Here is a 114,589-nt window from a genome sequence, read left to right as displayed (position 1 = left end):
ACCGCGCCCGGAGACGCGCCGCCAGACCCGGAACACAGGACCGCCGCGCCCGCCGACCCGCCACCAGAGCCGGACCGCACGAACACCGCGCCCGCCGGTCCGCCGCCCGGCCCGGACCGCAGGGCCGGAGACCCGCCACACGCCGGGAACCGGGCCGCCCCGCACCCCTCACCGGACGGGGAGGTGGTAGGCGATCCGGTAGCGATCCGCCGGCACCACCACGTCGGCGGTCTCGACCGGGCGGCCCGACGCGTAGTACGTCCGCTCGATCACCATCACGACGTGGCCCGGCACCCCGCCGAGCGCCAGGAGCTCCTCCGCCAGCCCCGGACGCGCACCGACCTGTTCGGCCACGTTGTCCACGACCACATCGATCGCGGCCATCCGCTCGACCACCCCGCAGCCGCCCAGCGGGCCCTCCTCCGGCAGCATCACCGGCGTCCGTCCCGTGACCGCGAGGGTCTCCCAGGAGGTGGAGAGCATCATCGGCTCGCCGCCGTCCCGGAACACGTAGCGCGTACGCATCACGCGGTCGCCCGGCTCGATCCCGAGCCGCTCGGCGATCTCGGGGCTCGCGCCCTCCTGCTCGCTCCGGGACTCCCAGGTCCCCCGCGCGCCCTCCGCCGTCTGCTCCTGGCGGAAGGGGCTGGCCCCGGCCTCCGACCGGAAGCCGGAACGGGCGATGCTGCGCGGCACGGGGCGCTCGCGCACATAGGTGCCGGAGCCCGAGCGGCCCTCGACGAGGCCCTCGGCCATCAGCACCTTGCGCGCCTCCAGCGCGACGGTGTCCGAAACCCCGTATTCCTCGCGGATACGCGCCTGCGACGGCAGGCGCGTATGCGGCGGCAGCGAACCGTTGACGATCTTCTCCCTCAGATCGCTCGCAACGCGCAGATAGGCGGGCTGCTCACCGAAAGTCACAGGCCACTCCCCAAGAGGTTGACAGACTGCAACAGCCTCGCAACCGTCGGTTGCGGACCGCAAGCACGGGCCAGAGTTTCACTCGAAGTGATGATTCGCGGTGGGCGTACGCATATCCCGCCCCGGCCGCCGCACCTTCCCCGCCCGCCCCACCCCCGACGGTCCCCCACCCCTTGACCCGAGTTGGTCCAGACCAATAGCTTCCTCTCCACACAGCACGGCCACGCACCTCCCGCACATGTCTCCCTCACGCACACGTACAGGAACGGGCCTCATGCGTCGAAGAACCCTGTCCGGACTGGCCATCGCCGCCTGCGCCTTCTCGCTGGCCGCCACCCTCGCCCCCGCCGCGCACGCCACCGGGGGCCACGGCAAGGACCACGGCGGCAGCCACGCAGGCTCCGCTCCCGCCTACAAGCGCGTCGGCTACTTCACTCAATGGGGCGTCTACGGACGCGACTTCCAGGTCAAGGACCTGGAGACGAGCGGAGCAGCGGCCAAGCTCACCCACATCAACTACGCGTTCGGCAACGTCAGCGCCGACGGCAAGTGCTTCACGGGCAACGTTCCCGGGGAAGCCGACGCCTGGGCCGACTACGTCCGCCCGCTGGACGCCGCCGGCTCGGTGGACGGCGTCGCCGACACCGACGACCAGGCCCTCGCGGGCAACTTCAACCAGCTGCGCGAGCTCAAGGCCAAGCACCCCGGCCTCAAGGTGATGATCTCGCTCGGCGGCTGGAGCTGGTCCACGCACTTCTCGGACGCGGCCCGCACCGCCGCCTCCCGCAAGGCCTTCGTCTCCTCCTGCATCGACCTGTACATCAAGGGCAACCTGCCGGTGGACGGGGTGCGCGGCGGCGACGGCGCGGCGGCCGGCCTCTTCGACGGGGTGGACATCGACTGGGAATGGCCGGGATCCGCCGGTGACTCCGACACCGTCCACCGCCCCGAGGACAAGCGGAACTTCACGGCTCTGGTCCACGAGTTCCGTACCCAGCTCGACGCCTACGCGAAGAGCGGCGCGGCCTCGCGCAAGGGCGGCCACCCCGGAGCGAAGCCCAGGCACTACGACCTCTCGGCGTTCGTGCCCACGTCCCCCGAGAAGATCGACGCCGGCTTCGACGTCCCGCGCATCATGCGGGACGTCGACTTCGTGAACCTCCAGGGTTACGACTTCCACGTCTCCGGCGAGAAGACCACCGCGCAGCAGTCCGCGCTGTACGCGAAGGACGACTTCAGCGTCGACCAGACCGTGCGCGCCTGGCTGCGGCGGGGCGCCCCGGCCCGCAAGCTGGTGATGGGGATGCCGTTCTACGGTCAGGGCTGGACCGGTGTGACCGGCGGCGGCGACGGCCTCGGGCAACCCGCCACGGCACCCGCCCCCGCGACCTGGGCGGCCGGGTACGAGGACTACAAGGCCCTCAAGAAGCTGGCCGAATCCGGTACGTACAAGGTCCACCGCAATGTCCGTGACGGCAGCGCCTGGCTGTTCGACGGCACCACGCTGTGGACGTACGACGACCCGCAGGTCCTGCGCACCAAGACCGCCTACATCCGTGACCACCGGCTCGGCGGCGCGATGTTCTGGTCGCTGGACGGGGACACGGACGACGGCGAGCTGATGACCGCGGTCGACCGCGGACTCTCCCGGCGGTAGAGGGGCACTCCGGGGCGGCCGCGGCACCGCGGCCGCCCCGCTGGCATGCTGGCCGTCATGGCCACCACCTACCGCTGCCCGCAGGACGGCGCCCGCGCCGACGTCACCTCGCTCACCTGGTGCTGCCCGGTCTGCCGCGGCCCGTGGGACCTGGACTTCGAGAGCGCGGGCCCGCTGCGGCCCGGCGATCTGCCCGGCCGGGTCAACTCCCTGTGGCGCTACGAGGAGGTCCTGCCCCTCTCCTCCCCCGCGACCACCCTCGGCGAGGGCCGCACCCCGCTCGTCCCGCTCACCGGCACGGTCTCGGCCAAGCTCGACTTCCTGATGCCGACGCTCTCCTTCAAGGACCGGGGCGCGGTGATGCTCGCCGAACTGGCCCGCCGCCTCGCCCCCGAGCGCGTCGTCGCGGACAGCAGCGGCAACGCGGGCACGGCCGTCGCCGCGTACTGCGCCCGCGCCGCCCTGCCCTGCACGGTGTACGTCCCCGAGGGCACGTCGCCGAAGAAGACCGAACAGATCCGCGCCCACGGCGCCCGGCTGGAAATCGTCCCCGGAGACCGGGAGGCGACCGCGCGGGCGGCCCGCACCGCCGCCGACGCCCCCGGCACCTTCTACGCCTCGCACGTCTTCAACCCGTACTTCCTGCACGGCACGAAGACCTACGTGTACGAGCTCTGGGAGGACCTCGGCGGCCGGCTCCCCGACGCCATCGCCGTACCGGTCGGCAACGGCACGCTGCTCCTCGGCGCGGCCCTGGCCACCGCGGAACTCCTCGCCCAGGGGCTGATCGACACCCGCCCCGCGCTGATCGCCGTCCAGGCGGAGGCGGTCTCCCCGCTGGCGGCGGCCTTCCACGCGGGGGCCGAGGACCTGCTCGGCGTCCCCGCCGGCGCCACCGCCTCCCCCACCCTCGCCGAAGGCATCGCCATCCCGCGTCCACCGCGCGCCCGGGCGATCCTGGCAGCGGTCCGGGAGTCGGGCGGCACGTTCCTGACGGTGACGGAGGACCGGATCCGCGCCGCACAACTGGATCTGGCGGCCCGCGGTTTCTACGTGGAGACGACGGGCGTGGCCTGCTGGGCGGCGGTGGGCGGCTGGACGGACCGCAGTGTCGTCGTGCCGCTGTGCGGCGCGGGCCTCAAGACGGGGCTCGCGGCCTGAGGGGGGCGCGCTCCGGCACGTCAGCCGTTCACCCGCGCGCCGTGCCCCGCCGTTCCGTGCCCGTTTCCCTACGTTCGTGCCGTGAGCCTTTCGCGTACCTCTCTTCTCACGTCCCTCGTCGCCTGCGCCCTGATCGCGCCGGCTTCCCCGCCCGTCGCGTACGCCGCCGATCGGCGGCCGGCCGCACCGGCGGCCGCGCCCTGCGGCCGGGACACGGACCCCGCGTGGGCCCTGACGTCCACCACGTACGGCGAGGCCGCGGGCTACGACCCCTACGTCGGCAACGGATACCTGGGGCATCGGGTCCCGGCAGCCGGCGCCGGGTACGCCGCACGCGCCGAGAAGACCGGCTGGCCGCTGTTCACCCCGCGCTACGACGGGGCGTTCGTCTCCGGGCTCTTCGGGCGCGAGGAGGACCTGGCGGCGGGCCGCGAGGTGGTCGCCGCGCTGCCGAGCTGGACGAACCTCGACGTGCGCGTGGGCGAGGAGACGTACGGCCCCGCCACCCCGGCGGGGCGGATCTCCCGGTACCGCCAGACGGTCTTCCTGCGCTGCGGGCTGGTGCGCACCTCACTGCGCTGGACCACGGCCGACGGCCGCGCGACCGACCTGACGTACGAGGTGCTGGCCGACCGCTCCGACGTGCACACCGGAGCCGTGCGACTGCGGATGACGCCGCACTGGACCGGCACCGCGACGGTCACCGGCCGGCTCGACCCGCGCGGCGCGCGCCGCATCGACCTGGAGGACGACGGGACGTTCCGCACCCGGGGCACGGGGACGGCGGGCGCGATCGTCCAGACCGTACGCCCGGCCGGCGCGAACGGGCGCGCGTCCCGGGTGAGTTCCGGGCACACGTACACGTATGTGAAGTACGTGGGCGTGGACACCGCCCTGACCTCACGCGCTCCGCGCACCACCGCGCGCGAGGCGTCCCGTCGGGCGACGGGCCGCGGCTGGTCCGCGCTCCTCTCCGGGAACGCGGCCGTCTGGCGCCGCGACTGGTCGGCGGACGTGTCCGTGCCGGGCAGCCCCGATCTGCAGAAGTGGCTGCGCTCGGCCCAGTACGGACTCCTGGCCTCCACCCGCGCGGGCTCCCGTGACAGCGTCGCCCCGGCCGGACTGACCAGCGACAACTACGCGGGCATGGTCTTCTGGGACGCGGAGACCTGGATGTACCCGGGGCTGCTCGCCACCCGTCCCGAACTGGCCCGGTCCGTGGTCGAGTACCGCTACCGGACGCGCGACGAGGCCCGTACGAACGCCGAGAAGCTGGGCTACGAGGGCCTGTTCTACCCGTGGACGAGCGCGAGCAGGGGCAATCTCCGGTCCGAGTGCCAGAGCTGGAACCCGCCGCACTGTGTGACGCAGAACCACCTCCAGGGCGATGTCTCACTCGCGGTCTGGCAGTACTACCTGGCCACCGGCGACCGCGACTGGCTGGCCGGCCACGGCTGGCAGATGCTCCGCGGCATCGCCGGCTTCTGGGCCTCGCGCGCCACCGCGAACGGCGACGGCAGCTACTCGGTGAAGGGGGTGGCGGGCCCCGACGAGTACAGCAACGGCGTCACCGACGGGGTGTTCACCAACGCCGTCGCGGCCACCGCCCTGCGCAACGCCGCCCGCGCGGCCCAGCTCCTCGGCCACGCGGCTCCCGCCGAGTGGAACAAGATCGCGGACGGCCTGCGCATCCCGTACGACCCGGAGCGGAAGCTGTACCTCCAGTACGCCGGATACGACGGATCGACGATCAAGCAGGCCGATACGGTCCTGCTGATCTACCCGCTGGAGTGGCCGATGGAGCCGGGTGCGGCGGCCGCCACGCTCGACTACTACGCGGCGCACACCGATCCGGACGGCCCGGCGATGACGGACTCGGTCCACGCGATCGACGCCGCCGCGATCGGTGAGCCCGGCTGCGCCACGTACACGTATCTCCAACGTGCCGTGCGCCCGTTCATGCGCGGTCCGTACGCCCTCTTCAGTGAGGCGCGGGGCGCGAAGGCGGGCGCGCAGGACCCCCTGTCGGGTTTCCCCGCCGAGGACTTCCTCACGGGCAAGGGCGGCTTCCTCCAGGTGTTCACGCACGGGCTGACGGGTCTGCGCCTGCGGGAGGACGGGGTGCGGGTCGACCCGGTGCTGCCGCCGCAGCTGAGCGAGGGCGTGCGGGTGACGGGTCTGCGCTACCGGGGTCGTACGTACGACATCGTGATCGGTCCCCGGACGACGCGGGTCCGCCTCGCCTCGGGCGCCCCGTTCACCGTCCACACCCCGTCCGGCCCCCGCACCCTGGCGGGGACCCTCACCCTCCCCACGCGCCGCCCGGACCTGGCCCCGACCACCGACGCGGCCCGCTGCCGCCCGGCGACGGCGACGTCCGAGACGCCCGGCCTGTACGCGGCCGCGGCCGTGGACGGCAGCACGGCGACGGCCTGGTTCCCGGACGGGGAGACGGGCACGCTGACGGTGGACCTGGGCCGCGCGGCCCCGGTGACGGGGATCGCGCCCGAGTGGACGGACGTGGCCCCGGCCTCGTTCCGCCTGGAGACCTCGGCCGACGGCGGGCACTGGCGGCCGTACCGGGCGGGGGCGGTGGCCCGCGAGGTGCGGGTGACGGTGCGCTCGACGGACGCGGCCGAGCCGGCGGGCGTACGGGAGCTGAGGGTCACACAGCCCTAGGGCGTGTTTCGAAAGTAGCGCCGTCCGCCCGGAGGGCGGGCTCGGCGGCGTCTGGTGCGTGCGATCGCAAGGCGGAGGGTCGCCCCGATACTGGCTGTATCGGGGCGACCCCGACAACGCGGCGAGCAATGGGGTCTCCCCTGCTCGAGCGAAGCCGAGAGCTCGGGGAAGTGCCAGGCGTCGCCGAGCAGGCGGGACTTTCGAAACACGCCCTAGCGTGCGTGCGGCGCCCGCGGAGGGCGCACTTCCGGGATCGAGGCGGTCCGGCCGGCTGCCGCGGTCCCGTACACCGCCGACGGAACCCCGGTCGGCTTCCGGCGCGCCGCCGGCCGGCCGAGCAGGATCCCGGCCAGGACGAGGACGAGCCCGCAGATCTGACGGGAGGTGAGCGATTCCCCGGCGACCGCGGTGCCGAGGAGCACACCGGTCACCGGGTTGAGCAGCCCGACCAGGCCGACGGTCGCGGCCGGCAGGTGGCGCAGGCCCGCGAACCAGGCGGCGAAGGCGAGGGCGGTCGCCACGACGGTGACGTACCCGAATCCGAGGACGGCCGGTCCGTCGAGGGCGGGCGGCGCGCCTTCCACTGCCGCGGCGAGGGGCAGCAGGAGCAGGCCACCGGCGATCAGCTGCCAGGAGGTCGAGGCGAGGAGGCCGGTCCCGGCTCCCCAGCGCTTCGTGAGGACGTAGCCGAGGGACGACATGAGCAGGGCCGCGACCGAGGCCAGCACCCCGCGGAGGTCGGCGGAGACGCTCCCGGTCAGCAGCATGAGGCACACCCCGCCGATCCCGGCGGCCGCCCCCAGCAGCGGGAGCAGTCCCGGCCGCTCGGCGACGAGCGCCCAGGCGATGAGCATCATGACCACCGGCGAGGCGGCCATGATCGTCGAGGCGGTGCTGGTCGGGAGCAGCTGCGCGGCGACGTACACGAGCGCGAAGAACCCGCCCATGTTCAGGACGCCGAGGACGGCGGCCTTCCACCACCAGGACCCATGGGGCCGTCGGCGCCGGACGGCCAGGAGCAGCAGCCCGGCGGGCAGGGCCCTGAGCGCGGCGCCGTACAGGGGGGTTTCGGCGGGCAGGTAGGCGTGGGTGACGTAGTAGTTCGTGCCCCAGGCCACCGGGGCGATCGCCGTGATGAGCACCCATCGCAAGGTAGCTTCCATGGAAGCTACTATACCTTCCCAGGAAGCTATAGTGGAGTCATGTCGGATTCGACCACCCCCCGCCCTTTGGACCACGTGGCCCGCATCCAGGCCGAGTGGGCCCGCGAGCGCCCGGACCTCGACGTGCGCCCCCAGGGCGTCATCGGCCGCCTGCACCGGCTGGCGGGGCTGCTCACGGAGGAACTCTGCGTCGTGTACGGCCGGTTCGGCCTGAGCGAGGGCGAGTTCGACGTGCTCGCCACGCTGCGCCGGGCCGGGGAGCCGTTCGAGCGCGCGCCCGGCGAACTGGCCACGCACACCATGGTCACCACCGGTGCGATGACGAAGCGCATCGACCGCCTGGAACGCGCCGGCCTGGTCACCCGCCGCCGGGCGGCAGGCGACGGCCGCGCCCGCGTGGTCGCCCTCACGCCGGCCGGCCGCGACCTGATCGACCGGGCCTTCAGCGAGCACATGCGCAACGAACGCCGCCTGCTCGACACCCTCACCGAGGACGAGGCGGCGGCGCTGGAGTCGCTGCTGACGGCGTGGCTGGGGCGGGCGGAGCAGCAAGGGCGCGACTGAGCGCGGGCCCGGGGTCGCCGCGTGGCGTCGTCCGCGGGGCGGGCATAGCCTCGAAAGAGGGGCGGGATGTCCGGTGGGAGATCCCGCGGCGGGGACAACCGGGGCCGGGGTACGGCACACGGATTGACGCGTGCACCGATCGATGGCCGGGAGGTCGCGGCATGGCACGGGGTATCCGCAACACCATCGGGCTCATACTCGCCGTCGTGGGCGCTGCCGCGGCGGTGTGGGCTCCTTTCCGTAATTGGTACAACGGCCGGCTCGGCCACGACTTCCGTTTCTGGGAGCTGTTCACCGGTGCGGGGGTGACCAACTCGGGAGCGGGACTGTTCGCGTCCATGTTCCTGCCGCTCCTCGTCGCCGCCGTGGTCGCCCTCGTGGGAGTGGTGCTGCGGTCGCGGCTGCTGGTGCTCCTCGCCGGAGTCATCGCGTTCGGGTTCGCCGTCCTGTGGATGATCCGGCAGGGCCTGGCGCAGGGCAGTCTGACGGTCGCGGGTGACGGCAGGGGTCTGGGCAGCGGAGTGGGGCTCGCCCTCCTCGGCGGCCTCCTCATGCTCATCGCGTCGGCCGTCATGGGCGGGCGCCCGAGTCGCGTGGAGCGCGAAGAGCGCCGTGCGCGGGAGCGTGAGCGGGAAGCCGTGTACGAGGACCGGGAGCGACGCGGCGCGGCACCCGACGCCCCCTACGGCATGGCGGCCCGTGGCGAACGCGACCCGGACACGGCCGGCCGCCAGGACGCCGCGGAGCCCCGGCGCGCCCCGGCCCCCGATGCCGGCTCCGGCCGCGCACCCGAAGACACCGCCCCGACGCGTTCCATGCGGCGACCGCAGCAGCAGCCCGCCCCGCGCGGGCGGCCGGTGCCGGCCAGGGATGCCGGATCCGACGATGCGGGGCGGGGCAAGCGGGACCGTACGCAGTACGAGGAGGGCGAGCAGTCCGGCGGCTCCCAGTCATCGGACGGCGGACACGGCTCGGGCCGATGGCACCTGCACCGGGGCGACCGGTCCTGAGCCCGGCCGGTTTCGGGGGTTCGGCCGGTCGGTCGGCTCGGCCGAACCGGCTGCCCCCGACCCCACCGGTGGACTCCGACCGAATCAACCGCCGAAGTTTAGCCAGCGTTTAGCCTTTTCCTGACCTCTCCTGCACATCCCCCTGTACAAGGAGCCTGTACCGGTTCAGGATCGACCGGTGACTGACTTCTCCTCGCCGCCGCCCGGTTCCCTGCCGCCCGGTTTCGTCTTCGGGGCCGCCACCGCCGCCTTCCAGATCGAAGGAGGCGCCGACGAGGGCGGCCGAGGAGCGTCCATCTGGGACACCTTCTGCCGAACGCCCGGCCGGGTCCTGGGCGGCGACACCGGCGACGAGGCGTGCGATCACTTCCACCGCTACCCCGAGGACATCGCGCTGCTGCGCGAACTGGGCGTCGACTCCTACCGGTTCTCCGTCTCCTGGCCGCGCATCCAGGCCACCGGCTCAGGGCCCGCGAACGCCCGGGGCATCGGCTTCTACAACCGATTGGTGGACGGCCTCCTGGACGCGGGGGTCGAGCCGGCGGTGACCCTCTACCACTGGGACCTGCCACAGGCCCTGGAGGACACCGGCGGGTGGCGCGTACGGGAGACCGCCGAGCGGTTCGCCGAGTACACGCACCTGGTCGCGGCCGCGCTCGCCGACCGGGTACCTCGCTGGATCACCCTCAACGAGCCGTGGTGCAGCGCCTTCCTCGGTTACGCCGACGACCACCACGCCCCCGGCACCCGGGAGGGCACGCCCGCGCTCGCCGCCGCCCACCATCTGCTGGTCGGACATGGTCTGGCGCTCCAGGCCCTGCGCGCCGCGGGCGTCCGCGAGGCGGGCATCACGCTCAACCTCGACCGGATCACCCCGGCCTCCGCCGGTCCACGCGACGTCGAGGCAGCACTGCGCGCCCGGACCCAGCGCAATCTCGTATGGACCGAGCCCCTGCTGCGGGGCCGGTACCCGGACAGCGAGAGCGACACCTGGGAGGATCTCATCGCACGCCCGGACTTCCGCCGAGACGGTGACCTCCAGCTGATCTCCGCCCCCCTGGACTTCCTCGGCATCAACTACTACACACCTTCCGTGGTCCGCGCCGCGCCCTACCGGGAGGCGGACGCGGCCCTGCGCACGGCGATGGACAACCGCTTCGAAGCCGTGCCGGTCCCCGGCGTCCGGCACACCGCGATGGGCTGGCCCGTGGTGCCCGACTCCCTGCACGACCTGCTGGTCACGCTGAAGGAGCAGTACGGCGCCGCGCTCCCGCCGGTCTTCCTCACCGAGAACGGCAGCGCGGAGGACGACCCGGCACCGGTCGGCGGAACCGTCCACGACGAGCCACGCATCGCCTACCTCCGCGACCACCTGGCAGCGGTCGCCCGCGCCGTCGCCGACGGTGTCGACGTACGCGGCTACTACGCGTGGTCGTTGATGGACAACTTCGAGTGGGCCTACGGCTACAGCAAGCGCTTCGGTCTCGTCCACGTCGACTACGACACCCTGCGCCGCACCCCGAAGGACAGCTACCACTGGTACCGCCGCCTCATCGCCGCCCATCGCGGGCTGGTGCACGGGTCCGACGGGACCGGGTAACGTCTTTGTCATGTTCTTCCACCCGCCGATGTGCGAGTGAGCGCGTGAGCGGCCCCCGCTGACGCCGCCCGTGCTCACCGAGGAAGTCCGTAGATCACTCGATCACTTCGCATCAACACCGGGAGAACCCGTGACCGTGAGCAAGAACATCAACAACCCCGTGGGCATGGGCGGCGGCAAGCGCAAGAGGCTGTCCCGCACCGAACGCCAGAACAACGGCCCGCACCGCAACCTCGACCGCCGGACCGCCGCCGACCAGAAGGCGGAGCTGGTACGGAAGATGCGCGAGAAGGCCGAGGCGGCCGAGGCCCCCACGCAGACCTCCGAGGACCCCGCCCAGAGCTGACACACCCCCGCGGCAGGGCGACGCCCTCACGCGCTCGCCCTGCGCTGCCGGGAACAGGCCCGCCGGGACCACGCATCCGCCCGTGCTCTCCAAGCGCGAGGCAAGGGTGTCGCGCTTCCGAGCTCCCGAGTTCCCCGGTTCCCGAGTTCCCGAGGACGGCTTTCACCCACCGGCCTCGGACCCGGATGCCGACGCGGACACGTTCGCGCCGGGATCCGCAAAGGGCGGCCCCGGCGAACGGACCCCCGTCTGAGCGCCGCCGCCGACGACTCGTCGACCCTCGGTCCGACAGGTACGACCCGTCCACCGCTCCACGTCTACGACTCGTAGCCGCTTCATGTTCTGCGGCCTCCTGCGGACAGCACAACGGCCTGACCCGCTCTCTCGCGGGTCAGGCCGTTGTTCATGCCCGATCAGACGTTGAAGCGGAACTCCACCACGTCCCCGTCCTGCATGACGTAGTCCTTGCCCTCCATGCGCGCCTTGCCCTTGGCGCGGGCCTCGGCGACCGAGCCCGTCTCGACCAGGTCGTCGAAGGAGATGATCTCCGCCTTGATGAAGCCCTTCTGGAAGTCGGTGTGGATCACACCGGCCGCCTCGGGGGCCGTGGCGCCCTTCTTGATGGTCCAGGCGCGGGTTTCCTTCGGACCTGCCGTGAGGTAGGTCTGCAGGCCGAGCGTCTCGAAGCCGACGCGGCCGAGGGTGGCGAGGCCGGGCTCTTCCTGGCCCATCGACTGGAGCAGTTCCAGGGCCTCGTCGTCGTCGAGCTCGATCAGCTCGGACTCGATCTTGGCGTTCAGGAAGATGGCCTCGGCCGGGGCGACCAGGGCACGCTGCTCGGCCTTGAAGTCCTCGTCGACCAGCTCGTCCTCGTCGACGTTGAACACGTAGAGGAAGGGCTTGGTGGTGAGGAGGTGCAGCTCGTGGAGGAGGCGGCCCTTCTCGGTGCCGGCCGTGATGCCCGCGTGGAAGAGGGTGTCGCCCGCTTCCAGGATCTTCTGGGCCTCCTCGACCGCGGCCAGGACCGCCACCTTCTCCTTCTGGAGGCGGGCCTCCTTCGTCAGGCGGGGGACGGCCTTCTCGACGGACTGGAGGTCGGCGAGGATCAGCTCGGTGTTGATCGTCTCGATGTCGTCCTTGGGCGAGACCTTGCCGTCGACGTGGACGACGTTCTCGTCCTTGAAGGCGCGGATGACCTGGCAGATCGCGTCCGACTCGCGGATGTTCGCGAGGAACTTGTTGCCCAGGCCCTCGCCCTCGCTCGCACCGCGCACGATGCCCGCGATGTCGACGAAGTCGACCGTCGCCGGGAGGAGCTTCTGGGAGCCGAAGATCTCCGCGAGCTTGTTCAGCCGCGGGTCGGGGACGCCGACGACGCCGACGTTCGGCTCGATCGTGGCGAACGGGTAGTTGGCCGCCAGCACGTCGTTCTTGGTCAGGGCGTTGAAAAGGGTCGACTTGCCGACATTCGGCAGACCGACGATTCCGATCGTGAGCGACACGGTGGCGACTTCCCTAGGGGGTGGACGGGCTCGAATGGACGTCGGGCCCGGGTGGGCCGATTCTCCAGTTTACGGGCGGGGGCGAGCGGGCGGTCACGCGTCCTGCCGGGTGGCCGCCCGGGCACGGAGCGGCTCCCGCCGCGTGCCTCATCGGACCGGGTCCCGCTGGCCACCCGCGCACGGTGCGGGTCCCGCCGCATGCCCGGTCGGGCGGCCGGTCCATGCGGAATGCGCGGGAGGCGTGGGAGGTGCGGGAGGCGCTCGCGCCGGACGCGTGGGGCCTCGGGATGCGTGCGGAATCGGTTCCCGTTGGGCCGTGTGGCATCGAACTCATCGCCAAGGTCGCCCAAAGCGCGTGTCCCGCACCCGCTTCCGCCTGCCCGGCGACCTACCTTGTCCCGGTGGAGCAGCACAGGACACGTCCCCCGCAGCGCAGGCAGACCCGGCCGGCCCCGCTGTCCCCGTTGGGGACCAAGGAAGCCGGGGGGCCCGTCGGCGAAGGCGCGACCGCCTACCGGGTGATGAGCACGCCCGCGGGGCGGGGCCGCCCGGTGGCGCCTGCCGTCCTCGCCCTGCGGCGGCTGCCCAATCCCCGGCTGACCGGAATCGGCGCCGGGCTCTTCGCCTCCGCCGTCATGTTCGTCGTCGGCTGCGCGGACTGGCTGCTGTTCGACGGTTCGTCCGCCGTGTTCGGCGTGCTGTTCCTGCCGGTCAGCGCGTTGACCGCGCTCTGGGTACGGCCCGCCGACCTGGTGACCGCGCCGATCAGCGTGCCGATCGCGTTCGCCGTCGGCATCGTCCCGATCTCCGGCGGGACAGGCGGCTTCGGCGGGCAGACCATGGCCGTCGTCACCGCTCTCGCCGTCCACGCCGGCTGGCTGTACGGCGGCACGCTCGTCGCGGGCCTCATCGCGACCGTGCGCAAGATCCGTCTGATGCGGGCCCGGCAGCGGCGGATGCTGCTGGCCGCGCAGACCGCCCGGCCGGCCGGGAAGCCGGCACCGGCGGCGCGGCCCGTCGGCCGGGCCGGCGGACGGACGCCGCGGCGCCCCTCCCAGCGCTAGGGCGTGTTTCGAAAGTAGCGCCGTCCGCCCGAAGGGCGGGCCCCGCGGCGTCTGGTGCGTGCGATCGCAAGGCGTGGAAATGGTCTCGTAGCGGAGCTACTAGGACATTTCCACAACGCGGCGAGCGTGCGTGCCAGGCGTCGCAGGGCAGGCGGGCCTTGCACAACGCGGCGAGCGTGCGTGCCAGGCGTCGCAGGGCAGGCGGGCCTTTCGAAACACGCCCTAGGGCCTTTCGTTCGGATCAGGCCGGATGAGGGAGCCGGGTCCGATGCGTCCGGCTGCAAGGCGGAGGAGCGAGTCATGCCTTGGGGCGGGCCTCCCTCCTCGGGCGGGCGAAGCCGACAGCTCGGGGAACATCGCGACCGACGACAACGCGGCAGACGCGCGTGCCGGACCCCGCGAGCCCGGCATGCTCCGAACGAGAGGCCCCAGGCCCCGCCGCAGGCGCTCAGCGCCCCGCCGCCGCCATCGCCGCGCCCACGATGCCCGCGTTGTTCTGCAGCTCCGCGGGGACCATCTCGGCCCGTACGTGCTCGATGAGCGGCAGGAACTTCTCGGCCTTGCGGCTGACTCCGCCGCCGATGATGAACAGCTCGGGCGAGAACAGCATCTCCACGTGGGCCAGGTACTTCTGCACCCGGTGCGCCCAGTGCTGCCAGCTCAGGTCCTCGTCCTCCTTGGCCTTGGTGGAGGCGCGCTTCTCCGCGTCGTGGCCGTGCAGCTCCAGGTGGCCGAGCTCGGTGTTGGGCACGAGCCTGCCGTCGACGAAGAGCGCGCTGCCGATCCCCGTCCCGAACGTCAGCACGATGACCGTGCCCTTGCGGTCCCGGCCCGCACCGAACGTCATCTCGGCGATGCCGGCCGCGTCCGCGTCGTTCAGGATGGTGACCGGGAGGCCGAGCTTGTCACCGAGCAGGGTGCGGGCGTCGAGGTCGATCCAGCCCTTGTCGACATTGGCCGCGGTCCGGGTGAGCCCGTTGGTGACCACACCCGGGAACGTGATGCCCACCGGGCCCTGCCATGCGAAGTGGCCGACCACCTCGGCCACGCACCCCGCCACCTCCTCGGGGGTGGCCGGGTGCGGGGTGAGTACCTTGTGGCGCTCCTGCGCCAGGTCTCCGCGGTCCAGGTCCACGGGAGCACCCTTGATCCCGGATCCGCCGATGTCCACGCCGAAGATCTCCATGTGATCCACGGTACGGGCACCCGGCGCCGCGCACTCCCCGGAACGGGAAACCGGACGGAAAGCCCCTGACCGGCCGGGGGCCGGGTCCGGGCTACTCCGCCGTCAGGGCCGCCGCCTCCGCGCGCAGGTCGCGGCGGAGCTCCTTGGGCAGCGAGAACACGATGGACTCCTCGGCCGCCTTCACGATCTCCACGTCCTCGAAGCCCCGCTCGGACAGCCAGGCCAGGACGCCGTCGACCAGCACCTCGGGCACGGACGCGCCGGAGGTGACCCCGACGGTGGAGACGCCTTCCAGCCACGCCTCGTCGATCTCGTCGGCGGCGTCGACCAGGTAGGAGGCACCCGCGCCGGCTCCGAGGGCGACCTCGACCAGGCGGACGGAGTTCGAGGAGTTCTTCGAACCGACGACGATGACCAGGTCGGCGTCGGCGCCCATCTGCTTCACCGCGATCTGACGGTTCTGCGTGGCGTAGCAGATGTCGTCGCTGGGCGGCGAGATCAGGAGGGGGAACTTCTCCTTCAGCGCACCGACCGTCTCCATCGTCTCGTCGACCGAGAGCGTGGTCTGGGAGAGCCAGACGACCCTGGAGGGGTCGCGCACCTCGACGTTCGCGACGTCCTCGGGACCGTCGACCAGGGTGATGTGGTCGGGGGCCTCGCCGGAGGTGCCGATGACCTCCTCGTGGCCCTCGTGGCCGATCAGGAGGATGTCGAAGTCGTCCTGCGCGAAGCGGACGGCTTCCTTGTGGACCTTGGTGACGAGGGGGCAGGTGGCGTCGATCGTGGCGAGCTTCCGCTCGGCCGCCTCCTCGTGCACGGTCGGTGCGACGCCGTGCGCGGAGAACATGACGATCGAGCCCTCGGGGACCTCGGCGGTCTCCTCGACGAAGATCGCGCCCTTCTTCTCCAGGGTCTGGACCACGTACTTGTTGTGGACGATCTCGTGGCGTACGTAGACCGGGGAGCCGTACTGCTCCAGGGCCTTCTCCACGGCGATCACGGCACGGTCCACGCCCGCGCAGTAGCCACGGGGAGCGGCGAGCAGGACGCGGCGGGGTGTCGTAGCAGTCATGCGTCCCATCGTAAGGCCGTACCGAACAGGCGCGGGGACGGCGAGGTCGGGAAACTGATCATCACGCGACCAATGACGCGACCGACGGAGGACTTCATGGCCGGAAGCGGCACGGAAACCGGCACGGGCGCCGGCGACGCCGGCTCCTCGGAGCGGGTGGGGCTGCGGCGGACTCTCGGCTTCCGGGACCTGGTGGTCTACGGGCTGCTGTTCATCGCCCCGATGGCCCCGGTCGGCGTCTTCGGCACCCTCGACGCGAAGTCCGACGGGGCCGTGGCGCTGGTGTACATCGCCGCGACCGTCGTCATGGCGTTCACCGCCTTCAGTTACGCCCAGATGGTGCGGGTCGCCCCGCTGGCGGGTTCGGTCTTCGCCTACGCGCGCAAGGGGCTCGGGGAAGGGCCGGGGTTCATCGCCGGGTGGATGGCGATGCTGGACTACCTGCTGATCCCCGCCGTCGCCTATCTGTTCTCCGGCATCGCGATGAACTCACTGGTGCCGGGGGTGTCGCGCTGGGTGTGGACGGCGCTGGCGGTGGTCCTGACGACGCTGCTCAACCTCTGGGGCGTGCGGGCGGCGGCCCGGGTCGGCTTCGCGGTGCTCGCGATGGAGATCGTCGTGCTGCTGGTGTTCGTGGTCTCGGCGGTGGTGGTGCTCGTACGGGACGGGGCGCAGCGGGGCTGGCTGACGCCGCTCACCGGGGATTCCGGATTCTCCGCGACGGCCGTGCTGGGCGCGGTGTCGGTGGCGGTCCTCTCCTATCTGGGCTTCGACGCCATCGCCTCGTTCGCGGAGGAGGTGACGGGCGGTTCGGCGAAGGTGGCGCGGGCGGTCCTGTTCTGTCTGGTGCTGGCGGGCGGGCTGTTCGTGGCGCAGTCGTATCTGGCCGCGCTCCTCGAGCCCATGTCCTCGGCGGAGCTGGCCGCCGATCCGGTGGCGCAGGGTTCGGCCTTCTACGACACGGTGGACTCCGCGGTCGGCACGTGGCTGCACGATCTGGTGGCGGTCAGCAAGGCGATCGGGGCGGCGTTCGCTGCGCTGGCCGGGCAGGCGGCAGCGGGGCGGCTGCTGTTCGCGATGGCCCGGGAGCGCCGGCTGCCCGCGCTGCTGTCCAGGATCGACCCGAGCTCGGGGGTGCCCCGGGTCGCGATCCTGATCGCGGCGGTCCTGACGCTGGTGGCGGCGGTGTGGGCGGCGCGGCGGGACGACGGTCTGGATCATCTGGTGTCGGTGGTGGACATCGGGGCGCTGACCGCGTTCGTCCTGCTCCACGCGTCGGTGGTCGGCTGGTTCGCGGTGCGGCGGATGGAGGGGCCGCCGAGCTGGTGGCGGCACGTCCTGATCCCGGTGGTGGGCTCGGGGGTGCTGATCGCGGTGATCGTGGAGGCGACGCCGAGCGCTCAGGTGGTGGGCGCGTGCTGGCTGGTGGTGGGGCTGGTGGTGCTCCTGGCGCAGCGCGGGCGCCGGGTGGCGTGAGGTCCCAAAGGCGCGAGGGGGCCCGGGTGGGTGCTCCGTCGCGGGGCGGGCCGGGTTGTCGGTTCCGGCGGTTACGCTCGCTCGCATGGCTCTCCACACTTCCCCGGAAGCTCCGCTGCCCGTCGGTGACGTGTCGCGGCTGATCGGCGGCTGGATCGACCGGCTCGGCGCGGTCTGGGTCGAGGGGCAGATCACCCAGTTGTCGCGCCGGCCGGGTGCGGGGGTGGTGTTCCTGACCCTGCGCGACCCGTCGCACGACATCTCGGTGAGCGTGACGTGCTTCCGGCAGGCCTTCGACCGGGTCGCGGACGTCGTGACGGAGGGCGCGCGGGTCGTCGTCCTCGCGAAGCCCGAGTGGTACGCGCCCCGCGGCCAGCTCTCGCTGCGGGCCACGGAGATCCGGCCGGTCGGCATCGGCGAGCTGCTGGTCCGGCTGGAACAGCTCAAGAAGTCCCTGGCCTCGGAGGGCCTGTTCGCGCGCGACCGCAAGAAGCCGCTGCCCTTCCTGCCCCAGCTGATCGGTCTGGTCTGCGGGCGCGCGTCGGCGGCCGAACGCGATGTGCTGGAGAACGCGCGCCGCCGGTGGCCCGCCGTCCGCTTCGAGGTGCGCAACACGGCGGTGCAGGGTGTGCACGCGGTGAACCAGGTGGTCCGCGCGGTCAAGGAGCTCGACGCCGTCGACGAGGTGGACGTGATCGTCGTGGCGCGGGGCGGGGGCAGCGTCGAGGACCTGCTGCCGTTCTCGGACGAGGAGCTGATCCGTACGGTCGCCGCCTGCCGCACCCCGGTGGTCTCGGCGATCGGGCACGAACCGGATTCCCCCCTCCTCGACCTGGTCGCCGATGTGCGGGCCTCCACGCCCACGGACGCGGCGAAGAAGGTCGTGCCCGATGTGGGCGAGGAGCTGGACCGGGTGCAGCAGCTGCGGGACCGGGCGCTGCGGACGGTACGGGGGCTGCTCGACCGGGAGGAGCGGGGGCTGGCCCATGCGCTGGGGCGGCCGAGCATGGAGCATCCGCAGCGGATGGTGGACGAGCGCGCCTCGGAGGTCGACGCGCTGATCGGGCGCGGCCGGCGGGTGCTGGGACATCTGCTGGACCGCGCGGACTCGGAGCTGGCCCACACCCGCGCCCGCGTGCTCGCCCTGTCCCCCGCGGCGACGCTGGAGCGCGGGTACGCGGTGCTCCAGCGGGCGGACGGGCACGTGGTCCGTGACCCGGCCGACGCCGGCGCCTCCGGGGAGGTGCTGCGGGCGCGGGTGTCCGGCGGCGAGTTCGCGGTGCGGGTCGCCGAGTGAGCGCCCGGGTACGGGGAAGGCGCGCAGGCCCCGGGACGGGTCCCGGGCAGACGGGGCGGGCCGGGATGGACGGGTATGGCCGACGCATAGGGTGGATCGCATGACGGACGACGGGACGACGACGGCGGCGACGGGCACGCTCGGTTACGAGCAGGCGCGCGACGAGCTGATCGAGGTGGTGCGCCGGCTGGAGGCGGGCGGGACCTCGCTGGAGGACTCCCTCGCGCTGTGGGAGCGCGGCGAGGAGCTGGCGAAGGTCTGCCGGCGCTGGCTGGAGGGCGCGCGCGCCCGTCTCGACGCGGCACTGGCGGGACCCGCCGCCCCCGAGGACACGGGGGACGCGGCGGCCGACGCGCGCTGACGCGGGCGACGCGGCAGTCGACCCGGGCGGGGCGCGGCAGGCGGGAAAGACAGACAGGGCGGAACGGCGCAAGGTGCCCGTGTTGTGGGCTCAGTCACTCCCCGCTCGTTTTAGTTGAAAGTTAACCTACCTCTCCCGTACCGTGATCGATGCCGCTTGATCCCTCGTGACCGTTCGGAAGGTAATACGCAAGATGTCCCTCGTTCTTGACCCCGCCGCCCAGGACCTCCTCTTCCGTGAGGCCCGCACCGCCAACACCTTCACCGACGAGCCGGTGACCGACGAGCAGGTCCAGGCGATCTACGACCTGGTCAAGTACGGCCCCACCGCTTTCAACCAGTCGCCCCTGCGCGTCATCCTGGTCCGCTCGGACGAGGCCCGCGCCCGCCTGGTCCCCCACATGGCCGAGGGCAACCAGGCGAAGACCTCGACCGCCCCGCTGGTCGCGATCCTGGCGACCGACAACGAGTTCCACGAGGAGCTCCCGGCCCTGCTGCCGCACTTCCCGCAGGCCAAGGACGCGTTCTTCTCCGAGCGCCCGGTCCGCGAGTCGGCCGCCGCGCTGAACGGCGCCCTGCAGGCCGCCTACTTCATCATCGGCGTCCGCGCCGCCGGCCTGGCCGCCGGCCCGATGACCGGCTACGACGCCGCGGGCATCGAAAAGGAGTTCCTCGACGGCGACCACAACGTGCTGATGGTCGTCAACATCGGCAAGCCGGGCGAGGACGCCTGGTTCCCGCGTCTGCCGCGCCTGGCGTTCGACGAGGTCGTCAAGACCGTCTGAGCCCCGCCGGCCCCCGGGGGCCGCGCACGGCACACAGGAAGGCCCTGGAGCAGGTGCTCCAGGGCCTTCCTCATGCGTACGCGCGCAGGCGCGGCCGTCAGGACGTCTTGAGTGCCGCCACCATCTCCGCCAGGCGCTCGGGCGAGGCGGACCCGGTCACGACCGTGGTCGCCCCCTTGTCCTGGCGCACGAGGGCGTCGTACTTCGGGCCCTTCCAGTGCTGCCAGGCCTTCCCCGCCACCTGCCGCGTGCGCCCGGTGTCCTTCGCCTTCTGGCTGACCTCGGTGACGTACGTCTGCGCCGGGGAGGTCGACTGCTCCACCGCGACGTACCCGCCGTCCGGGTCGAGGAATCCCAGGTGCCACCTGTTGCCCGCCTGGCGGTCGTAACCGACCGAGGTGGGCTTCCAGCCCGCCAGTCCGCTCGGGGCGGCCACCGGGTACGGGGCGGCGCGCCGCGCGGTCAGGAGCTCGACGCGGTAGTCGACCGCCTTGACCGGATCGGCCTTGTCGTCGTGCGGGATGAAGATGTAGACGACCCCTGCCACGGCGGAGATCGCCGCCAACGACAGGATCATGTCCCGCACCGTCTGCTTGCCTCGCTTGCTTGCCACCCGTCCATCGTCGCATCAGCCCCGACGGGACCGGACCGGGGGCCGGGTCGAGGGACGGAGGCCGCCCGCCCGAGGGCCCCGACCGGCGACCGGATGAGGGCGGTCCGCTCATTCGTGACCCGGTCTGCTCATTTTATCGACCTGACGATAGAGTCACATCACCCTCATCCGGTCGTCGTCGTACAGAAAGGTGCGCTCCGATGTCCGAGCATCATCTGCCGTCCCAGCTGGAGGTCTCCCCGGAGGCCCCCGACCGCAACCTCGCGCTGGAGCTCGTCCGGGTCACCGAGGCCGCTGCCATGGCCGCCGGGCGCTGGGTCGGACGCGGGGACAAGATCGGCGCCGACGGCGCCGCCGTGAAGGCCATGCGGACCCTCGTCTCCACCGTGTCGATGAACGGCATCGTCGTCATCGGTGAGGGCGAGAAGGACGAAGCGCCCATGCTGTTCAACGGCGAGCGCGTCGGCGACGGCACCGGCCCCGAGGTCGACATCGCCGTCGACCCGATCGACGGCACCACCCTCAACGCCAAGGGCATGCCGAACGCGATCGCCGTGCTGGCCGCCGCGGACCGGGGCGCGATGTTCGACCCGTCCGCCGTCTTCTACATGGACAAGCTCGTCACCGGCCCCGAGGCCGCCGACTTCGTCGACATCAACGCCCCCGTCTCGGTGAACATCCGACGGGTCGCGAAGGCGAAGAACTCCACGCCCGAGGACGTCACCGTCGTCATCCTGGACCGCCCCCGCCACGAGGGCATCGTCAAGGAGATCCGGGAGACCGGCGCCCGGATCAAGTTCATCTCCGACGGCGACGTCGCGGGCTCGATCATGGCCGCCCGCGAGGGCACCGGCGTCGACCTCCTCATGGGGATCGGCGGCACGCCCGAAGGCATCATCTCGGCCTGCGCCATAAAGTGCCTCGGCGGTGTCATCCAGGGCAAGCTCTGGCCGAAGGACGCCGCCGAACGGCAGCGCGCCCTGGACGCCGGACACGACCTGGACCGGGTGCTGTCCACGGACGACCTGGTCAGCGGGGACAACGTGTTCTTCGTGGCGACCGGCATCACGGACGGCGAGCTGATGCGCGGCGTGCGCTACCGCGCGGAGACGGCGACCACCGAGTCGATCGTCATGCGCTCCAAGTCGGGCACCATCCGCAAGATCGACTCCACGCACCGGCTGTCGAAGCTGCGTGCCTACAGCGCGATCGACTTCGACCGCGCCAAGTGAGGTAGGGGCGTTTACCGCCTCCGCGCGAAGAGGCGCCCCCTTGTGCGGTGGGGGCGCCTCTTCGCGCAGGACGGGGGCGGGTACGCCCGGCCGGGAAGGCCCGGTACGGCGAGCCCGGAATTCGTTCAGCCGGCCGCGGCTATGCGGTCGGTGGCGCCGGACGCCTTGAGTTCCGCCTCGCGCCGTCTGCGGCGGGCGAGCGCCACGCGGCGTTCGGCAGCCGTGAGGCCGCCCCAGACCCCGTAGGGCTCCGGTTGCACCAAGGCGTGCTCCCGGCATTCGATCATCACGGGGCAGCGCGCGCAGACCCGCTTCGCGGACTCCTCGCGCGACAGCCGGGCAGCAGTCGGCTCCTTCGAAGGGGCGAAGAACAGCCCGGCTTCATCCCGGCGGCACACCGCCTCCGAATGCCAGGGGCCTGCCTGGTCCTCCCTGGCGGGGGTCCGCTGGGAAGGGATGGCGGCGACCTGCAGGGGCTGATGCGGCGGTTGCAGCACGGTCCACTCCTGACGACGACTTCGCGAGCAAGAGGCGATGCAGCACTCCCTACCCGCTGTGCGCGCGCCTATGCACTGAGTGGCACTCAGTTCCGGCGCACGGCCTTGCGGTCGAGCGGACGCGCACCCGAATCCGGGCGCTCCGCACTCCGGTCCGCCGCCGCGCCCCGCCGCCCGCCGTCGCGGCCCCGTCAGTGTCCGAGGTGCTTACGCAGCCGGTCCTGGAGATCCGCGATGAACTTGCCGCGTTTGGGCTTCGCCTCGACGCTGCCGAACACCGAGTACCCGTTGACGGCCACCACGGGCGCCTCGGGATCCACCGACTCCAGCGTGGTGACCTCGAAGCTGCCGAAGATTCCCGTCCCGCTGCCGCGCAGCGAGATGTTCTCGGGAACGCGGATGTCCACGCTCCCGAAGACGGAGGTCGCGTTGATCACGGTCAGCCGCTGCCCGAACAGCGCCTCGGTCAGATCGATTTCCACGCTGCCGAACAGCGAGAACGCGTTCATGCGCCCGCCGGCCCGCCAGCGCCCCTTGCGGGTGGCGCTGCTGAAGATCGCGACCAGGTTGTCGGCGGGGCCCGTCGGCGCGTCGGGGGTGCGGTCGTACGCGGCGCCGACGGCCCTGGGCGTGCCGCCCGGCGCCGGCAGGTCCCGTACCAGCGGTTCGAGTTCCCCGACGGTCTTGGCGCGGTAGACGGAATCGACGCGCTCGGCGTGCTCGTCGGCGGTCAGCCGCCCCTCGGCCATCGCCTCCCGCAGGATGTCCGCGATCCGGTCCCGGTCCGCGTCGGACGCCCGGATGACGTCGGGTCCGGCTTGCGCGGCGGGCTGCTGGGGGTGCTTTTCGAGGTCCACCGGCCCAGCGTACCCAAACGCGATAGATCGCGACTAGGGGCTGACGGGGATCGCGGGCGGCGGCGGACGGGGAAGCGGGCCGGATCCGGTGAGCCCTACCTCACAGACCCGCCGCCCCCACGGGGTCCTACCCTGGTGGGTGCGCTGCCCAAGGGAGGTCAGCCGCTGTCTGCCGAGTGAGGAATGGCCGTAATGCCAGAGTTTGCGTACTCCGATCTGCTCCCCCTGGGAGAGGACACCACGCCGTACCGCCTGGTCACCGCCGAGGGTGTGTCCACCTTCGAGGCCGACGGACGTACGTTCCTCAAGGTCGAGCCGGAGGCGCTGCGCACCCTGGCCGCCGAGGCCATGCACGACATCTCGCACTATCTGCGGCCCGCGCACCTGGCGCAGCTGCGGCGGATCGTGGACGACCCCGAGGCGTCGTCCAACGACAAGTTCGTCGCGCTCGACCTGCTGAAGAACGCGAACATCGCCGCGGCGGGCGTGCTGCCCATGTGCCAGGACACCGGCACCGCGATCGTCATGGGCAAGCGCGGACAGAACGTGCTGACGGCGGGCGGTGACGAGGAGGCGCTGTCGCACGGCATCTTCGACGCGTACACCAAGCTCAACCTGCGGTACTCGCAGATGGCCCCGCTGAACATGTGGGACGAGAAGAACACCGGCTCGAACCTCCCGGCGCAGATCGAGCTGTACGCGACCGACGGCGGCGCGTACAAGTTCCTCTTCATGGCCAAGGGCGGCGGCTCGGCCAACAAGTCGTTCCTCTTCCAGGAGACCAAGGCGGTCCTCAACGAGGCCTCCATGATGAAGTTCCTGGAGGAGAAGATCCGTTCGCTGGGTACGGCGGCCTGCCCGCCGTACCACCTGGCGATCGTCGTCGGCGGCACGTCGGCCGAGTTCGCCCTGAAGACCGCGAAGTACGCCTCCGCGCACTACCTGGACGAGCTGCCCGCCGAGGGCTCGCCGACCGGTCACGGCTTCCGCGACAAGGAGCTGGAGGAGAAGGTCTTCGAGCTCACGCAGAAGATCGGCATCGGGGCGCAGTTCGGCGGCAAGTACTTCTGCCACGACGTGCGCGTGGTCCGTCTCCCCCGGCACGGCGCCTCGCTGCCCGTCGCCATCGCCGTGTCCTGTTCGGCCGACCGCCAGGCGACCGCGAAGATCACCGCCGAGGGCGTCTTCCTGGAACAGCTGGAGAAGGACCCCGCGCGCTTCCTGCCCGACACGACGGACGAGCACCTCGACGAGGCGGGCGACGTCGTGAAGATCGACCTCAACCGGCCGATGGACGAGATCCTCGCCGAGCTGACGAAGTACCCGGTCAAGACCCGGCTCTCGCTGACCGGCCCGCTGGTCGTGGCGCGCGACATCGCGCACGCCAAGATCAAGGAGCGGCTGGACGCGGGCGAGGAGATGCCGCAGTACCTGAAGGACCACCCGGTGTACTACGCGGGACCGGCGAAGACGCCCGAGGGGTACGCGTCCGGTTCCTTCGGTCCGACCACGGCCGGCCGGATGGACAGTTACGTCGCGCAGTTCCAGGCGGCGGGCGGCTCCAAGGTGATGCTGGCGAAGGGCAACCGCTCCCGGCAGGTCACCGACGCGTGCGACGCGCACGGCGGCTTCTACCTCGGTTCGATCGGCGGCCCGGCGGCCCGCCTCGCGCAGGACTGCATCAAGAAGGTCGAGGTCGTCGAGTACGAGGAGCTCGGCATGGAGGCGGTCTGGAAGATCGAGGTCGAGGACTTCCCGGCGTTCGTCGTCGTGGACGACAAGGGCAACGACTTCTTCACCGAGCCCGCCCCCGCCCCGACGTTCACCAGCATTCCGGTGCGCGGCCCCGGCCTGGGCTGACGGACCGGCGTAACCACGAGGGGCGTTCCGGCTGCGGCCGGGGCGCCCCTCCGTCGTTCGATGACCGGGTCCGGCGTTCGACGTCCCCCCGGCCGGCGTTCGACGCCCCCCGGGGCCGGCGGGCGGGACCACCGGAGCGAACGGAGCGAACGGGGCCACCGGGGGGACCGGAAACACCGGAACCACCGCTCAGCGACCGGGGCGGTCAGGCGGTCAGCGCCCCGGACGGCCAACCGTTCAGCGACCGGGACGGTCAGCCGGTCAGCGACCGGGGCGGCGGCATCCGCGCCGGCGGTGCCGTGACGGCCCGCCCGGAGCGCCCGCGTACGACGAGATCCAGCCAATCTCGCGCGATGCGGACCGGTGGCCCCCGCTCGCGCCCGCGGCGGCATCGCGCCCCGGGAGCGGGGCCCGCACCCGGGACCGATCGCCCCGGACTTGCGGTCGGGACCCCGCACCGCCGCCCGGGACGGCTCCACACCCCCCGCCCGAGCCGCGGCCGCACCGCCGCTTTCGCGCAGGGGGACGTCCGCGCGGCTTGCGGGACACCGGGCCGATGCGGTGAGTTGTCCGGAATCCCGGCGGACCACACCCCACCCCGCGCCGCGCCCCCGGAGCACCCGCCTCCCGGCCCGGACGCCGGCACCACGAACCCCCGCCGCCCGACCCGCTCCCGACACCCCGCCCCACCCGCGGCTCCCCACCGCCCGTCACCACGACACCCCGCCGCCCGACCCGCACGCCAGACCACCCTCACCGTCCCACTCCGAAAAGGCGGACACCGCATGACGCCGGTCCCTCACCGCAGCCACGCCGACGACCTGCTCTCCTTCATCAGGGCCAGCCCCTCCCCGTACCACGCCGTGGCGAGCGCGGCCCAGCGCCTGGAGAAGGCCGGCTTCCGCGAGCTGCGCGGCACCGAGGACTGGACGGGCACCACGGGCGGCAGTTTCGTCCTCCGCGGCGGCGCCCTGATCGCCTGGTACGCCCCCGAGGGCACGCCCTGCCACACACCGTTCCGGATCATCGGCACCCACACCGACTCGCCCAACCTGCGCATCAAGCCCACCCCCGACACCGGCGCCGCCGGCTGGCGGCAGCTCGCGGTGGAGATCTACGGCGGGGTCCCGCTCAACACCTGGCTGGACCGCGATCTGGGGATCTCGGGGCGGCTGGCCCTGCGCGGCCCCGGCGGCCGCACGGACTCACGGCTCGTCCAGATCGACGAACCGCTGCTGCGCGTGCCCCAGCTGGCGATCCACCTGGACCGTTCCGTCAACGACGGCCTGGCGCTGGACCGGCAGCAGCACCTCGCGCCGGTCTGGTCGCTCGGCGACGCCGAGGAGGGAGCGCTGCTGCGCAGGGTCGCGGCGGCGGCGGAGGCCGAACCGGACGAGGTCCTCGGCTGGGACCTGATGCTCCATGACATCCAGCCCCCCGGATATCTGGGCGCGGAACGGGAGTTCGTGGTCTCCTCCCGGCTGGACAACCTCGTGTCGGTGCACGCGGGTGTCACGGCCCTGACCGGCGCGGCGACGGCGGCCGGGGAGCCCTCGTACATCCCGGTCCTGGCGGCCTTCGACCACGAGGAGGTCGGCAGCGGTTCCGACACGGGTGCGCAGAGCCCGCTGCTGGAGCGCGTGCTGAGCCGTTCGGTGGCCGCCCGCGGCGGATCCCCGGAGGACTGGTCGCGGGCGCTGGCCGGGGCCTTCTGCGTCTCGGCCGACATGGCCCACGCCGTCCACCCCAACTACGCGGAGCGCCACGATCCCGGCCACCGCCCGCTGCCCAACAGCGGTCCCACGGTCAAGGTCAACGTCAATCAGCGGTACGCCACCGACTCGACCGGGATCGCGGTGTTCGCGTCCGCCTGCGAGCGGGCCGGGGCGCCGTGGCAGCCGTTCGTCTCCAACAACGCGATGCCGTGCGGCACCTCGATCGGGCCGCTCACCGCGGCCCGGCTGGGTGTGCAGACCGTCGACGTGGGCGTGCCCGGTCTTTCGATGCACTCGGCGCGCGAGCTGTGCGGGGCGGACGACCCGGGGTACCTGGCGGCGATCCTGGGCGCGTTCGTCACGTCGGACTGACGGCGGCGGCACGGGGAGGGGCGGGCGCCCCTCCCCGTACCGGCCGGGTCACGCGAAGCGCTGCTGCGCGCTCCCGTCGCAGGGCTGCAGCCTCAGCGGGTCGTGGGCCCCCGCCAGGGTGGCGCACAGTCCGGTCGAGGCGGCCGGGCGCAGGGTGCCCGTCTGCCGGACGAACTGCTGGTTCGCCGCACCCGAGCAGTTGTAGAGGATGAGGGCCGCGCCCGCCTTGTAGTTCGCGCCCGGGACGTCCAGGCAGCGGTCGTGGCTCAGCTCCGTGCGCAGGGTCTTCGTGCCGGAGTCGTACCACCATCCCTGGTTGCGTCCGCCGTGGCACTCCCAGCCGGTGACACCGGTGTTGTTGCGGGTGACCGACGCCGGGGCGTCCAGGCAGCTGCCCGTCGCCTCCCCGCGCAGGGGCTTGTAGACGTCGTCCCAGGCGGCTGCCTGCAGGACGGGCTTTCCGGTGCTCGCCGGGTCGGCGCAGCTCGCCTCGCGCAGGCCGGAGTTGTAGATCTGGGTGAGGCAGGAGGCGAAGGCGCCGTGGCCGGCGGCGTTCGGGTGGAAGGACTGCCGGACGGAGTTGGAGTCCGGCGGGAAGTGCGAGAGGTCGATGAACAGGCCGCGCGCCCAGGCGGACTCGCTGCACACCTCGTGTCCGTGGAAGAGCCGGGAGTTGTCGAGGTAGACCGCTCCGGTGTCGGCGGCCACCTTGCGCATGCCGCGCTCGAAGGCGGGCACGGCGGCGTTACGGCCCCAGGCGGCGTCGGAGTCGTATCCGGCGCAGCCGCCGGGAAGCTTGCCGGGGAAGTTCGGGTTGTCGTAGAAGTCCGGGCCGATGGGGCTCGGGTAGCCCATGACGACGAGCTTGTAGTCGCCGTCGGCGTAACCGGCGCCGGTCATGACCGTCCGCAGGTCGCGCACGGTCTTCTCGACCTTGGGCACGAGTCCGTCGACGCGGGCCTGCCAGCCGCCCTCGTACTTCGACTGGCACGCGCCCTGGAGGAGGACCCAGCGCTCGACGCAGTCCGTCATGACCGGACCGAACTGGAGGTCGTCGTTGGCACCCGCCACCAGCACGACCATCTTGATGCGGGTGTTGCGCGCCTTGATGGCGAGGCTGTCGCTCTGCACGAGTTCGTCGGCGTACTGCTTCGAGCCGCCGATGACGATGTTTCCGGTGTACGCCCCCGAGCAGGAGACGTTGTACGTGACGTCGGCCGGGATGCCGGTGCGGTGGATGGCCGAGTCGGGCGAGCGGTGGCACCAGTTGTCGGGCCCGTTGGTGCCCGCCTCGTACGTGCCGACGCCCTCTCCCGAGATCTCGCTGTCGCCGAGGGAGATGAGCCCGGTCTTGCGCTCGGCGAGCGGCCGCTCGGCCGGGTCGCCGTACAGCCGGGTGGCCTCGGCGGCGCGCAGGGCCTCCAGTTCGGGCGGCAGCGGGGTGGATGCGGTACTGGTGGTACCGGGCCGGGCCGGGGCGGCCCCTGCCGGACCGGCGGCGACGGTCATGCCGCCGAGTGCCGCCGCCATGGCGGCGGCGGCCGCGACCGTACATCGGAGTCGGTGTCCGGTACGCCTCATTGCGCCTCCCGAGGTTGTGGTTACCCCCGGTATTTACTGGTCGGTAGGCAACTTGGGAATACATGGAACAAGACAAGTGCTCATCTTTTTCAGGAGGTTGAACGACCATGGACGACGAAACAGGCGCGAAGTACCGCATCGAGCACGACTCGATGGGTGAGATCCGGGTGCCCGCCGACGCCAAGTGGCGGGCCCAGACCCAACGGGCCGTGGAGAACTTCCCGGTCTCCGGGCAGCGTCTGGAACGGGCCCACATCGCCGCCCTGGCCCGCATCAAGGCGGCGGCGGCCAAGGTGAACGCCGAGCTGGGGGTCCTCGACCCCGGGATCGCCGAGGCGATTCAGGAGGCCGCGGCGGAGGTCGCCGAGGGACGCTGGGACGCACACTTCCCGGTCGACGTGTTCCAGACGGGGTCCGGCACCTCCTCGAACATGAACACCAACGAGGTCCTGGCCACGCTCGCCACCGAACGGCTCGGCCGCCCGGTCCACCCCAACGACCACGTCAACGCCTCGCAGTCCTCCAACGACGTCTTCCCCTCCTCCGTGCACATCGCCGCGACCGGCTCGGTCACCGGCGAGCTGATCCCTGCCCTGGACCACCTGGCGGCGGCGCTGGAGCGCAAGTCCGACGAGTTCGCGGACGTGGTGAAGTCGGGACGCACCCATCTGATGGACGCCACCCCCGTCACCCTCGGCCAGGAGTTCGGCGGGTACGCGGCACAGATCCGCTACGGCGTCGAACGGCTGCGCGCCTCGCTCCCCCGCCTCGCCGAACTACCGCTCGGCGGGACGGCCGTCGGCACCGGCATCAACACCCCGCCCGGCTTCTCCGCCGCTGTCATCGCCGAGGTCGCCCGCGTCACGGGGCTGCCGCTCACCGAGGCCCGCAACCACTTCGAGGCGCAGGGCGCGCGGGACGGCCTCGTCGAGACCTCCGGCCAGCTCCGCACGATCGCGGTCTCCCTCACGAAGATCTCCAACGATCTGCGCTGGATGGCCTCCGGCCCGCGCACCGGACTGGCCGAGATCAGCCTCCCCGACCTCCAGCCGGGCTCCTCGATCATGCCGGGCAAGGTGAATCCGGTCATTCCCGAGGCCGTCCTGATGGTCGCCGCGCAGGTGACGGGGAACGACACGACGGTGGCCGTCGCGGGCGCCGCGGGCAACTTCGAGCTGAACGTGATGCTGCCCGTCATCGCGAAGAACCTGCTGGAGTCGGTCAGGCTGCTGGCCAACGTCTCGCGGCTGCTCGCCGACCGCACGGTCGACGGGATCACCGCGAACGTCGAGCGGGCCAGGGAGTACGCGGAGTCTTCCCCGTCCGTCGTCACCCCGCTGAACAAGTACATCGGCTACGAGGAGGCCGCGAAGGTCGCCAAGAAGTCCCTGGCCGAACGGCGGACGATCCGCGAGGTGGTGCTGGAGTCCGGTTACGTCGAGCGCGGCGACCTCACCGTGGAGCAGCTCGACGAGGCGCTGGACGTGCTGCGTATGACCCGCCCGTGACGTGCGTCGCTGTGCCGGCGCGGGTTCGTCACTAAGATCCCTCCATGACAGGTACCGGAGAGACCGAGCGCTGGGCGCCGGGTGATCAGATCCTGTGGCGTTACCGCGGCAACGGACCGCGCCGGCCCGGCGCCGGGCCCGGCCGGGCCCCGAACCCGGTGCACATCTGCCGCCCCGTCACCGTCGTCCAGGACACCGACGAGCTGCTCGCCGTCTGGGTCGCCCCCGGTACCGAGTGCGTGAAGCCGGTACTGGCGGACGGCACGGAGGTGCACGCCGAACCGCTCGCCACCCGGTACACGGCCCCGCGCACCACCGCCCGCTCGCCCTGGCTGGGCAACGGGGTGCTGAAGCTGGCCCGGCCGGGCGAGCCGTGGTCCGTGTGGCTGTTCTGGGAGCACGGCTGGCAGTTCCGCAGCTGGTACGTGAACCTGGAGGAACCCCGCACCCGCTGGGCCGGCGGAATCGACTCCGTGGACCACTTCCTCGACATCTCGGTCTACCCGGACCACAGCTGGCTCTGGCGCGACGAGGACGAGTTCGCCCAGGCCCAGCGGGTCGGCCTGATGTCCCCGGCCACCGCCCGGCAGGTGCTCGCGGCGGGCCGGGCGGCCGTCGGGGTGATCCGTGAATGGGGCGCGCCGTTCCGGGACGGCTGGGAGAACTGGCGGCCCGATCCGCACTGGCGGGTGCCCGCGCTGCCCGCCGACTGGGACCGGTTGCCGGATGACTGGGACCGGACCCCCTCCCCCGTGTCGTCGTGAGACCCTTGATGCACCCCAGGGGGGCAAACATAGGATCGTCCCGAGGAGACCGGCCCCGGCCCAACCGACGGGCGCGGCACACGGCCTGACCGCACGTCATCGAGTCATCGCACACGCTGCCCACTGCATGAACCGCATCAGTCGTATGAGTCGTATGAGTCGCACGAGTTGCCTGCATCGCATGAGCCACGACGAGGGGGTGGAGACGTGCTCGCCGTCCGCCGCCCCGACCCCGGAAACGTTGTCACCGAAGCCCGGTGCCGACGTCCGGTTTCGGCCCCGTGTTCCGGGGCACGAGAGGTCAGCCGTTGTGATTGCCGCTCTCGCCGGGGCACAGTAGCGCCCCACGAGGTGATTGCCTCATACAACCGGCCCGGACGGACGGAACCCCACGCGTGACGGAGCACCCCACCTCACACGAAGGCCGGCAGCCTCTCGCCGCCCGGTCGCAGGAACGCACCCGGCCGAGGCAGCGCGACGCCGCGGCGGCGGCCCCTGCCACCGCTGCGATCCCGGCCCCGGCCATGGGCCCCGACCCGGCCGCGGCCGGGTCGGGCCCGCCGGCCGGCCCCGACCCGCAGGCCGTGGCCCGTCGCGAGGGCGACCGGCTGCGCTTCGTGGGGGCCGCGACCCGGCGGATCGCCCGCGGGATAGACCTGGACGAGATCGTGCTGGGGCTGTGCCGGGCCAGTGTGCCGACGTTCTCCGACGCCATACTCGTCTACCTCCGCGATCCGCTGCCGGTCGGTGACGAGCGTCCCGTCAACCCGTTCGTGCTGCGGCTGCGCCGCTCCGACCGGCTGCGGCTGAGCGACGAGGACACCGAGAACCTGTCGGAGAGCGAGCGGCTGCGGCTGCCCGCCGTCGACCCGCAGGCCGATCCGACGCCCGCCGCCGAACTCTGCGAGGTCCTGGCGGGAGGCGCGCTGGCCGAGGTGCTGCGCGGGGTCCGGCCGGTGTTCGGCGACTCCGCCGCGGCCCGGGTCGCGCTGCCCGAACTGCTCGGCGCGGACCGCACCGTACCCTCCGGCCACCGGGCGATCCTGGCCCCGCTGCGCGGCCGGCGCCGGGTGATCGGCGCGGCGGTGTTCCTGCGCGGCACCGAGCGCCCGCCGTTCGAGGCCAACGACCTGCTGGTCGCGGCCCAGCTGGCGACGCACACCGCGCTCGGCATCGACAAGGCCGTGCTCTACGGCCGCGAGGCGTACATCGCCGACGAGCTCCAGCGCACCATGCTGCCCGACTCGCTCCCCCAGCCCACCGGCGTCCGGCTCGCCTCCCGCTACCTCCCCGCCGCGGAGACGGCCCGGGTCGGCGGCGACTGGTACGACGCGATCCCGCTGCCCGGCAGCCGGGTCGCGCTGGTCGTCGGCGACGTCATGGGCCACTCCATGACCTCCGCGGCGATCATGGGCCAGCTGCGCACCACCGCCCAGACCCTGGCCGGGCTGGACCTGCCGCCGCAGGAGGTCCTGCACCACCTCGACGAGCAGGCCCAGCGGCTCGGCAGCGACCGGATGGCGACCTGCCTGTACGCGGTGTACGACCCCGTCGCGCACCGCATCACCATCGCCAACGCCGGCCACCCGCCGCCCGTCCTGCTCCACCTCGGCGGCCGGGCCGAGGTGCTGAAGGTGCCGCCGGGGGCCCCGATCGGCGTCGGCGGAGTGGACTTCGAGGCCGTGGAGCTGGACGCGCCCGCGGGCGCCACCCTGCTCCTCTACACCGACGGACTGGTCGAGTCGCGGCTGCGGGACGTGTGGACGGGCATCGAGCAGCTGCGCGAGCGGCTCGCCGCCACGGCACGGCTGACCGGCCCGGACCACTCGCCGCCGCTGGAAGCGCTCTGCGACGACGTGCTGGACATGCTCGGTCCGGGCGACCGGGACGACGACATCGCGCTGCTCGCCGCCCGCTTCGACGGGATCGCGCCGAGCGATGTGGCGTACTGGTTCCTGGAACCGGAGGACTCCGCCCCGGGCCGGGCCCGCAGGCTGGCCCGCCGGGCGCTCAGCCGGTGGGGGCTCGACGACATCGCGGACTCGGTGGAGCTCCTGGTCAGCGAGGTGGTGACCAATGCCGTGCGGTATGCGGAGCGGCCGGTGACCCTGCGGCTGCTGCGGACCGACATCCTGCGCTGCGAGGTCGGCGACGACGCCCCGCAGCTGCCCCGGCAGCGCCGGGCGCGGGACATGGACGAGGGCGGCCGCGGCCTGTTCCTGGTGAACCGGCTGGCCCGGCGGTGGGGCGCGACGCGTCTGTCGACCGGCAAGGTGGTCTGGTTCGAGATGCCCACCCGGGGGCAGTGACCGGCCCCGCTCCTCGGAAGACGGGAACGGGCGGTGTGCGGGGGGCCTCCCCCCGCACACCGCCCGTTCCGGCGACGTGACGGTGACGCCGCGTCAGCGCGTCACGGCGTCCTCGTTGTCCGGGCGGTTGTTGCCGCCGGGATCCAGCGGGAGCTCGGCGGAGTCCGTCGGGCCCGGCTCGGTCGACGGGTCGGTCGGCGGCTTGGTCGTCGGGTCCCCGGTCGGGCTGGCGGGCGGTGTGGTCTCCGGCGGCGCGGTCGTCGTGGGCGGCTCGGTCGTGGGCGCCTTGGTCGTCGGCTCGTCGGAGGGCGAGGCCTCTTCGGAGGGGGACGTGGTGGTGCTCGGCGAGCTGGTGTCCGGGGGCGGGGTGACCGCGGCGCCCATGTCGGTGTCGAGCACGAACTCGCTCGGTTCGCCCATGGCCTTCGCGGTGAAGTCCGCCCAGATCTCGGCCGGGAAGCCGCCGCCGTTGACGCGGCCACCGCCGCCGGCGCCCTCCAGGGTCACCTGCGCGCCCTTCCGGACCTTCTTGCCGTCGTCGTCGGTGCGGGGGTAGGCGGCTTCACCGAACAGGCCCACCGACGTGACTAGGTCGGGGGTGTAGCCGCTGAACCAGGCCGACTTGTTGTCGTCCGACGTACCGGTCTTGCCCGCGATCTGCTGGTCGGCCAGGCCTTCGGCGTTACGCACCGAGCGATGGGCCGTACCGTCGTCGACCACACCGGTCAGCACGGAGGTCACGGAGTCCGCGGCCTGGCGGCTGATCACCTGGTCGCCGATCGCGGCGGGCATCCGCACCGGGTCGTCGCTCTGGTGCACGGCCGACTTGACGATCTGCGGGGTGACCTTCTTGCCGTGGTTGTCGAGCGTGGCGTAGATGCCGGCCATCGCCATCGGGCTCGCGCCCATGGAGCCGAGCGTCTGCGCGGGCACGGCCTCCAGGCCCTCCACGTTCATGCCGAGCTTGCCGGCGGTCTGCATCACCTTGTCCATGCCGACGTCCACGCCCATCTGCGCGAAGACGGAGTTGATGGACTTGTTCATCGCGGTCTGGACGGTGACCGAGCCGTAGTTCTGGCCGTCCTCGTTCTCCGGCGCGAAGGCGATGTCACTGCCCTCGACGGGCCGCTTGCTGGTGCCGTCGTAGCGGGTGTTCGCGGTGATCTCCTGGCCTTCCTGCGTCACCGACTCCTGGTCGAGGGCGGCGGCGAGGATGACCGGCTTGAAGGTGGAGGCGGGCTGGTAGTCGGCGCGGGTGGCGTTCGACGTCCAGTGCTCGTTCTGGCCGCGGCCTCCGTACAGCGCGAGCACCGCACCGGTCTTCGGGTCCACCGAGACGGCGCCGGCCTGGATGTCCTGGTCGAGCTTGCGCTTCTTGGTGTCCAGGTGGTCGATCAGCTTCGTCTCGACCGACTTCTCCAGCTGCTGCTGCTTCTTCTTGTCGATGTTGACGGTGATCGTCCAGCCGCCGAGGTCGAACTGCTGGCTGCTGAGGCCCGTCTCCTCCAGCACCGCCTTGCGGGCCGCTTCGACGATGTACCCCTTCTGTCCCGCGACGCCGTTCAGCGGCTTGGGGTCCTGCGGGACCGGGAACTTCAGGCCCTGGCGCTTGCCGGCGTCCAGCCACTTCTCCTCGACCATGTTGTTCAGCACGTAGTTCCAGCGCTCCTGGACGAGCGCCTTCCCCTTCGGGCCGGCGATGGCCCAGTCGTACTGGCTGGGCGCCTGGAGCAGGGCGGCGAGGTAGGCGCCCTGGGCCACGTTCAGCTCCTTGGCGTCCTTGCCGTAGTACGCCTGTGCCGCGGCCTGGATGCCGTAGGCGCCCCGGCCGTAGTAGCTGGTGTTGATGTACCCGGCGAGGATCTCGCTCTTCTTCTTCTTCTGGTCCACCTTCAGGGAGATGACCAGCTCTTTGAGCTTGCGGGTGACCGTCTGGTCCTGGTCGAGGTAGTAGTTCTTGACGTACTGCTGGGTGATGGTCGAGCCACCCTGCTTGCCCTTGCCGGAGAGCGTGTTCAGCAGGCCGCGCGCGGTGCCTTTGAAGTCGACGCCCTTGTCCTGGTAGAAGGACTTGTTCTCCGCGGCGACGAAGGTCATCTGGACCTCCTTCGGCACCTGCGCGAGGTCCACGATCTCCCGGTTGACCTCACCGGTCCTCGCCAGCAGGGTCCCGTCGGAGTACTTGTAGATGTTGCTCTGCAGCTTGGCCTGGGCATTGCCCTCGGGCACGTCCACGAGCATGTAGAGCACGGCGAAGCCGCCCATGCCCAGCAGGCAGACGGTGAAGACCGCGCCCAGCAGTTTCCGCCAGGTGAAGAGTCCGCGTATGCCGCCGCTCTTCTCGGCCCGCCGCGACCCGCGCCGCTGAGCTCGTCGCGCATCCGCTCGACCCATTGCTGTGTTGCTCCCGTTTCTCTGCTCGACCGGATCAGCTCGGACCTGCCAGCTAACACCGTTGACAAGGACAAAAAGCGAGCGATCCCGCATTTTCCGGACGTGACAATCAGCACCCGCTCCCAAAGGAACCGACTCCCGAGGGGTGCGCAGGGTTGCGAGAACCGTTAATGTGTAATCACATTGCTAGCGAACAGCTAGCCCACCGAAACGGGGGATTCCATGACCGAACCGCTCAACCCGACCACACCCGCCGGACCCCGGACCGACCTCACGCCGGACGCGCCGGAGATGCCGGAACCGCAGGTCCGCGAGACGAAGGCGCACAGCATCGCCGGCGGCCTCGGCCTCCTGCTGACCGTGATCGGCGTCGTCATCGGCATAGGCGCGGCCATCCTCGGCGGCGTCATCGGATCGAACGGGAACAACGGCCTCGGCATCCCGGTCTGCGTCCTGGGCGTGCTGCTCACCCTCGCCTCGTTCTTCTGCATGGGCGGTGTGAAGATGGTCGCACCGGGCGAGGCCAGGGTGATCCAGCTCTTCGGCCGGTACGTGGGCACGATCCGCGACGACGGCCTGCGCTGGATCAACCCGCTGACCTCCAGCCGCAAGATCTCCACCCGGGTCCGCAACCACGAGACCGCCGTCCTCAAGGTCAACGACGCCTACGGCAACCCGATCGAGCTCGCCGCGATCGTCGTCTGGAAGGTCGAGGACACCGCACAGGCCCTCTTCGAGGTCGACGACTTCCTGGAGTTCGTCGCCACCCAGACCGAGTCGGCGGTCCGGCACATCGCGATCGAGTACCCGTACGACGCCCACGAGGAGGGCGGCCTGTCCCTCCGGGGCAACGCCGAGGAGATCACCGAGAAGCTGGCCGTGGAGCTGACGGCACGCGTCCGGGCGGCGGGCGTCCGGATCATCGAGTCCCGCTTCAGTCACCTCGCCTACGCCCCCGAGATCGCCTCCGCGATGCTCCAGCGCCAGCAGGCGGGAGCGGTGGTCGCGGCCAGGCAGCAGATCGTCGAGGGCGCGGTCGGCATGGTCGAGATGGCCCTGACCCGCATCGCCGAGCAGGACATCGTCGAGCTCGACTCGGAGCGCAAGGCCGCCATGGTCAGCAATCTGATGGTGGTGCTGTGCGGCGACCGGGCGGCGCAGCCGGTCCTGAACACGGGCACGCTCTACCAGTGACGGACGAGACCCCGCGGCGCCGGGCGCCGCAGACCGGGCCGCAGCAGCGCAAGCAGATGCTGCTGCGGCTGGATCCGGCCGTGTACGACGCGCTGGCCCGCTGGGCCTCGGACGAGCTGCGCAGTGCGAACGCGCAGATCGAGTTCCTGCTGCGCCGGGCGCTCGCCGAGGCGGGACGGCTGCCCGGAGGCGCGGCGCCGATCCCGCGCCGGGGACGCCCGCCGAAGGCCCCGGACCCGGAGTGATCCGCCGGGGCCGCGCTGCGGCCCCGGCTCGCGCGGGCCACCCTCCCCGACCGGTATACACGGCAGGTATACACACCGTGTACAGTCCTCGTCATGTCTATCGGCCACACCCTGCTCGGGCTCCTGGAGTCCGGTCCCCGCCACGGCTACGACCTCAAGCGGACCTTCGACGAGAAGTTCGGGCACGACCGCCCCCTGCACTACGGGCAGGTCTACTCGACGATGTCCCGCCTCCTCAAGAACGGCCTCGTCGAGGTCGACGGCGTGGAGACCGACGGCGGCCCGGAGCGCAAGCGCTACGCCATCACCGACGCCGGGATCACCGACGTCGCCACCTGGCTCGCGCAGCCCGAGAAGCCGGAACCGTACCTCCAGTCGACCCTGTACACCAAGGTCGTCCTGGCCATGCTCACCGGCCGCAGCGCCGCCGACGTGCTCGACGCCCAGCGCTCCGAGCACCTGCGCATGATGCGCGTCCTCACCGACCGCAAACGCCGGGGAGATCTCGCCGACCAGCTGATCTGCGACCACGCCCTGTTCCACCTCGAAGCCGATCTGCGCTGGCTGGAACTCACCGCCGCGCGACTCGGCCAGCTCGCCGAGGTGGTGGCCCCGTGATCCCCGCCGGCTCCCTGCTCTGCGCCCAGGATCTGCGCAAGACGTACGGATCGACCCCCGCACTCGACGGCGCCTCGTTCTCCGTCCACCCCGGCGAGGTCGTCGCCGTGATGGGCCCCTCCGGCTCCGGCAAGTCCACCCTCCTGCACTGCCTGGCCGGGATCATCACCCCGGACTCCGGCACCATCACCTACGCCGGCCGCGAGCTGTCCGCGATGTCGGACGCCGAGCGCAGCGCCCTGCGCCGCAGCGACTTCGGCTTCGTGTTCCAGTTCGGCCAGCTCGTCCCGGAACTGACCTGCGTGGAGAACGTCGCCCTGCCGATGCGGCTGAACGGCACCCGCCGCAAGGCCGCCGAGCGCACCGCCCTGGAGTGGATGGAACGCCTGGAGGTCGACGACATCGGCGCCAAGCGGCCCGGCGAGGTGTCCGGAGGCCAGGGCCAGCGCGTCGCCGTGGCCCGTGCCCTCGCCGCGTCCCCGAAGGTGGTCTTCGCCGACGAGCCGACCGGCGCCCTGGACTCCCTCAACGGTGAGCGCGTGATGCAGCTGCTCACCGAAGCGGCCCGCTCCGCCAACGTCGCCGTGGTGCTCGTGACCCACGAGGCCCGCGTCGCCGCCTACTCCGACCGCGACATCACCGTCCGCGACGGCCGGGCCCGCGACCTGGAGCACGCCGGATGACCCTGCTCGACGAGAAGAGGCCCCCGGCCGGGCCCGTACGCCCTCCCGAACCGCCCTCCCGTACCGCCTCCTGGCTGCGCGACCTCCGACTCGGCATCCGGTTCGCCGCCGCCGGCGGACGCGAGGGGTGGATCCGCACCCTGCTCACCGCGGTCGGCGTGGGGCTCGGCGTGGCGCTCCTGCTCACCGCCGCCTCCGTCCCGCACATGCTCGACGAGCGGTCCGCCCGTGACCAGGCCCGCTCCGAGACCAAGATCTCGGAGTCCCCCGACGCGTCCGCGAAGAAGTCGGACAGCACGGTCCTGCGGATAGAGGCGAGCACCGAATACCACGACCGCTCCATCACCGGCTTCCTGATGCGTGCGGAAGGCGCGCACCCGGTCGTCCCCCCGGGGATCGCCGCCCTCCCCGCCCCCGGCGAGATGGTGGTCTCCCCCGCACTCGGGAAACTCCTCGGCTCCCCCGGCAACGAACTGCTCAGGCAGCGGCTGCCGTACGAGGTGACCGGCACCATCGCGGACGAAGGGCTGCGCTCGCCCGGCGAACTGTGGTTCTACGCCGGCAGCGACACCCTGACCAGGGCGACCGGCGGCCACCGCGTCGCCGGGTACGGCGACCCCGGGCCGAGCGATCCCCTGCCGCCGATCCTCATCGTGCTGACCATCATGGTCTGCGTCGTACTGCTGGCCCCCGTGGCCATCTTCATCGCCACCGCCGTACGCTTCGGCGGCGACCGCCGCGACCGACGGCTCGCCGCACTGCGCCTGGTGGGCGCCGACATCCGGATGACCCGCCGGATCGCGGCCGGTGAGGCGCTCTTCGGCTCGGTCCTCGGCCTCGCCATCGGGCTGGTCCTGTTCCTGCTGGGGCGTCGGTTCGTCGGCCACATCGAGGTGTGGGACGTCAGCGCCTTCCCCTCCGACATGGCCCCCGACCCCCTGCTGTCCGTCCTGATCGCCTTCGCCGTCCCGCTCACCTCGGTCGTCGTCACCCTGGCGGCCATGCGCTCCGTGGTCATCGAACCGCTCGGAGTCGTACGCAACGGCCGCGGCCGCAAGCGGCGCCTCTGGTGGCGACTCCTGCTGCCCCTCGCCGGGCTCGCGGTCTTCGGACTCACCGGCAAGGTCGAGGAGTACGGCCCCGTCAACCCGTACCCCGTCGCCGGAGGCGCGGTGCTGGTCCTGGGCGGCCTGGCCCTGCTGCTGCCCTGGCTCGTCGAGGCATGCGTCAAGCGCCTGCGCGGCGGCCCGGTCCCCTGGCAACTGGCCACCCGCCGGCTCCAGCTAAGCAGCGGGGCCGCCTCCCGCGCGGTCAGCGGCGTCACCGTCGCCGTGGCCGGTGCGGTGGCCCTGCAGATGCTGTTCGCCGCGATGAACGACGACTTCAACAGGATCACCGGCCAGGACCCCTCCCGCGCCCAGATCTACGCCGCGTCCGAGATCGTCGGCGGCGAAGCCGCCGTGCACACGATCGAGGAGTTCCGCGCCACCAAGGGCGTCACCCAGGTCATCGGGACCGTCGAGGCGTACGCGACCAAGCCGGGCACGTACAAGGGCGAAGAGATCCAGCCGACCACCTCGTTCACCGTCGGCGACTGCGCGACCCTGCGCGAACTCGCCCGGATCACGTCCTGCCGCGACGGCGACACCTTCGTCGTCCACCCCAAGGACAAGGGCCAGGCCGGCTGGGTCGACCAGACCGCCCGCAAGGGCAAGGAGATCGAGTTCGACACCTACAACCGGAGCAGGCCCCCGCTGCGCTGGACGCTGCCGGCCGACGCCCGGACCGTCGGCAGCCGGACCGATCCGCTCGGCGAGGACCGCTGGGGCATCATGGTCACGCCCGGAGCGATCGACGCGCGGACCCTGCCGTCAGCCCAGACCATCGCCCAGATCCGCTACGACGAAGACGTCCCGGACGCCGCCGAGTACATACGCAACACGGCGGCACGGCTCGACCCCGGCATGCGCGTGGCCTCTCTGAACTCGGTCGAACGCGACCGGCAGTACGCCAGCATCCAGACCGGCCTCCAGGTCGGTGCGACCGCCATCCTGCTGCTCATCGCCGCGTCCATGCTGGTCACCCAGCTGGAGCAGCTGCGCGAGCGCAAGCGGCTCCTGTCGGTCCTCGTCGCCTTCGGCACCCGCCGGGTCACCCTCGGCTGGTCGGTGCTCTGGCAGACCGCGATCCCCGTGGTCCTCGGGCTCGCGGTGGCGGTGGCCGGCGGCCTCGCCCTGGGCGCCACCCTGTGCTGGATGGTGGGCAAACAGGTCTCCGACCTGCTGCTGTTCCTGCCGCTGGCCGGCGCCGGGGCAGGTCTCATCCTGCTGGTCACCCTGCTCTCGCTGCCCGTGCTCTGGCGCCTGATGCGCCCCGACGGGCTGCGCGCCGAATAGCGTCCCTACGGCCGGCCGGACCCTGATTCAGGACCGGCCGGCCGTCGCCACGCGCACCGGCAGCGCGCCCATCGCCCCGCGCAGCGCCGCCGCGAACTCCTCGAACTCCTCGTGCCGGGCCGCCCCGGTCCGCATCCCCAGCGCCACCCGTCGCGCGGGCGCCGGATCCGCGAAGTAGCCCGTCGTCAGGGCCTCGTTGCGGGCGGTCTCCACCGTCACCGCGGTCCGCGGCAGCAGCGTCACCCCGAGCCCTCCGGCGACCAGCTGCACCAGGGTGGAGAGGCCCGCCGCGGTCGTGGTGACCGGCGCGCCTTCCGTGCGCCCCGCCTCACGGCAGATGTCGAGCGCCTGGTCGCGCAGGCAGTGCCCCTCGTCGAGCAGCAGCAGCGGCAGCTCGCGCAGCGCCTCGCGCGGAATGTCCTGCCGTCCGCCGAGCCAGTGGTCGCGCTCCATGACGAGCACGAAGTCCTCGTCGAAGAGCGGAAGTTCCGTCACACCCGGCACCCCGAGCGGCACGGCGAGCAGCAGCAGGTCCAGCCGCCCCGCGGCCAGCCCCTCCAGCAGCGAGGAGGTCTGCTCCTCGTGGACCTGGAGGTCGAGGTCCGGGTAGCGCTCGTGGACCAGCCGCAGCACGGCCGGCAGCAGGTACGGGGCGACGGTCGGGATCACGCCGAGCCGCAGCACGCCGGTGAACGGCGCCCGTACCGCCTCGGCCTCCTCCATCAGCTCGCCGACGCTCGCCAGCACGGCCCTCGCCCGCACCGCGAGCCGCTCCCCGGCAGGCGAGAGGAGCACCTTGCGCGTCGTACGCTCGATGAGCTGGACACCCAGTGCCTCCTCCAGCGCGGACACGGCCCCGGAGAGCGCGGGCTGACTCATCCCGATTGCGGCCGCCGCGTCCCGGAAGTGCAGATACTCCGCCACGGCGGCGAAGGCGCGCAGCTGCGAGAGGCTGGGCTGTTTGGGCCGGATGCCCTGATTACTCTGGGCCACTGATAGGCACCTCCGATCATCACGACCGAGTGTAGCTATTTCCACGATCAATGCACTCTGTGCCAAGGTGGACATCGTCCAACCCTCAGGAAGTCCCCCAAAAAGGGAATTCCTCCCGCTGCAAGGAGAGCGCGTGCTCACTGTCGGTGACAAGTTCCCCGAGTTCGACCTGACTGCTTGTGTTTCGCTGGAGAGCGGCAAGGAGTTCGAGCAGATCAACCACAAGACCTACGAGGGTCAGTGGAAGGTCGTCTTCGCGTGGCCCAAGGACTTCACTTTCGTGTGCCCCACCGAGATCGCCGCGTTCGGCAAGCTGAACGACGAGTTCGCCGACCGTGACGCGCAGATCCTCGGCTTTTCCGGTGACTCCGAGTTCGTGCACCACGCCTGGCGCAAGGACCACCCGGACCTGACCGACCTGCCCTTCCCGATGCTCGCCGACTCGAAGCACGAGCTCATGCGTGACCTCGGCATCGAGGGCGAGGACGGTTTCGCGCAGCGTGCCGTCTTCATCGTCGACCCGAACAACGAGATCCAGTTCACGATGGTGACCGCCGGTTCCGTGGGCCGTAACCCCAAGGAGGTCCTGCGGGTCCTCGACGCCCTGCAGACCGACGAGCTGTGCCCCTGCAACTGGACCAAGGGCGAGAACACCCTGGACCCGGTCGCGCTCCTCTCGGGCGAGTGAGCTGACACCGATATGGCACTCGACGAACTGAAGGCCGCCGTTCCGGACTTCGCCAAGGACCTGAAGCTGAACCTCGGCTCGGTCATCGGCAACAGCGAGCTCCCGCAGCAGCAGCTGTGGGGCACCGTCCTCGCCTGCGCGATCGCCTCGCGCTCGCCGAAGGTGCTGCGCGAGCTGGAGCCGGAGGCGAAGGCCAACCTCTCCGCGGAGGCGTACACCGCCGCGAAGTCGGCCGCCGCCATCATGGCGATGAACAACGTGTTCTACCGGACCCGCCACCTGCTGTCGGACCCGGAGTACGGGAACCTGCGGGCCGGCCTGCGGATGAACGTGATCGGCAAGCCGGGCGTGGAGAAGGTCGACTTCGAGCTGTGGTCGCTCGCCGTCTCCGCGATCAACGGCTGCGGCCAGTGCCTGGACTCCCACGAGCAGGTGCTGCGCAAGGCCGGCGTGGACCGTGAGACCATTCAGGAAGCCGTCAAGATCGCCTCGGTGATCCAGGCGGTGGGTGTGACCCTCGAAGCCGAGGCGGTCCTCGCCGAGTAGCACCCCGCGGTACCCCTGATACGAGAAGGGCCCCAAGGACGACCGACCGTCCGAGGGGCCCTTCTTTCCATGGGTCCGCATCCGCCTCGGCGCGTGTTCAGGGAACCTTCGAGGCCTCGTCGGCGGCCGGCTCCTCGTCGCTGCCGTCGTCGAACTCCTCCGGCGGCGCGCCGGGCGGGGTCTTGGCCGTCGCGTCCAGTGAGGTCGAGCCGTGCGGGGGCGGCGAGTGGCGGCGGGACTCCTCCTGCCCGTACGTCCGCAGATAGCCGACCACCGTATTGGTCACCGCGACCAGCGGCACGGCGACGACGGCGCCCCCGATGCCGGCGATCATGCCGCCCGCGGCGACCGAGAGCACCACCGCCAGAGGGTGCACGCGCACCGCGCGGCCCAGGATGAACGGCTGGAGGATGTGGCCCTCGATCTGCTGGACCGCGAGGACCACCGCCAGCACCATCAGGGCCGTGAACACGCCCTGGGTGACGAGGGCGACGACGACCGCCAGCGCACCGGAGACCACCGCCCCGACGAGCGGGATGAACGCGAACAGGAAGATGAAGACGGCCAACGGCACCGCCATCGGCACATCGAGGAAGAAGATCCCGAGGCCGATGAAGATGGCGTCGATCAGGGCGACTATCACCGTGCCTCGCACGTAGGCGGTCAGCGTCCGCCACGCACGCGGGCCGGCGCCGGCGACGCCCGGCCGGGCCTGGGCGGGGACGAGCCTGAGCACCCAGTGCCAGATGTGCTTGCCGTCGTACAGCAGGAAGAGCGTGGAGAACATCGCCAGCAGCATCCCGGTGAGGAGCTCCACCATCACGGTGACGCCCTGCAGGCCGGCGGAGGTGATCGCCTCCGTGTTGGTGCCGACGGTGTCGCTGAGGTTCTGCGCTATGTCGTTGATCTGTTTGTCGGTCACGTGGAACGGGCTGTCCAGCAGCCAGTTCTTCAGGTCGTCGATCCCCGTCCGCACCTTGTCGGAGAGCGTGTCGATGTTGTCCATGACCTGCCAGACCACGAACCAGCCGACCAGCCCCATGATGATGAAGCCCAGGATGGCCGTGACCGCCGTGGCCAGTCCGCGCGGCAGCCCGTACCGTCTCAGCCGGGCCACGGTCGGCTGGAGCAGCGCGGTGACGAGCAGCGCGCCGACGAACGCCAGCACCACCAGCTGGACCGCGCTGATGACCCGCATGAGCACCCAGAGGGTTCCGGCGAGCACCAGAAGCCGCCAGCCCGCCTCGGCCGCGACCCGCATCCCCCAGGGGATGGCGGCGACCGGATCGGGGCGTGCGGAGACGGCGGGGGCGTACGCGGGCGGCGGCGGCACGTGGTCGGCCTCGGCCGCCCGGCCGTCGCGACCGGCCCTCCGGGAGGGTGCGACGGCCATGACCGCGGACTCCTCGTCCTCGGCCTCCGCTTCGGCCCGCCGTTCATCCAGGCGCTCGCCCAGCCTGGTCAGTTCGCCACCCAGTTGTCCGAGCCACCCCGGCAGTTTCGACATGACGTTCCCTCTACCCCCGTCCGCTCTCCCCACCGTTCCCCCGGGGAAACGGCTCCGCCCGACCGTACACGCGCGAAGCCCCCCACCGTAGGACGGTGGGGGGCTTCGCGAGGTTGAGCCCGGACCCCGGAAGGTTCCAGGGTCTAGGGCGCCCTAGTACCAGTGGTTCGCCTGCCAGAAGGACCAGGCGCCGCACGGGCTGCCGTAACGGCTGTCCATGTAGTTGAGGCCCCACTTGATCTGGGTGGCCGGGTTGGTCTGCCAGTCGGCGCCGGCGGAGGCCATCTTGGAGCCGGGCAGCGCCTGGACGAGGCCGTAGGCACCGGAGGACGCGTTGCTCGCCCGGTAGTTCCAGCTCGACTCGTGGTTCACGATGTTGCTGAAGCACTGGAACTGGTCGCCGGGGATCATCTGGCGAGCCATCGCCTGGACTTCGGCCACGCTGTACGAGCCCTGCGTCGCGAACGCCGAAGCGCTGCGCACCTCGGACCGGCTGGCGCGCTCGGCGCGCTCCGCCTTCTCCTGGCGCTCCTTCTCCAGCCGCTCCTGGGCCGCCGCCTTCTTGGACTTGGCGTCCTTGGCGGCCTGGACACGGGCTGATTCCTCGGCGGACTTCTTCGCCGCCGCGTCGGCCGCGGACGCCTGGGCGTCGGCCTGCTGCGTCAGCGATGCGGTCTGCACCTGGGCCTGCTGGCCCGCGGGGATGTCTGCGAGCAGCGTGGTGTCGGCTGCGGTCGCCTCGAAGTTGTTGTCGTCGGCAGCGGGAGTGCTGCCCGATGCAACGCCTACGACGGCGCCAACGGTGGTTACGGCAGTGGCTGATGCCACGGCGAACCCCCGGACCGAGATCCGGCTCACACGGTGTCCTTCCAGCATCGCCCGCTTAGGTGACCTCGCGGGCGCAATCGTGCCCCTGGCACTGGCCTCCCTACTGCTTGGGTCACGGGAGGCACGGGCCCGGTGGGCACTCCCCGGGGGGAGCGCCGCGTGGTGCTCGCGGGCGGCATACGGGCGGCGGTTGTTGAGTTGTGTGGTGCGTGGCGCCTCTGGAGGTGCCGGTGTGCCGTATGCGGGGCCTGACGGAAGCAAGACTCTGCCGGAACGTGACGCCGGGAAGCAATTCTCTGTTGCGTGTGAAAGCTCACACCCCGTTTGGAGCAGTTGAATCGCGGAAATGGTGCCGCAACACGATGTCGCCCGGCTAAGCTCCTTCGCTCGCCGGGCGGCATCAACTGTCCCAAGCCGTATCAGATCTGCCCTTCCTCCAGCATTTCGGTCACCAGTGCGGCGATACGGGAACGCTCCGAACGCGTGAGCGTCACATGGGCGAAGAGGGGGTGACCCTTCAGCTTCTCGACCACGGCGACCACTCCGTCGTACCGGCCGACCCGGAGGTTGTCCCGCTGGGCCACGTCATGCGTGAGCACCACCCGGGAGTTGGCCCCGATCCGGGACAACACGGTCAGCAGGACGTTCCGTTCGAGCGACTGGGCCTCGTCGACGATCACGAAGGCGTCATGGAGGGAACGGCCCCTGATGTGGGTGAGCGGCAGGACTTCCAGCATGCCGCGCCCCAGCACCTCCTCGATCACCTCGCGGCCGGAGACGGCCGAGAGCGTGTCGAAGACGGCCTGGGCCCAGGGGCTCATCTTCTCGGCCTCGCTGCCGGGGAGATAGCCGAGCTCCTGCCCGCCCACCGCGTACAGCGGACGGAAGACCATCACCTTCTTGTGCTGACCGCGCTCCAGCACCGCTTCGAGGCCCGCGCAGAGCGCCAGCGCCGACTTGCCGGTGCCGGCCCGGCCGCCGAGCGACACGATGCCGACGTCCTGGTCCAGGAGCAGATCGAGGGCGACGCGCTGCTCGGCGCTGCGGCCGTGGATGCCGAAGGCCTCCCGGTCGCCGCGGACGAGCCGGACGTTGCCCTCGGGTGTCACCCGGCCGAGTGCCTTGCCCCGTTCGGACTGGAGGACCAGACCGGTGTGCACGGGCATGTCGGCGGCCTCGGGGACGTACAGCGTCTCCTCGGTGAAGAGCAGGTCCACCTGCTCCGCGGAGAGGGACAGTTCGGACATCCCGGTCCAGCCGGAGTCGGTGGCGGCCAGTTCCGCCCGGTACTCCTCGGCGAGGAGGCCGACCGACGAGGCCTTGATGCGCAGCGGCAGGTCCTTGGAGACGACCGTGACGTCGTACCCCTCGGCCTGGAGATTGCGTGCGACCGCGAGAATCCGGGAGTCGTTGTCCCCCAACCGGTAGCCGGCGGGAAGGACGCCGGGATCGGAGTGGTTGAGTTCGACGCGCAGCGTCCCGCCCAGATCCCCGAGGGGGATCGGGGCGTCCAGCCGGCCGTACCGGACCCGGAAGTCGTCCAGCAGGCGCAGGGCCTGCCGGGCGAAGTACCCGAGTTCGGGGTGGTGCCGTTTGGCCTCCAGTTCCGTGACCACCACGATCGGGAGCACGACTTCGTGCTCGTCGAAGCGGGCCATGGCGTTCGGATCGGCCAGCAGGACGCTGGTGTCGAGAACATAGGTGCGCCTGTCGGGCATGCGGCGCTTTGTACTGGTCACCACGGAAGGACGTACCCCCTCGGAAGAGGTTGGGGTGCGACGGCGTCGCGGAGCATCCCAAAGGGAGAGGACGGGCCGGGCTCCGGCCACCTTGCGCGGGCCGTGCGCCGGCCCTTCGCGTCGGCCGCACTGTATGTACGGTCCTTCGTGTGCAAAGGGCCTCCCGGGCGAGCGGACTCCATGCCGCTCACTTGGACACGACGTCCGCCTGGTTGGTGACCGGACGTCGACCTGTCAGGGGTATGCCCTCGAACGCGCCAACCCATGCCGACCTGGCCACTTCCGGGCGAAGCCGTCCGCCTCCGTCGTGGCGGTGGCTCAGCCGCCGTAGCGGCGGTGGCGGGCCGCGTAGTCGCGCAGCGCCCGCAGGAAGTCGACGCGGCGGAACGCCGGCCAGAAGACCTCGCAGAAGTAGTACTCGGAATGGGCGCTCTGCCACAGCATGAAGCCCGACAGCCGCTGCTCGCCGCTGGTGCGGATCACGAGGTCGGGGTCCGGCTGCCCCCGGGTGTAGAGGTGCTCGGAGATCAGGTCGGTGGAGACGATCTCCGCCAGGTCCTCGAAGGAGGTGCCCTTCTCGGAGTGTTCGAGCAGCAGGGAGCGCACCGCGTCCGCGATCTCCTGGCGGCCGCCGTAGCCGACGGCGACGTTCACGAGTATGCCGTCGACGCCCACGGTGGCCTGTTCGGCCTCCTTGAGGACCGTCTGGGTGTGCGCGGGCAGCAGGTCGAGCGTGCCGACGTGGTGGACGCGCCAGCGCCCGTCCGCGACCAGGTCGCGCACGGTGTTCTCGATGATGCCGAGGAGCGGGATGAGCTCGGACTCGGGCCGGTCGAAGTTGTCGGTGGAGAGCATCCAGAGCGTGACGACCTCGACGTCCGTCTCGCTGCACCAGCCGAGCAGTTCCTTGATCTTGTCCGCCCCGGCCTGGTGTCCCTGCGCCGCGGTGCCGCCGGACGCCTTCGCCCAGCGCCGGTTTCCGTCGAGGATCACACCGATGTGCTTGGGCACCTGGGCGTGATCGAGGCGGGCCTCCACCCGGCGCGCGTAGAGCCCGTACACCAGGTCGCGCAAGTTCACTGAGTCCACCTCTCGGTTCCGTGCGGGCACGCCCGCCCCTATGCCCGGGGTCGGGGGTCGTCCACCTGGGGATCGCCGCACCGGAAGGGGGCGATCGCCCCGCCGTGCCGTGCGGTCCCGAAGCCGCCACATTACTGCGCGGGCGGCGCACCGGCCCAACCCGGCCTGTCACAAGTCGGTGATAACCGGCTTGTCGCATGTCCGTGACAGCGGGCTTGCCGTAGGTGCGGGACCGCTGGTCCGCCGTACGTCCGTGGGGGCTCGTGTGCCACGCGGGACGACTCGCTCGATCCAGGTCCGCTCGCGGACGGGGCGGCGGTGCCGGGGCACAAAAAAACGGGCCGGTCCGTGGGGGGGGTTACGGACCGGCCCGAGGGGGGGTTTCCACCATAACCCTTCGTAAGTGCTGCTGCGTGCCACGCCACGAAATAATTACTCTCCGAATGTGCGGGGCCCCGGGCGGGACACGGGATCCGGCGCTTCACAGGGCCTGGACCTGCACATATGTCCGGTGGCGTCGCCTTGACGCCGGAGGCGGCTCCAGGACGTACACAGGATGTGCACATTCCGGTCACGGCGGCCGCACCGAGGGACGTGCGGGGCGCCGCGCCGTCAGGTCGCCGCGGCGGCGCCCCGGTGACCGCGGGTGAAGCGGATGCCCACGGTGTCGCCGCCGGTCACCACGAAGCGGCCGCCCTCGCAGCGGATGACGGCCTCGTCCACCTCGCCGCGCTCGTCCCGGCGCTCCTCGGTGCGCAGGACCGTCCAGCCGCCCTCGGGCGGCTGCGGCAGCCGCGCCATCGCGGCGTACTCCCACTGGCCGGCCGGCACGCACCAGCCGGGAAGGCGCGGCCAGGTACCGGCGCCGACGTGCAGACTGCCGTCGGACGCGCAGGTGAGCAGCACGGACTGACCGTCGGCCAGCAGGAAGGCGACCGCCTCCGGCTCTCCCATGCGCCCCTCGGGCCGGTAGAAGAGGCCGAGTACGCCGACGATCCGGGCTCCTGCGAGCCATTCGGCGTTCCCCTGCCGCGGGCCGCGCGCCGCCTCTTCGTCGTTGCCGACCCTCATGGCCTGCTCCCTCCCCGTGCGCTGAGCACCCAGGGTGCCATTCTTCGGGCGCCGGGGGGTGTTCGCGCTCAGCCCGGTTTGCGGGCCTCGATCAGGAAGCGGGTGGTGTGGGCGACGAACGGCCCCTCGGTCTCGATCCGGTGGTGCAGGGCGGCGAGTTGGTCCCGCTACGCCTCGACGGTGAAGCCGGGCACCATCCAGATCACCTTGCGCAGGAAGTAGACGACGGCGCCGATGTCGAGGAACTCGGTGCGCAGCCGCTCCATCCGCAGGTCGACGACCTCGAGACCGGCCTCCCGGGCCGCGGCGCGCGCCTGCTCGGGGTCGCGCCCGGCGCGCACCTGCGGCGGCTGGGGGCCGAGGAAGTACTCGACGAGTTCGAAGACGCTGGCGGGCCCGACCTGTTGCGAGAAGTACGTGCCGCCGGGGGCCAGGACCCGGGCGATCTCCTCCCACCACGTGGTCACCGGATGGCGGCTGACCACCAGGTCGAAGGCCGCGTCCCCGAACGGCAGCGGCGGCTTGTCCTCGTCCGCGACCACCACGGCTCCCCGCGGGTGCAGCAGGGCGGTGGCGCGGGCGATGTTCGGCGGCCAGCCCTCGGTGGCCACGGTCAGCGGCGGCAGCTTCGGTGCGGAGGCGAGGACTTCGCCGCCCCCGGTCTGGATGTCCAGCGCCGCCCTGGCCCTGCCGAGGCGCTCCCCCATGGCGCGGGCGTATCCCCAGGACGGGCGCTCCTCGGTGGCCCGGCCCTCCAGCCAGGAGAAGTCCCAGCCGGCCACGGAGACGGCGTCCGCCTCGGCGACGAGGGCCTCGAACCGGGCGCGCTCAGCGGCCGCGATCGCTGCGGCCCGGGCTGCTGCCTGCGCGTCATCGGGTGTTGCGGTCATACGGGGATGGTCGCAGCCCGTGCCATCGGCCGCGAGCGCATTTACGGCGGGGTCAGGCGGCCAGTGCGCCGAACAGGAGGCCCAGCAACGCGCCGGCGATCATGAACGGGCCGAAGGGGATACCGGTCTTGCGCCCGGCGCGCCGCATCAGCACCAGCCCGAGTCCGTACAGCGCACCGAACAGGAATCCGGCGAACCCGCCCGCGAACACGACGGCCCAGCCGTACCAGCCGAGGGCCACGCCCAGCGAGAGGGCGAGTTTGACGTCGCCGAAGCCCATGCCGTTCGGGTTGATCAGGAAGAGCACGAAGTAGAAGGCGCCGAGGACGGCTCCGCCGAGCAGGGCGGACAGCCAGGCGCCCCCGTGCTCCGGCACGAGGGCGGCGACGCCGAGGAGCACGACGGCCGCCGCCGCGGCCGGCAGGGTCAGCTGGTCGGGCAGCCGGTGGACCCGGCGGTCGATGGTCGCGAGGAGCACGCCGACGGGGGCGAGGAGCAGCCAGACGGCGAGCTCGGGCCGTGCGCCGGTGGCGGCGGCGAGGGCGGCGCAGCCGAGGGCGGTGACGACGGGGGTGGCGAGGTGCGGGGCGTAGCGGGTCCCGTTCCCGCGCGGAGCGGCGGCCGGTGGGGCGTCCCGTCCTCCCCCGGCGCCCTCGGCGCCGTCCGCCTCCACGTCGCCCGGCTGCTGCTGCCCGGCATGCCCCGGCCCGGCGGCCGTCCGCACGGCGATGGCGGCGCCCACCTCGGCGCAGGTCGCGCAGCGCGTGGAGCCCAGCCAGCCGCGGGCGGGCCCGGTGAGGGCGTGGCCGGCGGGGCAGGCGTCGCGCCACGCGTCGTCCGGTTCGACGGAGAACCGGTAGGCGGCGCGCGGGACCAGCAGTCCGGTCGCGGCTCCCCAGAGGGCGGCGACCCCGATCAAGATGGCGTACACGTCATCGACCCTAGGCGGCCCCCGCGGGCCGGTCATGGGCCCGGGGACCCACTGCACGCCGTTACGGGCCCACAGCACGCCACCTGGCGCTACCGTCTTGGCCATGGCTCGATGGCGCGATGGAACAGGAACACTGACGATCACGGACCGGGACGGGGAGCGGGAGACCGAGGTGCCGCTGCGGATCGCGGCCTCCTACCGTCACCGGAGCCGTGGGCTGCTCGGCCAGGACGGGGTCGACGGGGCGCTGATGATCACCCCGTGCGGGAGCGTGCACTCGTTCCGGATGCGGTTCACGATCGATGTGGCCTATCTGGACCGGAAGTTCAACGTGGTGGCTGTGCACACGATGAAGCCCGGGCGGCTCGGGCTGCCCCGGCTGCGGGCGCGGCACGTGATCGAGTCGGAGGCCGGCGCGATGGCGAAGTGGGGCCTGCGGCCCGGCGTGCAGGTGCGCGTCGCACAGACCGGCTGAACACCGGTCCCGCTGACACACGTCGGCCCAGGGGAACTTGGGTCCGAGGGCCCATGACGGTGGGGCTGCCTCGCGCCTAGGGTCGAAAGCATGTCATCCATGGGGGAGTTGCGTCGTCGGGTGCGCCGGTGGTCACGGACCGCGGTGCCGCGTACGGGTGTGCGGTTGCCGGTGGCGCGGCGGCGGGGTGACCGGGGCCAGGGGGCGTTGGAGTACCTGGGTCTGACGCTGGTGGTCGTGGCGATCATCGGCGCCCTGGTGGGCACGGGGATCGGCGCGGACCTCACCGCGAAGATCGGGGTGCAGGTCTGCCGGATCGGTGGCGGCGGGAACTGCGGCGGTGACAGCGGCAACGAGGCCGACGGTCAGAACGCTCCGGGGCAGGGAGATCCCGCCTCGGACAAGAACGCCGACGGCTCACCGAAGTCCCCCGAACAGGTCGCCTACGACAAGGCGCTGAAGGACCTCCAGGACGCCCAGAAGGACGAGAAGTCCAACAGCGACAAGGCCATCGAAGCGGCGAAGGAACTCGCGAAGATCCTCGCCGACGAGCTCGGCATCACCGACGCACTGGACTGCATCACCAAGGGCGACATGGGCGCCTGCACCGAAACCCTCATCAACGTGCTCCTCAGCCTCATCGGAGGCGCGGTCGGGAAACTCGCCGCGAAGTACGGGGCCCCCTGGAAGTGGAAGAAGGCCTACAAACTCATCCAGGCCCTCAAGAAACACGGCGGCGACCTCTACGACGGCCTCAAAGGACTCCTCAAGAGCCGCAAGAAGGTCAAGGACGCCGAGAAAGCCCTCGAAGACGCCGGCAAGAAACTCGACGACACCAAGAAACCCAAGAACGACAAACCCGACGAGAAGAAGCCGCCCACCTGCGATGTCAAGCACAGCTTCCCGCCCGGCACACAGGTGCTCCTCGCCGGCGGACGCGCCGTCTCCATCGAGGCGGTCCGGGCCGGTGACCGGGTCCTGGCCACCGACCCGGCCGGCGGACCGACCCGGGCGCGCCGAGTCGAGCGGCTCATCACCACGTACGACGACAAGGACTTCACCCGCCTGATCCTCCGCACCGCCGGTGGACCCGCAACGCTCACCGCCACCGACACCCACCCGTTCTGGGTCGTCGACCACCGACGGTGGACCGATGCCGGCGACATCACGCCCGGAATGCGACTGCGGTCCCCGGACGGGTCCGTCCTCCCCGTCGCCGGCGTCTCCCGCTTCACCCAGCGGCAGACCACGCACGACCTCACGGTCCACGGCCTCCACACGTACTATGTGCTGGCCGGGCAGACCCCGGTCCTGGTGCACAACGACAACTGCAACTCGCTCACGCGTAAACAGGCCGACGATGTCGCGGATTACCTGGGTTACACGAAGACCAACAAGAGGTCCGCAGGTGGAGCCCCCATCTGGGAGAACAAGAAGGCGACGGGCGGCCAGCCCCGGTACATCACCTACGACCGGACCGGGCACAACAAGCAGGCAGTGTTCAAGGGCGCCAACTTCCGAAACCCGTTCCAGTCGACCAAGGACTCGGCCCGGGACGGTACGTACGGGCTGGACATATCGCCGGACGGAAAGGTGCTGGGGCTGAAGTGGCTGGCGAAGTGAGCGACGCACCCGGTGCCGGACTGGGAACCGAGCTGATCATCAGTCCGCGTTCCCAGGAAGTCCGGGACGATCTGGCCGACGCACCCGGCTGGCCCGCATACGCGGCGCAGCTGCGCGCCGCCGTCGGGGCGGTGATCGAGACGTGTGACGCCGATGCCCTGGAGCTCGGCGAGCTCCTGGTCAGCCTGCCCCTTCCCGACAAGTACGCTCACCTGCGCAACGGTGTGGAAGTCGGGTCCGCGGAGGCGGTCGACCTGGTCGAGTGCATGGTGGCCGGGCACGGCCCCTACGGCCGGCTGTCCCGCCCGGGACGACTCCAGATCGAGTCCGGATGGGACGGGGCCGTCCACCTCTTCCTTTCACCGGCGGCCGCCTCGGAGCTGGCGGAGCGCCTTCAGGACGACGAGCTGAGCATCGGGTGGCGCCAAGCGGCTCCGGAGCCCGTGGAGGTGGCGAGGCCCGTCGTCGCGGTGGCGGACGAGGACTTCTGGAAAGCCGTGCGGGAGACGTCCGAGCGGCTCACGCTGGTGTGCGAGCGCTGGGCGTACGGTGCCTACGGCTGCCGTTGGTTCCGGGTGACCCCCCAGAACGCGGACGAGATCGCCCGACGGGTGAAGCCGCGCTCCCTGATCGGCGTCGCAGTCGATCCGGACCTGCGCCCCCGGCCCGAGATGCTGGAAGACGACCTCACCGCCTTCGCTGCCCCGGGGCCGCCCGGCGAGTTGCCCTACCGGGCCTGGCCCGGCGGCGCGGACGCCCTCTCCGACGTCACCGGTGAGGGGTTCTCCTTCGTTCTTGCGGACAGGGCCATGGGGCGATGGTGCGCCGTGGTCCCGGATCCGGACGGGGTCGTGAGGGGCCTCTGGGAGGAACCGGCGGACGCCGAGCAGTAGCCGGCGCGGCAGACAGGAGCACGAGCGGGGAGCGGACATGGGCGGTTGGCCGACGGCAGCGAAGGCCCTGCGCGACCACCCCGTCCGCGACGTCCTCGTCCCGGGGTTCCTGGACCGCGACGACGACGTCCCCGAGTTCCGTCCGCAGCCCCTCGCCGTCTGGCTCCGGCTGGACGAGGGGTTGCTGCGGTTCGAGTCGGTGGGCCAGTACGACCGGCTGGACGTCACCTCCGTCCACGCCGTCGAGTGGGCCGGCATGGAGCTGTTCACCGATGCCGAGGAGGAGGTGATGGTCGCCTCGTGCGGTGAGCAGCTCTTCGGCGACGGCCGCGACGAACTGCGCTGCACCCGCCTGCGCGTCTACCGCGCGCCCGGCGCCTCCGACACGGTCTGCACCTGCCTGGCCCTCGACTTCGAGGGCGGGCACACCCTCTTCCTCGACCCGACGTGGACCTTCGGCATCAGGATCGGCAACGCGTCGGACGAACAGCGGTGGCTGCGGCTGTACGGCCCCGAGGGCGCCTCCCTGACAGCCGAGGTGTGCCTCTCCTGACGGCGATCCGCTGAGCGGCGCGCACCTCCGCCATGGCCTCCGCGAGGGCATGACGGTGCGTGACACGGACGACCGGGTCCCCGAAAGCGGGCCTCGGAGGACGGTACCGTCCGGTACTTCGACCCGGCGACGGGTGAGTACGGGATGAAGAGCAAGAAGGGCATCATCTCCTTCCGCAAACTCGATGGTGGCCTGGCGGCGTTCAAGGGGATGCCGGGCACGATGCGGCGCAAAAGGCCGAGGATGCGACATGCACGTGAACGAGTCTGACGGGACCGGCGGCGCTGACGGGGCTGACTGGCCCACGGCCCCCGACGGGGGCCGGCCCGCCCGGTACCCCTGTGTCGCCTGCGGCCACACGGTCTTCGAGGACCCGCCCGGCTCCTCGATGATCTGCCCGGTCTGCAAATGGGAGGACGACGCCTCCCAGCTGCGCTGGCCGACGATGGAGCGGGGCGCGAACCGCGTCTCGCTCGTCGAGGCCCAGCGGACCTATGCCCTGGCCGGAGTGAGCGAGGAACGCTTCGCCTCCCTCGCCCGCCCACCGGGGCCCGGGGAGGAGGTCGTGCCCGGCTGGCGGCCCGTCGACGCCTCGGACTCGTTCGAGGCGCCCCTCGTCCAGGACCGGCCCTGGCCCGCGGACCGGACGGTCCTGTACTGGTGGACGCGGCGGTTCTGGCGACGCGACGACGGGTGAGGCCGGTCCGGGCCCCCGCCGGGGGGTCTGACGGCCGGCGGAGATAATCGGCCGTATGCCCCCCGGCCCTTCCCCCCAGGTCACACCCGCCCGCCCGCACCCGGACCGCCCGCCGGTCCCCGGACGCGCCGCTGCCGCCCTGGCAGTGGCCGCACCCGCGCTCGGCGTGTACGCCGCCGTGCGGATCGTCGGGCTCGTCGTCTTCTGGGCTGCCGCGTCGGCGGCGGGGAAGGACGCGCTGCATCTGCTCTCCGAGCGCTGGGACTCCGTCTGGTACCAGCGGGTGGCCGAGAACGGTTACGGGTACACGGTCACCCTCCCCGACGGGGGAGTCCACTCCGACCTGGCCTTCTTCCCGTTGCTGCCCGCGCTGGAGCGCGGTCTCGCGGAGGTGACCCCGCTCGGCCTCGCGGGTGCGGGACTGCTGGTGGCCTGGGCCGCCGGTCTCCTCGCCGCCTGGGGGATCTTCTCCGTCGGGGCGCGGCTGTACGGACGCCGGACCGGCGTGGTGCTGGCCGCGCTGTGGGGGGCGTATCCGACGGCGTTCGTCCAGTCGATGGCGTACACCGAGACCCTGTTCACCGCGCTCGCCGCCTGGTCGCTGTACGCGGTGCTGACCCGGCGATGGATCGTCGCCGGTGTGCTGTGCGCACTCGCCGGGCTGACCCGTCCGTCCGCCGCCGCGCTCATCGCCGCCCTCGCGATCACCTCCGCCGTCACCCTCGTACGGGAGTGCAGGGCCGGGGCCTCCGACGGCATGGTCCGCCGCCACCGGCGGATGCTGCTGGGGGTGGTCGTCGCGCCGCTGGGGTGGCTCGCGTACGTGGTGTTCGTCGCCGTGCGCGAGGGGCGTCCGTTCGCCTACTTCGACGTCCAGGCGCAGTGGGGGAACAGCATCGACGGCGGCGCGGCCCTCGCCTCCTTCATCCTCGGCCTGCCGTGGCCCGGCATGCTCGGACTGTGCACCGCGCTGGCCGCGCTGGGCCGGCTGGTGTTCCTGTGCGTGCGGCAGCGCCAGCCGCTGCCGGTGCTCGTCTACGCGATCGCCGTCGTCGTCATCTCGCTGATCGGCTCCGGGTACTTCGGCTCCCGGCCCCGGCTGATGATGCCCGCTTTCCCGCTCCTGCTGCCGCCCGCCGTGGCCCTGCTGCGACTGCGCTCCACCGCCCGGAGTGCGGCGGTGCTCGCGGTGACGGCCGTGGCGTCGGCGGCGTACGGGGCGTGGACGCTACTGGGGTCCGGTCCGCCCTGAGTTGGGTCCCTGGGCCCAAGCATCCGCACCGCTCGGGTTGTTAGCGTGCAGAGTCCGTGCGGAACAACGTCGGCGGTAGCGGTTCGCCGGTCAGGAGCGGTCAGTGACAACGAGAGTCCCCAGGGCGCGTACGGCGGCCATGGCGGCCACCACAGCGGTGCTCTGCCTGGCGGCCGTCGCCTGCGGGCCGGACGGCAAGACGTCCGAGAAGGACGGCGGGAAGACCGCGGCCGCGAGCGAGAGCGCGAAGCCGGGCGGGACGCCCTCCTCGGATCCGGCCGCGAGCGATTCCGCCGCTCCCTCGCCCACGTCGACTCCCACGAGCAGCGGCAAGGTCCTGGACAAGGCCGGGCTCGCCGGGGTCGCGCTGGCCACGGGCGAGCTGGGGAACTACGAGGTCACCCCCATGCAGGGGGGCGAGGAGAGCGGCACGGAGCGGTCGGAGAACAAGGACTGCCGGCCGCTCGTCGCGGTGATCAACGGCGCACCCGAACCCACCCCGGCCGCCACCGCCTTCCGTACCGTCATGGACAAGTCGGAAGAGGGCAAGGACGACCAGACCGTCGTCACCGAGATCCTCACCTCGCACCCCGGGGACGGGGCGCAGCAGCTCATGCGCGGCGTCCGGGACGCGGTCCGGGCCTGCGCGGGCGGCTTCCGTACGTCGGGCGAGGACGGCCCGTCCACGTACGCCGAGGTCAAGCCGCTTCCGCTGCCCCCGGCCGGCCAGGAGAGCATCGCCTACCAGGTGACCGGGAGCATCGAGGGCGACAAGGTGCCGCTGGTCTTCCAGCTGGTGCGCACCGGTTCCACGGTCGTGACGTTCTACGTGGCGAACTTCGTCACGGCGACGACCCCGCAGCTCCCGTCCGAACTCGTCGCCGCACAGGCGGCGAAGCTGCCCTGACACACAACAAGCACGGAAGGTGCCCTGACGCCGGCGGTCCTCCGGCGTCAGGGCATCGCCGTGTCACGGGGGCGGGGCCGGGGCCCCGCCAGCCGTCCTCCCCCGCCTCAGTGTGAACGTGACGCCTGAAGCGGGCTGCACGCGGAGGACCAGGAGGGCAAGGCCTCCTGTACGTGTTCCAGGTCCGCGTCCGAGTAATCGGGCGGCACGTCGCCCATGCCCTCCACCGCAAGGACGTGGAATTCTGCCAGATCGCCTACCACTTCGAGCTGCGCGTCCGGAAAGAACGCAAATCTCGCACGGAAGGAATTCCTGAGCCGATCCGGCACACTGGATACCACCGTCAGCGCCGTGAGTGGACCCCGCACCGCAGGTGAGCTCCACCCGAACGAGTGCAGGCCGCGCACGACGAGCAGCGCGGCATTCCCTACTTCGAACTGCAAGGAAGTACGCAGCTCGAAGAGAAGGGCCGCCGTGGAGGTCAGCTGGCACACCCGGGAGTCGAGCAACTGCGACTCCTGCAGGGCGTCCACCTCCCGCAGGGGATCCGGTTCAGCCGACTCAAGGGCCGCCGAACGGGGCCATGCCCTCACGAGATCATTCACCGAGGTCATGGAATCGGAATGTGGTTGTAGGGGTCAGCCTTGCTCACCGTCTGCCCGGTCAGAGGATTGACCGATTGTCCCGCTTTGTTCATGTAGACCACATAGCCCTTGGGGTACTGGTATTTACCGGTGGTGACGGGATCCATCACCCGGACTTGCGTCACCCGGGGATCGAGGCCCTTGGTGCCGGCCGGGATGTCGTAAGACCAGCCCTTTCCCGTTGCCACCGGGGTGCCGGTCGCCCCCTTGGGCAGCGGCAGTGTCTCTCCACCGGGGCCGGTCACCGATCCGACAGGACAGTCGGTGTTGTGAACGAGGACCGGTGTCTGCCCTGCCAGCACATAGTACGTGTGGATGCCGTTGACGGTGAGGTCGTGGGTGGTCCGGCGCTGGGTGTAGCGGGACACCCCGGCGACGGTGAGCACCGATCCGTCGGGGGACCGGAGCCTCATGCCGGGAGTGATGTCGCCCGCCTCGGCCCAGCGCCGCTCGCCGGTGGTCCAGAACGGGTGGGTGTCGGTCGCGGTGATCACCGCGGGGCCGCCGCCGGTACGGAAGACCAGCCGGGTGAAGTGCTTGTCGTCGTAGGTAGTGACGGCGCGCTCGACGCGGCGGGCCTCGGTCCTGCCGGTCACCGGATCGGTGGCGGTGACCAGGTCGCCGGGGCGGACCGCCTCGATGGGCGGCTTACTGCCGTCGGCGAGAAGAACGGGGGTCCCGGGCAGGAAGCTGTGGTTCACCGGACAGGTGGGCGGCTTCTTCTCGTCGGGTTTGTCGTTCTTGGGTTTCTTGGTGTCGTCGAGTTTCTTGCCGGCGTCTTCGAGGGCTTTCTCGGCGTCCTTTACCTTCTTGCGGCTCTTGAGGAGTCCTTTGAGGCCGTCGTAGAGGTCGCCGCCGTGTTTCTTGAGGGCCTGGATGAGTTTGTAGGCCTTCTTCCACTTCCAGGGGGCCCCGTACTTCGCGGCGAGTTTCCCGACCGCGCCTCCGATGAGGCTGAGGAGCACGTTGATGAGGGTTTCGGTGCAGGCGCCCATGTCGCCCTTGGTGATGCAGTCCAGTGCGTCGGTGATGCCGAGCTCGTCGGCGAGGATCTTCGCGAGTTCCTTCGCCGCTTCGATGGCCTTGTCGCTGTTGGACTTCTCGTCCTTCTGGGCGTCCTGGAGGTCCTTCAGCGCCTTGTCGTAGGCGACCTGTTCGGGGGACTTCGGTGAGCCGTCGGCGTTCTTGTCCGAGGCGGGATCTCCCTGCCCCGGAGCGTTCTGACCGTCGGCCTCGTTGCCGCTGTCACCGCCGCAGTTCCCGCCGCCACCGATCCGGCAGACCTGTACCCCGATCTTCGCGGTGAGGTCCGCGCCGATCCCCGTGCCGACCAGGGCGCCGATGATCGCCACGACCACCAGCGTCAGACCCAGGTACTCCAATGCCCCCTGGCCCCGGTCACCCCGCCGCCGCGCCACCGGCAACCGCACACCCGTTCGCGGCACCGCGGTCCGTGACCACCGGCGCACCCGACGACGCAACTCCCCCATGGATGACATGCTTTCGACCCTAGGCGCGAGGCAGCCCCACCGTCATGGGCCCTCGGACCCAATGCGGCGCACCGGACCGGCAGGCGTCACGCGGGGCGGGCGAGGACGGGCGAGCACCACACCGGCCACGCCCGGCAGCGACGAGTACACCAGCGCGCCGGAAGGCTCGCCATCGACGTCGAACACCCCCGTCGACAGCACGGGTCGGCGCGGAGAGCGGAGTCAGGCCGGCCTGCGCCCCTCCACCCCGCGCACATGGGCCCAAAGTTGGTGCCATAGACCCAGGTCACCCCGGCCGGGCCACCGTACGCTCTCGCCAGGCCCGGTGTTCGGAGCATGACAGTTACCGGGTGGGTGAGCGGACCTCGGAGAGGGAGAACCCCGTGAACGGTGGCAGCGGCTGGGAGAACGGAAGCGCGGGGCGCCGGCCCCCGGGGTACGGACCCGGCCGTGCGGGAAGACCTGGCGGATCCGGAGGAGGCGCACTCCTGACCCTCGCCCGGTGCTGGGCCGTCGGCGCCGTCGTCCATGCCATCGCCGCGTACGTGGTCTCCCGCGGGCTCGTCGACCTGCTGGCCACCGACGAACGGCTGGACGTCTTCACGTGGCGGCTGGCGCTGCACCACGGGCCTGCCGTCCTCACCACCGTGCTGACCGTGCTGGCCGCCGCGCGCCTCCTGCCCGCGGAGCAGCGCGGGTCCCGGCCGCTGTACCTAACGGCGGCCCTCGGCGTGCCGCTCGCCGCGCTCGGCTACGGGTACGCGGTGCTGTGGCGGCTCCCCGACGTGGAAGCGGTCCTGATGCCCGTCGTCACCCTGGCGACCGGAGCCGCGGTGGGCCTGGCCGTGGACCGGCTGGTGGAGGACGGCGACGCGGAGGCGCCGCGGGCCGCCCCGTACTACTGGCGTGACGGCGGCTCCACCGCCACCGGCTACGTCGGAGGGATCCTCGTGGCCACCGGCATGCTCGCGGCCCTCGCCACGGCGGGGGTCGTCGGCTAAGGGCTGTCCCGCAATTCCTGGTGGAGCAGCGCGCGGCGTCAGATGCGGTGCATCGCAAGGCGGAGAGGCGCTCGCATACTGGATGTATTCGGGCGTTTCGACAACGCGGCGAGGTGCCGTAGCTGTCGTCGCGCGCCCGCCAGGAATTGCGGGACAGCCCTTAGGGCCTCTCGTCCGGCTCGGGCCGGACGAGGGAGCGGGGTCCGCTGCGGGCAGCCGCAAGGCGGAGAAGGAGTCATGGCGGAGCCATGGCGACCGCCGACGTGGCAGACGCGCGTGCCGGATCCCGCGAGCCCGGCATGATCCGAACGAGAGGCCCCAGGGCCCTGACCGGTGCCCCTACCGGCTCGGCACCTCGCTTCCGTAGACGACCCAGGGCGACTGACGAAACGAGCCCACCCCGCTCAACTGCGGTTGCGCCGCCGCCACTTCCGGTCGCACCGCGAGCGTGTCCGGCCAGTGGTCGAAGTACACCGTCCCCTGCACGATGAACCCCCTCCAGTCCGTGGCCGCCGACGCGCCCTCCCGGTCGAGGACGAAGCCGACGCACAGCAACGACGCCCGTCCGATCGCCTCCCGCACCGCGCGTACGACGGTTTCCCGCTCGTCCGGCCCCAGGCTGCCGAGGGCGAACTGCAGGGCCACCGTGCCGTCTTCCGTCCGCCGGACCCGCGTGGGTATCTCGGCGCCGCTGCGCAGCCAGAGCAGGAAGTCGACCTGGTCCAGGCGCTGCAACCCTGCCAGGAGCACGAGCTGGTCCCTCGTCACCCGCGACTGGGTGACGGTCGGCCGGGGGCCCGGTCCGATCAGTGTGATGCGCCGGGTGACCGGGTGGTCCGGCCGCACGCCCGCCGCCTCCAGGTCGCCGAGCAGCGATTCGGCGTCGGGGCGGTTCCAGCCCAGGTGGTACGAGTAGAAGAATCCGTCACTCATCGACACGTCACCTCATGAAGAGAATCCGGGCACCCCGGATGCACCGGCACGTGCCGGAGGAGAGGTGGCCGCCCTGCTGGTCAGGTAGAGCGTGGAGATCCCTGCGCATGCGAGCGCACCCGCCCCGCCGCCGGTCGGGCGGCGTCGAGAGGCGCTCACGGTTGGTCACCACGAGCGTAATGAGCGCCGCCGCCCGGTGCGTGGGCCCACGGGCCCACGGCGGACCCCAAAGCACGGTGCCTTCCCGCCCGTTAAGCGGTGGACAGGGCCCCGGCGACCGGCCATCGTGTACGCCGATGACACGCACCGATTCGCCTCCCGCATGGGATGAGCGCACCCAGCTGACCACCTTCCTCGACTACACCCGCGCCACCGCGGTGGCCAAGTGCGAGGGACTCTCGCAGGAGAACGCGGTCAAGGCCCCGCTGCCGGGTTCTCCCCTGATGACCCTCGCCGGTCTCGTCAACCATCTCCGCTGGGTCGAGTACTTCTGGTTCGAGGTCGTGTTCCTCGGCGGGGAGGACGAGGGCCCCTGGACGGACGAGGACCCCGACCGCGAGATGCGCATCGCCGTCGACATGCCGCTCGCCGACGTGCTGTCCGCGTACGAGGAGCAGAGCGCCCGCTACCGGGAAATCGTCGCGTCCCATGACCTGGACACCCCGGCCAAGAAGCCGCGCCGGGACGGCCGGCACCCGGATCTGCGCTGGGTTTTGCTGCACCTCGTCGAGGAGACGGCCCGGCACAACGGCCACATCGACATCATCCGGGAGATCGTCGACGGCACCACGGGGGACTGAGGGCTGTCCCGCCCTTCCTGGTGGATCAGCGCGCGGCGTCGGATGCGGTGCATCGCAAGGCGGAGAGGCGCCCGCATACGGGGTGTATTCGGGCGTTCCGACCGCGCGGCGAGGTGCCGTAGCTGTCGTCGCGCGCCCGCCCGGAATCGCGGGACAGCCCTTAGCCTCGCGCTTTCACGAGCCGGGGCATCCGAGGCGTGATCGAATCCGCGAGGAGTGCCTCTGCCCTGGGGCAACTGGTCTTGCCCAGGGGCCTGTTCGTCGCGAGGAAAGCTGTACTCCTCAGGTGAAGGACAGTGGCGGGTTGTGCTCGCGTGTCCGCGTCGAGGGTGATGGCCGTGGAGTGGTTTCGCGGGGCGGTGCTCTGGGGGACTGCCTTGCGGACATCGGCGTGCGGTGGGCCGGTTGCCTCCGATTCGACCGCATCCCGCCCGATCGGCATGCTGCCCGCAGCCGGTCCCTCTGCCCTTACGGCCATCTACTGCCGGGGACGTGCAGCCCGCGCCCGAGGACCCGAAAGTCGTACGCGTGTGCGGCGAGCAGACCCTATGATCACTGCGCCCCAGCGTCCGCCGTGGCCGCACACGCCTTCGAGACAGGCCAAACACCATGACGAGCACCGCCCGCAAAGCTCCCTGGATCCTTGCCCGCTCCGCGCAGGTGGCGGTAGCGGTGGCCACCGTGGCGGACGCGTTCCGCGCGGCGGCAGTCCGGGATCACTCTGTGCACCACACGGATGCGTCCCTGCACAGGTCGGGTCTCACCTCCATGATCTTCGGCTATCTGATGACTCCTGCGATCGTGCTGTTCCTCGTGTGGCTCGCCCGGTCCCGCAGCAACGCCCAGGAGCTGTCCCCCCGGGCCTCGCTCCCGAGTCGCGGCTGGACGATCAGCGCGTGGTTCATACCGGTGGCCAACCTCTTTATCCCTCGCCGGTTCGTCCTCGACATCGGGCGCGCCAGCTCCGCGTCGTGGGAGCAGAAGCGAGACACGACACTGGTGAACCTGTGGTGGGTCGCCTGGATCACACACGCGCTGGTAATCGTGGTGGCGGCCCAGGCAGCCCCGGGGTCGGTGGCTCTCCTCGTGGTGGCGGAGGCACTCATGATCGCGGCGGCCGTGCTGATGGGGCTCGTCATCGAGCGCATCACGGCGCTGCAGAGGGCCGCGCTCGGCGCCATCGCGCCCGTCGCGCCTCTCGCCCAGGCGTGAGGCAGCTCTCCCGATGTGCTCCCTCACGGCGACGCGATTGGCTGCGCGCGTGACCGGAAGCGACTTGGCCTCGGTTCACCGCACGAGCTGTGCGAGGTTTGATCAGAAAAGCAAGAAGTGCTTCTGACCTGCAACGATGGGACGTTTCTAGGGTCCGGTCGCGTCGAAAGAAGCACTTCTCAGGTGAAGAAGCGCGGAGGAGGGAGTCATAGCGATGGGGGCCTCCCCTGCTCGAGCGAAGCCGAGAGCTCGGGGAACAGGGCGACCGACGACACCGCGGCACACACGCGTGCCGGACCCCACGAGTCCGGCATGATCCCGACGAGAGGCCCTAGGACCCGTCCGGGGCCCCGCACCGCGCCCGGTTCAGCTCGACGTTGAACTGGGCGCCGGCGAGCAGCGCCAGGTTGGTGAACCACACCCAGATCAGGAACACCACCAGCCCGGCCAGTGAGCCGTAGAGCCGGCTGTAGGACCCGACGTACGTCGCGTACAGCGCGAATCCCGCCGAGGCCGCCAGCCACAGCAGCGCCGCCAGCACCCCGCCGGGCAGCCCCTGCCGCGTACCGCGCGCGGACTTCGGTCCGGTCCGGAAGAGGACCATGATCAGGCAGGCGACCAGACAGAGCAGCACGGGCCACTTCAGCACCGCCCACACCGCGTCCCCCAGATGTGCGAGCCCCATCCGGTGTCCCAGCCAGCGGGCCAGCGGTCCGGAGAGCACGAGGGCGAAGGCGCTGGTCATCAGGAGCAGCAGCAGCCCGATCGCCCAGGCGACGATGATGTGGGCGCTGCGCAGGGCGGGCCGGGTGTCGGGCACCCCGTGCATCGCGTGCAGGGCCCGCCGGAACACGGCCAGATAGCTGGACGCGGACCACACCGCACTCACGCTCCCGGTCGCGGCCAGCAGCCAGACGGCGGTGCGCTGCTCGGTGGCCGCCTCCAGGGGCTGGCGCAGTGCGGCACCGGACTCCGCCGGGGCGAAGGCGGTGATGTCGGCGATCAGCGCTTTCGTCGCCCCGGGGTCGGTCAGCCCGATGACGGAGACCGTCACGAGGAGGGCGGGGAGCAGCGCGAGTATGGCGTAGTACGTGAGGGCCGCCGCCCAGTCCGAGAGGTCGTCGTTCCACAGCGAGACGGGCGTCCGCCGGAGGGCGACGGGCCAGTGCCGTGCCTTCGCGGGGCAGCCGTCCGTGCGGGGCGGCGCCCCGCCGGTGGTGGTGCTGAGCTTGCTGGACACGGATGGGACTCCGGGGAGGGAGAGGGGCCGACAGGGTCGGCGCCGCCCGTGGAACGGCCGTGGCGACACCGTGCAGCACCTATCCTCTTCTGCTCCCTTTCAGGGGTGGTACACCCGGGTCCCGACGGAGGCGGGGCGGCCGCCCGGTGGACCGGCGACCGTTGTCACACCCTGGTCGTACCCTCGCGTCATGAGCGTCTCCCTCTACTACCACGCACGCCGCGCGACACCCCTGAGCGAGGGCGAGTCCGCGTCCGTCGAGCGCGTCGTCGCCGCGCACCTGGCGTCGTTCCCGTACGGCGACGAGGAGAGCCTGTACCTGTACGAAGGGGCCGCCCCGCAGCCGGGGGAGATCGTCGCCGGGTCCACGAAGATGCCATCGGATCCCGATCGTCTGATGCCCGTGATCGTCCGTGTACTGGATTCCGTGACGGAGTTGCGCCGGGCCCTGCCGGATGCGGAGTGGCACGTGCACCTGGACGACCTCGACGTTCCGTGGGACGGGGAGGAGGGGTATGCGCTGCCCGGGATGCGTGACCCGGACCTGGTGGCGGAGCTCGGCGAGGAGGGGCGGGGGAATGAGTGACGTGCGCGCGGGAACGGCTGGGAGCACCACCCCGCCCACGCCGGAGCAGGACCGGCTCATCGCGTTCGGTGAGGCGCTGTACCGCCGGCTTTCGCCGGACGCCGCTCTCGGCCATGTGCTGCTGCCCGAGGACGACGCGGTGGCTGTCGTGCACCGGGTGCGGGGCGGCGGAACCATCCTGGTGGCGGCCGACCGTTCGGTGCTCTTCTCCGGATCGGCCCAGGACCTCGGTGTCGCGCTGGCCGCATTCCGGGCGGGCGGGCGCACGCCCGTGGAGCGCTGGGGTCAGGGTACGGGCGTCGGGCCGGGTCCTCGGGAGGCACCCGGGCCGACGCCGTCGGCTCACCCGGCCGCGTCCGCGCCCCCTTGCGCCGCGGCCGCCTGCACGGGCGGCCAGGGGACGTCGGCCAGGAGGGGCACGATCTCCTTCTCCTCGTAGTCGAAGCGGCGCCGGCCGGCAGCGCCGGACCTTCGATGTGAGCAATGCGCACACTCGCCGCCCCGACCCTGATTACCCTGTCGCCGGAAGGGGCTTGGGACCGGGGCGTGACGTCCTGGCCGAGTCGGCCGTACAACGAGGGGGACGTCGATGCCGCACACACCAGGGCCCTGGTACACACCGCAACCGCAGCAGCAACCCGTGCCGCACAATCCGTACGCCCCTCAGGGCCAGGGCCCGCCCGGTCCACCCGGCTCTTCCCGGCGCGGGCGGTTCGGCCGGGGGCCCGTGGCCGTCCTCGTCACCGTCGTCCTGCTGGCGGCCGGGGGAGGCCTGTACGCCCTGACCGGCGGCGACGGAGGGAAGCCCGCGGCACCGGTGGGCGCCGGCACACCCAAGCCCTCCGCGACGGAGACCTCGCCCCGCCCACCGGCACCCTCCTCCCCCGCTCCGGAGGAGATCCCGACGTCCGACGAGATCAACGCGGCGCGCAAGCCCGGGGATGCGACGGCCTGGGTCGTCGATGACCCGACCGATCTTCCCCGGGCCGGCATCCTGGCCAACGACCTGTGGATCGTCGGCGACACCGTCGTCCAGGCGGTGCACAAGAAGGTCACCGCCCGCCGTCTCTCCGACGGCGTCCAGGTGTGGAGCCTGAAGCTGCCCAGCACGGTCTGCGAGACGCCTGTCAACCCCACGCCCGACGGCAAGGTCGTCGTGGTCCACCACAACGGGGCGAAGAGCCGGTGCAACCAGCTCCAGGAGATCGACCTGCGCACCGGAAAGGCCGGCTGGCACAAGGAGTTGACCGAGACCGGCACCGCGGACTCCACGATCATCGTGCACAGCGCGATCAGCGGCGGCACCCTCGCGATCGTCCAGAACATGCGGGCCGCGGCCTACCGGGTCGGTGACGGAGCCAAGCTCTACGACATCCCCGTGGAGAAGGCCGGGGGGTGCTACCCGGACGATGTCGCGGGCGGCCCCCGGCTCCTGGTGAGCTACGGCTGCGCGATCGGGTCGAAGACCCCGTACAGCAGGCTCCGGGGAGTCGACCCGCTCACCGGCCGCACACTGTGGCGGTACCGCACCCAGCCCGGCTGGTCAGCGGGCAAGGTGCTCTCCGTGGAGCCGGTGGTCCTCACCACCCTCAACGCCGAGCGGCGCACCGACGACTGGCGCGTCGTCTCACTCGGCCCCGGCGGCAAGCTCCGCCGGACCATCGACGCCAGGCCGAAGGGGTTCAAGTACTGCGGCGACTCCGGCGACGCGGGCCAGGGAATCCAGAACTGCCAGGGCGCCGTCGTCGGCGGCGGCCTCGTCGCGCTGGGCGGCACCGACCGGGTCGGCGCCTACGACCTCGGCACCGGAAAGCTCGTGTGGGGGGTGAAGTCCGAGAACGGCCACACGTTGCACCCGCTGCGCACGGTGACCGGCCGGGCGGCCCTCGTGTACGAAGCCGCCACCCTGAGGAACCCCGGGCGGATCATCCGCATCGGCCCGGGCAGCGCCGACACGGAGAAGGAAGTCCTGCGCCACCCCGCTTCGGCGACGAAGCCGGAGTACGGCATGCTCGCGGGAAACCTGGCCTACACGAGGAACCGGATCATCATCACCCCGTCCATGGTCAACGGGGACGACGCGCAGCGTCACGCGGAGATGATCTCCTTCGCCCCCGGCACCGACTGAGCGATTCGGTGGCCCCGCTTCGGAAGATGCCGGGGAACGGTCACCGGCACCGGCGCTGTCAGAGCCTCGTGAGAGGCTTTGACCAACGACAGTACGAACATGTGCTGTTGAGCGGGCTGATCAATCCCAGGGGGGATACTGCATGATCAACAATCGACGCCGCCGCACGGTTCGCGGCGCACTCGCCGCCGTCGCCGCCACGGTCGCCCTGGCCGCCACGGCCGGTACGTCCTTCGCCTCCGGCGACCCCGTCGCCACGGCCGAGCGGGCCCGGGCCACCGCCGGTGCCGAACAGCAGCAGGCCGGCAAGGCCCAGGGGGCGGCTCCGGCCTCCCGCGCGGTCGGCACGGTGGAAACGCCCAGCTTCGCCCTGCACGGCGTGACCAAGCAGACCGGCGACCTGTACATGTACTGGACGGACAACCAGGGCGGGTTCCAGCCCCGGGAGTTCGTGACGTCCGGCTTCGACGCGTTCGCCGACTCGATCAGTGTCGACAACGACAAGGACGGGTGGAGCGACCACACCTGGACCGTCTACAAGGACGGGAAGCTGACGTACAGCTGGATCGACGACGACGACTTCGAGTACCACAGCAATGACGTCGGCAAGGGCTGGAACATCTACCCGACGATCCTCTCCCCCGGCAGCATCGGCGGAGCGCAGGAAGCCGACCTCATCGGTCTGGACAAGGCCGGGGTGCTGTGGGGCTACCTCGGCTACCCGAACGGCACCCTCACCCCGCGCGTGCGGATCGGCGGCGGCTGGGGTCAGTACACGCAGCTCGCCGGCCAGGGTGACCTGACGGGAGACGGCAAGCCCGACATCGTCGCCCGGGACACGTCCGGCGTCCTGTGGCTCTACAAGGGCACCGGCGACTACAAGGCGCCCTTCGCGTCCCGCACGCGGATCGGCGGGGGCTGGAACACGTACGACCGTCTCCTGTCGGTCGGCGACCTCAACGCGGACGGCGTGGCGGACCTGGTCGCGCGCAAGCCGAACGGTGACCTGTTCCGGTACGCGGGCACGGGCCGTGCGAGCGCCGTGTTCGAGAGCCCGGCCAAGATCGGCCACGGCTTCCAGATCTACAACCTGCTCTGACGGCAGGACGGACGAGACGGGCCGCTCTCCCCGACGGGGAGGCGGCCCGTTCATCTCACCCGTCCGGGGGCACTCCGCCCGTCATCCGGCAGGGCGGACCTCGGCGAACTTCGCCGCGAGGACCGGCCCCAGCTCCCCGACGATCTCGTGCCCCGGCTTCCCGGGGAAGGGCAGGTACTCCAGGAACGACGTCACCACGACCTCGTCGATCCCCGGGACGTGCCGCGTGCTCTGTTCCTCCAGGAACCGCAGGGTGCGCCGCCAGTCCGGCGCATCCGCGTCGAGACCGAGGTATGACCGCACGGTCTCCTGGGTGACGTCCCAGAAGAAGACGTGGGGCAGGACGCCGTCCTGGTTGAACACATGCGTTGCGTAGAGGTCCTCGAAGGCGGGGACCGCGGCGACGAGATCCTTCACCAACCGCACGTCGGGGTGCGCGTCCGGCTGCGCCTCTCCTGGCGCGTTCGGTTGCGCGTCGGGGGTCATCGGCATTCCTCGAGCCCGGGATAGTTCGTGTATTCCTGGTACGCACCCATCTGCCCCCGCCGCCGTGCCACCGGCAACCGCACATCCGTACACGGCACGGATCCCCGCACCCCGCGAAGCGACCGGCGTTGCGACTTCCTCATCCGTGGCATAGGGCCACCGTACCGACGGGCGGTGTCGCGGGTGTGGGGCCTCCAGGTCCCCTTCGGCTCGGCCGCGCCCGTCTTCGGCGGGCCCCTTCGGAACCGGGGTCGGAGGTGGGCTAGAAAGTTCGGTATGGAACTCACCCAGATTCGCCTGTTGGTGTCCGACTTCCCCGCCGTCTACCGCTTCTACCGGGACGTGCTCGGGCTCAAGCCGCAGTTCGAGGCGGAGAGCGGTCCGTACGCCAAGCTCAGCCCCGCCGGCGGGCAGGCCGCGATCGCGTTGCAGGACCGGGCGCAGATGGCCGCCGTGCTGGGGCAGTTGGGTTCGGAGCCGGAGGGAAGCCGCTCGCTCGTGGTGCTCCGGGTGGACGACCTGGACGCCGCTCACGCCGAGCTCACCTCGCGGGGAGCGGAGTTCACCCGGGACCCGGGCCCGATGGGTGACCGGATACGGGTCGCGTACCTGGAGGACCCTGCCGGGAATCTGATCGAGCTCCAGGAGTGGCTGGCGTTGCACGGTTCCGACGTCCGGGCCCGGCAACTCTGAGCCCCGGGACGGAGCGGTGGGGCGCGCGTGCGCGCGTGCCGGCACCGCTCCGGCGCGGGCGTCGTCAGGTGGGGTTGACCGTGTCGAAATACAACTGGTCACCGGCCGCGTCGAGGAAGAATCGCCCACGGGTGAGCTCGCCCGGCTCGGGTCCCAGCAGGTGGGTGTCGTACGCCTTGCTGCTCATCCACCGGGCCTGTGCGGGGAGGAACTCCCTCAGAGGCTGCGGCACGGATGCGGGCGTTGCGGGGGTGAAGGTGTACGCGGGATCGCGCAGTGCCTTCGCCGTGCTCCCGGCCGGCAGGCGGGCGATGCCCACGGCCCGGTACCGCGGGTCGGGCCTGGGCGGACCCAGCCGCCCCTCCCCCACGGCATCCCGGTCGTAGAGGAGCCAGCGCGGCTCCGACAGGCGGCCTGCCTCACCGAACACCTTCCGCAGCGGTTCGACGTCGGTGCGCACCTTCTCGTGCTCCGGCAGCGGCTCCGCCTCCGGCGTGCGGCTGATCGCGTACACGCCGCCGGAGACGGCCGCGAGGGCTCCTGCCGCAGCTGCGCCGGAGAGCCAGGCACGCCGGCTCACTGCGAACGACCGCCTCATCGGCCCAACCCCCCGTACTCCGGGTACGGTTGACCCGGGCCTCGCCCGTGAGCGTATCCGCAGGGCGGTTTGCACCGAGCGTGTGCGGGGCGCGTGGCGGTCAGACCTCCCTGGGCAGGCGGGCCCGAGCAGGACGGCGCAGGGCTTCCGGCCGAGTTGCCCCGGCAGCGGGGTGCCGTCCGAGCCCGCTGCGTCAGAAGGTGTCGCGGTCGAACGGCACGGGCAGCGGTTCCAGGGCTCCGGCGGCGAACAGTCGCCGGTTCGCCTCGATGACCTTCTCGACGGACGGCTGCGTCGTACCGCCCCGCGTGAGATCGATGAGCAGACCACCTGGGGCAGTGCGCGTGTACGTCCCCGGCAGCCCCTCGGGAGCGAGTGCCGCACGGCCGGGCGACAGATACACCGACCGGCCGCCGCGGGGGGCGGTGGCACGGAGGTCGAACTCCGTTTTCACCGCGCGGTACTCCTCCCTGCTGTAGGACTCTCCCCAGTCGGGCCCCCAGCATTCGGCGAGGAGGTGCAGCACCTCCGCCGACCGGTTGATCAGCTCGACGGACCCCTGAGCGGCCGTCGAGTCGATGCCCACGACGCAGGAGTCGGGCACCCGGTTCGCGGACCCGCCCGCGTTGATCCCGACGGTCACCTTCACCGTTTCGAGTCGCCCGGACCAGAGGGAGGACGTGTAGCCGATGTAGGGCGCGTCGGGGTCGGTGTTGGTGCGTTCCACGTAAGCCCGCACACCGGACGCGACCCGTTCCACCGGCGCCGCGGTCAGGTCGTCCTCCGACTCCGCCCCACGCCAGGTCGTGCAGTCACCGGATCCGATGTCCGCCAGACCGTCCAGGAGTCCCACCCAGCGCTCCGCGAGCTGCCCGGGATCCTCCTCCCGGACACCCCACAGCGCATGGACCACAACGCTCAGCACCTCGTTCTCCTCTCACCGGCGGGACCGGCTCATTCCGTTCACGGCTTCCTCGGAGTGTTCCTCAGCCTAGTGCCGAGCGCGGTCCGCGGCAGGTCGCGTCCCGGGCGGCCGGGAGGACTCGCCGACACCGGCGGTCTTCCGCCTCACGGCACCACCGGGGTGTGGACCACCGTGACGTCGAGGCCCCGGTCGTCGAACATTTCCTGGGCGGCCCTCGCCACATCGGGGTCCGCGAAGTGCCAGACGAGCGGCTTGCCCCGTGCCGCGTCGAGCTGCCGCGTCGCCTGGGCCGCCCAGCGGTTGCCGGCCAGCGTGGTGAGCTTGCCGGTCGCCTCGTTGTAGAACCGGGGGCCGCGATAGCCCCACTTCGTCTCGATGAAGGTCTGCTTGGCGGAGTCCCAGCCGTCGAACTCGACCGGCTTGCCCTTCAGATCGTTGAGCGGGACCTCGTACTCCTTGCCGCGGCGCACGCCCGAGACCTGCTCCTGGTAGCGGGCCCCCATCTCCTGCGGGTAGGCGTACGTGGCCGGGTTCTTCGCCTTCCACTTTCCGTCGCCCAGGTCCTTGGTGCCCGCGCGCGGGTTCTTGAGCTTGTCGTACCAGGACGGCTTCTCCATCTTCGCCAGGCGCTTCCTCTCCGCCTCGCGCTTGGCCTGCTTGGCCGCCTTCTCCGCCTCGTCCGCGTCCTTGTCCGCCTTCTTGGCGGCTTCGACCTCTTCGGGCGTCGCCTCGCAGCCCTCGGCGCGGAATCCCGCGGTCAGCACACGGGGCGTCGACCGCACGACGGCGGCCACGGCAACGGTGGTGTGGCCGGTCCGTACGACGCCGTCGCCCACAGCCGTCCGCAGGGCGGCGGTGCTCATCGTGCCCGGGGCCGGAGCACCGGTCCCCAAGGGTGCCAGGCCGACCGGGCAGCCCTTGTTCCTGACCTTCTCCCCGGCCTCGTCGGCGTGCTTCCGCGCCTCCTTCGCGGCCTTCTCGGCCCCCTCCACGTCGCCGGCCTTGGCCAGCTTCTTGGCCTTGGAGGCGGCCTCCGAGGCCTTCTTGGCCACCTCTCCGAGCTTGCCGAGCTTCCCCAGCTTGCCGAGTTTGCCGAACTTGCCGATCAGCTTGGCTTCGCCGTAACCGGGGATGAAGAGGGAACCGACGTTCCAGAGGCCGGTTCCGATCGCCTGCCCCTCGTTGCCGTTCTTCCACATGTCGCGGACTTCGTCGCCGATGAACATGTCGTCGGCGACCTTGAGCCCCGTGGACCCGGACGCCTTGGTCCAGTCCCAGGCAGCACCGAAATAGTCCCCCTTGGACCACTTGTCGCCCGCGCCCTCGGTGTCCTTGGACCACTTGTCGCCGAGGCTCTTGCCGTAGTCCTTGATGCCGTTCCACGCCTTGACCGGGTGGATGACCGTGTCCACGGTGCCGGTGACATCGCCCCAGAAGCCGTTCGCGCCCAGGCCCTTGAAGAAGCCGCCGGTCTGGTGCCCGGCACACGAGAAGAACGCGCCGATCCCTGAGGTGCAGCCCTCGTCCTTCTTTTCGCCCTGGGTCCCGTCGTAGTCGCCGTAGTCGGCGTCCGGGCCGGCGGTGGGGTCGAAGTCGTCACCGCCGTCGTCGACCTCGTCGTCCTGAGACACGGTGTCGGTGCCGCCAGTGCCGCCAGTGCCGCCCGGGCCTCCGGTACCGCCCGTGGTGCTCGTGCCGCCGGCACCACTTGCAGCGCCGCCGGCGCCGGTCCCGCCCGTGCCGCCGGAGCCGTCCGCGCCCCCAGTACCGCTCGCACCGCCGGAGCCGTCCGCGCCGCCGGCACCGCTCGTACCGCCCGAGCCTTCCGCACCCCCGGAACCGCCGGTCCCACCGGTCTCCGTGCCGCCCGCTCCCCCGGCGACGTCGCTGCCGCCCGAGGCCACCGCCCCACCGGACTCCGTCCCCCCGGCCGAATCCGTCCCCCCGCTCGCATCCGTCCCCCCGGCCGAGTCCGTCCCCGGGCCGGCGCCCCCGTCGTCACCTGCCACCACCTCGCTGCCGGGTGCGGGGCAGGAGCTGCCGGTCAGCGAGCAGATGGCGCTCTGGATGCGGCCCGTGATCCCGGCACCGATGCCGGTGGCGACCAGCCCGCCGATCAGCGCCACGACCACCAGGACGAGGCCCAGGTACTCCATGGCTGTCTGGCCCCCGTCCCGGCGCCACTTGATCATGCGGGCGAGACTGAACGGGCGGGGTGACAGCCGCTGGTCCAAGGGGAGTTCGAACCAGTCGCGCGAGCTCGCCCGGAACAGCGCCACGACGACGGCGACCGGGATCACCAACTGTGTGATCCCGCGTCCGCCTCCGGCCTCACCGAGCGTCGCGAGTGCGCCCACGATGAACCAGGCGTGCACGGCCAAGAGCCCGCGACGGACCCAGTTGCCGCCGGTCCGCACGTACAGGGACAGCACGAACCCGACCACGCTCGGCATGGCGGCGTAGAGCAGCAGCCCGAACAGCTGGCCGTCGACCTCGTTGACCGACGAGGCCACGGTCAGCACGCCGATCCCGCCGACAACAGCGAGGACGAAGAGCGCCCGGGTCAGGAGCAGCACCGCCCCGAGAGCCCGCGGCAGCGGTTGCCGCCCGGGGCCGGCGAATATGGCCCCGCCCATACCGCCTGCTCCACCTGAGTACGTCATGCCACCGAAGCCGGACACGAGAAGTCCCCCAACTCATCGCCCAAATCACTGCCGTCCGACTACCGCCTAGCAGAAGGCCGGTCGGACTTACGTTCGGCAGGCTACCCGTTCGTACGAAGCCGCCCCGCAACTGGTCGACCGACTCCGTCCGTTCGCGCCCCTGCCTGAAGGGTCCACGCCCCCCGGCGAGGCCTTGGAGAAGCTGTCGCCGTTACCGAAGACCTGCCACCGAACACCGCGCGTTACTCTCAACGGGGCGGAAAAACCCACGACTTACCGCCGTTGCGGCGCTGTTCCTCCTCGCGCGTCCCCCACTCCCCTCCCCAGTCCTTGACGACTGCGGCCAGCAGCCACAAGGCCCGTCGGCGCCGCGCCTCGCAGAGGTCGGCCAACGCGGGTTCGGTGGGGTGCGGATGCTGGTCCCAGACCAGAAGGCGCACCGCGTCGTCACGGTGCCGCAGCGAGACGTAGAGCTCCCGGCCGGGGCTCATCCTCGCGGTGACGGAGACGAGTTCGGTGACCGCGTACGTCACCGGCCATACGTACGCGTCAAGGCCGTGCGCCTCCAACGCGGCGACGGTCGCCGCCCGCGCGATACCTGCGCTGCGGATGTCGTCGGGGAGGGTGAAGCTCAGGGAGAGGCGGGGCGCGGTCTGCCCCGAGCCACCTTTCGGACGCAGATAGGGCTGTGGCGGGCGAGGCTGGACGGCGTGCGCGTACGCCTCCGAGAACGGCGTACGCGCCTCGGCGGTGGCCGGGCACAGTGCGGCGGGTGGAGATGAGTGCATGACTGACTCCCCGTTACGGGTGACGAGTTGACGGTGTCCCTCTTCCTCATGGGTGCGCACGATTGGCTTCACGCGAGGCGGGCGACGAACAGTGGCCTGTCCCCCTGGCGTGGCCCCGCCCCTCCCAGGGGAGGAGCGTGCGGGCAGGACCGCGCGATGCACTTCTTGTTCGTCGCTGCGTGAGCGGTGCGTAACCGAATGTAGCGCAAGCAGGGTAAATTTGCCCTTGCGCTTCGATGAATGAACCCTTTCGTGGTCACTCAACGCAGGCAAGCGGCAGACTGCCAGTGATCGCATGGAAAGGAACGGCATGGCAGCCAGGCCCTCCCCAACCGAACGCCAGAAGCGGCTCGGGTCCGAGCTGCGGCGCATGCGCATGTCCGCTGACGTCTCGGCCGAGTTCGCCGCCGGCTTGCTCGGCGTGGATCGAGGCAAGATTTCGAACATCGAGGCCGGTACACGGCCCATCAGCGCTGAGCGCCTGCGGCTCCTCGCCCACCACTGTGGTTGCACGGACGCCAGATACGTCAGTGGTCTCGTCGAGATGGCACAGCCGGCCGCTCGCGGCTGGTGGGAGAGATACAAAGGCACTCTGCCTCAGGGCTTGCTGGACATCGCCGAACTGGAGGCATCCGCATCCCGCATGCGGGCCGCGTACTCGATGCACATCCCTGGCCTCCTCCAGACGTCGGACCACGCCTTGGCGCTCTTCCGCGTAGTGGTTCCCCAGCTCCCGGAACGGGAGATCGCACTGAGGCTCGCGCACCGAGTGGAGCGACAGGGTGTCCTGGCAGGCGATTCACTCTCGCCCTACGTCGGCATCGTCCATGAGGCGGCGCTCCGGATGCAGTTCGGAGGCCGAGGCGTGGCACGCGCACAACTCCACCACTTGCTGGAGAAGTCCGAGCAACCGAATGTGACGCTCCTCGTCATCCCCTTCGCCGCAGGCGCGTTTCCCGGCGCCGGCCAGACGGTCCTTTACGCCGAGGGGGTCGTCCCCCAGTTGGACACCGTGCAGATCGACAACTCGCACGGACCGCTCTTCGTGCACTCGGAAGAGCAGCTGACGAAGTACCGGGCTCACTTGGACTGGATGGAGGGAATCGCGCTGCCACCAGGCAAGTCGCGGGACTTCATTCGTAACATCGCGCGCCGACTGTGAGGAGATTGCAGATGCCGGACGTCATATGGGAAGACTCATTCTGCGGCGAGGGGAACTCTTGCTACCGCTTCGGGACCGACGCCGATGGGAACAGCTACATCGCCGTCGCCGGCGCCGAGGACCGCTACCTCACCGACAGCCGTGAGTCACTTCAGCAGATGATCCGCGACATAAAGGCCGGCAAGGCCGACCACCTGCTGTGACGTCGCCGCGCCCGGCACCGCCGCCTTTCGGGGTGCCGGGCGCGTACGGCCGGGGTGGAAGTCCTGCGCAGCCAGATGGTACGAAGTGTCGCCCCAGAAGCCGGGCGCTGTCCGGGCCCTCGATCTCCCGCACCTAGACGGTTCGCTCAGGCCGCGGGTCGGTCTTGCGGCGTGCCGCGACGGCGGTGACGCCACCGGCGACGCTCAGCGGTGGGAGCTCTTGGCCGCAGCCGACGGAGCGCCGTGGGTCTTCATGGTCTTGTTGATCCAGCCCGCGTAGGCGGGCGCGCTGGTGTAGAGGCCGGGGCCCTGTGAGCACGGCACGTCCGGGGCGCCGGGCCCCGAGGTGACGCCGATCAGCTCCCAGCGGCCGTCCCGGCCCTTTTGGACCTGCGGTCCGCCGGAGTCCCCGAAGCACGCCATGGCCTTGGGCACGGTGGTGATCGTGCACAGCCGGGTCCGGTCCGCGTAACCGGGCGCGCACTCGGCCTCGGCGCCCCTGCGGGTGTTCAGCTCCTGCAACCGGTCGGGGAACGTGAACTCGGTGTCGACGGTGGTGCCGAACCCCAGGAGCCGGGTCGGCGTGCCCGGCTTCCCTGCCCGCCTGGCGATCCTGATGGGTTGCTGGGCGACCGGGCGGTCCAGGCGTATCAGCGCGATGTCGTTCTTGTTGGCGGCCTCGTTCTCGCCGTTCACATAACCGGGGTGGACGAAGGTCCGGTCGATCTTCCGGACCGTGCCGCCGGACTTGCGGTGGTCGCTGCCGACCCGCACTATGCCGTCCAGCTTGATGCCCTCGACCTTCAGACAGTGGGCCGCCGTCAGCACCCACTGCCGATCGATCAGCGAAGCCCCGCAGTTACCGTCGATCAGGCCCTGCTCCGGGGCCGACTCCGGGATGGTCGCCATGAACGGGTAACTCTCGGTGGAGTCCGAGCCGTTGACGATGGCTGAGGCGCTGCCGGCCATGACCGTGACGCAGGCCGCGACGGCGAGAGCGCCGACGGCAGCGGTGCGGGCGGTACGGCGGTGCGGCGACTTGAAGCTGAACACAGAAGGTTCCCTCTTGCTCGGTGGATCCGTATGCATTCAGCTTCGCCGTCCGAAACCTGCCGCACCATCGGGGCAACGGGCCGGTCGATGGTAGGGCAGGCCCCCCCTCTGTACTGCGGAAACCTCGGGGCCGGCCTGTGACCGGTGAAGAGGAATCGTCGACGCTCCGGGCGCGCATCGGCGAGGGCTCGGAGGCATCCGCCTGCGAGACCAGGGTGTCGAGGATCAAGGGGAAGGGTGGCCCGAACGGTATCCGGGCCACCCCGACGAGCAAACCGCCTGAACCGACAGTCTCAGCCCTACGACATGTCTGCCGCCTCCGGGCTGTCCTGTAGGGTCTCGCCGCTGGCGGCATAAGGCGGTGCTGTGACCTGCGACTTCTGCGGCTGTCTCACAGCCTGGCCGGAGGGTGTTGTCTCACGAACGCGTCATTTCCTACGGAGGGGACGGCGCATCCTCACCCCTCCACAAGTCTCGGGCTGTTCCCGGTGCGGCTTTCGGACTGTCCTGGACCCGCCGCGGCCGTGGTCACGGCCGTGACATCACCGGCCCCACGGCCGCCGGAGCGGTAAGCAAGCGCGGGAAGGACCGACGCCCCCGTCGGAGCGGGGGCATCCGTCCCTCTCCGAGGATTCAGCGGACGGCCACCTTGTCCGAGTTCCTCGGGTCGGCGGACGAGGTGATCTCCGAGGCCGGGCCCTGCGTCCGCCACAGCGTGCTGCGCAGATCGGAACCGCGGACGAGTTGTATGCGCCAGGGATCGATCCGCAGCACGTGGTAGCCGGGATCGTCGGGACCGCCACGCCAGTAGTGGACCGGGTCGTAGCCCACACCCGGCGGTCCGCCCCTCTTGTACAGGCCCCATGCATGCAGTTTGGAGTCCTCGTCGTCGGCCCAGGTGGAGACGCTGTCCACGAAGGCCGCGTTCTGACGGGGATTCCAGTACGCGTACGTCGTGTGGGGGTTGCCCGCGAGGTGCGCGCTCTTGACGGGGGTCCGGTACGCGGCGAGCCAGCCGACCGGCACGCCGTCGACGATCTCCCACACGGGCAGCAGCACACGAGCGCGCGGACGGTGGTGACGGTCGACGGTGACCATGGTCGCGTACTTGATATCGCGGATGTAGTTGAGGAAGGAGTCCTGGATCTCGGAGAACTCACTGACGGTATCGGTCATGACTCTGTCCCTTCGAGGATCAGCGGGAGACGGGGGCGCTGCTTCGCTCAGCGGCAGCGTCCACCGCGGCGGACGGCTCGTCGCCGCGCCGGGTGCGCAGGCCGAAGGCGCTGATGACAGCGGCGACCACTGCCGCAGCAAACGGGACGAGCAGGCCGGCCCGGTAACCATCCAGCAGTGCGTCAGGAGTCTCCGCGTGCGTGGCGGCCACGCTGACGGCGGTGACCGCGGAGAGCCCGAGGGCGGCGCCGAACTGGAAGGCGGTGTAGAGAAGGCCGCCCGCGAGTCCCTGCTCCTCCTCCGCGATCCCTTCCGTGGCCAGGATGGTGAGCGGGCCGTACGCCAGGGAGAACGCGAGGCCGAGGGTGATCAGGCTCGGGAACATCGCCGCGTAGCTCCAGTCCGCTCCCAGCGGGAGGAACAGCCCGTAGGAGAGCACCGCGAGCAGGAGTCCCCCCACGATCACTTTGGCGGTGCCGAAGCGGTTGACCAGCCGCGGCGTGAGGGTCGGCGAGAGAAGCGCGTCGACCCCGATGACCAGCATCGCGAAGCTCGTCTGCAGCGTCGACCAGCCGCGCAGTTCCTGGAGATACAGCACGATCAGGAACTGGAAGCCGAAGAAGCCGCCGGCGAACAGCATCGCCGAAAGGTTCGCCCGGACCAGGGAGCCGTTGCGGAAGATGCCCATGCGGACCAGGGGCTCGGGGGAGCGCCGTTCGATGACGAGGAAGGCCGCGAAGAATGCCAGCGCGGCCAGCACCGTTCCGGCGCTGGTGGTGATCCCGGCGTGGGCCGCACGCTCGACGCCCAGCACGATCAGCACGAGGGCAGCGGTAACGGTAAGCGCGCCGGCGGCGTCGACACGCTTACCGGATCGGTCCGGGCGTGCCGATTTGGGGACGAACGCGAGGGCCGCGACGAGAATGACGAAGGAGAGCACGACCGGGGCGAAGAAGACCCACCGCCAGCCGATGGCGGTGAGCAGCCCACCGGCGACCAGGCCGATCGTGAAACCTCCCGCGGCGGTGCCCGAGTAGATGAGCAGGGCCTTGTTCCGCTCCGGGCCCTCGGCGAAGCCGGTGGTGATGATGGACAGGCCCGCCGGGGTCATGAAGGCTGCGGCGACGCCCGTGATGAAGCGCGCGACGATCAGCATCCATCCCTCTGTGGCGAATCCGCCGAGCCCGGAGAACAGCAGGAAGACGGTGAGCCAGAAGACGAACATCTGACGGCGTCCGAACAGGTCGGCCGCCCGTCCCCCGAGGAGCATGAAGCCGCCGTATCCGAGTACGTAGGCGCTCATGACCCACTGCAGCTCACCGGTGGCCAGTCCGAGGTCGGCGCGGATCGATGGCAGTGCCACATTGAGCATGGCGACATCGATGCCTTCGAGGAAGATCGCGCCGCACAGCACGAGCAGGATGCCCCACTTGTGTGCGCTCAGCCCGCTCGAAGTACTCAGGGCACTCATGACGATGAACTCCTTCCAAAAGTCGTAGGCGTTGGTGGTGCCTCAAGCTTTCGTCACGCCCCGGACGGGAACAACAGCGATGATCGCAACGTTCGGAAAGCCACGCTTACCGATCCGAGTTCCATGCGATCCTGGAGATGCACATGGACCAGAACGAGCTCGATTGCTTTCTCGTGCTCGCCGAAGAACTGCACTTCGGCCGTACCGCCACCCGCCTGCGTCTCTCCCGCGCCCGGGTAAGCCAGCTCATCCAGAAGCTGGAGCGCCGCGTCGGAGCCCCTCTGTTCACGCGCACGAGCCGACGTGTGGCCCTCACCAGCCTGGGCAGCCGCCTCCGTGATGACCTCGAACCGCACTACCGCGGCATCGAGGGCGCCCTTGTGCGTGCCGTCGCCTCGGCACGCGGCATCGAGGGAGTCCTGCACGTCGGCTTCTCCACGCCCTTGGCCGGCGAGATGGTGATGAAGACGATCGAGAGGCTGCGCATCACCCATCCCGAACTCGCCGTCGAGGTATGCGAGGTGCCGCTCTCCGATCCGTACGGAATGCTGCGAAAGGGCGCCTTCGACCTCCAGTTGGCGGACTTCCCCGTGCGCGAGGACGACCTGACCCGCGGCCCCACACTCCTCGCCGAGGACAGGGTGCTGGCTGTCGCAGCCGGGCATCCCCTGGCCGGACGGGACACGGTGACGCTTGAGGACCTGACCCGTGTGCCGTTGCTGACGATCGCGGGAGACATCCCGGAGTACTGGCTGGAGCATCAACTGCCGACGCGCACACCCAGCGGCAGGCCGATCGCGCAGGGGCCGTCCGTCACCAACTTCCAGGAAGCTCTGGCACTCGTCGCCGGCGGCAAGGGCGCCTTGCTGTCGGGGGCCCACATTGCCCTCTACCAGGGCCGTCCCGGTATCTGCTACGTCCCGGTGGAGGGAGACAAGCCCCTCCGATACGGCCTGATGTGGCGGTCCGACGGCGGCAACCGGGCGATGGAGCTCTTCGGTCGCGTAGCAGGCGAGATCGCACAGGACATGGCTCCGGCCGACCCCCGGAGAGCGACACCCGGATGACCGGCCACCCAGGGTGTCGGCCCCGGGTGATGAGGTTTTCGGCCGAACCGGCCCTCTCCGTCGACCTACTGGGAGCCAGTAGGAGGAGACACCCAAGCTCCAGACGCGACTCGTAGATCATGTGGTCGTCTGCCGTCGCAGACCAGTAGGTCCCCGAGTAGTGGCGCTGCCCCTTGTACCAGCGGAACGTCCTCCACGGAACTGCCGCCCCGAGCTGCTCAACGGTTGTGATCTCCCACGCCCGATCCTCCACAGCCGTGCCGTCTTCACGGCGAACACTCACGGTCGCAGCAGCGGTGCCAAGATCATTGCTTGAGTGTCCCGGACCGAAGTCCGGGACACTCAAACGAGTGAGCCACCTGAACTGGCAGTCTCAGACCTGCGGCATATCGCCATCACTTGGCCATCTCCTCTGAGCTTCGGCCAAGAAATCTGAGACCCTACACGTCCTCTGGTGGGGCGGGTGCCTCAGGAGGAGTCGCCGCGCGGGAAGGAGACCTCCACGCGACGGTTCTTCTTGCGGCCCTCTTCCGTGCTGTTGTCGGCGATCGGGTACTGCTCGCCGTAGCCGCGGATCTCGAACGTCACGTTCGCGCCCGTGGACGTCACCAGCACCCTCTGCACGGCGTCGGCGCGCTGCTTGGAGAGCACGTCGCCGTGTGCGGAGGAGCCGAGATTGTCGGTGAAGCCGAAGACGCGCACCTTGGTGGCGTTCTGCTTCTTGATCTCGGCACCGATGGCGGCGATACGGGAGTTCGCGGCGGCGCTCAGCTTGGCGCTGTCCTTGCCGAAGAGCACCTCGGCCTGGAGCGCGAACTTGATGTCCGCGTTCGTGTCCTCGCGCCGCTCCTCGCCGCCCTCGTCCTCGACGACCTGGATGATGTCGAGCACCTTGCCGGGGGCGAGGGTGCCGCCCTCGGGCATCTTGAGGTCGGGGTCGGTGCTGTCGAGCTTGACGGGGGGCTCGGACGAGGCTTCTGTGCCCGGGGGGACGCTCGGGCCGTCGTCCGCGAGGGCGGTTGTCGCGCCGAAGACCGAGGTACCGGCCAGCAGTATTGCTACGGCAAGGGAGCGACCGGCGAGGTGCCCTGGCCTGCGGAGTGTTCGAACATTGCTCATGTCAGCCATCACCCAGAGATCTTCAGCGAGGCAGTGGCGAATGTCGGGAGCGTGAAGTCAACTTCGGTGGTCGTCTCCGGAGGAGCCGGGAACTGCATGAAGACGGAGATGGATTTGCCAGGCTGGATCGCTGACAGCCCCGTGGTGCAGAGGCACCGCCCATCAGTGTCCCGAAGAATGTAGTAGCGCTTCTTACCGACCTTGTCGACAAGAGTCGCGCCCGCTACTGAATTCGGGTTCTTGGCGAGGATCGTGCTCTCGGTGCCAGACCACTGACCAGCACTTCGAATCCCGTCTCCGCCATTCTTGATCACGCCGCTCACAGTCACGAAACCACCGCTGTCGCGCTTGACCTCATTGACGACAAGAGTCAGGCCGTCACGCCCGTTGACTTGGGCAAGTTTGGCATTCGTGTCCACCGGGTCCCCAGCGGCCGTATCGCCATTTGGCCCCTTGTCCCCACCTGAAGACTTGGAAGACGACGAACCGGGGTTCTCCGTCTTTCCTCCGTCGTCACCACCGCAACCGGTGACGACGAGGGCCAAGGCGGCCGCCACTGAGGCAGCGGCCACTGCCCTTCGGGACTTCGTGGTACGCCGAATGCTCATGGGTTCAGATTCCTTTACTCGTCGTTCTCTGTCAGTCGTCGATCAAGTGCACGGCGAAAATGGCCTTGGCCACGGACTTCCACAGTTCCGGATGGGCAGGGTCGACCTTGAGTCCGTCGCTCAGCCCGTCACAGGAGAGAGTGGGTATGGGGAGGTCCGGCTTGCCGCCCTGGTCTTCTCCGTCGTCCCCCTCATCGGATCCCGGGTCATCACTCGGCACGTCCTTGAGGTTCGGTGAGCACCGGAACTGAATGACGGCGGTGGCCGTGGCCTTGCCGTGTGTGGTCTTCGTACTGGGGATCACCGAAGAACCCACCGTGTAATCGGTTTCGACGCTGACGGTAACCCTGTCCCGCAGGAAGCCCTCGTCCCAGCCGCATAGAGGCCGACGGAAAGGATCGTCGCTATGGAGGTGCGAATCGTTGGCGGATGCCAGCTGGCGCGCCTTCCAGCAACCCTTCTCAAAGTAGCGGTAGTTCTCCAGAAACTTGCTGAGACCGTTGGGCTCCCGCAGAGCGGCAAGGAAAGGTACTCCCAGGTTGTCCCGGGCTTCTTGAGCGGCGGCGAGCGCGGCAGCATCCGCAGCGCCCTGAGCACCGTTACGCGTGGCGGATGCCTGACCAACAGCGAAGAAGGCGAACGCGAGAAAGAGCAAGCCCGCCACCATCACAATGTAGATGGGGAAGGCTTGCCCTCGATCGCGGTGGGAACCGTTGATCACGAGCCGGCGGTGATGGAGTTCACCAGACCGGTGATACGAGTCGTGATCGCGGCACCGATACCCGAGGCCACCATGCCACCGATGATCGCGACGACCACCAGGATGATGCCGAGGTACTCGAAGGCCGTCTGTCCGCGGTCCGCGGTCTCGTAGCGCTTCTGGATCTTGGAGACGGCGGTGTTGGCCCAGCCGTTGACGCGGACGGCGGTCTTCAGGGTGATGTTCGACATGGTGTTCCCCTCCAGATTCGGCCGACCGACTGCCGGCCGACTCGCAAGTTCCTTTGTCGTCACTCCCGTTACCGGCTTCCTCCTGGCCGGTGCCGTTTGCGACATGAGAAACATACGGCGGAACACCCTGCCCACCGGAGGGTCCCAGGGCCCATTCCCGGGCCCAATCCAGCAGTTGGGCCCTGGGCGCCCGGGACTGGGCCCCCGGGCCCGCACTCTCCGCGCCTCGTTCGATCCCCCGACCGGCCATGACTACCTGTCCCCCCGTGCAGCGGGCCCGGCGGCCGACGCCGTACCGAGCCAGCGGGCGATCGCCTCGCTGCGGCTGCCGCTGTGCAGTTTGGTGAAGATGCGGTTGATGTGGTTCTTGACCGTCTTCTCGCTGATGAAGCACGTGGCGGCGATCTGCTGATTGCTCATGCCGGACGCGATCAGGTCCATGACCTCCACCTCCCGTGAACTCAGTCCGTACTGCTGCCGGTCCGGGGGCACGCCCGGCCCCCCGGTCACCGAAGACTGTCCCATATTTGGTTGCAGATGCGAAAGACCCTGAGCGGAAACGGCCGGTCGCGCCCCATATGAGGCCTGTTGGGGAGCAGGCAGCGGCATGGGGGAATGTGCATACGCATCGTGTTGCTGCGGCAGTCCGACAGGATGACCGTCATATCCGGGCTGCTGGTAGGGGACGCCCGAAGTCAGCGCCGTTCCCAGCCCTTCCGGCAGGACCGGCCCCCGCTGTCCCGGGCCCTGACGCATATGGGCCAGGAGAGCGTTCGCCGCCGTGGCGGTGAAGTGGGCCCGGCCGCTCTGCGTGTCCCGTACGGCTTGCACCAACTGATCGGCCGTGAACTCGCCGTGCACCAGGTAGCCGCCCGCGCCCAGCCGGAGCGCCTCGTGGACGATCTCGCTCTCGCGGCTGTAGGTCAGCATCATGACGGGTGCGACCCGCACCAGGTGCGGCAGCGCGGAGATGCCGTCCACTCCCGGCATCCGGACGTCGAGCAGCACGACATCCGGGCGGTGCTGAACGGCCATGTCGTAGGCCTGACGGCCGTCCGCGGCCTCGGCGACGACCTCGATGTCGTCACGGCCGGACAACAGGACGCCCAGCCCGGCCCGGACCACGGGGTTGTCGTCGGCGACGACGACCCGCAGCGGGCCGCGGGCGGGCAGATCGGGAGCGGCGGGGAAGGCGGGCATGGGTCCGGATGCCGCGGTCTGCTGGGGGGCGGGGAACCCCGGGGAGCTGGATTCCGAAGTGACGGGTGTGGCATGCGAGGACGTGTGCTGGGAGGCGTGGTGCTCTGCCGCCCAGTTCTGGCCCGAGGCACGTGAGACGTCGTCCGGCATTCTGCGACCTCCTCTCATGGTTGGTGGGGACGGGTGGGGGGACCTTGGTCAGTCGAGCGGTGCAGCGGGTGGCGCTTGGGCCAGGGCGGCCAGGGGCAGTTCCAGGCGGACTTCGGTGCCCGTGACCGCCTTGCCCTTGCCGATCCGGATGCGGGCGCCGATGGACGCGGCGCGTTCGACCATGCCGACGAGGCCGAAGTGGCCGGCCCGTCTGAGGTCGTCGAGCGTGACGCCGGCGGGCAGGCCGCGCCCGTCGTCGTACACGCTGACCCTGAGGACGTCGCCCTTCACTCCGACGAGTACGACGAGGTAGGTGGGGTGGGCGTGGCGGTTGGCGTTCTCCATCGCCTCGGAGGCGATGGTGAGCAGTTGCCGGGCGACGACCTGCGGCACGGGCGGCACGGGAAGGTCGTTGAGCAGCCGGAAGGTCGCGGTGAGGCCGTGGCGCCGGGTGAAGTCGTCCGCACGGGCTCGCAGCTCCGCCACCACGTCGATTCCGCCGTCGAGCCCTGATTCGCGTCGCAGGTCGGACAGCAGTTCGCGCGACTCGGCCGCCGCTCGGCGGGCGGACCGGGCGACGAGCTCGGCCTGGTGCTTGACGGTCAGCGGGTCCATCCGGTCGGAGGAGCTGGCCAGACCGTCGGCTGCCATGGCGAGGCCGTGGAGCGTCTTGGCCACGGAGTCGTGCATCTCCCGTGCGAGCCGGGTGCGTTCGCCCTCGATGGCCTCGTTCACCGCCAGCCTGGCCCGCGTCTCCGTGAGAGCCTGACTCGCCGTTCCGAAGCGGAGCAGCAGGTTGCGCAGCGTGACTCCGACCGCGCCGGCGATCACGCAGAAGCCGGGGAGCAGCAGCGCGGTGGCCTCGCTGGCCCGCAGCTGCTCCTCGCTGCCGTACACGCCGAAGATGATCAGCGTCTGGAGGGCCGCGAAGACGGCCGCGCCCCGCCAGCCGTACACGAGGCCGGCGAGCAGGGGCGTACAGACCGTGACGTACGCCAGGGTGGATTCCGGTGTGGCGGTGATCAGCAGCAGAGCGCCGAAGAGGGCGTCGATGCCGAGCAGCCAGGGGTGGCGCAGGAAGATCGGGCCGAAGCGCTCCCAGTCCCGGAAGAGGACGTAGGACCCCATGAAGGTGACGAGGATCGCCGCGCCGATCAGCCAGGTGGCGAGGCCGGGCGCGGTGCGCTCGATCGCGAACGGCGTCGCTATGGCCGTCATCGCCAGCCGGAAGCCGAAGACCTGACGGCACATGGCCTGGAGCGCGTTCAGCTGGATCGCGAAGGCCGGCTGAGCGCCCGGGTTCGCGAGTGCCTGGCGCACCTCGCTGGTCAGTCCCGGTTTTGAGTCGCTGAGTTGGAATGCCATGCGCCTGTCACCTCCCGCTGCTCGTCGTGTTCATCATCCCCGTCATTCAGGTCAGCCGCCGAGGAACGAGAAGTCGACGTTGGCCCCGTACACGAACCCGACCGTCAGCAGCACGAGCGTTCCCGGGAGCAGGAACGAGGTGACCGCGAAGGTCGCCTTCGGGACGGCCTTGGCCGCCTTGCGGCGGGCGTTCTGCGCGTCCGTGCGGCGCATGTCGTTGGCGATCTGGATCAGCGTCTCGACGATCGGCGCGCCCAGTTCCTCGCCCTGCTGGAGCGTGGTCACGAACATCGCGACCTGCTCCGAGTCGTTGCGCTTGCGCAGCTCCTCGAAGGCCTGGCGGCGGCTGACGCCCATGTCCATCTGGCGCAGGGTGATGCGGAGTTCGTCCGCCCAGGGGCCTTCGTACTTCTCGGCGACGCGCTCCAGCGCCTGGCGGAAGCCGAGGCCGGCGGAGACGACGACCGCGAGGACGTCGAGGAAGTCCGGGAGCGTGCGCTCGATGTGCTCCTTGCGCACGCGGACGGCCGACCAGATGCCGACCTCCACCCAGAAGGCGCCGAAGGCGAGGAGCAGGATGGTGACGAAGATCTGGCCGCGCATGAGGGTCGACAGGGCGCCGAAGGCGCCGAGCGCCCCGTAGACCGCGCGCCGGGCCGCGTAGCGGTCGATGGTGAGGCCGCCGGGGTTGCCGGCCATGTCGATCTGGCGGCGCTTCTTGTTGACGGCCTTGGGGCCCATCATCCTGAGCACCGTGGGGGCCCACCGCATGCCCATGCGGTCGATGCCGGAGCCGACCGCGCTGGTGCGGGTGGAGCCGACCTCCAGGGCGATGGCGAGGTCGCCGGGAAGCTTGGCGTCGGCCCGGTACATCCGGATGCCGGCGATCGCTCCGTACACGGCGAGACCTACGACGAGTGCGAGCAACAGGTCCATGTGTCCGCTCCTTCCCTCAGACGTCGATACGGGACAGGCGGCGGATCACGACGAATCCGATCGCGTACAGGACGAGCGAGACGATGACCGCGACCTGGCCGATGAACGCGCCGGTCATGCGGTCGAGCGCGCCCGGCATCACGGCGTTCATCAGGAGCATCGCGCCGATGCCGAAGCCGGGGACGGCGTAGGCCGTGACGGTGACCTGCGAGAGCTGGGTCTTGACCTCACGACGGGTTTCCTTGCGCTCTTCGAGCGTCTCCGTGAGGTTGCGCAGGGAGCTGACGACCGTACCGCCGGCCCGGTTGGACAGGACGAGGGTCGTCACCAGGACGACGAGTTCGCGGGACGGCAGCCGGTCGGTCAGTTCGCTGAGCGCGTCGTCGAGCGATTCACCGACGCTGAGCCGGCGTGCGACCCGCGACAGCTCCTCGCCCGCGGGGTCCTCCAGCTCGTCGGCCGCCATGGAGAGCGCGGTGCGCAGGGCGAGTCCGGCCTGGGTGGCGTTGGCGAGGATGCGGGAGAGCTCGGGGAGCTGGTTGATGAAGCGCTCGGTGCGCTTGGTGCGCTGCCAGTTCAGGAAGGCGTTGGTGCCCCAGAGTCCGACCAGCGCGGCGACCGGGCCGAAGAAGGAGGCGAGGATCGACGAGGCGATCATCCAGAGACCGGCCAGCGCGATGATCGAGTAGACGAAGAACTCGCCCGGGGTGATCTCCAGGCCCGTCGCGGCGAGCTTCAGCTCGATCCTGCGGCCGAGCTTGGTCTTGCGGAGCCTGCGGTCGATGCCCTGGAAGCGGCGGTGGCGTCCGACGGTCTGTATCTGGCCGGTGTGCGAGAGGCGGTCGACCAGCGCGTCGCGGTCGGCCTTGCCGCCGGCGTACGCGTGCAGGCCCATGACGCCGAGCACGCCGCAGACGAGCGTGGCGCCGATCGTGAGGAGGGGGAGATTGTCCATGACGCGGTACCTACTTGGCCTCTCGGGTGGCGAGCTGTTCGTCGGACGAGGCGACGCCGAAGGCCTGGGGAATGGGCTGGCTGGCCATGTAGAGGCGTTCGGCGACCTTGCGCGGGAGCGGGAGGTACTGGAACTGGCCGTGGATCCGCCCGTCGGCGGCCATCGGCTGGGGGAGGAAGCGGGCGACGCTGACGATGCGGTAGTTGTCGCGGCCGTGCGAGTCGAGGATCGCGATCTCGGTGACCTTTCGACCGCCGTCCGCGAACCGGGTGAGCTGGACGATCACGTCGACGGCGCTGTTGATCTGGTCGTGCAGGGCCTCGAAGGGGATCTTGATCTCCGACATCGAGGCGAGGGTCTGCAGACGCATCAGCGCGTCCTCGGCGTTGTTGGCGTGGACGGTCGCGAGGGAGCCGTCGTGACCGGTGGACATCGCCTGGAGCATGTCGAGCGATTCGCCGCCACGGACCTCACCGACGACGATGCGGTCGGGGCGCATACGCAGGGAGTTGCGGACCAGGTCGCGAATGCTGATCTGGCCCTTGCCCTCGACGTTCGCCGGGCGGGACTCCAGGCGGATGACGTGGCTCTGCTGGAGCTGGAGTTCGGCGGAGTCCTCGATGGTGATGATGCGCTCGTTGTTGGGGATCAGCCCGGAGAGCGCGTTGAGCAGCGTCGTCTTGCCGGTGCCGGTGGCTCCGGAGACGATGATGTTGAGCTTCGCCTGGACGAGGCCCGAGAGCAGGATCAGCATCTGTTCGTCGAGCGAACCGAAGTTGATCATCTCCTGGAGGGTGAAGGCCCTCGGGAAGCGTCGGATGGTGAGCGTGGCGCCGGTCAGCGCGAGCGGCGGAATGATGACGTTGACACGCTCACCGCTGGGCAGTCGCGCGTCCACCATCGGGTTGGACTCGTCCACGCGGCGGTTGACGGTCGACACGATGCGCTCGATGGTCTGCATCAGCTGCTCGTGCGAGCCGAAGCGCATCGGGAGCTGTTCGACCTTGCCGCTGCGCTCGACGAAGATCTGGTCCGGTCCGTTCACCATGATTTCGGTGATGGACGCGTCCTCGAGCAGGGGCTCCAGGATGCCGAGACCGAGGGCCTCGTCGACGACGCGGCGGATCAGCTGCGAGCGTTCGACGGTCGAGAGGACCGGCCCTTCGCGGCTGATGATGTGTCCGAGGACGCGCTCCAGGCGGGCCCGCCGGTCGGCAGCGGCCAGCGAGGACATCTCCGCGAGGTCGATCTCCTCAAGCAGCTTGGCTCGGTAGGAGGCGACCATATGGCCGTCCTCGCGCCCCCCGCCGTGCTCCTCGGGGGCGGTGATGCGTGCCCGCAGGCTCATGGTGCTGACTCCTTGGTCCGGCGTGCCGGTGTGGTGCGGTGGGGGTCGGTGCGGATCGGTTATTCGCGGGGCATGGTGGAGGTGCGGCTGGCTTTGCCCCACGAGAGGCCGGGGATGACGCTGGGGATCTCGACGTGGGCGGTGTAGGTCACCGTGTCGAAGCCGTACGACTCGTCCCAGTCCAAACCGTCCGCGAGCCAGCCGCTGATCGCGTGCTCACCGGCCAGCCGCGCAGGCATGTCGGGCTGCTCGTGGCTCGCCGTACGGGCTGCCGCGCGCGCGGCCGTCCCCGCCTGGTTCGCCGTATACGCGGCGACGCCCAGCTGGATGGCGCACAGCCCGACCAGAAGCAGCAGGGGGATGAACCCCATGTACTCGATGGCGACCTGGCCTCGGTCACGGCGTGCGGCGGCCTTTCGGCTGCTCATCGCTCAGCCCTCCTTCGCCGAGGCGGCGTTGCCCTCGACGTCCATCGGGAAGTTGAGAACCCCCGGCACGAGGACGGGGACCTCCAAGGTCACCTTGGCCCGGTACAGGCCCCACTCCGCACCGCAGTCGATCTCGACATCACCCTGCCAGGCGTCCGGCAGGTCCTTCCTCGCAGCTTCCTTGCAGGCCGCGTCCTGCCTGCTCTGCGAGCCGTTGCCCGCTCGTGCCGCCACGTCCGCCGAGTTCCCCGCCAGGATGTACGTGTAGCCGATCAGCGCGCACTGCCAGAGCACGATCAGCATCAGGATGATCAGTGGCGTGACCCCGACGAACTCGATCGCGGTCTGACCGCGGTCGCGTTCACGCCTCCCGCCTATCCGCCCGTCCGCCATTTCTATGGTGGCCATGAATCAACCTGCCCCCTCAGTCGTTTTTGCCACGGCCCGCGGAATCGCCCCGTCTGCGGGGGCGTCCGATCGAACCCCGGTCGTTTTTGTACTTGCCACTGCCTTCCGCCCCGGCCGGCCTCTTCACCAGCCCGAGTTCGCCCGCCAGGGCCCAGAGCGCCTGCTTGACGACGCTCTTCGACTCGAGTTCGTGCATGCGGCCGGCGTCGACCGCTCCCTGGAGTTCCTTGAAGTTGGCGGGGATCGCCGTGCCCGCGATCCGGGTCCCCGTGATCTTCTGGATCAGGGGAGGCTGGATCTCGGTGTTGCGGCTGTAGCGGTTGACGAGGGTCGTCGTCTCCTCCGCCTTGCGGATCTGGAGCCGGTCCCACATGCGGACGATGCGCTTCGCGCCGCGTACCGCGACCACGTCCGGTGTCGTGACGAGCAGCGCGATGTCGGCCATCTCGATGGCCGCCGCGTTGGCGCCGTTCATCTGACTGCCGCCGTCGATGACCACGATCTCGTACCGCGAGCGCAGTGCGCTGACGATCTGGCGGGCGGACCGGTCGCTGACCTCCTCGCCCCGTTCGCCCTCGCCGGGCGCCAGCAGCAGGGCGAGCCCGCTGCTGTGGCTGAACACGGCGTCGGCCAGGACGCGGGGCGAGATGTCGCTGATCGCGGCCAGGTCGACGATGGAGCGGCGGAACTGCACGTCGAGGAACGAGGCGATGTCCCCGGACTGGAGGTCCATGTCGACCAGGGCGACGGTGTGGCCGGAGGCCTGGGCGGCCAGGGCCAGCTGCACGGCGGTGACCGTCGCGCCGACGCCGCCCTTCGCGCCGCTGACGGTGACGACCGTGCCTCCGGGGCCGGTGAAGACCTCGGCGCCCGCCCCGAGGTGGCGGCGGACCCCGACGGACCAGCCGGCGGCGGCCTGGACGCGCTGGGCCAGCTCCTCGTACGAGAGGGGCAGGCCCACCAGGCCGCGCGCGCCGGAGTCCATGGCTGCCGAGTAGAGCCCCGGGCTCGCGTCGGCGGTGACGAGCACGACCCCGACCGCCGGGAAGCGCAGGGCCACCTCCCGGATCAGCTCAAGGGCTGGAACCGGACCGATCCGCTCGTGCACCAGCACGACCTCGGGCAGCTCGTCCAGCGACTCGGCGGCGAGCCGGGCCAGGGTGTCGAGCAGCGCGGTGGAGTCACCCAGTGGCCCGGCCGGCTCCGCGTCGGGGAGCTGGCTGAGCAGTGTGGTGATGGATCGGGCGGCGTCGGCATCGCCGACAGCCGGGAGGATTCGTGTGCTCATCCGGTCCTCACTTGTTCTTGTCTTCGTCGAGGTTGTAGCTGCCCTCGCCCGGACGGAGCGTGGTCGGGCTGTCGTTCGGCAGCAGGGCCAGCCGGACGTGTTCCGCGAAGGACTCGGCGTAGGCGACGCGCTGGGCGTCGGTGGTGTCCAGGGCGAAGGTGATCGGCACGGCCTCGGTCGGGCCGCTGCGGTCGTCGCTCTTCGGTTCGAGGGAAGTCAGGTTGCCGACGTCGATGACCTTGGCGTTGGGCACGATGACGCGTGAGGTGGGCTCTTCCTTGTCGTTCTGGCCGCCGAAGGTCGCGTAGATGTTGACCAGGTTGCCCGGCCGGATCTTTCCGGCGACACCCGTCGCGGCGTCGATCATGATGGCGATCTCCTGCTGTCCGCTTTCCAGCGCGGGGCGCTTGACGATCATGTCCTCTTGAAGCAGCGAGCCGGCGCGGAGATTGGTGACGGCGATCTTGCCGTCCAGGACCGAAAGGTCGGTGACGGCGTTCTTCGACAGCCAGCGCTTCGGCATCGATACCTTCTTGAACTGCCCCGGTTCCAGCGGCCGGTAGGGGGCTATGGGCGATTTGACCTGGTAGGCAGTCACCTCCGGACCCACCTTCGAGTTCACATCACTGATCACCGAGAGCACACCGGCGAACGCACCGAAGGCGCAGAGGACCGAGAGGAGGAGAAGGATGACGCCGCGGCGTTGCCGTGAGTTCATGAGCGGAGCAACCTCGTTGGGAGACGTGGGGTGATGAGCGGACAGAGAGGCGGAGCGGGGTCGGGCCGTCGCGGGTCACGTTGCGGCGTCCGTCCGCTCTCACGGAACGGACCGGGTGCGCCGTGTGCTGTCGGCCGGGCTGTGGGGGCAGCACCGGCACACCACCGTCGCGATGGCTCACGACCCGTGGCGCATGGGTGTTCCTTGGTTCAGGACACCGGAACCGTACGTTTGGTTCTCCGGCGGTTTCAGCGGGGCCGAACACAGACCGCAGCGGTCGCCGATGAGTTCATTTCCGCACCAGGTGCAGACCTCCCTGCGAACCGAAGAAACCAGCTGATAAATCAGTGAGATATCGGGCAGGAAGGCAGCGAATTCGATCATCTTCGAACTGCCCCACCAGGCGGGCGAATCCGCGGGCAGCGCGACTTCGTGGACGGCCTGCGTCTGCCAGGCCGGGGCAATCGTGGAGGTCACCCACTCGGATTGCAACTGGCCTCTGGCCACCAGCAGATGGGTGGCGAATTCGGGGCCGGTGAGCTCCCCCGAGCCGATCTTGATCAGCTGCGGGTTCGGGTTGGCCAGCACGCCGAACTGCGAGCCGGGGACCCATGACTTCGCGTGCGCCTTCATGCTGACGGGGACCCGGTCCAGCTTGGTGACCGAGTTCAGCAGCGCTCCGGCGTAGATGTAGTGGGAGAGCAGCCTCGCCGCGGAGGCGACGACGCCGGCACTGAAGTCACAGATGGACAACTGCCTCAATTGGCGCACCAGTACAGCCACCCCCAAGGGGGGCAGATCCGACTTGATCAGCGCAATCCGATCGCTCTCCAGCATGGAGCGGATCATGTGCAGCCGTCGCTCGTGGGCGGCCGGGATGCTGGCGGGGTAGACCGCGATGACGTAGCCGTGCTGCTCCAGGAGCAGGTGCATGTCGCCCAGCGCCTGCTCGAGCGGATGGTCGTCGGGCGCTCGCAGGACCACCGCGGGGGGCGTCTGCTGATCGGTCGGGGGCAGCACGAGGTCAGCACTCGTCACTGCTATTGCTGTCGGCACGCTGTTCTTCCCCGTTCGGCTCCGGCCGCCGCGTACCGCCGGCCGCAATCGTCCTGCCAGGTGCTCCTTACCCAGGCGCTCCCGCCTCAGCACTTTATCCACGTACGACGGGGCAGAGAACACCTTGGGGGCCCAGTGAGGCCGGACTCACGAACTCCGCATAGGGCGTTCGCGTGACAAATCGCCCCAAGTGGCGGGTCGTTAAATTGCGTACCATTCAACGACCCAGTCGGGGAAACCGACGCAATTCATGATCCTTTCGTGCCTCCGTGCACGTCAGGGCCGTGGGAGCGCTTTCACCGGACGGCCCATGACGTTCCGGTGCGGCCCGCGTGAACTATGGGCCCGGATTAGGGCCCTTGGACCTACGTCCGCCCGTCCGGGCAGCGCGGGTGAGACGCGCGTTCCGCGCACGGGCGGCCGGACTCCCTCTCGCGGGTGAACGGGCCGGCGGTCCACAACCCGGCCACGCCCCCGTTCACGCCTCGTTCGCATCCCCTCCACCACACCTCCCCACTCCGCACTCACGCGCCACCCCTCCGCGCCTCTCCGCACCTCGCCGTACGAGCCGTCGCGGCCGGTCGCCGTCAGAGGTCTTGACAACTCGATTGGTCTGGACCAGCTTTAGCGCCCAACGGTGGCCACCGTTCCCCGAGTCCCCACGCCGGCACCACCCCCGCACGCCCGTGCCGCTCCCCCGCCATCCCCGACTCTCTCCTTCCGGAGGCAGCAAGTGGAACGTTCCCCCGCACCCAGCCACCGACGGCGTCACCACCGCCCGCTCCTCGGTTCCGCCATGGCCGTCGTCGCCGCGGGCGCGCTGACCCTCACCGGTCTCGTCAGTACCGCCGAGGCCGCCGACGTCAACGTCGCCAAGAACGCCGGGTTCGAGTCCGGCCTCTCCAACTGGACCTGTTCCGGCGGCTCCGGCGCCACCGTCTCCTCCCCCGTGCACAGCGGCGCCGCCGCCCTCAAGGCGACGCCGGCCGGCCTGGACAACGCCCAGTGCACGCAGACCGTCGCGGTGAAGCCGAACTCGACGTACTCCCTCAGCTCCTGGGTCCAGGGCTCGTACGTCTACCTGGGCGCCAGCGGCACCGGCACCACCGACGTGTCGACGTGGACCCCCGGCTCCAGCGGCTGGACACAGCTCTCGACCAGCTTCACGACCGGGCCCAGCACCACCTCCGTCACCGTGTACACGCACGGCTGGTACGGGCAGCCCGCCTATCTCGTCGACGACGTCTCGGTCAGCGGACCCGACGGCGGCGGTGGCACCGACCCCGCCCCGACGATCCCCGCGGCCCCCGCCGGTCTCACCGTCGGCACGGCCACCTCCTCGTCCCTCGCCCTGTCCTGGAACGCGGTCTCGGGCGCGACGGGCTACACCGTCTACAAGGACGGCGCCAAGACCACGACCTCCACCGGCACCTCGGCCACGATCACGGGGCTGGCGGCCGACACCGCCTACCAGTTCGCGGTGACCGCCACGAACGCCGCCGGCGAGTCCGCCAAGTCCACGACCGTCAGCGGGCGTACCGCCACGACCGGCGGAGGGAACCCGAACCCCGGCACCTCCGTGCCCAAGCACGCGGTCACCGGCTACTGGCAGAACTTCAACAACGGCGCGACCGTGCAGAAGCTCAGCGACGTCCCCGCGAACTACGACATCATCGCGGTCTCCTTCGCCGACGCCACCAGCACGCCCGGCGCCGTCACCTTCAACCTGGACTCGGCGGGGCTGAACGGCTACACCGTCGACCAGTTCAAGGCCGACATCAAGGCCAAGCAGGCGGCCGGCAAGAACGTGATCATCTCGGTCGGCGGCGAGAAGGGTTCCGTCTCGGTCAACAGCGACGCCTCCGCCACCAACTTCGCCAACTCGCTCTACTCCCTCATCCAGGAGTACGGCTTCAACGGCGTCGACATCGACCTGGAGAACGGCCTCAACTCCACCTACATGACGAAGGCGCTGCGCGCGCTGTCGCAGAAGGCGGGCTCCGGCCTCGTCATCACGATGGCCCCGCAGACCATCGACATGCAGTCCACCTCGGGCGAGTACTTCAAGACGGCGCTCAACATCAAGGACATCCTGACCGTCGTCAACATGCAGTACTACAACAGCGGTTCGATGCTCGGCTGTGACGGCAAGGTCTACTCGCAGGGCTCGGTGGACTTCCTGACCGCGCTGGCGTGCATCCAGCTGGAGGGCGGCCTCGCCCCGTCGCAGGTCGGCCTCGGCGTCCCCGCCTCCACGCGGGGCGCGGGCAGCGGATACGTCTCCCCGTCGATCGTGAACGCGGCGCTGGACTGCCTCGCGAAGGGCACCGGCTGCGGGAGCTTCAAGCCGTCGAAGACCTACCCGGGTCTGCGCGGCGCGATGACCTGGTCGACCAACTGGGACGCCACGTCGGGCAACGCCTGGTCGAACGCGGTCGGCCCGCACGTCCACGCTCTGCCGTAACTCAGCACGGAACCAGTCCTGTTGCGCATCACGCGTCACTGACCAGCAGCGCCGCCGCTCCCCCGGCGGCGCTGCTGCGTGCGCGGGGTCCGACAGGCGTATCCGGCCTGTACCGGACACGCAACAGAGTGCCGGGAGTTGCCCCATTCGATGGCTGTTCGCGCGGCCTCGTGGCACCGTGGTCGGGCGCGGTGGTGGTGCGACGGGGGGAGTGACATGGCCGGGGCCCGGGTTCAGGCGCTGGGTGGGGACGATCCGGCGACGCTCGGACCGTACCGGTTGATCGGGCGGCTCGCGTCCGGCGGCATGGGGCGGATCTACCTCGCCCGCGGCGGCGATCGCGGCGGGCGGGGTCTCGTCGCGGTGAAGACGCTGCTGGCCGAGGGGAGCGTCAGCGACATCGACAGGCGGCGCTTCGCGCGCGAGGTGGCCGTCGCGCAGCGTGTCGCGAGTGCGTACACCGCGCGGGTCCGGGACGCGGACCCGGACGCGGAGCGGCCCTGGATGGCCATCGACTACATCGCCGCTCCCCCGCTCTCCGAACTCGTGCGGACGTGCGGGGTACTGCCCGCCTCGGCCGTACGGTGGATAGCCGCCGGAACCGCGGAGGCCCTGGTCACGCTCCACGGCGTGGGTATCGTCCACCGCGATGTGAAGCCGCAGAACGTGCTGCTGCCGCTGGACGGCCCCCGGGTCATCGACTTCGGCATCTCGCACGCCAGCGACCTCACGCTCACCGGTCTCACCCTCGGCACGATCGCCTTCACCTCCGCCGAGCAGGCCCGCGGCGAGGAGTCGACCGCCGCGTCCGACGTCTACTCGCTGGGCGCCACGCTCTTCCTGCTCGCCACCGGCCGGCCGCCCTACGCCGCCGACGGAGACACCCTGCGGCTCCTGGCCCGCGTCCAGCGCGGCGAACTCGACCTCGACGGACTGCCGAAGGAACTCGTCGCGACGATCCGGCCCTGTCTGTCCGTCGACCCGGGCCTGCGCCCGGCGCCCGCGGACCTGCTGGCCCGCTTCCGCCGGGAGCAGGAGGGCCTTCCGGCGTCCCAGAGCGGCACCCGGTGGCTGCCGCCGCGGTGGACGGCGCTGATCGGTGCGTACGCGGCCCAGGGGCTGGAACTCGCGAACGACCGCGGGACGAGCGGAACGGACCCGGGGACGCCGAACCGGCCCCCGTCGAACCCGGGGGCACCTCACCCGACCGCCCCCACCGCCGTCCAGCACACCGGCGTCGTCCCGCCCCCGCCGCCGACGCTCGTCTACCCCCCGGAGCGGCAGGCCCGTGCGGCCCGCGACCGCACCCGCCGCGAACGGGCCCGCCAGGAAATGGCGGCCCTCGCGGAACTGGCCGAGCGCCAGCGCGCGGAGCAGGCCGAGCAGGAACGCGCCGAGCAGGAGCGTGTCGAGTCGGCCCGTCTGGAAGCCGAGCGGCAGGCTGCCCAGCGTCTGGAGGCCCAGCGCGCCCGGCGTGAACGGGAGCGCGCGGCGCAGGAACACGCGCGTGCCGAACAGGAGCGGGCACAGAGGCAGGCCGAGCGGGAACGCGTCCAGGCGGAGAGCGCGGCGCGGGAGCGGGCCGAGCGGGAACGCGCGGCGCGGGAGGCGAGGGAAGAGGCCGAGCGGGCGGCGCGGGTGCGGGCCGGGCGCGAGGCCGCGCGCCGGGCCGCCGAACAGGAAGCGGCCCGGCAGCGTGCCGCCCGTGCGCCTACGCCCCCACCCGGCCCGGCCCCTTCCCCGGCACCCCCGGGGGCGGGCTCGTCGCGGAAGGGGTCGGGGCTGGGCTGGCTGCTCACCGTGGCCGCCGTCGTCGCGCTGCTGATCTGGCAGCCCTGGGAGACGACGGGGAGCGAGGGCGGCAACAGCGGCAGTTCCTCCTCGTCGGGCGCCACCGCCTCAGGCGGTACCGCCTCCACCTCGTCCGACGGGGGTCTCGACACCAGTACGGACGCCGACAGCGGCAGCGATGACGACGATGCGAGCGATGCCGCCGTGGACGACGACCCGACGCCCACTCCGACACCCACGCCCACGCCGGCCCCCACCCCCGACGCCACGGACCGGGCGTTCGCCGCCGTGCGCGCGGGTGACTGCCTCGACGTCTACAACGACGGGCACGACGAGATGAGCGCGACTCGCCCGATCCGGGTGAGCTGCAGCGCCTCGAACGCGTACATGCACGTCAACCGCGTGAGCACCCTGGCCGGAGCGTCCAGTTCCTGCGACACCGGGGCGGGCTTCACCTGGTGGAGCCGACGGGGTGACGACGACGTCGAAAGGACGCTCTGCCTCGACCGGGTGTACCAGGTCGGCCAGTGCTTCCCCGCGGACGTCGAAGGGGCCACCAACGCCGATCTGACGGTCGTGTGGCGCTGCAACGCGTCGACCGTGCCCCGGGCCGGCCAGTCCATCCTGCGGATCACGGGCTTCTACCGGGCTCCCGTGGCGGGCCAGGACTGGACGTGCCCGGCCGGGAGCGGACAACGCTTCTGGTACTGGCAGGTGAACCAGGGCCGCAGCATCATCTGCGCGTCGGCGGCCTGAACGGACGCGCGGCACGGCGCCGTCGTGCGGCGGGCGCCGCGCCGGCCGGGTTCAGCCGAGGACCGCGAGGGCGTCGATCTCGATGAGCAGGCCCTTGGGCAGGCCGACGTAGACCGTCGTGCGGGCGGCGGGGGCCTCCTTGAGGTTCTGCTCGCCGAAGTAGGCGTTGTAGATCTCGTTCATCTCCGCGAAGTGGTCCACGTCCGTGAGGTAGACGCGCATCATCATCACGTCGTCCCAGCTCGCGCCGCCCTCCTCGAGGATCGCCTTGACGTTGGCGAAGGTCTGGAGGGTCTGCTCGCGCAGGGTCGGACCGGCCGGCGTCGGGGCCCGGCCCTCCACGGCGGGCAGGAAGCCGACCTGTCCGGCGACCTGCAGGATGTTCCCCTTCCGCACGCCGTGCGAGAACCTGGCGGGCGGGGTGGTGTGGGTGCTCGGGGTGAGGGCGGTCTTCACGGCGCGGTCGGTGCGGTCGGTGCGGTCGGTCATTGCGGATCAGGCCTTCTTGGGTGGGTTGGTGCCGGAGTACTCCCGGCTGATGGTGTCGGCGGTGCGACGGACCAGGGGGAGCAGGGTGAGGAGCTCCTCGGCCGTGACGACCACGTTCGGTGCGGAGACCGACATCGCGGCGACGACGCGCCCGTCGGCCCCGCGGATGGGGGCGGCGACGCAGTTGATGGACTCCTCGTGGCCGCCGAGGTCGGTGGCCCATCCCTGTTCGCGCACGGTGGCGAGCTCCTTGAGGAAGGCGCCGGGCCCGGACGTCGAACGGGACGTGTACAGGGGGTAGTCGAGCTTCTCGGCGAGGGCGCGCCGCTCGGCTTCGGACAGGTCGGCGAGCAGGAGCTTGGCCACGGCGGCGACGGTGATCGCGACGGGCTTGCCGATGCGGGAGTACATCCGGACCGGGTAGCGGCTCTCGACCTTGTCGATGTAGAGGACCTCGTTCTCCTCGTACACGGCGAGGTGCACGGTGTGCCCGCAGTTCGCGTTGAGCTCGACGAGGTGCGGGTGGGCGATCTCCCGGACGTCCAGGTTCTCCACGGCCTCCTGGGCGAGGGCGATGAGCCGGGCGCCGAGGCGGTAGCGCTGGTCCTCCTGGCGGTAGACGAGCCCGTGCTCGTGGAGCGTACGGAGCAGGCGCAGGGCCGTGGACTTGTGGACGCCGAGCCGCTCGGCGACCTGCCCGAGGTCGGCGGGCCCCTGGGCGAGCAGCGGCAGGATGCTGAGCGCCCGGTCGACGGTCTGGCTCATGCGCGTGCCCCGCTGTCCCCGGCCCGGCCTTCGCCGGGGACGCCCCTCTTGCCGGGTCGCTCGCTGCGCTCGCTCATCGCGTACGTACCTCCGTGTCGTCCCCCGTCCACCCGGGGCCGAGACGCAGTCTCCCCCAGGCGGTGTCGTCGAGGGCGGCGAGGCGGTCGGCGAGTTCGCGGGCGGGCGGGCCGGTGAGGTCGCCGGGGACGGTGAGGACGGCGGCGGCCATCAGGTGCCCGTGCCGGGCGCGGTCGCGGACGGGGAGTCCGCGGAGGGTGGCGGAGAGGAACCCCGCGGCGAAGGCGTCGCCCGCGCCGACGGGGGCGACGACGTCCACGTGGAGGGCGGGGACGGTGGTGACGGTGTCGGGAGCGGTCGGCTCGGCGGTCGGGCCGGTGGTCGCGGGAGCGGTCGGCTCGGCGGTCGGGCCGGTGGTCGCGGGAGCGGTCGGCTCGGCGGTCGGGCCGGTGGTGGCGGGTCCGGCGACCCCTCCGGCCCGTCCGGCGCTCGGGGACCGGGGGGCCGCGGGCACCACCCGGGGTTCGGGAAGGGGCGGGGCGGGGCGGGAGAAGACCGTCGCCCCCTCCGCGCCCCGCTTCACGACCACGACCGCCGGTTCCGGCAGCGCCGCACGGATGGCCTCCGCTCCCGTGATTCCCCACGCCTCCTCCGCCTCGTCCTCGCCGACGAAGACGAGGTCCGCCCGGCGGGCCAGATCCAGCAGGACGCCCGGGGACGCTTCGGCGCCGCGCCACAGGCCCGGCCGGTGGTTCACGTCGAACGAGACCAGCGGCCGCCCCGGGCGCGGCGCGGTCAGCTCGCGCAGCAGGGCCAGGCAGTCGGCGGACAGCGCGGCCGTGATGCCGGACAGGTGCAGGACCCGGCCCGCGAACAGCGCCTCGAACGGGACGGTCGAGGGCGACATCGCGGAGGCCGCGGAGCCGGCCCGGTAGTACGCCACCTCGTGGACCTCGGTGCCGCGGTCCGTCGCCGTACGGAAGTAGATCCCCGTCGGCCGGGCGGGATCCCGTCGCACGGCGGAGGTGTCGACCCCGTACGCGGAGACCGTCTCGACGAGGTGGTCGCCGAATCCGTCCGCCCCGACCCGGCTCACCCAGGCCGCGCGGTGCCCGGCCGCGGCCAGGGCGCAGGCCACGTTGGACTCGGCGCCGCCGATGCCGCGACCGAAGGACGGTACGTCGGCGAGGCGCCCGGGCCGCGAGGGAAGGAACGTCACCATGGACTCGCCGAGGCACACGACGTCGGCGGCCGCGTCGGCGTCGGTCCTGGCCGGGGTTCCGGACACGCGGGCTCCTCGGGTCGGGCGGGCGGGCGGACGGCGCCCCGGTCTCGCCATTGACCGGGCGTCGGCTCGGATGTTAGACAGCCTGGAGCATTATGCGCAACGCCCGTTGCATATGGTGCAACAACGCCGGAGCACCCTACGGCGTACCGACCGACTGACTTCGACCGAGGAGGCACCTCCATGGCCGCCGAACGCCCCGCTGCCGGACCCGCCGGACCCGCCGGATCCCCCGAAGTCAGCGAGCTCGCCGGTCTCGCCGGGCTCACCGCCGAGCGCGTCGACCACCGGTTCAAGGCCCTCCCGCCCGACGCGGCCGGCCTGACCGTCGGCGAGCTGGCCGGCCAGCGGCGCAACCTCTTCACCGGCGGGTTCACCACCCCGGTGCTCGCCCTGTCGGCCGAGTCCGTCGCGCACAACCTCGCCCTCCTGGAGACGTACGCGCAGCGGCACGGCCTCGCCTTCGCCCCGCACGGCAAGACCTCGATGTCCCCGCAGCTGTTCGCCCGACAGCTGGAGCACGGCGCGTGGGGCATCACCGCCGCGGTCCCGCACCAGGCGCGCGTCTACCGGGCTTTCGGGGTCCGGCGGATCTTCCTCGCCAACGAGCTCGTCGACGCCGTCGCGCTGACCTGGGTCGCGGGCGAGCTGGACGCCGATCCGGACTTCCGGTTCGTCTGTTACGCCGATTCGGTGCGCGGCGTCGAGCTGATGGACGAGGCCCTGCGCGCGGCGGGCGCCTCCCGCCCCGTCGACGTCGTCGTGGAACTCGGCGCGGGCGAGGGCGCCCGCACCGGCGCGCGCACCGACGCCGACTGCGCCGCCGTCGCCGACGCCGTGGCCGCCACCGGTACGCTGCGCCTGGTGGGCGTGGCCGGCTACGAGGGCGAGGTGCCGGAAGCGACGGGCGAGCGGGTACGGCAGTGGCTGCGCCGACTCGTGGGTCTGGCGGCCGAGTTCGACGCGGCGGGGCGGTTCGCCGCACTGGACGCCGGGGAGCGGATCGTGATCAGCGCGGGCGGCAGCGCATGGTTCGACGCGGTAGCGGACGTGTTCGCGGACATCCCCGAACTCTCCCGTCCCGTACTCAAGCTGCTCCGGTCCGGCGCGTACGTCTCGCACGACGACGGGCACTACCGCCACCTCACCCCCTTCAACCGGGTCCCCGAAGAGGGCGCGCTCCAGCCGGCGTTCCGGCTCTGGGCCCAGGTCGTGTCGCGTCCGACGGCCGAACAGGCCTTCCTGAACGCGGGCAAGCGGGACGCGGCCTACGACCTCGACCTCCCTCGGGCGCAGGTCGTGCGGTCCGGGCGCGACGGCTCGGTGCACGCGGCGTCGGGGATCGAGATCACCGGACTGTCGGACCAGCACGCATGGGTGCGGACGGACGAGGGGGCCGAGCTGGAGGTCGGGGACTGGGTGGGGATGGGGCTCTCGCACCCCTGCACGAGCTTCGACAAGTGGCAGCTGATCCCGCTGGTCGAGGAGGACGGCACGGTCGCGGACTACATCCGTACGTTCTTCTGATCCCGGCCACTGATACCGGCGGCCGGGATCGCCACCCTCGGCCGCCTGCGAAAGGCACCCCCCATGGACCTGGTCATCCGCGACGCCCGCGTCATCGACGGCACCGCCACCCCCTCCTACCGCGCCGACGTGGCCCTCGCCGACGGGCGCATCGCGGAGATCCACCGCCAGGGCTCCCCCGGCCCCCGCCCCACCGCTCCCCGCACCCTGGAGGCCGACGGCCTCGCGCTCTCCCCGGGCTTCGTCGACATGCACGCCCACAGCGACCTCGCCCTGCTGCGCGACCCCGACCACAGCGCGAAGGCCGCGCAGGGCGTCACCCTCGAAGTGCTCGGCCAGGACGGGCTGTCCTACGCCCCCGCCGACGACCGCACCCTCACCGAGGTGCGCCGGGCCATCACCGGGTGGAACGGCGACGGGAGCGACATCGACTTCGACTGGCGCACCGTGGGCGGGTACCTCGACCGGCTCGACCGCAACTTCGGCGGCCGGGGCATCGCGGTGAACGCCGCCTATCTGATCCCGCAGGGCACCGTCCGGATGTACGCGGTCGGGTGGGACGACCGGCCCGCCACCGAGGCCGAGCTGAACCGGATGAGGCGACTCGTCGACCGGTCCATGGCCGAGGGCGCCGTAGGCATGTCCTCCGGACTCACCTACACCCCCGGCATGTACGCGGACGACGCCGAACTCACCGCCCTGTGCCGGGTGGTGGCCGATCACGGCGGCTACTACTGCCCGCACCACCGCTCGTACGGAGCCGGGGCACTGGAGGCCTACGAGGAGATGGTGCGGCTCACCCGCAGCGCGGGCTGCGCCCTCCATCTCGCCCACGCCACCATGAACTTCGGGGTGAACGAGGGCCGCGCCCCGGAGCTCCTGGCCCTCCTGGACCACGCGCTCGACGCGGGCGCCGACATCTCCCTCGACACCTACCCGTACACCCCGGGCTGCACCACCCTGGCCGCGATGCTGCCGAGCTGGGCGAGCGAGGGCGGCCCCGGGCCGGTCCTGGCGCGCCTGGCCGACGACCCGACGGCGGCGCGGATCCGCCACGATCTGGAGGTCGTGGGGTCGGACGGCTGCCACGGGGTGCCGATCGAGTGGGACACGATCGAGATCTCCGGCGTCGGCGCACCGGCCCTCGCCGCCCACGTCGGCCGTACGGTCGCCGAGTCCGCGCGCCTGCGGGGCGAGGAGCCCTGGGTGACCGCGCGGCGGCTGCTGCTCGACGACCGGCTCGGGACGACGATCCTCCAGCACGTGGGCCATGAGGCGAACGTCCGGCAGATCATGCGCCACCGCGTCCACACCGGCGGCAGCGACGGCATCCTCCAGGGCGACAAGCCGCACCCCCGGGCGTACGGCACGTTCCCGCAGTACCTCGGGCGGTACGCGAGGGAGCTGGGCGTCCTCTCCCTGGAGGAGTGCGTCGCCCACCTCACCTCCCGCCCGGCGGCTCGTCTGCGGCTGCCGGACCGCGGGTACGTGCGGGAGGGGTACCGCGCCGACCTGGTGCTCTTCGACCCGGTGACGGTGGCGGCGGGCTCCACGTTCGACGCGCCCCGCACCCTGCCGACGGGCATCCCGTACGTGCTGATCGACGGCCGTTTCGTCATCGAGGACGGGAAGCGGACGCAGGTCCTGGCGGGCCGGTCGGTGCGGTCCACGGACACGCCGGCACGGTAGGCGGGGTCCGCGGGAGCGTAGTTTCTCCCCGCCTTTCCCGGGCAACCGGGGGTCATGAATACATTTGCGGCAGCGCGAAGAGGCAAAGGAAAGGCGCGCCAGGCCGGCGACAGCAAAGCGGTCGAGGTGGGCGGGCGGGCGGGGTTCGTCGCCCGTGGGGTGATCTACTTCCTGGTCGGTTTCCTTGCGCTACGGATCGCCTTCAACGGCGGCGACAGCAAGAAGCAGGCCGACCGGGGCGGCGCCCTCTCGGAGATAGCCCAGAAGCCGTTCGGCTCGGCCCTGCTGTGGGTCCTGGGCATCGCACTGGTGGGCATGGCCCTCTGGCGGCTGTCCGAGGCGATCTTCGGGGCGCCCGGACCCGACGGGGACAAGGCCACCAAGCGGCTGGCCTCGGCGGGCCGGGCCGTTTTCTACGGTTTCGTCGCCTACTCGGTCCTGTCGTTCGCGGCGGGCGGCAAGAGCAGCGGCAGCGGTTCCAGCGACTCGCAGTCCCAGGACGTCACGGCGAAGGTGCTGGACCTGCCCGGCGGCCGCTGGATCGTGGGCCTGGCCGGCGCCGCCATCGTCGGCGTGGGCCTGTGGATCGCGGCCCGGGCCGCGATGCGCAAGTTCCACAAGCGCCTGCGGATGGAAGCCATGTCGCCGGCTCAGCGGCGCGGGGTCGACATCACCGGAGTCTTCGGCGGTCTCTCGCGAGGAATCGTCTTCGCGGTCGCCGGCGGATTCGCCGTGTCCGCCGCGGTGAAGGCCCGCTCCGGCGAGGCCAAGGGCATGGACGACACCCTGCGCTCCTTCGCCTCCGCCCCGGCCGGTCCGTGGCTGCTGGCCCTGATCGCCATCGGACTGGCGGCCTTCGGCCTCTTCTCCTTCGCGCACGCCCGCTGGCGCAAGATCTGAGACACGGGTGGGGCGGGGCGGCAGCTGCCGCCCGCCCCGCCCCACCCGCTCGGTCCACCTGCCCGCCCGGCCGTCAGGCCGGGCGGTTCGTCGTGTCCGGGGCCGTTACGGCTTGGGCAGCGCACACCCCGCACGGCTGAGGTCGAAGACGTTGCCGGGGCCGATGCACGGCACGATGCCGTACGTCTCCTGGGCGTAGTTGATGCCCTCGCGGACCGTCACCTGCCCGCTCTCGTCGACCTCGCACGGGTTGTTGTCCGTGCACCGCTGGCCGTCCTCGTTCCCGGTGTTGTTGACGGCGACGACCTTGCCGGTGGCGTTGTCGATCACCGGCGAGCCGGACGTGCCGCCGATGGTCTGGCAGGCGGAGGTGTAGCGGACCGAGTCCTTCCAGGTCCACTCGCCCTCCTTGAGGCGGTAGACGAACCCGTCGATGTTGCAGCTGTACGTGCGCTTCCAGTACCCGGACACGACGGTGATCGCGGTGCCCTGGACCGGGTGCGTGGTGTTGAGCTCCAGCGCCTTGATCCCGTAACGGCTCTCGATCTGGGCGTACGTGGAGGTGAGTTGGTACACCGATATGTCGGTGTCCGTCATCGTCCCGTACGCGATCTTGCTCGCCCGGACGGTGCCGACACCGCTGCCCGAGGCGTTCAGCAGCGTGAAGCTGCGGGTGGACCGCTGGTTGAACACGACCTCGCCCGGGCCGGGGAACCCGGACTCCATGCAGTGGCCGTTGGAGAGCACGAGCGCGGGGTCGCCCGGCTGGGAGCCGGGCGCGCGGACGACCGACCCCGAACAGTTGCTGAGCGCCACCGTCCCGGCGAAGCCGATGGCCTGGGCCCTGATGTGACCGGCCGCCAGGCCGGACGACGCCGCGTCCGACGCGGTGCGGCCGACGGATGCTGCTGCGGATGCCGATGCCTTGGCCGTGCTGGCCGCCGGCGCGTCGTGGCTTGTGGCCGCCGCCGCGGGAGCGGTGCCGGCTCCGAGGAGCAGCACCGCGAAGAGCGCACCGACGAGAGGCTTTTTCATGTGGGGGTCCCCTCACGTGACCTGCGCAGAGCGTGGAAAGCCTCTGCGACCGGAGTTCTTCCGGTTTGACATGCGCATGTTGGCGCACTGGGGGGAACGCCACAAGGGGCGAATTCAGGTCACGAGGCCCTGGCGGTAGGCGTAGACGACGGCCTGGACACGGTCACGGAGTCCGAGTTTGGCGAGGATGCGTGACACGAAGGTCTTGACGGTCTCCGGGCTGATCAGGAGGGTCCCGGCGATCTCGCTGTTGGAGAAGCCGTCCGCGATGAGTCGCAGGACCTCCAGTTCGCGAGGGGTCAGCGGCAGGTCCTCCGGGGGGCCGCCGGTGGGCCGGATCCGGGCGGCGTACCGGCCCACCAGCCGGCGGGTCACCTCGGGGTCCAGCAGCGCCTGCCCGGTCTGCACGGTCCGGATCGCGTGCAGCAGCCGGGACGGAGGCGCGTCCTTCAGCACGAACCCGCTCGCTCCGGCGCGCAACGCCTCGTACACGTACTCGTCCAGATTGAAGGTGGTCACCACGAGCACCTTGACGGGATCCGCCACGCCGGCGCCGGCCAGCAGGCGGGTGGCCTCGATGCCGTCGAGCACGGGCATGCGGATATCCATCACGACGACGTCGGGGCGCAGCCGCCGGGCCAGGTCGACGGCGGTCCGCCCGTCCCCGCACTCGCCCGCCACCTCCAGGTCGGGCTGGGCGTCGATGATGGTGGCCAGCCCGGTGCGGACCAGGATCTGGTCGTCGCAGACGAGGACCCGGACGGGCGTGGTCATGACGGGCTCCCCGCGGGTATGCGCGCCCGGACGACGAAGCCGCCGTCGGCGCGGAAGTCCGCGCTGAAGTCGCCTCCCAGGACGTCGACGCGCTCGCGGAGCCCCGCGAGGCCCCGCCCGCTCCCGCCGGGAACCCGGGCCCGTGAGCCGGAACCGTCCGTGCCGACCTCCACGACGATCTCCCTTTCACTGTGCCGCACCTGGACGGAAGCGGTGCTCCCCCGGGCGTGCTTGAGGGCGTTCGTCAGGGCTTCCTGGACGACCCGGTAGGCCACGAGGTCGGCGCTGCCGGTCGACGCCGCCGGGATGCCCTGCTCGGTGAACTCCACCGTCTGCCCGGACCGGCGGCTCTGTTCCACGAGGGTACGGATCCGGCCCACGGCCGGTGTCCTGGCCTCGGCGCCGTGGCCGGGGTCGAGCAGGTCGAGCAGGTGCCGCAGGTCGGTGATGGCCCGTCGGCCGGTGTCGGTGACGGTGGCCAGGGTCTGGTCGAGCCGGTCGGGAGCGGCGGTCAGATAGCGGGCCGCCTCGGTCTGGACGACCATCGCCGTCACGTGGTGGGTCACGATGTCGTGGAGCTCGCGGGCGATGCGGGTGCGTTCGGCGAGGCGGGTGTCCTCGGCGACCCGGAGGCGGCGTTCGGCCTCCAGGATGCGGGTGCGCCGCAGCCAGGCCCCGGCGGCCCAGGCGAGGGCGAGCGCCGCGTAGAAGGAGACGAAGCCGACCAGGCTCTCACCGGGCCCCGTCCGGGAGAGCACGACCGCCAGTGCCGCGTACGCCCCGGAGAGGACGAGCACGGTGGCGCGCCGGTGCCGCTCCAGATGGGAACCCGCGCTCAGCAGGACGAGGGGCAGCGCGGTGCCCGCGATCAGGTGGTAACCCCTCAGCTGGTCCACGCCGAAGCCGAGCACCACCAGGGCGAGAGCCGCCGCCGGCCACCGCCGGCGCGCGGCGAGCGGGAGGCTTTGGAGGCAGACGACCACCACGCCGAGCACGTCGAGGGAGCGGGCCGGCAGTCCGCCGATCTCCGTACCCCGGTTGTGGAGCGCCGGCAGGAGCGACATCGCGAGGAGAAGCAGCCCGAGGGGAAGATCGCGGACCGTGACGTCCAGCCGGTGCCACCGTTCCGGAAGTCTCCGAAGTCTGGTCACCGGGGAACTCTAGCGGCGGTCCCGGCTTCGACGACGCGCCGGCCGCGCCGGGGCACCACGTGGCCGCGCCGGTGGGCCAGCCACATGAACGCCACCGTCAGCACGGCCCCGGCCAGCACCGCGTACAGACTGGCCTCCGGCCCGAAGTCGCCGCCGGTCAGCAGATGCGGGCCCGACGTCGCGGAGTCCAGAAGCCCTTGGGGGGTGTCGTTGCCCGAGACCTCGGTGCTGAAGATGCCGGACTCGGCGAAGTTCCAGCCGAGGTGCACGCCGATGGGAAGCCACAGCGTGCGGGTGGCCGCGTACGCGGCGGCGAGCATGCCGCCCGCCTCGACGGCGATGGCGACGGCGCCCCAGAGGCTGGCGTTCGGGTTCAGCAGGTGCATGAGGCCGAACAGGGCTCCGGTCAGCGTCAGCGCGAGCCAGGTGCCGCCGCGTTCCTCGACGACCCTGAACAGGATGCCGCGGAACAGCAGTTCCTCGGTGACCGCGGCGGCCGCCATGAAACCGATCAGCCCCATCGCGCCGGTGACCGAGCCGATGCCGTCCACGTGGTACTGCCCCGAGACCGCCAGGATCAGGATGACGGCCGAGAACAACGGCACGCCGATCAGCACCCCGCGCCCGGCGGCCGCCCTCGCGCCCCCGGGGGCCAGCTCGGTGACCGGGCGGTGCTCGGTCCGCCCGACCACCCACCGGTAGGCCGCCACGGCGAGCACCGCGGTCAACAGGCCGAGAACCAGCGTGAGCCACGGATTCCCGTCCACGGCGGCCACGCACTGACCGCCGATCATCCACACCGCGCCGACGGTCACCAGCTGCCATACGACTCTCATGCGCACTCCTCTGCCGGGCCCGCGGACGTCTCCCGCGGCTACGGATCCGACGCTACGGATCAGGCGTACCGGAGTCGTCACCGCTCGGTGGACACCTGCGCGTAGCTCGCACGGGGGACACGGCCGCGGGCCCGGGCGGGCGGGGCGCCCCTCAGACCTCCGTCCGCTCCACCGGGATCCACAACTGCGCTTCCGCATGTGCCCCGTCGGGCGTCAGACGCGTGCGCAGGATCTCGGGCCCCGGCCGGCTGCGGTACGGGTTGGACGGGAACCACTCGGTGAACACGTCGCGCCACAGGTACTGAAGGGCCTGCGGGAACGCCCCGGAGCTTTCGAAGACGGCCCAGGCGCCCGCCGCCACGGGAAGCGCGTCCATGTCCTCGGGGACGGCCGCCGAGCTCACCACCCCGTGGTAGTAGTCCAGTTCGGTCCCCTCGGCCCGGCTCTCGGCGAGGTCGTCACTGACCTGGACGATCCCCTCCGGCTCCTGGTCGGAGAGGCGCTTGATGCGCTCCACGGTCTCCTTGTCGATGCTCCGGACGAACGCGGCGATGGCGGGGTTCATCCCCTCGTGCACCAGCGGAACGCGCGCCTTCCTCCCCACCACACAGAACGTCTCCTTCTCCACGATCCGGTATCGCATGCTGCTGGTCCCTTCGACGACGAGGCGGAAGGACATCCGGGGCTGGGACCGCAGCGCGGCCCCGGTCCGCCTGGCCTCACCCGGACCGATGCCGTGCACCGCCCGGAACGCGCGGGCGAACGCCTCGCCCGAGGCGTAGCCGTACCGCACCGCGACGTCCAGCAGAGTCCGCTCACCGGCCAGCACCTCCGCGCCCGCGACGGTGAGCCGCCTGCGCCGGATGTACTCCGACAGCGGCATCCCGGCGAGTGCGGAGAACATCCGCCGCAGGTGGTATTCCGACGTCAGGGCGATCCTGGCCAGCTCGGCGACCTCGATGCGGTCGGCGAGACGGCGCTCGATGTGGTCCATGGCCTCGTTCAGCCGTTCCAGCACCCCGGGCCTCCTTCCCTTTCCCCCACCACGCTAGGAACCGGCCGCCCTCCCCCACCCGACATCCTGTGCCCGGCCCGGTCGGGTGCCTCAGCGGGCTCGCTACGGCACGCCGAACCGGGCCGGGCGGTGCCGGGCCCCTTCACGGTGTGCTCACTGAGCCGCTGCGTGCCGGGACGCCGGGACGGGGAATCGCCGGGCTCGTCGGCACTACAGGAGGCGCGTCGCGGTGCGGACGAGGTCGGCGACGGCTCGGGAGCGGCTGTGCGGGGGCCAGGCGATCACGGTGGTGACGGCCGGTGCGTCCAGCACGGGCACGGCGGTGAGGTCATCCGGCAGTTGGGCCCGGCACGACTCCGGTGAGACCGCGCACGCGCGGCCGAGTGCGACGAGCTGCAACAGCTGCGCGTGGTCGCGGACCTGCGGGCCGGGGCCGGGCGGGTAGGTGCCGTCCGGGGCGGGCCAGCGCGGCAGGGGCAGGCCCGGCAGCGCGCTGATGTCGGCCATGCGCACATGGGGCCGGACGGTGAGGGGATGCCCGGCGGGCAGGACCACGACCTGGCCCTCCGTGGCGAGCTCTTCGGCGTGGAACCCGGCCGTCGAGTCGAACGGCCGGTGCAGCAGCGCCACGTCGGCCCGCCCCTCGCGCAGGAATCGTTCCTGCTCGGCCGGCCCGCACAGGATGACGTCGACGGGGACCGTGCCCGGTTCGGCGGCGTACGCGTCGAGGAGACCGGCCAGCAGTTCCCTGGACGCGCTGGCTTTGGTGACCAGGACCAGGCCGGGACGCCCGGTCACGGAAAGGGCGGCGCGACGGGTCCGGCGCTCGGCCGCACCGACCGCGTCGAGCGCCGCGCGGCCCTCGGTCAACAGCACCGAGCCGGCCTCGGTCAGCGTGACCGTGCGGTTGGTGCGATCCAACAGCGCTGCCCCGAGGCGGCGTTCGAGCTGCTGGATCGCCCGCGACAGAGGCGGCTGCGCGATTCCGAGCCGCTGCGCGGCGCGCCCGAAGTGCAGTTCCTCGGCGACAGCGATGAAATAGCGCAGTTCCCGGGTCTCCATGCGGTCACGCTACTCCGCGTTCATACCCTGCGGGTATCGCCGCCCACCCGATCGGTGTTGGACCCCCGCCGGGCTCCGAGGAAGCATCGTCCCCATGAGCGAACGAAAGACCGCGCTGGTCACCGGCGCGAACAAGGGAATCGGCTACGAGATCGCCGTCGGCCTGGGCGCCCTCGGCTGGAGCGTCGGCGTGGGCGCCCGGGACGGCCAACGCCGCAAGGACGCGGTGGAGGCGCTGCGTGCGAGCGGCGTCGACGCCTTCGGCGTACCGCTGGACGTGACCGACGACGCGAGCGCGACCGCCGCCGCACGGCTGATCGAGGAGCGGACCGGGCGCCTCGACGTACTCGTCAACAACGCCGCGATCACCGGCGGCATCCCGCAGGAGCCGACCCTGGTCGATCCCGCCACCATCCGGACCGTCGTGGAGACCAACGTGATCGGCGTCATCCGCGTCACCAACGCGATGCTGCCGCTGCTGCGCCGCTCCCCCTCACCCCGGATCGTGAACATGTCCAGCAGCGTCGGCTCCCTCACCCGTCAGTCGGGAACCGGCGGTGAGCAGACGACGGGTCCGGTGGCCGTGGCGTACGCGCCGTCCAAGACGTTCCTGAACGCCGTCACCGTCCAGTACGCCCGGGAGCTGAGCGACACGAACATCCTGATCAACCTCGGCTGCCCCGGCTACGTCGCGACCGGCCTCAACGGCTTCAGCGGGGTGCGCACCCCCGAGCAGGGCGCGGCGATCGCCCTCAGACTCGCGACCCTGCCCGACGGCGGCCCGACCGGTCAGTTCTTCGAGGACGCGGGCGCGGTTCCCTGGTGAGGTCGTGCGGTTTCCGGCGGGCCGACGGTCGGACCCGGCTGTCGGACCCGGCTGTCAGACCCGGCTGTCAGACTTCCGGCATGACCGATGCAGTGAAGGGCCCCGCAAGCTATTTCCCGTCGATCGAGCAGAAGTACGGCCGTCCGGTCGCGGAGTGGAAGGACCTCATCCGCGCCTCGCCGCTGACCAAGCACATGGAGCTCGTGGGCTGGCTCAAGTCCGAGCACGCGATGGGCCACGGCCACGCCAACGCGCTGGTCGCCCACACCCTCGCCGAGGACAGGAGCGAGTAGCCGAGCGGCCGCGGCGCGCCGTGGCGCATGTCACCCGGTCCCGTCGGTCACGTCCCCGTCCCACCCCATTCCAAGCCCCGGCCCGCCCCGCGTCCCGGATTCCGACGGTCCGGGGGCGCGGAGGCATGGCGATGGAAGCCGGGGCGGTGGGCGGACCGACCCGGGTGGGTCAATGCGCGGGGAAAGGCCGGGCGGCCCGCGAAACACAGTCGTAAGCTCGCAGACATGCAGGTCATCCAGTCCACGAAGCTCGCCAACGTCTGTTACGAGATCCGAGGCCCCGTGCTCGAGGAGGCGATGCGGCTGGAAGCAGCAGGTCATCGCATCCTCAAGCTGAACACCGGCAACCCTGCCGCGTTCGGTTTCGAGTGCCCGCCCGAGATCCTCGAAGACATCCTGCGCAACCTGTCGGGGGCGCACGGTTACGGCGATGCGAAGGGGCTGCTGTCCGCACGGCGGGCGGTGATGCAGCACTACCAGACCAAGGGGATCGACCTCGACGTCGAGGACGTCTACCTGGGCAACGGCGTCTCCGAGCTGATCCAGATGTCGATGCAGGCCCTGCTCGACGACGGCGACGAGGTGCTCGTACCGGCTCCGGACTATCCGCTGTGGACTGCGTCCGTCTCGCTCGCCGGCGGAACGGCCGTGCACTACCGGTGCGACGAGCAGTCGGACTGGATGCCGGACCTGGCCGACATCGAGCGGAAGATCACCGACCGCACCAAGGCCATGGTGATCATCAATCCGAACAATCCGACCGGCGCCGTCTACGACGACGAGATGCTGCGCGGCCTGACGGAGATCGCCCGGCGGCACAACCTGGTGGTCTGCTCCGACGAGATCTACGACCGGATCCTGTACGACGGCGCGACGCACACGCCGACGGCGACGATCGCCCCCGATCTGATGGTGCTCACCTTCAACGGGCTGTCCAAGAACTACCGGGTGGCCGGTTACCGGTCCGGCTGGCTGGCCGTCTGCGGGCCCAAGGCGCACGCCTCCTCGTACATCGAGGGGCTGACGATCCTCGCCAACATGCGGCTGTGCGCCAACATGCCCTCCCAGCACGCCGTGGCCACCGCGCTCGGCGGGCGGCAGTCGATCAACGACCTGGTGCTGCCGGGCGGCCGGATCCTGGAGCAGCGGGACGTGGCGTACGACCTGCTGACGCAGATCCCGGGGGTGACCTGTGTGAAGCCGAAGGGGGCGCTGTATCTCTTCCCCCGGCTCGACCCCAAGGTCTACAAGATCAAGGACGACCGGCAGATGGTCCTCGACCTACTGCGGGCCGAGAAGATCATGGTGGTCCAGGGGACGGGGTTCAACTGGCCGGACCCCGATCACTTCCGGGTCGTGACGCTGCCCTCGACGGAGGACCTGACCGACGCGATCGGCCGGATCGCCCGCTTCCTGGACGGCTACGGTCAGGTTTAGGGCCCAGGGCGACCCTCCAGCATCGAAGACAGACAACTTTAGACTGAATCCAAGCTAGGATGGTTCTCACAGCATCACCAGGAGGCCATCCATGTACGAACCGATCCGCACCAAATCGGTCCACACACCGGCCGACCACGCCGACGACTTCCCGCACCGCACCCGCGAGGAGGAGCTGGACATCCAGCTCGCCGGGCACCTGGCCGCACTGCTCGCGGTCACCGACGAACTGGGTCTCGCCGAGGCGGGCGACCGCATCGCCGAGCAGGTCGCCCGGTTGCGCGGCGCACCGCCCGCCCGGCACGCGGGCCTGAGCGACGCGCCGGCGATCGCCCTCCACCGCCGTGCCCACGCCCTCGCGGGCCGGGCGCTGGTCGTGGCGGCGTCCCGCGCCGACACCGTGGTCGCGATCCTCTCGGCCGAGCGTATGGACGCCCACACCGCGGCGGTCTCCGCCGCTGCCGCCGCCGACTCCCCCGCCGCCCCGCCGCGGCTGGTCGGCGCCCTCTGACGGCCCCGGTCCACGGCCGTCGAGGCTCGTGGACCGGGTGCCACCCCTTCACGGCGTGGCGCTCGCCGACTGCCGGGCCAGGGCTGTCGACAGGAAGGTCACGTCGGCGAGCACGCACTGCGGCCTGCCCCGCACCGGGGCCGGCCCCGCGGCCGACCGGGTCGCCGTGGCCCCCACCGCCAGGTCCCTGAAGATCACGGTGCGCTTCCCGGCCGGATCGCTCCCGCCCTTGCCCCGCGGGGCACGGAACCTGACGTGGACCGTGAAGGTGCCGGGCCGCTTCGCCCGGCTCTCCACCCGCACCTCCGCCACCGGCCCGCCGGTGACCTCATCCTTCCGGCAGGACACAATGCTCACGTCCTGGTCCGGGAAGCGCAGGTCCTCGTGGTTCTTCCCCCAGACGTAGAAGAACGCCACCACGAGCGCGACAGGCGACAGCACCAGCAGCGACGCCATCACCACGATCAGGATCACCACCCGGCGCGGTGTGCCGGTGCGCCGCCGCGGCATACCGGTGTGCTGATCCGGATACGGCGGTATCCCCGACAACGTCATGGCCCCCACAACCCCCGCACCCCCCGGCGCGGCCCCGTCAAACGTAGGCCGGGGCGCAGCCCGCCAACAGCTCCGGCCGGTCACGACCCGACCACGAACAGGGCCGGC

Annotated in this window: 105 protein-coding genes and 1 pseudogene; 52 read left to right on the top strand and 54 right to left on the bottom strand. The window is 71.0% G+C overall.

Features of this window, described 5'->3' with window-relative positions; genetic code table 11:
• Positions 1-168 precede the first annotated feature (168 nt).
• Complete coding sequence (locus E6R60_RS26015; RefSeq protein WP_136329084.1) at positions 169-921, bottom strand: GntR family transcriptional regulator; 753 nt, start codon at positions 919-921, stop codon at positions 169-171.
• 274 nt (positions 922-1,195) lie between these two features.
• Between E6R60_RS26015 and E6R60_RS26010 the strand changes: the two genes are divergently transcribed.
• The 3 genes from E6R60_RS26010 to E6R60_RS26000 all read left to right on the top strand — a co-directional run bounded on the left by E6R60_RS26010 (position 1,196) and on the right by E6R60_RS26000 (position 6,418).
• Positions 1,196-2,578 carry a glycoside hydrolase family 18 protein gene (locus E6R60_RS26010; protein WP_136329083.1) on the top strand — a complete coding sequence of 461 codons (1,383 nt, stop codon included), beginning with the start codon at positions 1,196-1,198 and terminating at the stop codon, positions 2,576-2,578.
• Positions 2,579-2,635: 57 nt separating this feature from the next.
• Positions 2,636-3,739 (top strand): pyridoxal-phosphate dependent enzyme, encoded by a 1,104-nt coding sequence (locus E6R60_RS26005; protein ID WP_240802685.1) that lies wholly within the window; start codon positions 2,636-2,638, stop codon positions 3,737-3,739.
• Positions 3,740-3,820: 81 nt separating this feature from the next.
• Positions 3,821-6,418, top strand: a complete 2,598-nt coding sequence (locus E6R60_RS26000) for a discoidin domain-containing protein (RefSeq protein WP_136329081.1) — start codon at positions 3,821-3,823, stop codon at positions 6,416-6,418.
• Between the two features lie 212 nt (positions 6,419-6,630).
• Here E6R60_RS26000 and E6R60_RS25995 read toward each other — a convergent pair whose 3' ends face one another.
• Positions 6,631-7,581 (bottom strand): EamA family transporter, encoded by a 951-nt coding sequence (locus tag E6R60_RS25995; protein WP_206309515.1) that lies wholly within the window; start codon positions 7,579-7,581, stop codon positions 6,631-6,633.
• Between the two features lie 39 nt (positions 7,582-7,620).
• Between E6R60_RS25995 and E6R60_RS25990 the strand changes: the two genes are divergently transcribed.
• The 4 genes from E6R60_RS25990 (at position 7,621) to E6R60_RS25975 (ending at position 11,101) form a co-directional block, all read left to right on the top strand.
• Positions 7,621-8,145: a MarR family transcriptional regulator gene (locus E6R60_RS25990; protein WP_136329080.1), complete on the top strand. Its 525-nt coding sequence runs from the start codon at positions 7,621-7,623 to the stop codon at positions 8,143-8,145.
• A 161-nt stretch (positions 8,146-8,306) separates the two neighbouring features.
• Complete coding sequence (locus E6R60_RS25985; protein ID WP_136329079.1) at positions 8,307-9,155, top strand: hypothetical protein; 849 nt, start codon at positions 8,307-8,309, stop codon at positions 9,153-9,155.
• A gap of 178 nt (positions 9,156-9,333) precedes the next feature.
• Positions 9,334-10,755, top strand: a complete 1,422-nt coding sequence (locus E6R60_RS25980) for a GH1 family beta-glucosidase (RefSeq protein ID WP_136329078.1) — start codon at positions 9,334-9,336, stop codon at positions 10,753-10,755.
• 130 nt (positions 10,756-10,885) lie between these two features.
• Complete coding sequence (locus E6R60_RS25975) at positions 10,886-11,101, top strand: DUF6243 family protein (RefSeq protein ID WP_206309514.1); 216 nt, start codon at positions 10,886-10,888, stop codon at positions 11,099-11,101.
• A 413-nt stretch (positions 11,102-11,514) separates the two neighbouring features.
• Here the strand turns inward: E6R60_RS25975 and ychF are convergent, their stop codons facing one another.
• Positions 11,515-12,603 (bottom strand): redox-regulated ATPase YchF, encoded by a 1,089-nt coding sequence (gene ychF, locus E6R60_RS25970; protein ID WP_136329077.1) that lies wholly within the window; start codon positions 12,601-12,603, stop codon positions 11,515-11,517.
• Between the two features lie 521 nt (positions 12,604-13,124).
• On the opposite strand from ychF, the gene E6R60_RS25965 reads away from it, so the two are divergent.
• On the top strand, positions 13,125-13,667 hold the full coding sequence (locus E6R60_RS25965) for a DUF6542 domain-containing protein (protein WP_136329118.1): 543 nt from the start codon (positions 13,125-13,127) through the stop codon (positions 13,665-13,667).
• A 448-nt stretch (positions 13,668-14,115) separates the two neighbouring features.
• On the opposite strand, the gene ppgK is transcribed toward E6R60_RS25965, so the two are convergent.
• Both ppgK and E6R60_RS25955 read right to left on the bottom strand, forming a co-directional pair.
• Positions 14,116-14,853: a polyphosphate--glucose phosphotransferase gene (gene ppgK / locus E6R60_RS25960; RefSeq protein WP_136329076.1), complete on the bottom strand. Its 738-nt coding sequence runs from the start codon at positions 14,851-14,853 to the stop codon at positions 14,116-14,118.
• 91 nt (positions 14,854-14,944) lie between these two features.
• On the bottom strand, positions 14,945-15,934 hold the full coding sequence (locus tag E6R60_RS25955) for a 4-hydroxy-3-methylbut-2-enyl diphosphate reductase (RefSeq protein ID WP_206309513.1): 990 nt from the start codon (positions 15,932-15,934) through the stop codon (positions 14,945-14,947).
• A gap of 87 nt (positions 15,935-16,021) precedes the next feature.
• Here E6R60_RS25955 and E6R60_RS25950 point away from each other — a divergent pair, with 87 nt between their 5' ends.
• The 4 genes from E6R60_RS25950 to E6R60_RS25935 all read left to right on the top strand — a co-directional run bounded on the left by E6R60_RS25950 (position 16,022) and on the right by E6R60_RS25935 (position 19,843).
• Positions 16,022-17,401: an APC family permease gene (locus E6R60_RS25950; protein ID WP_136329117.1), complete on the top strand. Its 1,380-nt coding sequence runs from the start codon at positions 16,022-16,024 to the stop codon at positions 17,399-17,401.
• 85 nt (positions 17,402-17,486) lie between these two features.
• Positions 17,487-18,698 carry an exodeoxyribonuclease VII large subunit gene (xseA, locus tag E6R60_RS25945; RefSeq protein WP_136329074.1) on the top strand — a complete coding sequence of 404 codons (1,212 nt, stop codon included), beginning with the start codon at positions 17,487-17,489 and terminating at the stop codon, positions 18,696-18,698.
• Positions 18,699-18,798: 100 nt separating this feature from the next.
• Positions 18,799-19,059, top strand: a complete 261-nt coding sequence (locus tag E6R60_RS25940) for an exodeoxyribonuclease VII small subunit (protein ID WP_136329073.1) — start codon at positions 18,799-18,801, stop codon at positions 19,057-19,059.
• 193 nt (positions 19,060-19,252) lie between these two features.
• Complete coding sequence (locus tag E6R60_RS25935; RefSeq protein WP_136329072.1) at positions 19,253-19,843, top strand: malonic semialdehyde reductase; 591 nt, start codon at positions 19,253-19,255, stop codon at positions 19,841-19,843.
• A gap of 97 nt (positions 19,844-19,940) precedes the next feature.
• Here the strand turns inward: E6R60_RS25935 and E6R60_RS25930 are convergent, their stop codons facing one another.
• On the bottom strand, positions 19,941-20,456 hold the full coding sequence (locus E6R60_RS25930; RefSeq protein ID WP_136329071.1) for a DUF4245 domain-containing protein: 516 nt from the start codon (positions 20,454-20,456) through the stop codon (positions 19,941-19,943).
• Positions 20,457-20,656: 200 nt separating this feature from the next.
• Here E6R60_RS25930 and glpX point away from each other — a divergent pair, with 200 nt between their 5' ends.
• Positions 20,657-21,688: a class II fructose-bisphosphatase gene (gene glpX / locus E6R60_RS25925; protein WP_136329070.1), complete on the top strand. Its 1,032-nt coding sequence runs from the start codon at positions 20,657-20,659 to the stop codon at positions 21,686-21,688.
• Between the two features lie 125 nt (positions 21,689-21,813).
• On the opposite strand, the gene E6R60_RS25920 is transcribed toward glpX, so the two are convergent.
• Both E6R60_RS25920 and E6R60_RS25915 read right to left on the bottom strand, forming a co-directional pair.
• The gene (locus E6R60_RS25920; RefSeq protein ID WP_136329069.1) at positions 21,814-22,185 is read right to left on the bottom strand and encodes a WhiB family transcriptional regulator; all 372 of its coding nucleotides are present in this window, start codon (positions 22,183-22,185) and stop codon (positions 21,814-21,816) included.
• Positions 22,186-22,376: 191 nt separating this feature from the next.
• Positions 22,377-23,042: a DUF1707 domain-containing protein gene (locus E6R60_RS25915; RefSeq protein ID WP_136329068.1), complete on the bottom strand. Its 666-nt coding sequence runs from the start codon at positions 23,040-23,042 to the stop codon at positions 22,377-22,379.
• Between the two features lie 183 nt (positions 23,043-23,225).
• Here E6R60_RS25915 and E6R60_RS25910 point away from each other — a divergent pair, with 183 nt between their 5' ends.
• Together E6R60_RS25910 and E6R60_RS25900 are read left to right on the top strand one after the other, a co-directional pair.
• On the top strand, positions 23,226-24,902 hold the full coding sequence (locus E6R60_RS25910; protein WP_136329067.1) for a fumarate hydratase: 1,677 nt from the start codon (positions 23,226-23,228) through the stop codon (positions 24,900-24,902).
• Between the two features lie 785 nt (positions 24,903-25,687).
• Entirely contained in the window at positions 25,688-26,989 is a 1,302-nt protein-coding gene (locus tag E6R60_RS25900) for a M18 family aminopeptidase (protein WP_136329066.1), read from the top strand.
• 48 nt (positions 26,990-27,037) lie between these two features.
• Here E6R60_RS25900 and E6R60_RS25895 read toward each other — a convergent pair whose 3' ends face one another.
• Positions 27,038-28,570 carry a ricin-type beta-trefoil lectin domain protein gene (locus E6R60_RS25895; protein ID WP_136329065.1) on the bottom strand — a complete coding sequence of 511 codons (1,533 nt, stop codon included), beginning with the start codon at positions 28,568-28,570 and terminating at the stop codon, positions 27,038-27,040.
• Between the two features lie 107 nt (positions 28,571-28,677).
• On the opposite strand from E6R60_RS25895, the gene E6R60_RS25890 reads away from it, so the two are divergent.
• From E6R60_RS25890 to E6R60_RS25880, 3 genes are all read left to right on the top strand, one after another.
• Positions 28,678-30,078: a class II fumarate hydratase gene (locus tag E6R60_RS25890; RefSeq protein WP_136329064.1), complete on the top strand. Its 1,401-nt coding sequence runs from the start codon at positions 28,678-28,680 to the stop codon at positions 30,076-30,078.
• 44 nt (positions 30,079-30,122) lie between these two features.
• Positions 30,123-30,842 carry a DUF402 domain-containing protein gene (locus E6R60_RS25885; protein ID WP_136329063.1) on the top strand — a complete coding sequence of 240 codons (720 nt, stop codon included), beginning with the start codon at positions 30,123-30,125 and terminating at the stop codon, positions 30,840-30,842.
• 395 nt (positions 30,843-31,237) lie between these two features.
• Positions 31,238-33,151: a SpoIIE family protein phosphatase gene (locus E6R60_RS25880; protein ID WP_136329062.1), complete on the top strand. Its 1,914-nt coding sequence runs from the start codon at positions 31,238-31,240 to the stop codon at positions 33,149-33,151.
• A 93-nt stretch (positions 33,152-33,244) separates the two neighbouring features.
• On the opposite strand, the gene E6R60_RS25875 is transcribed toward E6R60_RS25880, so the two are convergent.
• Complete coding sequence (locus E6R60_RS25875) at positions 33,245-35,545, bottom strand: transglycosylase domain-containing protein (RefSeq protein WP_136329061.1); 2,301 nt, start codon at positions 35,543-35,545, stop codon at positions 33,245-33,247.
• Positions 35,546-35,767: 222 nt separating this feature from the next.
• Between E6R60_RS25875 and E6R60_RS25870 the strand changes: the two genes are divergently transcribed.
• From E6R60_RS25870 to E6R60_RS25850, 5 genes are all read left to right on the top strand, one after another.
• Complete coding sequence (locus tag E6R60_RS25870) at positions 35,768-36,739, top strand: SPFH domain-containing protein (protein WP_136329060.1); 972 nt, start codon at positions 35,768-35,770, stop codon at positions 36,737-36,739.
• Positions 36,736-36,984: a hypothetical protein gene (locus E6R60_RS25865; RefSeq protein ID WP_136329059.1), complete on the top strand. Its 249-nt coding sequence runs from the start codon at positions 36,736-36,738 to the stop codon at positions 36,982-36,984. The genes E6R60_RS25870 and E6R60_RS25865 overlap by 4 nt, the downstream gene beginning before the upstream one ends.
• A gap of 93 nt (positions 36,985-37,077) precedes the next feature.
• Positions 37,078-37,602, top strand: a complete 525-nt coding sequence (locus tag E6R60_RS25860) for a PadR family transcriptional regulator (RefSeq protein WP_136329058.1) — start codon at positions 37,078-37,080, stop codon at positions 37,600-37,602.
• Entirely contained in the window at positions 37,599-38,285 is a 687-nt protein-coding gene (locus E6R60_RS25855) for an ABC transporter ATP-binding protein (RefSeq protein WP_136329057.1), read from the top strand. Before E6R60_RS25860 ends, E6R60_RS25855 begins: the two co-directional genes overlap by 4 nt.
• Positions 38,282-40,681 carry an FtsX-like permease family protein gene (locus E6R60_RS25850; protein ID WP_136329056.1) on the top strand — a complete coding sequence of 800 codons (2,400 nt, stop codon included), beginning with the start codon at positions 38,282-38,284 and terminating at the stop codon, positions 40,679-40,681. Before E6R60_RS25855 ends, E6R60_RS25850 begins: the two co-directional genes overlap by 4 nt.
• Before the next feature lie 27 nt (positions 40,682-40,708).
• Here the strand turns inward: E6R60_RS25850 and E6R60_RS25845 are convergent, their stop codons facing one another.
• Positions 40,709-41,674 carry a hydrogen peroxide-inducible genes activator gene (locus E6R60_RS25845; protein WP_136329055.1) on the bottom strand — a complete coding sequence of 322 codons (966 nt, stop codon included), beginning with the start codon at positions 41,672-41,674 and terminating at the stop codon, positions 40,709-40,711.
• 133 nt (positions 41,675-41,807) lie between these two features.
• On the opposite strand from E6R60_RS25845, the gene E6R60_RS25840 reads away from it, so the two are divergent.
• On the top strand, positions 41,808-42,362 hold the full coding sequence (locus tag E6R60_RS25840) for a peroxiredoxin (protein ID WP_136329054.1): 555 nt from the start codon (positions 41,808-41,810) through the stop codon (positions 42,360-42,362).
• A 12-nt stretch (positions 42,363-42,374) separates the two neighbouring features.
• On the top strand, positions 42,375-42,908 hold the full coding sequence (locus E6R60_RS25835) for an alkyl hydroperoxide reductase (protein WP_018550318.1): 534 nt from the start codon (positions 42,375-42,377) through the stop codon (positions 42,906-42,908).
• A gap of 97 nt (positions 42,909-43,005) precedes the next feature.
• Here E6R60_RS25835 and E6R60_RS25830 read toward each other — a convergent pair whose 3' ends face one another.
• From E6R60_RS25830 to E6R60_RS25800, 7 genes and pseudogenes are all read right to left on the bottom strand, one after another.
• On the bottom strand, positions 43,006-44,415 hold the full coding sequence (locus tag E6R60_RS25830; protein WP_136329053.1) for an AI-2E family transporter: 1,410 nt from the start codon (positions 44,413-44,415) through the stop codon (positions 43,006-43,008).
• A 153-nt stretch (positions 44,416-44,568) separates the two neighbouring features.
• Positions 44,569-45,273: a transglycosylase SLT domain-containing protein gene (locus tag E6R60_RS25825; RefSeq protein ID WP_136329052.1), complete on the bottom strand. Its 705-nt coding sequence runs from the start codon at positions 45,271-45,273 to the stop codon at positions 44,569-44,571.
• Positions 45,274-45,662: 389 nt separating this feature from the next.
• Positions 45,663-46,985 (bottom strand): PhoH family protein, encoded by a 1,323-nt coding sequence (locus tag E6R60_RS25820; protein WP_136329051.1) that lies wholly within the window; start codon positions 46,983-46,985, stop codon positions 45,663-45,665.
• A gap of 315 nt (positions 46,986-47,300) precedes the next feature.
• Positions 47,301-48,062, bottom strand: a complete 762-nt coding sequence (locus E6R60_RS25815) for an isoprenyl transferase (RefSeq protein WP_136329050.1) — start codon at positions 48,060-48,062, stop codon at positions 47,301-47,303.
• A 612-nt stretch (positions 48,063-48,674) separates the two neighbouring features.
• The gene (locus tag E6R60_RS25810) at positions 48,675-49,133 is read right to left on the bottom strand and encodes a hypothetical protein (RefSeq protein ID WP_136329049.1); all 459 of its coding nucleotides are present in this window, start codon (positions 49,131-49,133) and stop codon (positions 48,675-48,677) included.
• 68 nt (positions 49,134-49,201) lie between these two features.
• A pseudogene (locus E6R60_RS25805) lies at positions 49,202-50,023 on the bottom strand (class I SAM-dependent methyltransferase).
• 52 nt (positions 50,024-50,075) lie between these two features.
• The gene (locus tag E6R60_RS25800) at positions 50,076-50,954 is read right to left on the bottom strand and encodes an A24 family peptidase (RefSeq protein ID WP_136329048.1); all 879 of its coding nucleotides are present in this window, start codon (positions 50,952-50,954) and stop codon (positions 50,076-50,078) included.
• A gap of 103 nt (positions 50,955-51,057) precedes the next feature.
• Between E6R60_RS25800 and E6R60_RS25795 the strand changes: the two genes are divergently transcribed.
• The 7 genes from E6R60_RS25795 to E6R60_RS25765 all read left to right on the top strand — a co-directional run bounded on the left by E6R60_RS25795 (position 51,058) and on the right by E6R60_RS25765 (position 57,354).
• Entirely contained in the window at positions 51,058-51,429 is a 372-nt protein-coding gene (locus E6R60_RS25795; RefSeq protein ID WP_136329047.1) for a DUF192 domain-containing protein, read from the top strand.
• Positions 51,430-51,519: 90 nt separating this feature from the next.
• Entirely contained in the window at positions 51,520-53,052 is a 1,533-nt protein-coding gene (locus tag E6R60_RS25790; protein ID WP_136329046.1) for a toxin C-terminal domain-containing protein, read from the top strand.
• On the top strand, positions 53,037-53,945 hold the full coding sequence (locus tag E6R60_RS25785) for a hypothetical protein (RefSeq protein WP_136329045.1): 909 nt from the start codon (positions 53,037-53,039) through the stop codon (positions 53,943-53,945). The genes E6R60_RS25790 and E6R60_RS25785 overlap by 16 nt, the downstream gene beginning before the upstream one ends.
• 37 nt (positions 53,946-53,982) lie before the next feature.
• Positions 53,983-54,498: a hypothetical protein gene (locus E6R60_RS25780; RefSeq protein ID WP_136329044.1), complete on the top strand. Its 516-nt coding sequence runs from the start codon at positions 53,983-53,985 to the stop codon at positions 54,496-54,498.
• A gap of 256 nt (positions 54,499-54,754) precedes the next feature.
• Entirely contained in the window at positions 54,755-55,195 is a 441-nt protein-coding gene (locus E6R60_RS25775) for a CPCC family cysteine-rich protein (protein ID WP_240802683.1), read from the top strand.
• 55 nt (positions 55,196-55,250) lie between these two features.
• Positions 55,251-56,447, top strand: a complete 1,197-nt coding sequence (locus E6R60_RS25770) for a glycosyltransferase family 39 protein (protein ID WP_136329042.1) — start codon at positions 55,251-55,253, stop codon at positions 56,445-56,447.
• A 103-nt stretch (positions 56,448-56,550) separates the two neighbouring features.
• Positions 56,551-57,354, top strand: coding sequence for a hypothetical protein (locus E6R60_RS25765; protein WP_136329041.1), 804 nt, complete (start codon positions 56,551-56,553; stop codon positions 57,352-57,354).
• 107 nt (positions 57,355-57,461) lie between these two features.
• Here E6R60_RS25765 and E6R60_RS25760 read toward each other — a convergent pair whose 3' ends face one another.
• Entirely contained in the window at positions 57,462-57,968 is a 507-nt protein-coding gene (locus tag E6R60_RS25760; RefSeq protein WP_136329040.1) for a hypothetical protein, read from the bottom strand.
• Positions 57,965-59,380 carry a Hint domain-containing protein gene (locus E6R60_RS25755; protein ID WP_136329039.1) on the bottom strand — a complete coding sequence of 472 codons (1,416 nt, stop codon included), beginning with the start codon at positions 59,378-59,380 and terminating at the stop codon, positions 57,965-57,967. The genes E6R60_RS25760 and E6R60_RS25755 overlap by 4 nt, the downstream gene beginning before the upstream one ends.
• A gap of 491 nt (positions 59,381-59,871) precedes the next feature.
• Between E6R60_RS25755 and E6R60_RS25750 the strand changes: the two genes are divergently transcribed.
• Positions 59,872-60,489, top strand: a complete 618-nt coding sequence (locus tag E6R60_RS25750; RefSeq protein ID WP_136329038.1) for a hypothetical protein — start codon at positions 59,872-59,874, stop codon at positions 60,487-60,489.
• A 339-nt stretch (positions 60,490-60,828) separates the two neighbouring features.
• On the opposite strand, the gene E6R60_RS25745 is transcribed toward E6R60_RS25750, so the two are convergent.
• Complete coding sequence (locus E6R60_RS25745) at positions 60,829-61,422, bottom strand: hypothetical protein (RefSeq protein ID WP_136329037.1); 594 nt, start codon at positions 61,420-61,422, stop codon at positions 60,829-60,831.
• A gap of 296 nt (positions 61,423-61,718) precedes the next feature.
• Between E6R60_RS25745 and E6R60_RS25740 the strand changes: the two genes are divergently transcribed.
• Both E6R60_RS25740 and E6R60_RS25735 read left to right on the top strand, forming a co-directional pair.
• A complete protein-coding gene (locus E6R60_RS25740; protein ID WP_136329036.1) occupies positions 61,719-62,222 on the top strand; it encodes a DinB family protein in 504 nt (167 codons plus the stop codon).
• A gap of 609 nt (positions 62,223-62,831) precedes the next feature.
• Positions 62,832-63,434, top strand: coding sequence for a DUF4328 domain-containing protein (locus E6R60_RS25735; protein ID WP_136329035.1), 603 nt, complete (start codon positions 62,832-62,834; stop codon positions 63,432-63,434).
• Positions 63,435-63,765: 331 nt separating this feature from the next.
• On the opposite strand, the gene E6R60_RS25730 is transcribed toward E6R60_RS25735, so the two are convergent.
• Positions 63,766-64,674 carry a YihY/virulence factor BrkB family protein gene (locus E6R60_RS25730; protein WP_136329034.1) on the bottom strand — a complete coding sequence of 303 codons (909 nt, stop codon included), beginning with the start codon at positions 64,672-64,674 and terminating at the stop codon, positions 63,766-63,768.
• A gap of 190 nt (positions 64,675-64,864) precedes the next feature.
• Between E6R60_RS25730 and E6R60_RS25725 the strand changes: the two genes are divergently transcribed.
• The 4 genes from E6R60_RS25725 to E6R60_RS25710 all read left to right on the top strand — a co-directional run bounded on the left by E6R60_RS25725 (position 64,865) and on the right by E6R60_RS25710 (position 68,487).
• On the top strand, positions 64,865-65,260 hold the full coding sequence (locus E6R60_RS25725; protein WP_136329033.1) for a hypothetical protein: 396 nt from the start codon (positions 64,865-64,867) through the stop codon (positions 65,258-65,260).
• Complete coding sequence (locus E6R60_RS25720; RefSeq protein WP_136329032.1) at positions 65,253-65,699, top strand: hypothetical protein; 447 nt, start codon at positions 65,253-65,255, stop codon at positions 65,697-65,699. Before E6R60_RS25725 ends, E6R60_RS25720 begins: the two co-directional genes overlap by 8 nt.
• A gap of 288 nt (positions 65,700-65,987) precedes the next feature.
• Positions 65,988-67,388, top strand: a complete 1,401-nt coding sequence (locus E6R60_RS25715) for a PQQ-binding-like beta-propeller repeat protein (protein ID WP_346766088.1) — start codon at positions 65,988-65,990, stop codon at positions 67,386-67,388.
• A gap of 142 nt (positions 67,389-67,530) precedes the next feature.
• Entirely contained in the window at positions 67,531-68,487 is a 957-nt protein-coding gene (locus tag E6R60_RS25710) for a VCBS repeat-containing protein (RefSeq protein ID WP_240802682.1), read from the top strand.
• 81 nt (positions 68,488-68,568) lie between these two features.
• On the opposite strand, the gene E6R60_RS25705 is transcribed toward E6R60_RS25710, so the two are convergent.
• Positions 68,569-68,973: a hypothetical protein gene (locus E6R60_RS25705; protein ID WP_136329030.1), complete on the bottom strand. Its 405-nt coding sequence runs from the start codon at positions 68,971-68,973 to the stop codon at positions 68,569-68,571.
• 276 nt (positions 68,974-69,249) lie between these two features.
• Here E6R60_RS25705 and E6R60_RS25700 point away from each other — a divergent pair, with 276 nt between their 5' ends.
• Positions 69,250-69,666: a VOC family protein gene (locus E6R60_RS25700; protein ID WP_136329029.1), complete on the top strand. Its 417-nt coding sequence runs from the start codon at positions 69,250-69,252 to the stop codon at positions 69,664-69,666.
• Positions 69,667-69,730: 64 nt separating this feature from the next.
• Here E6R60_RS25700 and E6R60_RS25695 read toward each other — a convergent pair whose 3' ends face one another.
• The 4 genes from E6R60_RS25695 to E6R60_RS25680 all read right to left on the bottom strand — a co-directional run bounded on the left by E6R60_RS25695 (position 69,731) and on the right by E6R60_RS25680 (position 74,640).
• A complete protein-coding gene (locus E6R60_RS25695) occupies positions 69,731-70,246 on the bottom strand; it encodes a hypothetical protein (protein ID WP_136329028.1) in 516 nt (171 codons plus the stop codon).
• Between the two features lie 211 nt (positions 70,247-70,457).
• A complete protein-coding gene (locus tag E6R60_RS25690) occupies positions 70,458-71,189 on the bottom strand; it encodes an Imm52 family immunity protein (RefSeq protein ID WP_136329027.1) in 732 nt (243 codons plus the stop codon).
• A gap of 143 nt (positions 71,190-71,332) precedes the next feature.
• On the bottom strand, positions 71,333-73,825 hold the full coding sequence (locus E6R60_RS37845; RefSeq protein WP_276614034.1) for a Tox-REase-5 domain-containing protein: 2,493 nt from the start codon (positions 73,823-73,825) through the stop codon (positions 71,333-71,335).
• Between the two features lie 275 nt (positions 73,826-74,100).
• Complete coding sequence (locus E6R60_RS25680; protein ID WP_136329025.1) at positions 74,101-74,640, bottom strand: ATP-binding protein; 540 nt, start codon at positions 74,638-74,640, stop codon at positions 74,101-74,103.
• Between the two features lie 310 nt (positions 74,641-74,950).
• On the opposite strand from E6R60_RS25680, the gene E6R60_RS25675 reads away from it, so the two are divergent.
• Both E6R60_RS25675 and E6R60_RS25670 read left to right on the top strand, forming a co-directional pair.
• On the top strand, positions 74,951-75,802 hold the full coding sequence (locus tag E6R60_RS25675) for a helix-turn-helix transcriptional regulator (protein ID WP_136329024.1): 852 nt from the start codon (positions 74,951-74,953) through the stop codon (positions 75,800-75,802).
• 11 nt (positions 75,803-75,813) lie between these two features.
• Positions 75,814-76,005 (top strand): hypothetical protein, encoded by a 192-nt coding sequence (locus tag E6R60_RS25670; protein ID WP_136329023.1) that lies wholly within the window; start codon positions 75,814-75,816, stop codon positions 76,003-76,005.
• A gap of 204 nt (positions 76,006-76,209) precedes the next feature.
• On the opposite strand, the gene E6R60_RS25665 is transcribed toward E6R60_RS25670, so the two are convergent.
• The 3 genes from E6R60_RS25665 to E6R60_RS25655 form a co-directional block, all read right to left on the bottom strand.
• Positions 76,210-77,058, bottom strand: a complete 849-nt coding sequence (locus tag E6R60_RS25665; RefSeq protein ID WP_136329022.1) for a serine protease — start codon at positions 77,056-77,058, stop codon at positions 76,210-76,212.
• Positions 77,059-77,691: 633 nt separating this feature from the next.
• The gene (locus E6R60_RS25660; RefSeq protein ID WP_240802681.1) at positions 77,692-78,234 is read right to left on the bottom strand and encodes a pyridoxamine 5'-phosphate oxidase family protein; all 543 of its coding nucleotides are present in this window, start codon (positions 78,232-78,234) and stop codon (positions 77,692-77,694) included.
• Between the two features lie 19 nt (positions 78,235-78,253).
• Positions 78,254-79,705, bottom strand: a complete 1,452-nt coding sequence (locus E6R60_RS25655) for an MFS transporter (RefSeq protein WP_136329021.1) — start codon at positions 79,703-79,705, stop codon at positions 78,254-78,256.
• Between the two features lie 143 nt (positions 79,706-79,848).
• On the opposite strand from E6R60_RS25655, the gene E6R60_RS25650 reads away from it, so the two are divergent.
• On the top strand, positions 79,849-80,772 hold the full coding sequence (locus tag E6R60_RS25650) for a LysR family transcriptional regulator (protein WP_240802680.1): 924 nt from the start codon (positions 79,849-79,851) through the stop codon (positions 80,770-80,772).
• A 468-nt stretch (positions 80,773-81,240) separates the two neighbouring features.
• Here E6R60_RS25650 and E6R60_RS25640 read toward each other — a convergent pair whose 3' ends face one another.
• From E6R60_RS25640 to E6R60_RS25575, 14 genes are all read right to left on the bottom strand, one after another.
• The gene (locus tag E6R60_RS25640) at positions 81,241-81,891 is read right to left on the bottom strand and encodes an OmpA family protein (RefSeq protein ID WP_136329019.1); all 651 of its coding nucleotides are present in this window, start codon (positions 81,889-81,891) and stop codon (positions 81,241-81,243) included.
• An 8-nt stretch (positions 81,892-81,899) separates the two neighbouring features.
• On the bottom strand, positions 81,900-82,499 hold the full coding sequence (locus E6R60_RS25635) for a hypothetical protein (protein ID WP_136329018.1): 600 nt from the start codon (positions 82,497-82,499) through the stop codon (positions 81,900-81,902).
• A 31-nt stretch (positions 82,500-82,530) separates the two neighbouring features.
• Positions 82,531-83,220: a pilus assembly protein TadG-related protein gene (locus E6R60_RS25630; RefSeq protein WP_136329017.1), complete on the bottom strand. Its 690-nt coding sequence runs from the start codon at positions 83,218-83,220 to the stop codon at positions 82,531-82,533.
• The gene (locus tag E6R60_RS25625) at positions 83,217-83,450 is read right to left on the bottom strand and encodes a hypothetical protein (protein WP_136329016.1); all 234 of its coding nucleotides are present in this window, start codon (positions 83,448-83,450) and stop codon (positions 83,217-83,219) included. The genes E6R60_RS25630 and E6R60_RS25625 overlap by 4 nt, the downstream gene beginning before the upstream one ends.
• A gap of 252 nt (positions 83,451-83,702) precedes the next feature.
• Complete coding sequence (locus E6R60_RS25620) at positions 83,703-84,800, bottom strand: response regulator transcription factor (RefSeq protein WP_136329015.1); 1,098 nt, start codon at positions 84,798-84,800, stop codon at positions 83,703-83,705.
• A gap of 48 nt (positions 84,801-84,848) precedes the next feature.
• On the bottom strand, positions 84,849-86,165 hold the full coding sequence (locus tag E6R60_RS25615; protein ID WP_136329014.1) for a histidine kinase: 1,317 nt from the start codon (positions 86,163-86,165) through the stop codon (positions 84,849-84,851).
• 51 nt (positions 86,166-86,216) lie between these two features.
• A complete protein-coding gene (locus E6R60_RS25610) occupies positions 86,217-87,101 on the bottom strand; it encodes a DUF5936 domain-containing protein (protein WP_136329013.1) in 885 nt (294 codons plus the stop codon).
• A gap of 16 nt (positions 87,102-87,117) precedes the next feature.
• Positions 87,118-88,056, bottom strand: a complete 939-nt coding sequence (locus E6R60_RS25605) for a type II secretion system F family protein (protein ID WP_136329012.1) — start codon at positions 88,054-88,056, stop codon at positions 87,118-87,120.
• Between the two features lie 10 nt (positions 88,057-88,066).
• A complete protein-coding gene (locus E6R60_RS25600) occupies positions 88,067-89,404 on the bottom strand; it encodes a CpaF family protein (RefSeq protein ID WP_136329011.1) in 1,338 nt (445 codons plus the stop codon).
• Positions 89,405-89,463: 59 nt separating this feature from the next.
• Positions 89,464-89,832 carry a TadE/TadG family type IV pilus assembly protein gene (locus E6R60_RS25595; RefSeq protein WP_136329010.1) on the bottom strand — a complete coding sequence of 123 codons (369 nt, stop codon included), beginning with the start codon at positions 89,830-89,832 and terminating at the stop codon, positions 89,464-89,466.
• A 3-nt stretch (positions 89,833-89,835) separates the two neighbouring features.
• Positions 89,836-90,240, bottom strand: a complete 405-nt coding sequence (locus E6R60_RS25590; protein ID WP_136329009.1) for a TadE family protein — start codon at positions 90,238-90,240, stop codon at positions 89,836-89,838.
• 16 nt (positions 90,241-90,256) lie between these two features.
• Entirely contained in the window at positions 90,257-91,528 is a 1,272-nt protein-coding gene (locus E6R60_RS25585) for an AAA family ATPase (RefSeq protein WP_136329008.1), read from the bottom strand.
• Positions 91,529-91,535: 7 nt separating this feature from the next.
• Complete coding sequence (cpaB, locus tag E6R60_RS25580; RefSeq protein WP_136329007.1) at positions 91,536-92,246, bottom strand: Flp pilus assembly protein CpaB; 711 nt, start codon at positions 92,244-92,246, stop codon at positions 91,536-91,538.
• 177 nt (positions 92,247-92,423) lie between these two features.
• Positions 92,424-93,284 (bottom strand): hypothetical protein, encoded by an 861-nt coding sequence (locus tag E6R60_RS25575; protein ID WP_136329006.1) that lies wholly within the window; start codon positions 93,282-93,284, stop codon positions 92,424-92,426.
• Positions 93,285-94,098: 814 nt separating this feature from the next.
• Between E6R60_RS25575 and E6R60_RS25570 the strand changes: the two genes are divergently transcribed.
• A complete protein-coding gene (locus E6R60_RS25570; RefSeq protein WP_136329115.1) occupies positions 94,099-95,766 on the top strand; it encodes a glycoside hydrolase family 18 protein in 1,668 nt (555 codons plus the stop codon).
• Positions 95,767-95,982: 216 nt separating this feature from the next.
• Positions 95,983-98,313 carry a serine/threonine-protein kinase gene (locus E6R60_RS25565; RefSeq protein WP_136329005.1) on the top strand — a complete coding sequence of 777 codons (2,331 nt, stop codon included), beginning with the start codon at positions 95,983-95,985 and terminating at the stop codon, positions 98,311-98,313.
• 51 nt (positions 98,314-98,364) lie between these two features.
• Here the strand turns inward: E6R60_RS25565 and E6R60_RS25560 are convergent, their stop codons facing one another.
• From E6R60_RS25560 to E6R60_RS25550, 3 genes are all read right to left on the bottom strand, one after another.
• Complete coding sequence (locus tag E6R60_RS25560; protein WP_136329004.1) at positions 98,365-98,802, bottom strand: RidA family protein; 438 nt, start codon at positions 98,800-98,802, stop codon at positions 98,365-98,367.
• Between the two features lie 6 nt (positions 98,803-98,808).
• On the bottom strand, positions 98,809-99,567 hold the full coding sequence (locus E6R60_RS25555; RefSeq protein ID WP_136329003.1) for an IclR family transcriptional regulator: 759 nt from the start codon (positions 99,565-99,567) through the stop codon (positions 98,809-98,811).
• Positions 99,568-99,640: 73 nt separating this feature from the next.
• Positions 99,641-100,873 carry a sugar kinase gene (locus E6R60_RS25550; RefSeq protein WP_136329002.1) on the bottom strand — a complete coding sequence of 411 codons (1,233 nt, stop codon included), beginning with the start codon at positions 100,871-100,873 and terminating at the stop codon, positions 99,641-99,643.
• Between the two features lie 180 nt (positions 100,874-101,053).
• Between E6R60_RS25550 and E6R60_RS25545 the strand changes: the two genes are divergently transcribed.
• The 3 genes from E6R60_RS25545 to E6R60_RS25535 all read left to right on the top strand — a co-directional run bounded on the left by E6R60_RS25545 (position 101,054) and on the right by E6R60_RS25535 (position 104,986).
• Positions 101,054-102,397 carry an alanine racemase gene (locus E6R60_RS25545; protein WP_136329001.1) on the top strand — a complete coding sequence of 448 codons (1,344 nt, stop codon included), beginning with the start codon at positions 101,054-101,056 and terminating at the stop codon, positions 102,395-102,397.
• Positions 102,398-102,460: 63 nt separating this feature from the next.
• Complete coding sequence (locus tag E6R60_RS25540; protein ID WP_136329000.1) at positions 102,461-104,086, top strand: D-aminoacylase; 1,626 nt, start codon at positions 102,461-102,463, stop codon at positions 104,084-104,086.
• 54 nt (positions 104,087-104,140) lie between these two features.
• Positions 104,141-104,986, top strand: a complete 846-nt coding sequence (locus tag E6R60_RS25535; RefSeq protein WP_136328999.1) for a DUF1206 domain-containing protein — start codon at positions 104,141-104,143, stop codon at positions 104,984-104,986.
• Between the two features lie 105 nt (positions 104,987-105,091).
• On the opposite strand, the gene E6R60_RS25530 is transcribed toward E6R60_RS25535, so the two are convergent.
• From E6R60_RS25530 to E6R60_RS25505, 6 genes are all read right to left on the bottom strand, one after another.
• Positions 105,092-106,021 carry a serine protease gene (locus tag E6R60_RS25530; protein WP_136328998.1) on the bottom strand — a complete coding sequence of 310 codons (930 nt, stop codon included), beginning with the start codon at positions 106,019-106,021 and terminating at the stop codon, positions 105,092-105,094.
• 114 nt (positions 106,022-106,135) lie between these two features.
• Positions 106,136-106,795 carry a response regulator transcription factor gene (locus tag E6R60_RS25525; protein ID WP_136328997.1) on the bottom strand — a complete coding sequence of 220 codons (660 nt, stop codon included), beginning with the start codon at positions 106,793-106,795 and terminating at the stop codon, positions 106,136-106,138.
• A complete protein-coding gene (locus E6R60_RS25520; RefSeq protein ID WP_168713671.1) occupies positions 106,792-107,946 on the bottom strand; it encodes a histidine kinase in 1,155 nt (384 codons plus the stop codon). Before E6R60_RS25520 ends, E6R60_RS25525 begins: the two co-directional genes overlap by 4 nt.
• Complete coding sequence (locus E6R60_RS25515; RefSeq protein WP_136328996.1) at positions 107,943-108,782, bottom strand: CPBP family intramembrane glutamic endopeptidase; 840 nt, start codon at positions 108,780-108,782, stop codon at positions 107,943-107,945. The genes E6R60_RS25520 and E6R60_RS25515 overlap by 4 nt, the downstream gene beginning before the upstream one ends.
• Positions 108,783-108,933: 151 nt before the next feature.
• Positions 108,934-109,800 carry an AraC family transcriptional regulator gene (locus E6R60_RS25510; protein WP_136328995.1) on the bottom strand — a complete coding sequence of 289 codons (867 nt, stop codon included), beginning with the start codon at positions 109,798-109,800 and terminating at the stop codon, positions 108,934-108,936.
• A gap of 207 nt (positions 109,801-110,007) precedes the next feature.
• Positions 110,008-110,859, bottom strand: coding sequence for a LysR family transcriptional regulator (locus E6R60_RS25505; protein ID WP_136328994.1), 852 nt, complete (start codon positions 110,857-110,859; stop codon positions 110,008-110,010).
• 94 nt (positions 110,860-110,953) lie between these two features.
• Here E6R60_RS25505 and E6R60_RS25500 point away from each other — a divergent pair, with 94 nt between their 5' ends.
• The 4 genes from E6R60_RS25500 (at position 110,954) to E6R60_RS25485 (ending at position 113,926) form a co-directional block, all read left to right on the top strand.
• Complete coding sequence (locus E6R60_RS25500) at positions 110,954-111,685, top strand: SDR family NAD(P)-dependent oxidoreductase (RefSeq protein WP_136328993.1); 732 nt, start codon at positions 110,954-110,956, stop codon at positions 111,683-111,685.
• Between the two features lie 80 nt (positions 111,686-111,765).
• Positions 111,766-111,978, top strand: coding sequence for a DUF4287 domain-containing protein (locus E6R60_RS25495; RefSeq protein WP_136328992.1), 213 nt, complete (start codon positions 111,766-111,768; stop codon positions 111,976-111,978).
• Between the two features lie 225 nt (positions 111,979-112,203).
• Positions 112,204-113,415, top strand: a complete 1,212-nt coding sequence (locus E6R60_RS25490) for a pyridoxal phosphate-dependent aminotransferase (RefSeq protein WP_136328991.1) — start codon at positions 112,204-112,206, stop codon at positions 113,413-113,415.
• Positions 113,416-113,506: 91 nt separating this feature from the next.
• Positions 113,507-113,926 carry a hypothetical protein gene (locus E6R60_RS25485; protein WP_136328990.1) on the top strand — a complete coding sequence of 140 codons (420 nt, stop codon included), beginning with the start codon at positions 113,507-113,509 and terminating at the stop codon, positions 113,924-113,926.
• Positions 113,927-113,974: 48 nt separating this feature from the next.
• On the opposite strand, the gene E6R60_RS25480 is transcribed toward E6R60_RS25485, so the two are convergent.
• On the bottom strand, positions 113,975-114,436 hold the full coding sequence (locus tag E6R60_RS25480) for a hypothetical protein (protein WP_136328989.1): 462 nt from the start codon (positions 114,434-114,436) through the stop codon (positions 113,975-113,977).
• Between the last annotated feature and the right edge of the window lie 153 nt (positions 114,437-114,589).

It is taken from the genome of Streptomyces sp. A0642, from assembly GCF_004795105.1.
Lineage (GTDB): Bacteria > Actinomycetota > Actinomycetes > Streptomycetales > Streptomycetaceae > Streptomyces.
This window is presented reverse-complemented; position numbering and strand designations above follow the sequence as displayed.

Coding starts and splice junctions, on each gene's coding strand:
- E6R60_RS26010 (WP_136329083.1), top strand. CDS start 1,196: ATGCGTCGAAGAACCCTGTCCGGACTGGCCATCGCCGCCTGCGCCTTC.
- E6R60_RS26005 (WP_240802685.1), top strand. CDS start 2,636: ATGGCCACCACCTACCGCTGCCCGCAGGACGGCGCCCGCGCCGACGTC.
- E6R60_RS25995 (WP_206309515.1), bottom strand. CDS start 7,581: ATGGAAGCTACCTTGCGATGGGTGCTCATCACGGCGATCGCCCCGGTG.
- E6R60_RS25990 (WP_136329080.1), top strand. CDS start 7,621: ATGTCGGATTCGACCACCCCCCGCCCTTTGGACCACGTGGCCCGCATC.
- E6R60_RS25985 (WP_136329079.1), top strand. CDS start 8,307: ATGGCACGGGGTATCCGCAACACCATCGGGCTCATACTCGCCGTCGTG.
- E6R60_RS25965 (WP_136329118.1), top strand. CDS start 13,125: ATGAGCACGCCCGCGGGGCGGGGCCGCCCGGTGGCGCCTGCCGTCCTC.
- ppgK (WP_136329076.1), bottom strand. CDS start 14,853: ATGGAGATCTTCGGCGTGGACATCGGCGGATCCGGGATCAAGGGTGCT.
- E6R60_RS25955 (WP_206309513.1), bottom strand. CDS start 15,934: ATGGGACGCATGACTGCTACGACACCCCGCCGCGTCCTGCTCGCCGCT.
- E6R60_RS25950 (WP_136329117.1), top strand. CDS start 16,022: ATGGCCGGAAGCGGCACGGAAACCGGCACGGGCGCCGGCGACGCCGGC.
- xseA (WP_136329074.1), top strand. CDS start 17,487: ATGGCTCTCCACACTTCCCCGGAAGCTCCGCTGCCCGTCGGTGACGTG.
- E6R60_RS25940 (WP_136329073.1), top strand. CDS start 18,799: ATGACGGACGACGGGACGACGACGGCGGCGACGGGCACGCTCGGTTAC.
- E6R60_RS25935 (WP_136329072.1), top strand. CDS start 19,253: ATGTCCCTCGTTCTTGACCCCGCCGCCCAGGACCTCCTCTTCCGTGAG.
- glpX (WP_136329070.1), top strand. CDS start 20,657: ATGTCCGAGCATCATCTGCCGTCCCAGCTGGAGGTCTCCCCGGAGGCC.
- E6R60_RS25910 (WP_136329067.1), top strand. CDS start 23,226: ATGGCCGTAATGCCAGAGTTTGCGTACTCCGATCTGCTCCCCCTGGGA.
- E6R60_RS25900 (WP_136329066.1), top strand. CDS start 25,688: ATGACGCCGGTCCCTCACCGCAGCCACGCCGACGACCTGCTCTCCTTC.
- E6R60_RS25895 (WP_136329065.1), bottom strand. CDS start 28,570: ATGAGGCGTACCGGACACCGACTCCGATGTACGGTCGCGGCCGCCGCC.
- E6R60_RS25890 (WP_136329064.1), top strand. CDS start 28,678: ATGGACGACGAAACAGGCGCGAAGTACCGCATCGAGCACGACTCGATG.
- E6R60_RS25885 (WP_136329063.1), top strand. CDS start 30,123: ATGACAGGTACCGGAGAGACCGAGCGCTGGGCGCCGGGTGATCAGATC.
- E6R60_RS25875 (WP_136329061.1), bottom strand. CDS start 35,545: ATGGGTCGAGCGGATGCGCGACGAGCTCAGCGGCGCGGGTCGCGGCGG.
- E6R60_RS25870 (WP_136329060.1), top strand. CDS start 35,768: ATGACCGAACCGCTCAACCCGACCACACCCGCCGGACCCCGGACCGAC.
- E6R60_RS25860 (WP_136329058.1), top strand. CDS start 37,078: ATGTCTATCGGCCACACCCTGCTCGGGCTCCTGGAGTCCGGTCCCCGC.
- E6R60_RS25850 (WP_136329056.1), top strand. CDS start 38,282: ATGACCCTGCTCGACGAGAAGAGGCCCCCGGCCGGGCCCGTACGCCCT.
- E6R60_RS25835 (WP_018550318.1), top strand. CDS start 42,375: ATGGCACTCGACGAACTGAAGGCCGCCGTTCCGGACTTCGCCAAGGAC.
- E6R60_RS25830 (WP_136329053.1), bottom strand. CDS start 44,415: ATGTCGAAACTGCCGGGGTGGCTCGGACAACTGGGTGGCGAACTGACC.
- E6R60_RS25810 (WP_136329049.1), bottom strand. CDS start 49,133: ATGAGGGTCGGCAACGACGAAGAGGCGGCGCGCGGCCCGCGGCAGGGG.
- E6R60_RS25795 (WP_136329047.1), top strand. CDS start 51,058: ATGGCTCGATGGCGCGATGGAACAGGAACACTGACGATCACGGACCGG.
- E6R60_RS25790 (WP_136329046.1), top strand. CDS start 51,520: ATGTCATCCATGGGGGAGTTGCGTCGTCGGGTGCGCCGGTGGTCACGG.
- E6R60_RS25780 (WP_136329044.1), top strand. CDS start 53,983: ATGGGCGGTTGGCCGACGGCAGCGAAGGCCCTGCGCGACCACCCCGTC.
- E6R60_RS25770 (WP_136329042.1), top strand. CDS start 55,251: ATGCCCCCCGGCCCTTCCCCCCAGGTCACACCCGCCCGCCCGCACCCG.
- E6R60_RS25760 (WP_136329040.1), bottom strand. CDS start 57,968: ATGACCTCGGTGAATGATCTCGTGAGGGCATGGCCCCGTTCGGCGGCC.
- E6R60_RS25745 (WP_136329037.1), bottom strand. CDS start 61,422: ATGAGTGACGGATTCTTCTACTCGTACCACCTGGGCTGGAACCGCCCC.
- E6R60_RS25740 (WP_136329036.1), top strand. CDS start 61,719: ATGACACGCACCGATTCGCCTCCCGCATGGGATGAGCGCACCCAGCTG.
- E6R60_RS25735 (WP_136329035.1), top strand. CDS start 62,832: ATGACGAGCACCGCCCGCAAAGCTCCCTGGATCCTTGCCCGCTCCGCG.
- E6R60_RS25725 (WP_136329033.1), top strand. CDS start 64,865: ATGAGCGTCTCCCTCTACTACCACGCACGCCGCGCGACACCCCTGAGC.
- E6R60_RS25720 (WP_136329032.1), top strand. CDS start 65,253: ATGAGTGACGTGCGCGCGGGAACGGCTGGGAGCACCACCCCGCCCACG.
- E6R60_RS25710 (WP_240802682.1), top strand. CDS start 67,531: ATGATCAACAATCGACGCCGCCGCACGGTTCGCGGCGCACTCGCCGCC.
- E6R60_RS25705 (WP_136329030.1), bottom strand. CDS start 68,973: ATGACCCCCGACGCGCAACCGAACGCGCCAGGAGAGGCGCAGCCGGAC.
- E6R60_RS25700 (WP_136329029.1), top strand. CDS start 69,250: ATGGAACTCACCCAGATTCGCCTGTTGGTGTCCGACTTCCCCGCCGTC.
- E6R60_RS37845 (WP_276614034.1), bottom strand. CDS start 73,825: ATGGGCGGGGCCATATTCGCCGGCCCCGGGCGGCAACCGCTGCCGCGG.
- E6R60_RS25680 (WP_136329025.1), bottom strand. CDS start 74,640: ATGCACTCATCTCCACCCGCCGCACTGTGCCCGGCCACCGCCGAGGCG.
- E6R60_RS25675 (WP_136329024.1), top strand. CDS start 74,951: ATGGCAGCCAGGCCCTCCCCAACCGAACGCCAGAAGCGGCTCGGGTCC.
- E6R60_RS25670 (WP_136329023.1), top strand. CDS start 75,814: ATGCCGGACGTCATATGGGAAGACTCATTCTGCGGCGAGGGGAACTCT.
- E6R60_RS25660 (WP_240802681.1), bottom strand. CDS start 78,234: ATGACCGATACCGTCAGTGAGTTCTCCGAGATCCAGGACTCCTTCCTC.
- E6R60_RS25655 (WP_136329021.1), bottom strand. CDS start 79,705: ATGAGTGCCCTGAGTACTTCGAGCGGGCTGAGCGCACACAAGTGGGGC.
- E6R60_RS25650 (WP_240802680.1), top strand. CDS start 79,849: ATGGACCAGAACGAGCTCGATTGCTTTCTCGTGCTCGCCGAAGAACTG.
- E6R60_RS25640 (WP_136329019.1), bottom strand. CDS start 81,891: ATGAGCAATGTTCGAACACTCCGCAGGCCAGGGCACCTCGCCGGTCGC.
- E6R60_RS25635 (WP_136329018.1), bottom strand. CDS start 82,499: ATGAGCATTCGGCGTACCACGAAGTCCCGAAGGGCAGTGGCCGCTGCC.
- E6R60_RS25625 (WP_136329016.1), bottom strand. CDS start 83,450: ATGTCGAACATCACCCTGAAGACCGCCGTCCGCGTCAACGGCTGGGCC.
- E6R60_RS25620 (WP_136329015.1), bottom strand. CDS start 84,800: ATGCCGGACGACGTCTCACGTGCCTCGGGCCAGAACTGGGCGGCAGAG.
- E6R60_RS25615 (WP_136329014.1), bottom strand. CDS start 86,165: ATGGCATTCCAACTCAGCGACTCAAAACCGGGACTGACCAGCGAGGTG.
- E6R60_RS25610 (WP_136329013.1), bottom strand. CDS start 87,101: ATGGACCTGTTGCTCGCACTCGTCGTAGGTCTCGCCGTGTACGGAGCG.
- E6R60_RS25605 (WP_136329012.1), bottom strand. CDS start 88,056: ATGGACAATCTCCCCCTCCTCACGATCGGCGCCACGCTCGTCTGCGGC.
- E6R60_RS25600 (WP_136329011.1), bottom strand. CDS start 89,404: ATGAGCCTGCGGGCACGCATCACCGCCCCCGAGGAGCACGGCGGGGGG.
- E6R60_RS25595 (WP_136329010.1), bottom strand. CDS start 89,832: ATGAGCAGCCGAAAGGCCGCCGCACGCCGTGACCGAGGCCAGGTCGCC.
- E6R60_RS25590 (WP_136329009.1), bottom strand. CDS start 90,240: ATGGCCACCATAGAAATGGCGGACGGGCGGATAGGCGGGAGGCGTGAA.
- E6R60_RS25585 (WP_136329008.1), bottom strand. CDS start 91,528: ATGAGCACACGAATCCTCCCGGCTGTCGGCGATGCCGACGCCGCCCGA.
- cpaB (WP_136329007.1), bottom strand. CDS start 92,246: ATGAACTCACGGCAACGCCGCGGCGTCATCCTTCTCCTCCTCTCGGTC.
- E6R60_RS25570 (WP_136329115.1), top strand. CDS start 94,099: ATGGCCGTCGTCGCCGCGGGCGCGCTGACCCTCACCGGTCTCGTCAGT.
- E6R60_RS25565 (WP_136329005.1), top strand. CDS start 95,983: ATGGCCGGGGCCCGGGTTCAGGCGCTGGGTGGGGACGATCCGGCGACG.
- E6R60_RS25560 (WP_136329004.1), bottom strand. CDS start 98,802: ATGACCGACCGCACCGACCGCACCGACCGCGCCGTGAAGACCGCCCTC.
- E6R60_RS25555 (WP_136329003.1), bottom strand. CDS start 99,567: ATGAGCCAGACCGTCGACCGGGCGCTCAGCATCCTGCCGCTGCTCGCC.
- E6R60_RS25545 (WP_136329001.1), top strand. CDS start 101,054: ATGGCCGCCGAACGCCCCGCTGCCGGACCCGCCGGACCCGCCGGATCC.
- E6R60_RS25540 (WP_136329000.1), top strand. CDS start 102,461: ATGGACCTGGTCATCCGCGACGCCCGCGTCATCGACGGCACCGCCACC.
- E6R60_RS25535 (WP_136328999.1), top strand. CDS start 104,141: ATGAATACATTTGCGGCAGCGCGAAGAGGCAAAGGAAAGGCGCGCCAG.
- E6R60_RS25530 (WP_136328998.1), bottom strand. CDS start 106,021: ATGAAAAAGCCTCTCGTCGGTGCGCTCTTCGCGGTGCTGCTCCTCGGA.
- E6R60_RS25525 (WP_136328997.1), bottom strand. CDS start 106,795: ATGACCACGCCCGTCCGGGTCCTCGTCTGCGACGACCAGATCCTGGTC.
- E6R60_RS25515 (WP_136328996.1), bottom strand. CDS start 108,782: ATGAGAGTCGTATGGCAGCTGGTGACCGTCGGCGCGGTGTGGATGATC.
- E6R60_RS25505 (WP_136328994.1), bottom strand. CDS start 110,859: ATGGAGACCCGGGAACTGCGCTATTTCATCGCTGTCGCCGAGGAACTG.
- E6R60_RS25500 (WP_136328993.1), top strand. CDS start 110,954: ATGAGCGAACGAAAGACCGCGCTGGTCACCGGCGCGAACAAGGGAATC.
- E6R60_RS25495 (WP_136328992.1), top strand. CDS start 111,766: ATGACCGATGCAGTGAAGGGCCCCGCAAGCTATTTCCCGTCGATCGAG.
- E6R60_RS25490 (WP_136328991.1), top strand. CDS start 112,204: ATGCAGGTCATCCAGTCCACGAAGCTCGCCAACGTCTGTTACGAGATC.
- E6R60_RS25485 (WP_136328990.1), top strand. CDS start 113,507: ATGTACGAACCGATCCGCACCAAATCGGTCCACACACCGGCCGACCAC.
- E6R60_RS25480 (WP_136328989.1), bottom strand. CDS start 114,436: ATGCCGCGGCGGCGCACCGGCACACCGCGCCGGGTGGTGATCCTGATC.